Raw genomic sequence first — 115343 nt, 5'->3', positions numbered from 1 at the left:
CGCACCACGCTGTCACCCGTCGCGACCAGCGACAGCGCACGCGTGGTGGGCACGCCCAGGTGATGCATCGCCTCGCTGCAGAGGAACTCGCGGATGGACGAGCGGAGGACGGCGCGCCCGTCCGCGCCTCGCGAATAAGGCGTCCGCCCGGCACCCTTCAGCTGGAGCTCCTGCCGCCCGTGCTTCGCGGTGACAACTTCGCCGAGCCCGATCGCCCGGCCGTCTCCGAGCTGCCCGGCCCAGTGTCCGAACTGGTGCCCGCCGTACGCCATCGCGTACCCGGTCATGCCCGGCCAGCGCACGTTGCCCGAAAACACCTGCGCGAAGTCCGGCGCTTCCGGCGGGATGCCCAGCATCGCCGCCACTTCGTCCGAGATCGCGATCGTCCGCGGGTCCGAGACCGGCGTCGGGTCGACCAACGAATAGGCCGCGCCGGCGACCTGACGCGGCACGTCCCGGTGATCGGGGTCGGCGGGCAACTCACGGACGAAGGCGTTGTCGAAGCGCAGGGATGTCATCGGGGCGGGGGTCGGGGCGTTATGGGGAATATCCGGGCGATCGGGCCAAGTGCAAGGCCGCGCGGCGCGCCATGCCATCCGCCCTGCGTAGAAAATCGCCAACTCGTGCACACTAGCGCCCCCGAACCCGCCGCTCCGGACTCCATGCGCCCCCTCCGCTTCCTGGCTCCCCTGCTCGTCGCGCCCCTGGCGATGTCCGTCGGCGCCGTGCCGGTGAGCGTGCCCCGCAGCGACAAGACCCTGGTGGAGATCATCAACGGGACCATGGGAACGTTGCCCAACGCGGTCGACGCGCTCGCGAACAAGTTGCCCGGGGGCCTGCACGCGACAGCCGACGCCCCGCCGCAGATCGTGCGCAGCCAGCCCTTCGTCACCCGCGACGGCTACCGGATCACGGCGTTCGAAGCCCGTGGTTTCAACGAAGGCGGCGACGTCCCGATGGTCCGCTTCACCTCGATCCAGCTCGAACAGCGCCCCTGCTTCCAGCGAACCGAGGTGGACGAAGCGTTCCACGCGCCATCGTCCGAGACGAAGCTGCCCGCCGCGCCGTCGATGCTGCCCAACCGCTATCTCGTGATGCAGATGCCCTGGGGGCGCCTGTCGTTCGGCACATCGCAGGACAGCGGCGGCTGCGTGATCGCCATCGTCGGCGACGCCACCGGCGGCATCCTCGGCATGCGCATGCCGTTGCCGCTCCCGCAGCCGACCACCGTGCCCGGCATGCCCGACCTGCGCCGCACCTGGCCGATGCCGGCCGAGGCTTACCCAGCCGAATAGACCGGCTCGTTCGCAGGGAAGAAACCGAGGACCCGGTCGATCCCCTCCTGCGGCACCGCGGCGGAAAAGAGGTACCCCTGCAATTCGTCGCAGCCGGCCTCGCGCAGGAAGGCGCGCTGCTGTTCCGTCTCCACGCCCTCCGCCACCACGCACAGGCCCAGCGCCGCGCCGAGGTTCGACACGGCGCGCACGATCGCGGCGGAATCGTCGGCGAACGGCGCCATCTGCACGAACGAGCGGTCGATCTTGACCTTGTCGACGTCGAGGTCCTTCAGCAGCGTCAGGCTCGAATAGCCCGTGCCGAAGTCGTCGAGCGATATCCGCACGCCGTCGCGGCGCAGGTTCTTCAGCAGGCGCACCGTCGTGCTGTCCGCGTTGACGATCGCCGTTTCGGTGATCTCGAGCTCGAGCCGGTGCGGCGGCAGGCCGGACTCGGCCAGCGCGTTGAGCACCATCGCGGCGAAACGGTCGTCGCGCAGCTGCACCGCGCTGACGTTCACCGCCACGAACATGTCGCCCATCGGCGCCAGCCGCATGCAGGCGGTGCGCAGGATCCATTCGCCAAGCGCACCGATCAGCCCGGTCTCTTCCGCCACGCCGATGAACTGCACTGGTGGCACCGCGCCGAGTTCGGCATGCCGCCAGCGCGCGAGGGCTTCGAATCCGATCACCTTGCCGTCGCTCGCGCGCACGAGCGGCTGGTAGTAGCAGTCGAGGCCCTCGCCCGTGCGCAGGGCCTGGCGCAGGGCGATCTCGACCTTGCGCCGATGGGCGAGCGCGTTGTCGAGTTCGTTGGTGTAGATCACATGGCGATTACGCGCGCGTTTCGCCTCGTAGAGCGCGCTGTCCGCCTTGCGTGCCATTTCGCCGGCCGCGACGGCATCCGTGTCGATGGGCACTACTCCGACGGAGGTTCCGATGAACGCGGTGTTGGCCGGCACGTCGAACGGCATGCTGGCGAGCACGAGGATCTTCTCGGCGACAGCCTCGATGTCGAGGTCGCCGCCGTCTTCCACCAGCAGCGCGAACTCGTCGCCGCCGATGCGCGCGACCGTGTCGCCCGGCGCGACGAGGTTGCGCAGCCGCGTTCCGAACTGCACGAGCAGCTCGTCGCCCGCGAGGTGGCCGTAGGTGTCGTTCACGCGCTTGAAGCCGTCGAGGTCGAGGTAGAACAGCGCGGCCTTGCCACCGCCCCCGGCGGCCCGCGCGATCGCGGCATCCAGCCGGCTGAACAGCGCCGTGCGGTTCGACAGCCCGGTCAGCGCGTCGTGACAGGCGAGCCAGCGCACATGCGCTTCGGACTCGCGCAGTTCGGTGATGTCGGTGACGGACGCCAGCACATGCGGCGCACCGTCGAGTTCCACGCAGGTCTTGCGCGTGAGCAGGGTGCGGACCCGGCCCTGCAGGTCGGTCACGGCTTCCTCGGTCTCCACCACCTCGTGGCTGCGCAGCACGGCATCGTCGCCGGCGGCGAAACGCGCCGCCTGGTCCGGCGGGAAGAGTTCGCTGTCGCTGCGCCCGATCACCTCGTCGGGATCGATGCCGAAATACTCGCAGCCCATCCGGTTGACCAGCACCCAGCGGTGCCTGGCGTCGCGAATGAACATCGCGGTCGGCATCAGTTCGAGCACCTTCGACCAACCAGCCAGGTCGTGGATCACCGGATTCTCCCCACAGGAGTCGCTGGCCCAATCTGCGACGGCTTCCGTGAGTACGGCGTGTGCGGCTTGCGTCACGGTGCGACGCTGCCGAATTTGTGTGACGGTGGCTTCGGCAAGCCACGGCCCTGCCGCGAGCATCCTCCCCGACCGGACCCGCCCCCACCCGCGTGCCTCCGGGCGGGAGCGCGCTCACGCCCGCCCGGCGCCGCGTCAGGGCTTGTTGAGCGGCAGCACGACCGTCGCCGGACGGGTGGCGGCGGGCGCCTCGGCACGGAACGGCCGCAGCGATTCGAACTTCTGCTGGTATTCGTCCGTCACCTGCTTCGCTTCGTCGCCGTTGCTGATCACGCGCGGGGTGATCAGCACGATCAGCTCCGTGCGGTCGCGGTTGCGGACCGTCGAGCCGAACAGGCGGCCGAACACCGGAATGCGGTTCAGTCCCGGAATGCCGGTATCCGACGTGCCTTCCTGCTGCTTGATGAGGCCGCCGAGCAGGACCGTCTGCCCGCTCTGCACCGCCACCTGCGTGGAGACCTCGCGCTGCTGGATCGGGAAGTTGGTCGCGTTGATGTCCCTCGGACCCGGCGCGCTCACGACCTGGTTGATGTTGAGGTACACGAGGCCGCCCGGATTGACGCGCGGACGCACGTTGAGGATCACGCCGGTGTCCTTGTATTCCACCTGGCCGATCGTGTTGTCCGAATTGGCATTGGTGTTGACGAACGTCTGCGTGATGGGAATCTGGTCGCCGACCTGGATGTGAGCCTTCTGGTTGTTCAGCACCACCAGCGACGGCGCGGACAGCGTCTTGGTATTGCCGCTCTTCTCGATCGCGCGCAGCGCGACCGCGAGGTTGTTGTTCACGAACGAATAGAAGAACGCGTCCTTTCCCTGCGTAAACACGTTGCCGCCGTCGCCCAGCGCCCACTGCTGCTTGTTGCCGGGTTGGCCGACCGAGCCGTTCGTGCCGCCGACCAGGCCTTCGAGGTACCACTGCACGCCGAACTCGAAACTGCCGGTGAGCGCGACCTCGAGGATGCGGGTCTCGATCTGCACCTGCAGCGGCACGGCGTCGAGACGCTTGATCGCCTGCTCGATCTCGGCCCACTGCGACGGACGTGCGCGGACCATGAGCTGATTGTTCGCATCCACCGAGGTGATGCGCACGCCTTCGTCGGTGGTGACCGGACCGCTGTGCTGCCGGCGCGACGAGTCGTCGTCGCCGAAGCCGCTCCCCGACGAGCCGCCCGCGCCGAACGACGAGCCCATGCTTCCGTTCGAACCGTAGGAACCGCTACCGAAACCGCTGTTGTTCGTGGTGTTGAGCAGCCCCGACGAATTCGACGTGCTGTTGCCGAACGAACCGGTGGTGCTGCCGAGACCGGAGCCGCCGCGGTTGCCCAGGTCGCTGTCGCCGCCGCCGAGCGTGCCCGAGGTGAGGCCGGGACCCACGCGGCCGCCGCGATCGCCCGAACGGCCGCCGCCCGAGCCGCCGCCATAGATGTCGGAGAGGTAATCGGCCAGATCCGCCGCCTGCACGTTGCGCACGTCGTAGACATACAGCTGCGGCTCGTTGCCGCCGCCGCGGTCGATGCGGTCGATCCAGCTCTTCACCTCGTCGAGGTAGGCCGGCTGCGGGCTGATGACGACGAGCGAATTGGTGCGCTCGATCGGAATGAAGCGCAGCAGGCCCGCCATCGGCGTGTTGCCCTTCTCGCCGAACAGCTTGTCGAGCGTCGGCGTGAGGTCCTTCACTTCCGCGCGCTGCAGGCTGAACACGCCCACGGACATGCCGCGCAGCCAGTCGACGTCGAACGTCGCGATGGTCCGCTGGTAGTTCTCCAGTTCGCTCGGGGTGCCGGCCATCACCAGCACGTTGCGCGTCGGATCCGCCAGCAGCGTGGCGTCCGGCCGCGCGAACGGCTTGATCAGCTTCTGCATTTCGGTGGCGGAGATGAAGTGCAGCGGGAACAGCCGCGCCTGCAGGCCGCCGGGCGGTGCCGACGCGCCGATGCTCGGCACGAGGTTGCCCGCGACCGCGTCCTTCGCGGGCAGCACCACGTAACGGTCGCCCGAGCGGACGAGCGCGTTGCCGGTCCACGAGAGCAGCGTCTCGAGGATCGGCAACGCCTGCTCGGCGGTGACCGGCTGCGACGTGGAGAACGATACGTTGCCCTGCACACCGGGCACGATCGAATAATTCTCGTGCAGCAGGTCGCCGAGGATTGCCTTGACCACCGACTCGACCGGCTGGTTCTCGAAATTGAAGGTGACCGTGCCCGCGCCCGCGTCGACCGGCTTCGCCTTCGGCAGGCCGACGGCCTTGACGAATTCACCCGTGCCCGTCGTGACGTCGGGCTGGGCGGCCGGCGGAACCGGCGGATTGGTCGTGCCGACCGTGAGCGGCCGGGGAACGGGCTTTTCGGTGCCTGCGAGCGCCTCGCGCTGCAGCGACCCATCGTCGCGGGGCTGCGGCAGCGTCGTGCATCCGGCAAGAGCGACCGCGAGCGCCGTAGCGCCGATCAGCGAACTTCTCAACATGAAACAACGTACTCCCTCGTTGGACCCGGTCGGCACACCCTGGGGTGCCGCCGAATGCGCCAACTCTAAAGGGAGGGTTGTTACAGCGCCAGCGTCGCGTGAAGACGGTGTGGCGCAATTCGCACCACGACACGGCGCGAACCCGGAAAGCCCGCCGCGGGCGGGCTTTCCGGACGGCCGTTCAGGATCTCATTCCGCCCATTCGGCGTGGAAGCTGCCCTTCTCGTCGACGCGTTCGAACGTGTGGGCGCCGAAGAAGTCGCGCTGGGCCTGGATCAGGTTCGCCGGCAGCGTGTCCGCCCGGTAGCTGTCGTAATAAGCCACGGCCGCCGAGAAACCCGGTACCGGCACCCCGGTACCCACGGCCGCCGCGACGACCTCGCGCAGCGCCGCCTGGTAGTCCTGCGCGATGTCGCGGAAGTACGGATCGAGGAGCAGGTTCTTCAGCGCGCCGTCGCGGTCGTACGCTTCGGTGATCTTCTGCAGGAAGCGCGCCCGGATGATGCAGCCGGCGCGGAAGATCTTGGCGATGGCGCCGTAGTGGAGGTCCCACTGGTTCTCGTCGGAGGCGGCACGCAGCTGGGCGAAGCCCTGGGCATAAGAAATGATCTTGCTCATGTAAAGCGCGCGGCGCACCGATTCGATGAACGCCTTGCGGTCGCCACCGAATGGCTTCGCCGCCGGTCCCGCGAGCACCTTGCTCGCGGCCACGCGCTCGTCCTTCATCGACGAAAGCACGCGGGCGAACACGGACTCGGTGATCAGCGTCAGCGGCACGCCGAGGTCGAGGGCGCTCTGGCTGGTCCACTTGCCGGTGCCCTTCTGGGCCGCGCGGTCGAGGATCACGTCGACCAGCATCTTGCCGGTCTTCTCGTCCTTGCGGCGGAAGATCTTCGAGGTGATCTCGATGAGGAAGCTGTCCAGCTCGCCCTCGTTCCATTCGCGGTAGACGTCGGCCAGTTCCTCGTTCGACAGTCCCAGCACGTGCTTGAGCACGGCGTAGCTTTCGGCGATCAGCTGCATGTCGCCGTACTCGATGCCGTTGTGGACCATCTTCACGTAGTGACCCGAGCCACCCGGGCCGATGTAGGTGACGCAGGGCTCGCCGTCGGGTGCGCGGGCCGCGATCTCGGTGAGGATCGGCGCCACGAGGTCGTATGCGTCGCGCGGTCCGCCGGGCATGATCGACGGCCCCTTCAGCGCACCCTCCTCGCCGCCGGACACGCCCGTGCCGATGAAGTGCAGGCCGTCGGCGGCCAGCTCGTCGCCACGCCGCACGGTGTCCTTGTAGAACGTGTTGCCGCCGTCGATCAGGATGTCGCCCTTGTCCAGCAGGGGGCGCAGCTGCTCGATCACGGCATCGGTGCCCTTGCCGGCCTGCACCATGAGCAGGATGCGGCGCGGTTTCTCCAGCGATTCGACGAATTCCTCGAGGGTGTACGTCGGCACGAGCTTCTTGCCCGAGCTCTCGGCCATCACCTCGTCGGTCTTCTCCTTGCTGCGATTGAAGATCGACACCGCGTGCCCGCGGCTCTCGATGTTCCATGCCAGGTTGCGGCCCATCACGGCCATGCCGATCACACCGATCTTCTGCTTGCTCACGTGGGTTCTCCGGATGACTAAGTGCCGAGGATGGAACGCCGCCCATCAAAGCGCCGTCCACGGGCGAGTTCTTGGCGGAATCGTGCACGGATGCGATTGGACCAAAGGGCACCCGCGGGGCCGCCCCGCCCTCCGCTATCATGAGCGGCGAACCGGCGGCCGGACCGTCCGGAAGGATCGATGACGCATGAACCAGGTGAAGTCGCACTCCCGCGACAAACGTGTCGCTTCGGCCCGTGAGGCCCTGGCAGGCCTCGTGGCCGACGGACAGACGATCGCCGTCGGCGGCTTCGGCCTCTGCGGCATCCCGGAGCTCCTCATCGAGGCGTTGCGGGATTCGGGCGTGAAGGGCCTCACCGCGGTCTCCAACAACGCGGGCATCGACGGCGTCGGCCTGGGCCAGCTGCTCGCGACGCGGCAGATCCGCAAGATGGTCTCGTCGTACGTCGGCGAGAACAAGGAATTCGAGCGCCAGTACCTCGCGGGCGAGCTCGAGGTCGAGTTCACCCCGCAGGGCACGCTCGCGGAGAAGCTGCGCGCCGGCGGCGCGGGCATCCCGGCCTTCTTCACGCGCACGGGGTACGGCACGCAGGTGGCCGAAGGCAAGGAAACCCGCGAATTCGACGGCCACATGTACGTGATGGAGCGCTCGATCGTCGCCGACGTGGCGCTGGTCAAGGCCTGGAAGGCCGACCCCTCCGGCAACCTCGTGTATCGCAAGACCGCGCGCAACTTCAATCCGATGGCCGCCACCGCGGGCAAGGTCTGCGTCGCCGAGGTCGAGATCATGGTGGAGATCGGGGAGCTCGATCCGGACCAGATCCACACGCCCGGCATCTACGTCGACCGCATCGTGCACAATCCCGCGCCGTCCAAGCGCATCGAACAGCGCACCGTGCGCGCCTGAAGGAGACTCCCATGGCCTGGACCCGCGATCAGATGGCGCAGCGCGCCGCCCTGGAACTTTCCGACGGCGATTACGTGAACCTCGGCATCGGCCTGCCGACCCTGGTGGCCAACCACCTTCCGGACGGCGTCGACGTGTGGCTGCAGTCCGAGAACGGCCTGCTCGGCATCGGCCCGTTCCCGACCGAGGACGAGGTGGACGCCGACCTCATCAACGCCGGCAAGCAGACCGTCACGGCCCGCGCCGGCGCGTCCTTCTTTTCGAGCGCCGACTCCTTCGCGATGATTCGCGGCGGCCACATCGACATTTCGATCCTCGGCGCCATGCAGGTCACCTGCGAGGGCGACATCGCCAACTGGATGGTGCCCGGCAAGATGGTCAAGGGCATGGGTGGCGCGATGGACCTCGTGGCCGGCGTGAAGCGCGTCGTGGTCGTGATGGAGCACGCCGCGAAGGACGGCTCGCCCAAGATCCTCACCGAATGCACCCTGCCGCTCACCGGCAAGGGCGTCGTCAACCGCATCATCACCGAGCTGGCCGTGTTCGACGTGACGCCGGACGGCCTCGTGCTGATCGAACTCGCGCCGGACGTGGACGAGGCCAGCGTTCGGGAGAAGACGGGCTGCCGGTTCGAGACGCGCCTACATTAAGTACGTCGCACATGCTACCGAAGGGTGGGAGCCTATCGCATCGGCGATGCTCTTCGCCCCGCGGAAACGACAAGGCCCCGGTCTAGCGACCGGGGCCCGGAAATAAAGTCGCCCCGCAGAGGACGCCTCAGCATGGGCCTCGGGGGGGGAGGTAGGCCAGATGCCGGTAGTTAGCGTCGATGCGGGGCGAGGGACCTACCGACCCAGGGGGAGGGGTTGGTGGTAGGTCAGGATCAATATTAGATTTCCTAGGAATTTCCGGCCAATATATCTTTCAGCGACCACTTATACGAAAAACGACTATGTTCGACCTGCGCCAGCTGCGCTACTTCGTCGAAGTGGCGGAAACCCTGAGTTTCACCCAGGCCGCGCAGCGCCTGCATATTTCGCAGCCACCGTTGTCGCAGCAGATCCAGTCGCTCGAGGCCGACCTGGGCGTCAGGCTGCTCGACCGGAATCGCCGCCGAGTCGCGCTGACCGAGCCGGGACGTCTGTTCCTCGCGGAAGCGAAGGCCATCCTCGCCCGCGCCGAAAGCGCCCGGACCGTAGTGACCGAGGCCGCCGCCGGCTTTACCGGGCAGCTGCGGCTCGCGTACGCCGTCTCCGTATCATTCCATCGCGCGCTGCCGGAAACCTTGCTGCGGTTCTCACATGCGGCACCCGGAGTCAGCCTGCACCTGGGCGAAATGCTCACCGGGGCCCAGTACGACGCCCTGCTCTCGGGGCAGATCGACGTCGGCCTCCTGCGAGCCCGTCCGGAAGGGGTGGCCAACGCCCGCCAGCTCAACGTGGAAGTGATCGACCACGAGCCCCTCGTCATCGCCCTGCCCGCCGGCCATTGCCTGGCGAAGCGTGATGCCATCCGGATGGCGGAGCTCGCCACCGAGCGCTTCGTCGCCCCGCCCCGCGCGCACGCCGTCACCCTGACCGACCGCCTTGGACTGCTCGCGGACAAGGCCGGGTTTCGCCCGAACATCCGCCAGGAGGCCCAGCAGATCCCTTCCCTGCTGCCGCTGGTCGCGGCGGAGATCGGCGTCGCGCTCGTGCCCGCGTCGCTTCGGGCTGTGAAGCTGGACGGCGTCGCGTTCGTTCCCGTGGACGATCCGGAGGCCCACCTGTTGCTCGCGGCGGCCTCGCGCGTGGACAATACGTCCCCCGTGCTGGAGAGCTTCCTGCGCACGGTCCGCGAGGCCCGCGCCAAGCTCGGGCTCGGCTGAAAGACGAATGGCGACGGGCGCTTGCGCTAGCCCGTCCAGGTCGTTACAATCCCGTTTTTCCTTGTCCTTAAAGTTTCAGGAGCTGGCCGTGAAGGTGCTTTCCTCTTTGAAGTCCGCGAAGTCGCGTCACCGTGACTGCAAAGTCGTTCGCCGTCGCGGCAAAGTGTTCGTGATCTGCAAGAGCAACCCGCGTTTCAAGGCTCGTCAGCGCTGATCGGCTGCGACGGGTTCTGAAGAAAAGGCCGCGAAAGCGGCCTTTTTTTTCGCCTGAATTTCGGGATCGCGGCTGCCGATACCGGGCTCGTCACCCCGGCACGCGCCGGGGTCCACGGCGAGGCGATCGGGTTTCGCGATGCGCGCTCTATGTGTGGCACCTCGCGAAAATCGCAGACCGAGGACGTGGATACCGGCGTGCGCCGGTATCACGGTGAGGGATGCCGCGACTCTCCGGCGCGTCACCCCGGCGCACGCCGGGGTCCACGGCGAGAGGATCGGTTTTCGCGATGCGCGCTCTATGTGTGGCACCTCGCGAAAATCGCAGACCGAGGACGTGGATACCGGCGTGCGCCGGTATGACGGTGAGGGATGCCGCGACTCTCCGGCGCGTCACCCCGGCGCACGCCGGGGTCCACGGCGAGAGGATCGGTTTTCGCGATGCGCGCTCTATGTGTGGCACCTCGCGAAAATCGCAGACCGAGGACGTGGATACCGGCGTGCGCCGGTATGACGGTGAGGGGTGCCGCGACTCTCCGGCGCGTCGCCCCGGCGTACGCCGGGGTCCACGGCGCGGCGATCGGTTTTCGCGACGACGTTTCCGGCGTGCGGCACCTCGCGAAGGCCGTGCACCGGGGACGTGGATACCGGCGTGCGCCGGTATGACGGTGAGGGGTGCCGCGACTCTCCGGCGCGTCGCCCCGGCGCACGCCGGGGTCCACGGCGCGGCGATCGGTTTTCGCGATGACGTTTCCGGCGTGCGCCGGTATGACGGTGCATCACGGCGGGGCGATCGGTCGCGATGAGTCGCCCTACCCGCGCGCTTCCGTCAGGTACGGCGAATCCGGAATGTCGCCGGTGTCGCCCATGAACACGCAATTGCGGCCCGCGCGCTTGGCGCGGTAGAGCGCCGCGTCGGCGACGACCAGCAGGCGATGGAGCTCGAAGCCGCAGGGCATGGTGCTGGCGATGCCGAAGCTCGCCGTCACGACGAGGTTCGGCTTCGCCTGCGTGGCGGATGTCGCCGCGATGGATAGCCGCAGCTGTTCCGCTCGCGCACGCGCCTGCGCCGGGCTGCAGTCCGGGAGCAGCACCGCGAATTCCTCGCCGCCCAGCCGCCCGAACACGTCGCATGCGTGCAGGGCGCGACGGCAGACGTCCACCGCGCGCTTGAGCACTTCGTCGCCCGTCGCATGGCCGTAGGTGTCGTTGACGTTCTTGAAGTGATCGAGGTCGAACAGGATCAGGCAGGCGCCGCGATCGGACCGCGCGCCGTACGCGAGCACGCGCTCCGACTGCTCGACGAAGTGCTCGCGGTTGCAGATACCGGTGAGGCCGTCGCGGCGCGCCAGTTTCATGAAACGCAGCTGCGAGCGGCGCAGCCACAGCACGAGCCAGACGATGGCGGCCAGGCTGGCGAGCAGCACCACGATGTACAGCCGGCTCGTTTCGGCCTCCTTGCGATCGAGCGCGCCGGTCAGCCGCAGGATCTCGTTCTGGCGGTTGAGCGCTTCGACTTCGGCCCGGCGCGCGACGAGCTGCTGGTCGACGATCTGGAAGGCCAGGCTACGCGCGCTCACGTCGTCGAGATGGGCCTTGTCGGCCGCCATGTACTGCTTGTGGTACGCGAGCGCGGCGGCGGCGTTGCCCACGCGTTGCTCCACCTCGTACAGCACCTCGTAGCCGATCCGCCGCGAATCCATGAATTCCTCCTGGCTCGCGTTGGCGACGGCGGAAAGCCCGTACCGGCGCGCGTTGACGAGGTCGCCGAGCTGGAGATAGGCCTTCGCGAGCGTGGCGTCGAATTCGGCGAGCAGCACCGGATAGCTCAGCGCGCGCATGGCTTCGCGATTCGCGGTCAGCAGCTTCACCGCCTCCTCGGGACGCCCCTTGTCGAGGTGGAAGGCCGCGATGTCCGCGCGCATCGTCTGGCCGAACACGTCGTCGCCGACGTTCATGCAGACCTCGATGGCGCGTTCGAACATCGGATCGATGGACTGCAAGCGGTTGGCTTCACGGCGCGCGCGAAGGAGGTGCTCCGCGCCCTTGCAGATCGTGTCGCCGGGCGGAGGGTTGTCCACCATCTCCTGCGCGTACGCTTCCGCCTGCTCGAACTGGCCGGCCGAGCTGAGCAGCTGCGACGCTTCGCCCAGCCCCATGAAACGCGCCTTGCGATCGCGTATCGAGGGCATCATCTCCTGCAGCTGGTTGAGGCGCTTGAACGCTTCCTCGTAGCGATGCGCGATGCCGAGCAGGTTGATGAGCGTCGCCGTCGCGCGGAAGCGCAACACGATGTTGTTCGCGTTGTCGGCGACGTCTTCGAGCGCCTTCCTGCCCAGGTCGTAATCGCCGAGCCACGTGGCGCGCCAGCCCTGGATGTAGTGCAGCCGCCAGCGCTCCTCCGGCGCGAGCTTGGCTTCGATGCGCAGAAGCTGGTCGATCAGCTTTCCCGCGGTCGCGGGATCGGAGCCCTTGATCGCGTCGGCGCGGGAAAGGATCGCCGCCGGCGAGGAAGGGTTCGCTTCGGTTTCGTCCGCCTGCGCCGGCGTCGCCAGCGCGAGCGTCGCGGCAGCCATCAGGAGCAGCGCATGGCGCGCGAGGCGGATCACGGCGTCAGAGCGTCTCGCCCGAGACCGGCGTTCGTGAAATCGAGGTGCCATCGTCGTCCTTGTCGTTGTCGTCGTCCGTGTCGTCGTCCGGCGCCTCCACGTGGTCCGGACCGATCTGCATCTGCGCGACGATGAAGGGCCGTTCGCCGATGAGGCGATGCAGCGCGTCGCGATCGCCATCCCTCAAGGCGGCCCGTGTTTCCTCGTCGATGTCGGTGTCCGCAAGGGCGGCCTCGAGCGCTTCCGCGTCGGCATGGCGAAGCGTCGCATCGCTGCCGACGCGCTCGAGGAATTCGATCAGTTTCGCCATCTACCCGCCCCTTGAGCCGGGAGCGCGCCCGTCCCACCCTGCCAGCCTCCCCTCGAGGCCGCCCGCGTACGGATCATAGCCCCATGGGAGCGCGTCGAGTAGTAGGCCACTCGGCCGGGGACGAAAGGAAATGTAATGGCGGATCAGATACCTGGCGCGACAGGCATCGTCGGAGGCACGCGTCAGCCGTCGAGGTAGACGACGCAGTCGATACCCTGACGGGCCATCTTCGCGTAAGGACAAAGGCGTTCCGTGTTGCGCACCAGCGCGGCGGCGACGCGCCGATCGACGCCCGGCAGCGCGATACGGACCCGGGCGGCCAGGGTGAACAGGCCGTCCATCGGATCGCGGCCGAACGTCACCTCAGCGGTCACCTCGGCATCCGGAATGTCCACCCGTTCGCGCGCCGCCAGCAGGTTCAGGGCGCCGTGGAAGCAGGCGGCGAAGCCGGCCGCGAACAGTTGCTCCGGATTGGTGCCGCCGCCTGGGCCGCCGAGCTCCGCCGGCAGCCGCAAGGCCACGTCCAGGTGACCGTCGGTCGAGCGTGCGCTTCCGGACGCGCGACCGTGCCGCGCCTCGCCGCCGGTGACGCGCACGCTCGCGGTGTACAGCGGCTGGAAGTCCGGGCCGCCGTACCTGTCGAGGAAGGAAAGCGGCGGGGGCGTCGGCTTCACCGTGGACGTCCTTCGTCAGGCCGCGGCCGCGGGCGTCCGCGCGGCGAACCACTCGTCGAACCCGATCCTGCCCAGACGCGCCGCGCCGCGCGGCACCAGCGTGTCCCGATCCAGCACGGCGCCAAAGTACGGTGTCTCCGCGGAACCGATCACGCGGCGAGCATCGCCCGTCTTCGTCAGATACGTGGCCACGAGGTCCGCCATGCTGAACCTGGCAGGGCCCGCGATCTCGACGACCTGCGTCGTCGGCGGCTCGAGCGTGGCGTCCGCGACCAGCCTGGCGACGTCGTCGGACGCGATCGGCTGGATGTCGGCCGTCGGCATGTGGACGTCCGCGCCCTTCTCGCCCGAGGCGACGATGCCCGGCAGGAACTCCATGAACTGCGTGGAATGCACGATGGTGTAAGGGACGCCAGCGGCGCGGATGAGCTTCTCCTGCGCCACCTTGCCGGCGAAGTAGCCGCTCCCGAGGCGATCGAGGTCGTCGGTGCCGACGACCGACAGCGCGACATGGTGCGTCACCCCTGCCTTCTTCTCGGCTTCCGCGATGTTCCTGCCCGCGGTGGTGAAGAACGCGATGACATCGTCTTTCGCGAACGACGGCGAGTTGGAAAGATCGACGACCGTATCGACGCCGGCCATGGAGGCGTCGAGCCCTTCGCCCGTGAGCGTGTTCACGCCCGTCGAAGGCGCGGCAGGCGTCACGTCATGGCCCGCGTCGCGCAGACGGTCGACGACCTTGGAACCGATGAGGCCCGTGCCTCCGATGACGAGGATCTTCATGGTGGATCACCTTTCTTGGCTGGCGTACAGGAATGCTAGGACCGCCGGCTTGTAGCCAGTAGCCCCGGCGCATGGCTCACCGTGTTGCCGAAGCGGCAACAATCGGAAGCGTGGTTCCGCATTCGAGATCGAGCTCCCGAATGGCGGCGATCATGAAATCGATGAACACGCGGATGCGCGATGGCAGCTGCTGCCGGCTCTGGTAACAGACGTAGTGGCCACGATCGTCGGGCGCGTACTCCGGCAGGCAGGCGACGATCCGTCCCGCACGCAGGTGCTCGCACACCTGGTAACCGGCGAGCTGGGCGACGCCTCGATGCTCCAGCACCGCCTGCAGGACAAGGTCCGCATCGTTGAACACCTCCATCGACGGCGGCAGCACCTTGCGCAGGCGGCCATCGACCTTGAACTCCCATTCCGCGATGCGGCCGGACGCCGTGCGGTAATGCACCGCCGGCCGCGCGAGGAGGTCGTCGATCTGGTCGATGTCGCCGCGCTCGCGCAGGTACGTGGGCGTCGCCACGACGAACATCTGCATGGGGACGATCTGCCGCGCGATCACCTGACTGTCCTCCATGCGACCGTCGCGGAACGCGACATCGATGCGGTCACCCGTGAAATCGACCGGACGGTCGTCGAGCACCAGGTCGATGCCGATCTCGGGAAACGCGTCGCGAAACCGGTGCAACAGCGGCGCCACCACCTGGCGACCGAATCCGACCGGCGCGCCGATGCGCAACTGGCCTCGCGGCGGTCCGTCGCGCAGTTCGCGCATGTCGTCGAGCGCCTGCGCGATGCGCTCGACACCCGGGTTGCAATTCTCGAAGAAGATCGCACCCTCGGCGGTCAGCGCAGTGCTCCGCGTGGTGCGCGAAAAGAGGCGCGCACCCACCTGCTGTTCCAGCTTCTGCACGCTTCGGCTCACCGCCGACCGGCCGATGCCGAGACGGTCCGCGGCGCGGGCGAAACTGCCTTCCGTGACCACGGCGATGAACGCGATCACACCGGCATAACTGGCTGAAAACGAGGAGGCGAGCGCATCCGGGGCACTCGGCCGCGCGGGATGGATGGGATGGATGGACATGTCTTACTTCCTCGTCGCAGCAGCCGCATGGATTCGTTCGTGCGCATCGTCGACCAGTCGCCGGCAGGCGGCCGCGTCCCTGTGCAGCAAGGCCGCCACGTCGTCGATGCTCGCTTCGAACACGTCGCTCAACAGCAGGGCCAGGCGGGCATCCGCCGGCAGTCCGTCGAGCGCATCGAGGAGCCCGAGCCACACGGCCGGTTCCGGCTGGCGCGTCGCCAGCTCTCGTCGCAGCCGTTCATACGTGGAATGCATCGGGTCCATGTCGATCAGACGAGGCAGCCGGTCGATCTGTGACGCCTCCCATTGGTTCCCGTTGCGCAACACCGTGGTCACGCCCACGGGCCTACCGGCGGCGACGGCGCGAACCTAGCCTGTGTTCGTCCCGCCTTCGCCGCGGGAATCCCTCACCCCTGACGCAGGATGACCCCATGAACAGCCAGACCGCCCCATCGACGAGCGACGATTCCGTCCAGCAACCGGTGGTGCCGAAGACGCGCCTCGACTACATGAAGGAAGCACCGGCCCTGACGAAGAAGCTGATGGAGCTGAGCATGCTCGACGCGAAGGGCTCGCTCGGCGACACGATCCACGACCTGGTCAAGATCCGCGCCTCGCAGCTCAACGGCTGCAGCTTCTGCATCGACATGCACGTGAAGGAAGCGACGATCCATGGCGAGCGCGCATTGCGCCTGCACCATGTGGCGGCCTGGCGCGAGTCGAATCAGTTCGTTCCGAAAGAGCGCGCGGCGCTGGCGTGGACGGAGGTACTGACGCGGATTCCGGTCGACGGCGTGCCGGACGACATCTACGAGCGCGTGCGCGGCCAGTTCTCGGAAGCCGAACTCGCCGAGCTGACGTTCTCGATCATGATCATCAACGCGTGGAACCGCGCGAACGTCGCCTTCCGCCCGGTGCCGGGCGGCTTCGACAAGGAATGGCACCTCGACAAGGCCAACCTGAGCTGACTCCCCCCCCGACCGCGAAGAGGATCGACCATGCGTACGATGAAGACAATCGCGATGCTGCTGGCCCTCGCGCCGCTCGGCGCGTTCGCCCACGGCGACGAACACGGCAACGGCGGCGCGCCGATGGCGAAGGTCACCGAGCTGTTCACCAAGGTGGCCGCCGACAACCCGAAGAAGGAACTCGAGCTGATCACGGTGGAATACCCGCCGGGCGCGGTGGACCCCGTTCACCGCCATGACGCCCAGGCCATCGTCTACGTGATCGAAGGCCAGATCGTGATGGGCGTGAAGGGCCAGCCGAACAAGACGCTGAACCCCGGCGAGGTCTACTACGAGGGACCGGACGACCTGCACACCGTCGGCCGCAACGCCAGCGCCACCAGGCCGGCGAAGTTCGTCGTGTTCTTCCTGAAGAACAAGGGCGCGCCGATCCTCACGCTGGCAGATAAGTAGGCCGTTATCGGCGACCGGCCGGTACTTTTTTCACAAGACATGTCACAAAGTTCCCATCAGGATCGTCTTGATGGGAATGACAGAAGCCACGGCCACTTTTTCCGCGCTGCGTCCCCGCCTGCACGGTATCGCATACCGCATGCTCGGATCCGTCGCGGAAGCCGAAGATGTCGTGCAGGACATCTGGCTGAGCTGGAACGGCGTGTGTCCGGGCAGCGTCGACAATCCCGAGGCGTGGCTCGTCGCCGCGACGACGAGGCGTTCCATCGATCGCCTCCGGGCCGCCAAGGCGCGCCGCGAGGAGTACGTGGGCATCTGGCTGCCGGAGCCCGTCCTGACCGACGAGGGCGCCTCGCCCGAGGACATCCGGGAGCTCGCCGACGACGTCTCCGTAGCGTTCCTGCTGCTGCTCGAACGGCTCTCGCCGGAGGCGCGCGCCGCGTTCCTGCTTCGTGAGGTGTTCGACGTCGACTATCCGGAGATTGCCACGACGATCGGCAAGAGCGAAGCGGCGTGTCGCCAGCTCGTGCATCGCGCGAAGGACCAGCTACGCAACGAGCGCGCGCGCCAGCGCGTTCCCACGGAACAGCACCTGTCGCTGATGCGGCGATTCGCCGAGGCGATGGCCAGCGGCGATTTCCCGGCGATCCGCTCGATGCTGGCGGCGGATGCCGAGCTCTCCGGCGACGGCGGAGGCAAGGTCACCAGTTTCCCGAAGCCGCTGCTCGGCGGACAGCGCATCGCCCAGCTCTTCTACGCGGCGCACCTGCGCTTCGGCGCGGGCGTGCAGGTGCGTGTCGTGCGCATCAATGGCGAATGGTCGCTGCTGCGCTACATCGACGGCGTCCTGGAATCCGCGCAGACGTACGTCACCGACGGCGAGACGATCCACGGCATCCACGTGCAGCGCAATCCGGACAAGCTGAAACGCATCGTGCGCGGACTGCAGGGGTTTGCGCCGCTGGGCGACTGAGGCACGCAAAAAAAAACGCCCCGCGAAGGGGCGTCTCTTCACGATGCCGCCAGGCGTGCGGATCAGACGTACCGTACACCCTTGATCTCGTACGTTTTCACGCCGTTGGGCGCCTTGAAGTCGAACTCGTCGCCCTCGCTCTTGCCGATCAGCGCACGGGCGATCGGCGAGGACACCGCGATGAGGTTCTGCTTGATGTCCGCTTCCAGGTCGCCAACGATCTGGTAGGTGACCTCGGCATCCGTGTCGAGATCGACGAGCTCGACGATGGCGCCGAACACGATGCGCTTGCCCACGCTGAGGCGCTCGGTGTCGATGACTTCCGAGTTCGACAGCGCGGCTTCCAGCTCGGCGATACGGCCCTCGTTGAAACCGTGCATCTCGCGCGCGGCGTGGTATTCCGCGTTTTCCTTGAGGTCGCCGTGCGCGCGGGCTTCCGCCACCGCCGCGACGATTTCGGGGCGCTTCACACGCTTCAGGTACTCGAGTTCGTCGCGCAGGCGATCGGCACCCTTCTGGGTCATGGGAGGACGGGTCGCGCTCATGCCTTCAGCTCCTTGTGCAGTTCCTGCAGGCTGTTCACTTCCGGATCCGCATGGAAGTCGAGCGAGTGCACGAGGGCGCGCGCGCCGGCGACCGTGGTCGAATACGTGACACGCTGCTGCAGCGCTTCGCGGCGGATCGAGAACGAATCGGAGATGGCCTGCTTGCCCTCCGTCGTGTTGACGATGTAGACGACCTCGCCGTTCTTGATCAGGTCGACGATGTGCGGACGGCCTTCGAGCACCTTGTTGATGCGCTCGCACGGCACGCCGTTGTCCTGCAGGAACTTCGCCGTACCGGCCGTGGCGACGACGACGTAACCGCGTTCGGCGACGTCCTTCGCGATCGGCAGCAGGCGATCCTTGTCGGCGTCGCGCACCGACATGAACACCTTGCCCTTCGGCGGCGCCTTGATGCCTGCCGCCTCGTGGCCGCGCGCGAACGCGGCGCCGAAGGTACGGCCCACGCCCATCACTTCGCCCGTCGAACGCATCTCGGGGCCGAGGATCGGATCGACGTTCTGGAACTTCAGGAACGGGAAGATGGCTTCCTTCACCGAGTAGTACGACGGGATGACCTCCTTCGTCGCGCCCTGCTCGACGAGCGAGCGACCGGCCATGGCGCGCGCGGCGATCTTCGCCAGCGACATGCCCGTGGCCTTGCAGACGAACGGCACGGTACGCGACGCACGCGGGTTCACCTCGAGGATGAAGACGTCGTCGCCCTGGATGGCGAACTGCGTGTTCATCAGACCGACGACCTTCAGCTCCTGCGCCATCAGCTTCACCTGGCGGCGCATCTCGTCCTGGACTTCCTGGCTGAGCGAATACGGCGGGAGCGAGCACGAGCTGTCGCCCGAATGCACGCCGGCCTCCTCGATGTGCTCCATGATGCCGCCGACGAGCACGTTGCCGTCGGCGTCGGCGACGATGTCGACGTCGACCTCGACCGCGTGGTCGAGGAAGCGGTCGAGCAGCACCGGCGATTCGTTCGACACCTGCACCGCCTCGCGGATGTAGCGCGAGAGGTCGGCATCGGCGTAGACGATTTCCATGGCGCGGCCGCCGAGCACGTAGCTCGGACGCACGACCAGCGGGTAGCCGATCTCGCGCGCCAGCGCGAGCGCTTCGTCCGCGTTGCGGGCGGTGCGGTTCGGCGGCTGCTTGAGTTCGAGCTTCTGGATCATCTTCTGGAAACGCTCACGATCTTCCGCGAGGTCGATCGAGTCGGCGCTGGTGCCGATCACCGGCACGCCGGCGGCTTCGAGCGCGCGCGCGAGCTTCAGCGGGGTCTGGCCGCCGTACTGCACGATCACGCCCTTCGGCTTCTCCAGATCGACGATCTCCAGCACGTCTTCGAGCGTCAGCGGCTCGAAGTACAGGCGGTCGGAGGTATCGTAGTCGGTCGAAACCGTTTCCGGGTTGCAGTTGACCATGATGGTTTCGAAACCATCCTCGCGCAGGGCGAGCGCCGCGTGCACGCAGCAGTAGTCGAACTCGATGCCCTGGCCGATGCGGTTCGGGCCACCGCCGAGGACGATGATCTTGTCCTTGTTCGTCGGATTCGCCTCGCACTCTTCCTCGTACGTGGAATACATGTACGCGGTGGTCGTGGCGAATTCCGCGGCGCAGGAGTCGACGCGCTTGTACACCGGGCGCACGCCGAGCGTGCGGCGCAGGTGGCGCACGGCGCCTTCGTCGGTGCCGACCAGTTCGGCCAGGCGCGCATCGGCGAAGCCCATGCGCTTGAGTTCGCGCATGCGGCCTTCGTCCAGCGCCGTGAGGCCCTGGCGCTGCACTTCGCCTTCCGTCATCACGATGTCCTCGAACGCGGCGAGGAACCAGGGATCGATGCGGGTCAGGTCGTGCACTTCCTGCAGAGAGAGGCCCGCGCGGAAGGCGTCGGCGACGTGGAACACGCGGTCGGGGCGCGGCTCGCGCAGTTCGCGCTTGAGCGTCAGGAAGCCTTCCTCGCTGCCGATGTCGAGGCCGGTGGGATTGAGGCCGGTCTTGCCGATCTCGAGGCCGCGCAGCGCCTTCTGCATGGATTCGTGGAAGGTGCGGCCCATCGCCATCACCTCGCCCACCGACTTCATCTGCGTGGTGAGGCGGGCGTCCGCGGCCGGGAACTTCTCGAACGCGAAACGCGGGATCTTGGTGACGACATAGTCGATCGACGGCTCGAACGACGCCGGGGTCAGGCCGCCGGTGATGTCGTTCTTGAGTTCGTCGAGCGTGTAGCCGACGGCGAGCTTCGCCGCGACCTTCGCGATCGGGAAGCCGGTGGCCTTCGACGCCAGCGCCGACGAACGCGAGACGCGCGGGTTCATCTCGATGACGACGACGCGGCCGTCCTCGGCGTTGATGCCGAACTGGACGTTCGAACCGCCGGTGTCCACGCCGATCTTGCGCAGCACCGCGATCGAGGCGTTGCGCAGGCGCTGGTATTCCTTGTCGGTGAGCGTCTGCGCCGGCGCGACCGTGATCGAGTCGCCGGTGTGCACGCCCATCGGATCGAAGTTCTCGATCGAGCAAACGATGATGCAGTTGTCCGCCTTGTCGCGGACCACTTCCATCTCGAACTCCTTCCAGCCCAGCACCGACTCTTCCACCAGCACTTCGTGCACGGGCGAGAGCTCGAGGCCGCGACCGACGATCTCGACGAATTCTTCCTTGTTGTAGGCGATGCCGCCGCCCGAACCGCCGAGCGTGAAGCTCGGGCGGATGATGGTCGGGAAGCCGACGGTCTGCTGGATCTCCAGCGCCTGCTCCATCGAACGGGCCACTTCGGCCTTCGGGCATTCCAGGCCGATGTCGGCCATGGCCTTGCGGAACAGGTCGCGGTCTTCCGCCATGCGGATGGCTTCGCGCGACGCGCCGATCAGCTCGACGCCGTAGGTGTCGAGCACGCCGTGGTCGGCGAGGTCGAGCGCGCAGTTGAGGCCCGTCTGGCCGCCCATGGTGGGCAGCACGGCGTCCGGGCGCTCCTTCGCGATGATGCGTTCCACCGTCTGCCAGTTGATCGGCTCGATGTAGACGGCGTCGGCCGTCTCGGGGTCGGTCATGATCGTCGCCGGGTTCGAATTGACCAGGACGACGCGGTAACCCTCTTCCTTCAGCGCCTTGCAGGCCTGGGCGCCGGAGTAATCGAACTCGCAGGCCTGGCCGATGACGATCGGGCCGGCGCCGATGACGAGGATGGTCTTGATGTCGCTGCGCTTTGGCATGGTTTCTCTCGCGTGCTTATGCGGATGGATGAGCGGTACGGGCCGAGCGGCGCGTCAGGACGCGCGCTTCGCCTTGTGCTCTTCCATCGAGGCGATGAACGTGTCGAACAGGTAACCGACGTCTTCCGGACCGGGGCTCGCTTCCGGGTGGCCCTGGAAGCAGAACGCCGGGCGATCCGTCAGGGCGAAGCCCTGCAGCGAGCCGTCGAACAGCGAGGTGTGCGTGATGCGCACGTTGCCCGGCAGCGTCGCCGGATCGACCGCGAAACCGTGGTTCTGCGAGCTGATCAGCACGCGGCCGGTGTCGTGGTCCTTCACCGGGTGGTTCGCGCCGTGGTGGCCGAACTTCATCTTCAGCGTCTTCGCGCCGATCGCGAGCGCCATGATCTGGTGGCCGAGGCAGATGCCGAAGGTCGGGATCTTCGTTTCCAGGATCTGCTTCGTCGCTTCGATCGCGTAATCGCACGCGGCCGGATCGCCCGGGCCGTTCGCCAGGAAGATGCCGTCCGGATTCATCGCGAGCACCTCGGAGGCGGGCGTCTGCGCCGGCACCACCGTGATGTCGACACCGCGGCCGGCGAGCAGGCGCAGGATGTTCTGCTTCACGCCGTAATCGAAGGCCACCACGCGGAATTTCTTCGGCGCGTTGTAGAAGGCCTGCTTGTCGAGGTCGTAGACGCCCTCGGACCACTGGTAGGTCTTCGTGGTGCTGACGACCTTGGCCAGGTCCATGCCGTTGAGGCCCGGAAAGGCCTTCGCCTTCGCCACCGCCGCGTCGGCGTCGATCGCGTCGCCCGCGACGATGCAGCCGTTGAGGGCGCCCTTCTCGCGCAGGATGCGCGTGAGGCGGCGCGTGTCGATGCCGGCGATGGCGACGATGCCGTGGCGTTCGAGGTACTGCGGCAGCGGTTCGACGCTGCGCCAGTTGCTCGCCAGGCGGGGCACGTCGCGCACGATCAGGCCGGCGGCGTGGACGCGGTCGGCTTCGACGTCGACCTCGTTGGTGCCGGTGTTGCCGATGTGCGGATACGTCAGGGTGACGATCTGGCGGGAGTACGACGGGTCGGTCAGGATTTCCTGGTAACCGGTCATGGCGGTGTTGAACACCACCTCGCCAACCGTCTCACCGCGGGCACCGACCGCGTGGCCGTGAAAAACGCTGCCGTCTTCGAGAGCAAGCAGAGCAGGAGTACGCATGGGATGGCCGCCTTCAGGTGCAGCAAAGCCCGCAAGCCAGCAGGAATGCGGCTCGTGGGCCTTGGGGATAAGGAATCGTAGGGCGGGTAAGAATGATAGGTGCGAACGCCCTTCCTGTCCACCCAGAATCGCTGAATGAAACGTGCGCGAATGTCGCGGGGAACCCGGCCTGACACGATACAATGCCCGCCGTGGTAGCCCATCCGAGAACCGCCCGCATGCTGCTGGACCCCGCCCGCCTGGAACGTCCCGACACCGACATCAGGCACGAGCCGTTTTCGTTCATGATCGCCCATGGGCAGCTGCCGGACGACGCCCGCGGGGACCTTGACCGGGACTTCCCCCAGTACAGCAGCGCCGGCTTCTTCCCGTACGACGCGAGCGACTGCGGGCCGTCGGTCAACGAGCTGGTCGAACAGATGACCTCGCGGGAGTTTTCCGCCGCGATCGGCCGCCATCTGGGCATCGACGGGCTCGAGAACTATCCCACCCTCGTGACCCTCTGCCGCCTGCTCAACCGCCGCCATGGCACGATCCACACCGACAGCAAGTCGAAGATCGCCACCGCGCTGATCTACCTCAACCCGATGTGGCCCGACACCAGCGACGGCTGCCTGCGATTCCTCAAGTCGATCAACGACATCGACGACATCGTCGCGCCCGAGTTGAAGCCGCTGTACGGCGAGTTCGCCGTCTTCCGCCGGGCCGAGAACTCCTTCCACGGGCACCTGCCCTACGAGGGCGAGCGCCGGGTGATCCAGGTGGCCTGGCTCACCTCCGAGGAGGAAAAGGCCCGCAAGACCAAGCGCGGCAAGTTCTCGCGGGTGTTCAAGAAGATCTTCGGCAAGCTCGATCGCAAGGTCGGCGCCGACCGCGACCGGAACGCCTCGCATCCGGATTGAGCGTCGTCGCGGGTTTCACGCTGACGCGGGATCGCCGATACGATCGGCGATCCGGAGTCCCTCAGCGCACCCCGAAGTACCACCCCACGAACACCGCGAAGACGCCGTAGAGCAGCCCGATCGGCATCAGCCAGCGGGCCTCGACCGCGCCGCGGCGGAACATCGTCCACAGGGCGATCACCGCCACCATCGTCACGGCACCGGCCACGATCAGCGGCGTGTCGAACAGCCACGGCGTCGCGAACAGGGCGAGCGAACTCGGGATGGTGGCCTGGATCATCATGGCGCCGGAGATGTTGGCCAGCGCCAGCCGCTCCTTGCCCTGGCGCACCCAGATCAGCGCGTTGACGGTCTCGGGCAACTCGGTGGCCACCGGGCTGAGCACCAGCGCGATCAGATGCGGCGACAGGGCGAAGTGCGTGCCGAGCGCCTCCAGCTGCCAGACGAAGGTGCGCGAGGCGATGGCGATGACCAGCAGCGCGAGGACGGTCTGCAGGACGACCCAGCTCATCGCCGGGTCCGCATCGCGCGGCCGGAACGTCAGGGGTTCGAGCTCCTCGTCCTCCGGGCCGCTGGTGTCGTCGCGCATCTCGCGCCATACGTAGAACGCGTACGCGGCGAGGAAGAGCACGCCGAGCCACGGTTTCCACGCAAACGCCACGAGGCCCAGGCCGACCTTCACCACGAAGATCGCCAGGAACCAGGACTGGTCGCGGGCGAGGCGGCGGTTGTCCACGCGCACCCGCGTGTCCTTGCGCTTCAGCCGCTTACGGCCCGCATATAAAGCGAATCCGACCACCGCATAGGCGATGGTGGCGAGCACCAGCGGACCACCCAGCGCGGCACCGACGCCGATGTCGCGCGCCTCCGGCGTCTTGCCGAAGATGACGGCGACGAAGGTCACCGCGCTCTCGGGCAGCGCCGTGCCGAACGCGGCGAGCACCGTGCCGGTGGTGGTGGCGCCGAGGCTGAGCTTGCGCCCGAACCATTCGACACCGTTGACGAAGTACTCGCAGGCGAAATAGATGGCCCCGGCGGACACCAGGAACAGGAAACACGTCAGCAGCATGTTCAGTTTCGAGGCCGGGCGAGCGCGCAGAACCGATGGCACAACGACACCGCTCGCCCGGCCCGGGTAAGCGTGTCGATGGCCAAAGGTCTCGCCGGGCCGGCGCCGCACGGATCGTGCGTCGCTGCCGTTCGCGCCATGGGGCACAAGGCCGCCAAGTCTGTTGACGCGAACTCCTCAGGGGGAACGAGGATGGCTACTCCCCAATGACATCGGCGCGGATGGTAGCACGGGTTGCGGGATGCCGTGAGACGCGTTCGCAACGCGGCGGGAGCCGATCGCATCGGCGATCCCGCAGCAGCGGGCACGGTCGCAGAACAATCAAACCTTCGCGGCGATCACATCCTCGATCGTCCACGTGCCCGGCGCTCGGCCGGCGATCCACGCGGCCGCTTCGAGCGCGCCACGGGCGAAGATCGAGCGATCCGTCGCGCGGTGACCGAGTTCGATGCGCTCGCCCTGCCCCATCAGCCACGCCTGGTGCTCGCCGACGATGTCGCCGCCGCGCATGACGGCGAAGCCGATCGTGCCCGCCTTGCGCGCGCCCGGCCGGCCTTCGCGCGTGTAGACGGCCAGCTCGTCGAGGGTGGCGCCGCGTCCCGCCGCCGCGGCATGGCCGAGCGCCAGCGCGGTGCCGGACGGCGCGTCTTCCTTGCGGCCGTGATGCGCTTCCACGATGTCGAGATCCCAGCCGGGCAACGCCGCGGCGGCTTCGCGCAACAGCCGCGTGAGGACGGCCACGCCGAGACTGAAGTTGGCCGCGCGCAGCACGGCGATGCGCTCGGCGGCCTTCGCCAGGTGGTCCTCGATCTCCGCCGACAGACCCGTGGTGCCGGTGACGAGCGATGCCCCGCTGGATTCGCAGTACGCGAGCGCGGCGCCGAGCCCGTCGGGACCGCTGAAATCGACGACCACGTCGGCGGACTGGGACTCGCTCCAGTCGGAAAAGCGCAGCGCCGAAACGTCGCCGTACGCCGACTTGCCCAGGCGCGGCGAGCCGCTCGAGACGATCGCCTGCACCAGTTCGAAGCGGTCGTCGTCGCGCACGAGGTCGAGCAGCGCGAGGCCCATGCGGCCGGAGGCGCCGCTGATGGCGAGACGGATGGGGCGGGTCATGCGGTGGCCTTCCGATCAAGATGAACGAGGATCGTAGCAGGCGCGCCACACGTAGGAGCGCGCCCTGCGCGCGACATCTTTGCGCTGTGAGCGACAGGCCCTGCTGCTCACGGCCCCAAGAGATGTCGCGCGCAGGGCGCGCTCCTACGGGGGCGGCCTCAGGAGGTGACGCGCGACCAGAACTCCTTGACGCCGTCCATGAAGGTGTTCGAGCGCGGCGTGTGCTTCGCGGCTTCCTCGCCCACGAACGTCGCTTCGAGCTGCGTGAGGATGTCGCGCTGCTCCTTCGTCAGGCGAACCGGTGTCTCCACCACCACCGTGCAGATCAGGTCGCCGGTACGGCCGCCGCGAACGGATTTGACGCCGCGTCCGCGCAGGCGGAACTGCTGCCCCGTCTGCGTTTCCGGCGGCACGTTCACCGCGACCTCGCCTTCCAGCGTCGGTACCTGCAGCTCCGTGCCGAGCGCGGCCTGGGCGAAGCGGATGGGCATTTCGCAGTAGAGGTCGGACCCGTCGCGCTGGAAGATCGCATGCTCGCGCACGCGCACTTCGACGTAGAGGTCGCCCGCCGGCGCACCGGCCGGACCGGCTTCCCCCTGCCCCGTGAGGCGAATGCGGTCGCCGTTGTCGACGCCCGCCGGAATGCGCACGGACAGCGTGCGTTCTTCCTCGAGGCGGCCTTCGCCGTGGCACTTCTTGCAGGGCTTGTCGATCTTCTGCCCCGAACCGTGGCATGTCGGGCACGCCTGCTGGATGGAGAAGATGCCGTTCTGCATGCGCACGCGGCCATGGCCCGCGCACGTCGTGCACGTGGATACCTTGCCGTCTTCCGAACCCGTGCCGTTGCAGTGGTGGCAGTTGACCTGCGTGGGCACCTCGATCTTCTTCTCGACGCCGAACACGGCTTCCTCGAGATCGAGGTCCATCATGTAGCGCAGGTCGGCGCCGCGGCGCGCGCGCTGGCGTCCGCCGCCCGCGCCGCCGAAGATGTCGCCGAAAATGTCACCGAAGATGTCGCCGACGTCGCCGAATCCGGCGCCATTGCCGCGACCGCCAAAACCGCCGTTCTCGAAGGCGGCATGGCCATACTGGTCGTACGCCGCGCGCTTCTGCGCATCGGACAGCACGTCGTAGGCCTCTTTGGCTTCCTTGAATTTGTCGATCGCTTCCGGATCGTCCGGATTGCGGTCGGGGTGGTACTTCATCGCGACGCGACGAAAGGTCTTCTTGAGGTCGCCCTCCGTCACGGTGCGTTCGACACCGAGGACTTCGTAGTAGTCGCGCTTGCTCATCGCGGGTGTGCTTTCCCTGGACGGACGAACGCGCCGACTGGAAACCCCTCGGCGCGATCGGTCCGGTCAACTGTTGGCCACGCGCCGCGGGCATCCACCCGCGGCGCTTCGTTGCTGATCGGACGACTTACTTGTGGTCGTCCTTGACCTCGGTGAACTCGGCATCGACCACGTCGTCCGGCTGGGCCGAACCGCCGCCCGGCGCCGACTGCTGCGCGGTGTCCTGCGCGCCGCCCGACTGGGCCGCCGCCGCGAGCGACTGGGCCGCCTGCTCGAGGTTCGCAATCTTCGACTCGATGGCGTCCTTGTCCTCGCCCGTCAGCGCCTTCTCCAGGTCGGAAACGGCGCCGTCGATGGTGGCGAGCTGATCGGCCGGGATCTTCCCGCCGTGCTCCTTCAGCTGGCTACGCGTGGCGTGGACGAGCTGGTCGCCACGGTTGCGCACCTGCACGAGGTCGTGGAACTTCTTGTCTTCCTCGCGATTCGCCTCGGCGTCCGCGACCATGCGCTGGATCTCGTCTTCCGAGAGGCCCGAACCGGCCTTGATCTCGATCTTCTGTTCCTTGCCGGTGTCCTTGTCCTTCGCCGACACGTGCAGGATGCCGTTGGCGTCGATGTCGAAGGTCACTTCGATCTGCGGCGTGCCGCGCGGCGCCGGGCGGATGCCCTGCAGGTCGAACTTGCCGAGCGACTTGTTGGCGTTGGCGCGCTCGCGCTCGCCCTGCAGCACGTGCACGGTGACCGCGGTCTGGTTGTCATCGGCCGTGGAGAAGACCTGCGAGGCCTTGGTCGGCACCGTGGTGTTCTTCTCGATGAGCTTGGTCATCACGCCGCCCATCGTCTCGATACCGAGCGACAGCGGGGTCACGTCGAGGAGCAGGACGTCCTTGACCGAACCGCCCAGCACGCCACCCTGGATCGCGGCGCCGACGGCGACGGCTTCATCCGGGTTGACGTCCTTGCGCGCTTCCTTGCCGAAGAAGTCCTTCACGGCTTCCTGCACCTTCGGCATGCGGGTCTGGCCACCGACGAGGATCACCTCGTTGATGTCCGACACGCGCAGGCCGGCGTCGTTCAGCGCGGTGCGGCAGGGTTCGATCGTGCCCTTGACGAGGTCTTCCACCAGCGACTCGAGCTTGGCGCGGGTCAGCTTGATGTTGAGGTGCTTCGGACCCGAGGCATCGGCCGTCACGTACGGCAGGTTGACGTCCGTCTGGTGCGCCGACGACAGCTCGATCTTCGCGCGCTCGGCGGCGTCCTTCAGACGCTGCAGCGCGAGCTGGTCCTGGCGCAGGTCGATGCCCTGCTCCTTCTTGAACTCTTCGACGAGGTAGTCGATGACGCGGTTGTCGAAGTCTTCGCCACCCAGGAAGGTGTTGCCGTTGGTCGAGAGCACTTCGAACTGCTTCTCGCCGTCGACGTTGGCGATCTCGATGATCGAGACGTCGAACGTGCCGCCGCCGAGGTCGTACACCGCGATCTTGCGATCGCCCGTGGCCGTCTTGTCGAGACCGTAGGCCAGCGCGGCCGCCGTCGGCTCGTTGATGATGCGCTTGACGTCGAGACCGGCGATCTTGCCGGCGTCCTTGGTCGCCTGGCGCTGGCTGTCGTTGAAGTATGCCGGGACGGTGATGACCGCCTCGGTGACGGCCTCACCGAGGAAATCCTCGGCCGTCTTCTTCATCTTCATCAGCACCTTCGAGGAGATCTCCTGCGGCGCCATCTTCTTGCCGTCGGCCGTCTGCACCCACGCGTCGCCGTTCTCATGCGCGACGATGGCGTACGGGACGAGCTTGATGTCCTTCTGCACTTCCGCGTCGGTGAACTTGCGGCCGATGAGGCGCTTCACCGCGTAGAAGGTGTTCTTCGGATTGGTGACGCTCTGGCGCTTGGCCGGCGCACCGACCAGGACCTCGTTGTCCTTGGTGAACGCGACGATGGACGGCGTGGTGCGATCGCCTTCCGCGTTTTCGATGACGCGCGCGGTCGTACCTTCCATCACTGCGACGCAGGAGTTGGTCGTACCGAGGTCGATGCCGATGATCTTGGCCATTGAAGTTACTCCGTATTCCTAAGCGGCCCCCGCGGCCGCGACTGTTTGTGAAGTGGGGCCCGGCCCCATCGATTCAATACCTTGTGAGACTCCCCGGCGGCGCGGAACACGCGACGCGCGGGGCTTCGTTCAGTTGTCGCGCACCACGGCGACGAGCGCCGGACGCAGCAGACGATCGTTGAGCACGAACCCCTTCTGGACGACGGCCACCACGGTGCCCGGCGCGTGCTCGTTCGACTCGACCGAGCTGATCGCCTGGTGGTGTTCCGGGTTGAACGGCTGGTGCAGCGGATCGACCACGCTCAGGCCGTTGCCCTGGGTGACCTTCTCCAGCTGCTTGAGCGTCAGCTCCAGGCCTTCGCGCAGCGTCTTCGCATCGGCCGACTCGTTGGTCAGGCCGAGCGCGATGCCGTCGTAAACCGGCAGCAGCTCGCCGAGCAGCTTCTCGTTGGCGAAGCGACGGGCCTGGTCGAGGTCGCGCTGGAGGCGACGGCGCTGGTTCTCGATCTCCGCCCGCTCGCGCAGCACGGTCTCGCGCGCGCTGGCGAGCTCGGACTCGAGGGCGCCAAGCTTCGCGGTGAGCGCGTCGAGATCGGCATTCATGCCTTCGGCCGCGCCGCCGTCCTGCGCCGTATCCGGCACGTGGGGATCGTTGTTCTGCATGCTTACTCCAAATGTCAGCTTACCGGCCCGCTCCATGGAGCGGCCGAACATTCGCGGGAAATTACTAAACCCGCCTCCCGAGGCGGTTTATGAGGTCGCCGCGGCGCGATTCAAGGCGTCGCTGAGCAATCCCGCCGTGGCCTGGACCACCGGAATCACCCGCTCATATGCCATACGCGTCGGTCCAATAACTCCGATCGCGCCGAGCATGCGGCCGTTCGTGCCGTAGGTGGCGGTGACGATGCTGCATCCGTCGAGGGCGGAGAAACCGGACTCCTCGCCGATGAACAGGCGCACGCCGGGCGCCTTGACGCACATTTCCATCAGCTGGAGCAGGTCGCGCTTCTGCTGGAAGGCGTCGAAGAGGTCGCGGAGCCGGTCGATGTCGGCCAGCTCGGAATAGCCCATCAGGTTCGTCTGCCCGCTGACGAGGACGTCGTCGGCGTCATCGCTCGCGAACGAGGCGGTGGCCAGTTCGACGGCGGCCGCCAGCATGCGGTTCAGCTCGCCACCCGCCTCGCGCAGTTCGGAGGCCAGGTGGGCGCGGATGTCCGCCAGGCGGAAGCCGGCGAACTGCGCATTGAGGTAGTTGGCCGCCTGCTCGAGCTCGCTGGCGTCGATCGGCCGGGCGAGCTGAACTACGCGGTTCTGGACCTGGTTGTCGGAGAACACCAGGATCACCAGCACGCGGGCGTCGGGCAACGAGACGAAATCGATGTGGCGCAGCGGGAAGTCGCCCTGGCGCGGCACGGTGACCACGCCGGCGAAGTGGGTCATCGCCGAAAGCAGGTTGGAGACGTTGCCGAGCAGGTCGCGCGTGGTCGTCTGGTGCGGCGGCAGCCCGCCCTGCAGACGGGCCATCTCGTCGCGCGGCAGCGGTTTCAGTTCCAGCAGGCTGTCGACGAAGAGACGGAGGCCGCGCGGCGTCGGGATGCGGCCTGCCGACGTATGCGGCGACGCGACCAGCCCGGCGTCCTCGAGGTCGGCCATGATGTTGCGGATGGTCGCCGGGCTGACTTCCAGGCCGGAGGACCGCGCCAGCGTGCGCGAGCCGACGGGTTCGCCGTCGGACAGGTATTGGGAGATCAGGGTCCGCAGCAGCCGGCGCGCGCGAGCATCGATGTCGTGACCGGAGAACGGATTCATGCGCCTGGGCGGGTGGTGGAGGGATCGGATCAGCGCGCTATCAATAAGGTCTGGGGCTCCGGCTTGCAAGTCTCGGCTTCTGCGACGCCGCTGCCGCTACAATCGGCGCGATTCCATCCGCCACCACCGGTGCCCATGCTCACCTCGCTCTACGTCCGCCAGTTCGCCGTCGTCGAAGAAGCCGAGGTGGCCTTCGGCCCGGGCCTCACCGTGGTCAGCGGCGAGACCGGCGCCGGCAAGTCGCTGCTGGTGGACGCCCTGATGCTGCTCGCGGGCGCGCGCGCCGACAGCGGCATGGTCCGCTCGGGCTCCGACCGCGCCGAGCTGGCCGCCGAATTCGACCTCGCCGGCCTGCCCGAAGCGCTCGACTGGCTGCGCCAGGAAGAACTGGACGACGGCGAGACCTGCCAGCTGCGCCGCGTGATCCGCACCGAAGGCAGCTCGCGCGGCTGGATCAACGGGCGCCCGGCCAGCCTCGCGCAGATGTCGGCGCTGGCGGCGCTGATCGTCGAGATCCACGGCCAGCACGAACACCAGGCGCTGCTCTCGCGCCAGCACCAGATGGCGCTGCTCGACGCCTACGCGGGTAACGAGGCTCTGCTCGCCGACGTGCGCGAGACCGCGCGCGCCTGGCGCGAGGCCGTGTCGCGCATCCGCGCGCTCTCGGGTGGCGACGATCGCGAGCACCAGATCGACCTGCTCAGCCACGAACTCGAGGAACTGGACCGCTGGGCGCTCGCGCCCGCCGCACTGGAAGACCTCGAGACGCAGCATCGCCGCCTCGCCAACGCGGGCCGCCTGGCCGAGGGCGCGAACGGCGTGGTCGAGATGCTCGACGGCGAAAGCGAGTTCGCCATCGGCCGCGCCCTGCTCCGCGCCCACGCCGAGCTCTCGCGGCTGGCCGAGCTCGACGCCACGCTCGCCCCGACGCTGGAACTGCTCGACAGCGCGCAGATCCAGGTCGGCGAAGCGGTCGACGGCCTCAGCCGCTACGCGCAGGACGTCGAACTCGACCCCGAGCGCCTCGCCGAGGTCGACACCCACCTCACCCATCTGCACGATCTCTCGCGCCGCTACCGGCTGCCGATCGAGGAACTGACGGCGAAGGCCGAGGAACTGCGCGGGCGCCTGGCCGAGCTCGAAGGCGCGGGCGACGCGCTCGAACGCCTCGGGCGCGAGCGCGACCGCCTGCGCACGGCGTGGGACGCCGCCGCCACCGCCCTGTCCACCGCCCGCCGCGACGCCGCCTCGCGCCTCGGCACGGCCGTCGCCGCGCTGATGGGCGAACTCGGCATGGCCGGCGGCCGCCTGGAGGTCTCGCTGGAACCGGCCGAAGCCGACGATCCGGATCCGCAAGGCCGCGAGCGTTGCGAGCTTCTCGTCAGCGCCAACCCCGGCCAGCCTCCGCGTCCGCTGCGCAAGGTGGCTTCGGGCGGCGAACTCGCCCGCATCAGCCTCGCGATCGAAGTCGCCACGCTGGGCAACGACAACATCGGCTGCATGATCTTCGACGAGGTCGACACCGGCATCGGCGGCGCCGTGGCCGAAGTGGTCGGCCAGAAACTACGGGCGCTCGGCGAGCGCGTGCAGGTGCTGTGCGTCACGCACCTGCCACAGGTCGCCGCGCAGGGTCATTCGCACCTGAAGGTCGCCAAGGAAAGCGACGGCGAAGCCACCCGCACCCGCATCCATTCGCTGGACGCCGCCGGCCGCCGCGACGAACTCAGCCGCATGCTCGGCGGCGTGGAAATCACGAAGGAAACCCGCGCGCACGCGAAGAAGATGCTGGACAAGGCGCAAGGCTGAAGCCCCTCCCTTGTGGGAGCGGCCTCGGCCGCGCCAGCTTTTCGCGGAGCGCTTCAGGGCCTGTTCCGTTCGGCGAAGAGCGGTCGCGGCCAGGTCCGCTCCCACATGGTGGTCAGGCGCGGATCAGGCCGCGCTCCTGCGCCATCCGGTACAGATCCAGCTCCGACCCGGCGTTGAGCTTGTTCATCACCGCCGCACGGTGGATGTAGATCGTCTTCTGCCCGATCCCGAGTTCGGCAGCCACCTGCTTCGGCGCGCGGCCGGCCGCCAGCAGCAGGAACACCTCGCGCTCGCGTGCCGTGAGCCGGTTGAACGGATCGAGGTCGGCGGTGGTGCGACCCGAACGACGCTCCCGCAGGTCCGAACTCAGGTATTGGTCGCCCCCGAGCACCGAGCGTACGGCCGCCACGAGTTCCTCCGGCGCGACGCCCTTGGTCACGTAACCGCGCGCGCCGCGACGCAAGGCCTCGGACACGTAAGGCTCGCCGTCGTGCATGCTCAGCACGACGATCTTCATGCCCGGCGCGATGCTGCCCAGATGTTCGATCAACGGCAGCCCGCTGCCGTCGGGCAACGAGAGATCCACCGCGACCAGATCCGGCCGGTGCTGGGTGACCGCGTCGACCGCCTCGTCGGCGTTGCGGGCTTCGGCGACGACGTCCAGATCCGGTTCCAGCTCGATGAGCCGCTTGAAACCCTCTCGAACGATGGCGTGGTCATCTACAAGGACGATTCTTGGCATGGACAGAATGTAGCAGGCTCTCCCGACGCGTGCGTATGGGCTCGCCCGATGCGTCAGCCCGCCTCATGCGCCGTGTAACATTCTGGAATGCGCTTACTCGGCTCCTCCCGCTTCGCCGGCCCCCTCTTCGCCATCGCCTATGCGCTCGCATGGGTGATGCTCTGGCCGACCGAGCAGCCCTACTGGGTGCTGCCCTTCGGCCTTCGCTTCGGCGCCCTGCTGCTGATGCGCACGCGGGACTGGTTCTGGATCCTCGGCGCCGAGATGTTCGCCAGCGCGTTCTGCGAATGGCGCAGCGGCCTTCCCATCGGCGGCGCGGGTTTCGTGCTCGGCGACGCGCCGGAACCGCTGATGGTGGCCGCCTGCCTCTGGCTGCTGCGGCGCGCCCACCTGCACGCCAGCCTCAACACCCCCGAGGACGTCGCGCGCCTGCTGCTCTCGGCGATGGTCACGGCCACGGTCGCCACCGCGGGCAATGCCGCGATGATGGCCTCGATGCACCCGGCCGCCCCGGTGGAGATGCTCGGCACCACCTTCGGCAGCGACCTGCTCGGCGATTACCTCGGCGTGCTGCTGGTCGTGCCGGTCATGGTGCTGGTGTTCCGCGAGCGGCCGACGCGGACGGCCATGGCGGAACTGCTGCTCGACGGCCTGCTGGTGATGCTGCCCTCGCTGGCGATCCTCATCACGCTGGCCGAGTATTCGCCGCAACCGCAGTTCGCCCGCGTGCTCTCGCTGGCACCCGTGCTGTTCTTCGCCTTCCGTCACGGCTGGCGCGGCGCGGGCCTGGCGATGCTGATCACCAGCGTGGGCCTCAACGTCACCGAGGACATGATCGGCCGGGGCGCACCCACGGCCGCCGCCCACCTTTTCCTCGCCGTGGCCGGCACCGGCACGCTGATGCTCGGCGCCGCCACCGACGCCCTCCGTCGCAGCAGCGAGCGCGTGGCCCAGCAGAACACCCACCTGGCCGCCGCCAACCAGCGCCTCGACCAGCTGGCGCGCCAGCTGCGCGATGCCGCGCGAGGCAACCTCCAGGCCGAGGAAAACCTGCGCAGGCACATGGCGGCGGAACTGCACGACGAGCTCGGCCAGAACCTCACCGCCATCCAGACCCATCTGAAGCTCGCGCAGAATCGTCTGGGCAACGCGGGCCTGGACGACATCGGCACGTCCATCAACGGCATCCTCGGCCATATGCGCCGGGCGCTGCACAAGATGCTCGACAGCCTGCGCCCCTCGGTGCTGGACGAGTTCGGCCTGCTGCGCGCGCTCGACGAGGGCCCGATCCGCGACATGCTCACCGCCGCCGGCATCCACTACGTGACCGACCTGCGCGGCGACCCCCGCCTGCTCGACGACGACACCCTGACGGCGATCTACCGTGTCGTCCAGGAGAGCGCGACGAACGTCGTCCGCCACTCGGGTGCGCGTCAGATGATGCTGCGCCTGCGCATCGGGCTACGCGACAGCGGGCCCGTCGCCATCCTCGACATTCGTGACGACGGCGCAGGCCTTCCGTCAACGCCCCGACCCGTCCGAACCGATGGCGGAGGCCGTGGCCTGCAGGGAATGAGCGACCGGATCACCGCCCTCGGGGGGCTGTTCAGAATCCGTCCGGAGCCCGTGGGACTTCACCTGCGGGTGCTGCTGCGCAGCACAAGTATCGGTTCTGACATAGGAAATTTTCCGATACCGGGGGCATGAACGCTTCGTTAGCATCCCATTATCGATGTGGGGGAGCCGCCGTCGAGAGACGGTGAGCCCAGGTCGGTCGTGGGGACGATCGGCCTGATGAGGCGACAGGATGTCGGCCTCGCCGGTGCGACATGGCACCCCGTGAACCAGCGAGCAACTCGCGGTCCACGGGCCATGGAAACGCCGGATCAAGCCGCCGGTGGACAGGAGTCCACCGGCGGCGTTTTTATGTGCGCTACCGGTAGGAGCGCGCCCTGCGCGCGACATTTTCTCGCGACCCGCTCCCCGGACCGGCTCGGCCTACAAAAAAGGCCCCGAAGGGCCCTCTCGTCTTCAATGATTCAGCGCTCAGCGCTTCTTCTTCGGCCGCACGTAGAGCACCAGGCTGTGGTCTTCGATCACATACCCGTGCCGGTCGGCGATCTCGTGCTGGAGACGCTCGATCTCCTCGCTGATGAACTCGATCACCTTTCCGCTGTCCACGTCGATCATGTGGTCGTGGTGCTTGCCGCGGTCGAGCTCGTAAACGGCCTGCCCGCCCTCGAAGTTGTGCTTCATGACGATGCCGGCGGCTTCGAACTGGGTCAGCACGCGGTACACGGTGGCCAGCCCGATGTCTTCCTGATGGGCGAGCAGCCGCTTGTAGATGTCTTCGGCCGTAAGGTGGGGCTGGTCGGCCTCCTCGAAGATCTGGAGGATGCGCATCCGCGGATGCGTGACTTTCAGGCCCGCCTTGCGGAGCTCTTTGGTTTCCTGGTCCATGTCAGACCCCTCGCGGTGCCATAAGGCGCTTAGTGTATCATCACAGGCTTCACGATCCGGACGTTACTACGCATGCATAAGCTCATCCGCACGCTGGGTTTGGCCATGATGGCGACCGCCATCGCGGGCTGTGGCCTCGTCTATACCCCCGACGTGCAGCAGGGCAACCTGCTCGACAAGAAGAACGTCGACCAGCTGCAGCCCGGCATGACCAAGCGCCAGGTGCTCGTGCTGCTGGGTACCCCGTCCGTCATCTCGCCCTTCGACCAGGATCGCTGGGACTACGTGTCCACCTTCTCCCATCGCGGCAAGAAGATGACCACCCGCACGCTCACCCTGACCTTCAACAACGACACCCTGGTCCGCACCGAAGGCGATTTCTTCGCCGAGGACGCCAAGGAACTGCTGAAGGATTCGGAGAAGTACAAGGCCAACCCGACGGGCGGCGCCGAAGGCGACAAGAACACCAGCCCGAAGAAGGACGCCGACGACGGCGGCATCTTCGGCGGCGGTTCGTCCGACGACAAGAAGTAAGAACGGGCAATCAGGCGCCGCGCGCCGCGCGGCGCCGCCTGGCCTCCATCGGGTCGAGGATCAGCGGGCGGTAGAGCTCCAGACGATCGCCCTCCTCCATCGCCCGGTCGGCCGCCACCTTCTTCGCGAAGACGCCCAGCCTCGCCGGATCGGGCGACACGCCCGCCGGCAGCGCCGGCGACGCCAGCTCCACGGCCTGCCAGGCCGTCGTGCCCACGGGCACCGTCAACGGCAGCACCACCTGCCCTTCCGGCCCGGCGTAAGCCACCTCGATCGCGACATCAGCCATACTGGCGGCGCGCCTCGTCGCAGAAATCGTCGACCATGCGGTTGGCCAGCTGCTGGAAGCCCATCTTCAGCACGCTGCCGCCCAGTCCCGCGTAGTCGAAATCCAGCGCGAGGGCGATCTTGCAGCCGACATCGCCGAGGGCCTGGAAGGTGAAGACGCCATCGAGCGAGCGGAACGGCCCCTCCACGAACTTCATCGTGAGCCGCTCCGGCCGCTGCATGGTGTTGCGGGTGGTGAAATGCTGTTTCATGCCCGCGAATTTCAGATCCAGCCGCGCGACCAGTTCGTCGTCGGTCCGCTCCACCACCGTGGCGGCGTCACACCAGCCGAACCGCTTTGGGTATGCTTCCACATCGTTGACCAGGTCGAACATCTGCGCGGGCGTGAACGGCACGATCGCACTGCGGCGGATTTCAATCACGTGAAGACCTCGTCTCATCTCGCCGGCGCATGGATACGCCGGGCTTGTATCAGGGACCCGATAGACCGATTTTAACGGACATGGCAAAACCGAAAGCAAAGGACACCGAAAAGGAAGGTCGCGGCACCATCGCGTTGAACAAGCGCGCGCGCCACGAATACCACATCGACCAGCGCTTCGAGGCCGGCATGGCCCTGCAGGGCTGGGAGCTGAAATCGCTGCGTGCCGGCCGGATCAACTTCGGCGAAGGCTGCTACGCGATCATCCAGCACGGCGAGGTGTTCCTCGTCGGCGCCCAGATCCCGCCACTGATCAGCGCCTCCACCCACGTGGTGGCCAACGACCGGCGCACGCGCAAGCTGCTGCTCCACCGCGAGGAGATCGACCGCCTGATCGGCGCCGTCGAGCGCAAGGGTTACACCTTGGTGCCGACCGCCCTCTACTGGAAGAACAACAAGGTCAAATGCGAGATCGGCCTGGCCAAGGGCAAGCAGGATCACGACAAGCGCAACGCCGAGAAGGAGCGCGAGTGGGCCGTCGACAAGCAGCGCGTCATGCGCGCCCACAACAAGCTCGGCTGACCTGAACACCGGGCAGGCCGCCCATTGTGGCGCCCTGCCCCCGACCCTATACTGGGAAGGTAGTCACACAACGTTTTCCCCGGGGGTGTACTGGTTTCGACGGGGGTAGTGCGATTGCTTGGTGCATGCCGAGGGGGCCGCTTTCCTCGTTAATCCAGCAGCAAACTCATAGTTGCCAACGACGACAACTACGCTCTCGCCGCTTAAGGCGTAAGCCCCGAACCGACTTGTGCTCGTGCTCGTCGGTGTAGGGTCACTATCACGAGATCGTCAATGGCTGTCGCCTCTCAGCCTACGACTAGACCTAACAGGCTGGTTTGTCGGCGCGCTTAGCACGCCGTGCTGTCGGCAAACGAGATCCAACGGTGAGCTAAGCATGTAGATCCGGGGATCAAACGCCTTCGGACGCGGGTTCGACTCCCGCCACCTCCACCAATCGAGCAACGGATCAACGCTAACACGTTGATCCGTTTTGCTTTCTGGGTGCTGGAAACCTCGCTGATCGGTCCTTTCAAAGGTACTGTTTGAGGTACTGGTATGCCCAAAGCGTTCCTGCAAACCCGATCGAGCGGGGTCTATGCACGCTATCTGGTTCCGGGTGTTCTGCAAGCCCATTGGGGCGCGCAATACATCGTCCGAGCCCTGCGGCAGCGCGGGGATGCAGCGCGCCTGGCGGCCGCTCAGCTCGGGTATGCTTTGGGCCGAGCGTTCGCTGCAGCCAGGGGGCAGCCAATGGACACAAAGAAACTCATCAAGGATGTGCTCGACGCGCACGAAGCCGGCAGCTTGCGCCATTACACCGTGGCGCACACGCCAGGCGGAGGCTTGTCCATTTCGGCCGACGGTGCGGAGGATCATGCCCGGGCGATGGAGGCATTGGCGGCCATGCATCGCTTGGCGCCGGCCGCGCCTGCTGTGCTGGCGGCCCCTGCCCTGCCCATAGCGCCGGCGAAGCCGACGCTGCTGTTGAGCGCAGCCGTTGAGCTGTTCTTGAAGCAGTTTGGGCAAAAACAGCGCGCGGCGAGCAATGTGCTCGACACCGGGCACACCTTGAAAGTATTGATCGGCGTGGCCGGGGATAAACCGCTTGCGGAGGTCGATGCCCGGGACATGGACGCGTTTCTCGATGCCATCGCGCACCTGCCCCCGAATGCAACAAAGCGCTGGCCGCAGCTGTCGGTGACCGAGGTGCTGGCCAAAGCAAAGGCCGGAGGCTTCGCGGGCTTGAGCCATCGCACGCAGGAAAAGCACCTCGATCGATTGCGCGTCTTCTTTGGATGGGCCTTCGAGCGCGGCGACATCGCCCGGAATCCGGCCAAGTCCTTGCACGTCATGACCCGGGCTCAGGAGGACGCGTCCACGCGCGAGGCCTTCTCGCCTGCCGAGCTGGCACGCATCTTCGACCCAGCCACTCGCGCCGCGGAGTGCGACCAACCGCACCGCTGGTGGGGACCGCTCCTGGCGCTCTACACCGGCGCGCGGGTGACCGAAATCGCCCAGCTTTGGACGGACGATCTCGAAGAAATCGACGGCATCTGGGGCTTCCATTTCGCACCGCGGACCGACCGTGGGCAGCGCATCAAAAACGCGGTGTCCCGACGCTTTGTGCCTGTGCATCCGGCCCTGCTTGAGGCCGGACTCTTTGTGTATCGCGACGAGGTCGTCGCGACCTTCGGTACGTCTCGATTGCTGCCGGGGCTGTCGAAGAACAAACCAGGCGATACGCTCGGCGACTGGTTCAACAGAACCTATCGAAAGGTGGTGAAGGTCGACGGCGTCTTTCACGGATTTCGGCACACGTTCGCCAGTCGTGCCGAGCGTTGCGGGCTCTCCGATGCGCGGCTGGGTCGGCTGACCGGGCACAGCGCTGGCGGCTCGGTGCTGCGCAAGCACTACATCGATCCGCCCAGCCTTGCCGAGCGTGCCGCCGACGTGGCCAAGGTGCGCTTCGAAGGGCTGCCTACGCTTACTCCCTATCGGCTGGGTCAATTTGCCGCCTACTTCTCGGCCACGCAGCGGCGCCTCAAGATTGCGGAAGCCAAAGATGCGCGGCGCGCCCGTGCGGCACGAGCGACGGCGCGCTAGATCGATGCCAATTGCCTGCACTGTCCAGGAGTCGCACAAAACCGTAGCGTTGGGGAAAAGTAGGTGTCTTTACGCTCCTTCCTCCTGTGGACAGCCTGACGGCATCACGCAAGCTTATTCGAGGAAATGCGCGCCGCGGCTGAACTGCAGGGCCACCGGCTCGACCAGCTCGTGTTTCTTGTTCCTGGGCCGAAGCTCCTACCCTGCAGGTTTGAGTAGGAGTTAGGTTCTGCGTCCAATCCCCCTGCCGACAGTTCAACTTTAAGTCGCGAACGATTAAGGGATAGGCTCAACCCGCGACTCGGCCACAGCGTTCCCTCGCGCCTGCTCGGGACGTAGTCTTGGCACATCGCCGCGGCTATCACTATGTGAAACCGGCAAATCGATGCAAATTCGTCGCGGGCGGCTTCAAAGTGCCTTAGATCAGACGATAAAGGGAGGCAAGCGATCTCATGTTGCGGGTCACTTCATCGGAGTCTTACAACTGACGCCCAGACGAGGACCAACGGGCCGACCTGTCGTAGCGCACCATTCCGTGTCACGACAAACGTTTGCTTCCCCGTAACACTTTCGAACATTCACGGTGCGTAATTAGGATTAATGGAAAATGGAATTCGACGCGGTAGTACGCCTTAAAGAAGAACTTCTTGTCAGCCTCATTTACGCGCCGGCCGAACCGAGTCGACGACCGCGTTATAGTGGTGGCAGGAGTCGTCGGCCTCGCCCCCCACTCGCGATTGCATTGGGCGTTGCACCAGCTGAGCGAGAGAATGACTTCGTGTTGGCGGTTCGCGTACAGGACCCCGCGCTGATGGAAGCTCCCGTGCTCATCGACATAATCAATCGCGCAGGCGGACAGGTCAACATAGACTACATTGGTGAACTCAGACAACTTCACGCCCTCCCACCGCCTATGCCTTTTGGGGCTGTTTGTCGTCCACTCATTGCGGGTAGCTCGGTTTCACACATCCAGGGTAACGCGGGGACCATCGGTTTATTCCCTTTGGCCGCAGATCGGACGCGTCGGGTTTTGCTCTCGAATAATCACGTATTGGCACGCAACAATGCCGCCCAACTCGGCGACCCCATTGTGCAACCGGCCACCGCCGATGGTGGAAGCATTCAGTACCAAGTCGGAGCCCTTGAGCGATTTGAACCAATAGAGGTTCCTGGACCTAATGCCATCGACGCGGCGATTGCCTCTCTTCACGACCGCCTTGGCCCGCCCAATCTTTTAATCGCCGGACAACGTGCAGTCCGCGGCATTCGATCTGCACGCGCAGGCGAGCCAATCTGGAAATTCGGCAAATCCACCGCTGGGACAAAGGGCCGCGTGGGTGTAAGCCTAGTGGACAACGTCCGCGTCCAAGTGGCCGGACGAGGAGAGGCTCTCTTCCATCGGGTTATCGAAATTCGCGGAACTAATGGCCCGTTCGGGACGTTCGGCGACAGTGGCGCCGCCGTGATGGGCACAGATGACTTCGCGATTGGCTTACTCTTCGCTGGAAGCCACACCAAAAATGTGACCTATGCTTGTGATCTTCCAACAGTTTTTCGAAAATTAGGGCTACCACTAGACATTCCTTACGATCAGCCTTAACGTCGATGTATGAGCGTTTCAGCCTCCCGTGCTAATCATGTCAAATCCCTGGCCTACGACTTGGTATCCAAGTCGGCCCAGGTGAATGGCATTGGCCTTGCGCGCATCCATGGTTCTTTTGCCGTGAAGGTTAACCTGCGTGACGCTCCGCCCCAAGGACTTCCGAAAAAAATTCAGGGTGTCCCCATCGTCTACGAAGAAGTCGGCGAAATTAGTCAACTCGACTGGTAATCCTGATCATCTCTCCGTTAACTGGCTGCGTTGACCTACGTAAATTTTCATTCGCTTGCGATCAGGCATCACCACTGCCGCGGGCTGGATGATGAATTGCCGATAAGCTGAGGCGTCGCGCACTTCAAGATTGGGGCTGCTTTCTCGCGATCCCGTCTAGCCGCATTCGGGTGGCACTTGGCGAGAACCCCATTCCCAGTCTTATAAGTCTTCCGGCCTTCCCATCAATGACTACTGGTTACGGTAGCCAACGCGCCGACTGCGGTGCCAGACCATGCGTTGCGCTGTTACGGCGCACCAACGAGAATAACCGGATCAGTCCAGAACTTGCGGGTTGCCCGCAATCTGGCACCTCAAGGATATCAGGATAGGAATGTCGCATGCTAGGCCCGACGCCCTGTGCCACCAGCTCTGCTGTGTTTCCCAGCCCCCTGCGGTATCCGGGCGGTAAGGGGCGCCTCGGCCCTTGGCTTGGTCATCTGATTGAGCAAAACAATCTGCGGGGCGGCACCTATGTCGAGCCCTACGCGGGTGGCGCTGGGGCAGCGCTTTTCCTGCTCCAACGGGGATTCGTCGGGCGCATTGTGATCAACGACGCCGATCCGGTCGTGTACAAGTTCTGGAAAGTCGCGGTCCATCAATCCCAACGCTTGATCGATCTCATTGAAAAGCGCCCAGCGACGCTGGAGACGCGGAACTGGACTAAGGAGATCCTGGCTGCACCCGGCAACTACCGGGAGCCTGAGATTGCTTTCGCCACTTTTTTTCTTAACCGCGTGAACCGGTCTGGCATCCTAAAAGGCGGCGTGATCGGAGGGAAAGCACAGGCGGGGGATTACAAACTCGATGCTCGGTACAACCCGCTCGATCTGATCGAACGTATTCGGGCTATTGGCCAACTCCGAGAACGCATCACCGTCACGGGGTTGGACGCCTTGGAACTGCTGGAAAAGCGCTGCCCGAGACTGCCTAAAAAGAGTTTGATTTACCTTGACCCGCCTTACTACATCAAGGGAAGTCAACTGTATAGGAACTTCTACGATCATGCCGACCATGCGGCGATCGCAGAAGCAACCAAGCAACTCGCTCATCCCGTGCTTGTGACCTACGACGATTGCTCACCCATCCGCAAGCTCTACCACGGCGTGCGATCGGCTTCGTTTTCGCTGCAGTATTCCACGCACTTGGCACGCCCCATGGCCAGCGAAGTGATGTTCTACGCGAACCTCACCCTGCCCATGGCGCCCGTCCTCACCCGTGGCAACGCCATCCGCACCCAGCGTCGGAAGGCCAAAGTCGCCTGACGCTACCTAAGATCAACGCACATTGTTTTGGAGGGAACCAATGAACCCCGTGCTGACCACCGTACTTTCCGATTCGCCACTGTCTCGCTTGCTCGGTCCCTCGATCGACGCATCCTTCGTCGGTTACGTCTTTCGCATGTCGTATGACGAGTGCCTCGTACAAACAAACGACAAGTTCAAAAAGGATGTCAACGGCATCCCCCACAATTCGTTCCTCGTGGCTGCCGGGTTTGATCCTGCCTCGTTCAGCGACGCACCTGCCATCGATCAAGAGGTCGTGCTCCTTCGCGTGCTCGGCCCAACTCCGCTACCTCAAGACGGCGACATGGTGCGCACCCGCATCGAACACCATCAGCGACGGCTTCGCGATGAGCGTCTTCCTGTCGGCAGCGACGATGGGCTCGATCCGATGACCGCAAATGAGCTGCAATGGGGTGGGATGCGTTGCCGTGTACTTGGGACCTTTTACATGGAGGGCGGGCAACTCCGCCTCGGCAGCGACTTGGAAAGCTTCATGGCTCTCTCCCGCATGCGCGCTTACAAGCCACGCGGTGAGGCGCTGCAAACAATTGTAAATCACATCAACCCTGAAACCCGTCAGAAGGCCTACGAAGACGCAAAGCTGGCTGGCTTCAGCGATGTGCCAAAGCCCATCATCATCGGCACGGTCCGGTACACCTCGACCGCGAGACTGCATCGGGGTAGTGACGAACCAAAAGTGCCGGTAGAAATCCAGCCAGCAGATTTTTTGGCCCGACGCACTGCGGTTTTGGGAATGACGCGCACCGGCAAGTCGAACACCGTGAAGACGACCATCGCCGCCGTGGCGCTTGCCGCCATGAAGTCTCAGCTCCAGGTGGGCCAACTGGTGTTTGACGTCAACGGCGAATACGCCAATGCCAACCACCAAGATGATGCCAGTTCTATCGCTACGGTCTTCGGTCCTCAGCGCGTAGTACGTTATCGTGCGCTGCCTGCTATAGGCTTCAACGACCTCCGCACAAATTTCTACGAACAGCCCATCCGCGCCCTTCCCCTGCTTCAGTCGCTCTTCAAGGACTCCGATTCGTCGTTCTCAGGACAGGACCTTGAGACCTTCATGAGCATGACGCTCACGGAGCCCGATCCGCAAGAACGCGGCGATCATCTGCGGTGGGAGCGGCATATTGCGGTGTTCCAGTGCCTTTTGCATAAGGCGGGTTACCCGTCGATCAAGGGCTTTCGCGTCAAGGTGCCCAACTCGAAGAAGCTCATCAGCGGCATGGAGTCCGTAATGCCCGAAGTTGAGGCACCCGAGGAGCGACTGCTGTTGGCCGACGCATGCGATTGGTTTCTGAAGATTCGCGAAGCCAATTTGCTGCTATTGGAACAACAGCGAAAAGCGAATCAGCCCAACATTGGCATCAAATCCAGCAGCGGCAACGCGATGGTTGATCCCACACTGGAGGCCATGCTCAATATGTTGGCGCGCGAGAGCACGCGCCGCCAGTCTATCGGTGGCTATCGCGCGTTGACGCCGTTCACCGCCTATCACTCGCCGCAACGCCAACAGGAAGTCACAGCCGAAATCATTGCCCACCTGGACTTGGGCAAAATCGTAATTTTGGACCTGTCTGTAGGACCCGTAGAGATCCGACGGGTATTGTCCGAGCGCATCGCACGCGAGATCTTCGATCGACAAATGGGCCAGCTAAACTCTGGCGAGGTGCCCCGGAACGTGGTCATCTATGTGGAAGAGGCGCACAACCTCATCGGAAAGAAGAGCGAATTGACCGACCCGTGGCCCCGCATCGCCAAAGAAGGGGCGAAAGCCAAAATTGCTTTCGTGTATGCCACCCAGGAGCCATCGTCCGTTCACCCCAATATCTTGGCCAATACCGAGAACTGGTTTGTGACTCACCTCAATAACGACGACGAGCTGCGCACCCTGGCGAAGTTCTATGACTTTTCCGATTTTTCGGCCTCACTAAAATCCGCCCAAGACGTTGGCTTTGCACGTATTAAGACCTTGTCGGCCCCCTTCGTGATTCCCACCCAGATCAACCGCTTCACGCCCGAGCTGATCCAGGCCGAGATGCGAGCACTCGGATTGACAGCATCACATGCTCCTGCAAAGGTGACGGCCTGATGCCCTATCCGAATGAAACGGCAGGCAAGTCGGGTCACGCAGACTTCGTGCGCAACCCCGATGTAGCACGGTTTTTGGACAACTGCAGCTACCTGCGCGAGCCGTCGCCCCAAGAGGCCAAGGACTTGGCTGCACGATTCAGTCCAGCGCCGGTGAGCGATCCGCCCTTGCTGCCGCTCCATGTGGTGGCCTCCGACGCCAGCAAGAGCGATACCCCGATTAGCGAGCGCCTGCCCAGCACTCAGGTGGGATTTTTAAAGGTGAGCCATGTGCTGGTCGACATGCAAAAGTATGCCAACTTGGTCAATCCGATAGACCTCTTTGTCGATCCATTCAAGGCAGCGGAAATCCATCGTGAAGCATCGCCCATTACCTTCACGATGCCGGGCAGCAACATCCGGTACCGCGGCGCTCGGAGCGTCAAGGACGGATTCCGCCAAGCGCTGTTCGATCAATTTTCGGCCGATCGAAGCAACTCCGGGTCTGGCTTTTCCTTAACTGAGGTGCTCCTGAAGCTAAACGGTGGGTGCATCAATCTCACCAGCTGCCCATCATGCAAACACGCTGGCACGTTCACGTTCACAGCATCTGCCCCGGCTCAGCCCTGTGCAGCATGCCAACAGACGGCGTATGCCACTGATTTTTTACGATTGCATGAGGGCATAAGTGACTTTGGTGACAATGCCAGCGCGATGACACGCATGATGAACGCCGTGGAGCACCTGATGCTCGGGGCTTTCATCCTCGAAGTCTGGGAACGTGCGCCAGCCAAGCTCAGCGAGTTAGCATTTGTGCTCGACGGACCATTGGCCATCTTCGGCGAACCGGCCAAACTGTCGGCGCGCCTTCAAGAATTGATCCATCGAGTCAACACGAAGCTCGACGATCTGCACCTGCGCCCAATGCTAGTCGTTGGGCTGCAGAAGACTGGTGGACTCATGGACCATGCGCGCCTCATCGAGCGCCATTTGCCTCGCAACAGTTATCGCGTCGTCGATGATGACTATCGCCAGGCCTACGTGACCGGCGCTGACAATCCGGCGGACAACTTCGGCAACGAGACTTACTACGGTCAGGATTTTCTTTTTCGCACTGAAAGCGGTCGTATCTTCAACTTTGCCGTGCCCTATCCGTTTTCGGACAAAACGTTCGGCGGTTCAGGCAAAGGTTTTGCCGCTGCCAAGGTGGAGATTCATCGTTACGGCCCCCTCATCCAGCAAGCGTGCGATCTCATTCGACACTTCGAGATGGATCTTTACGATAATGCGGTGGTGCCGATTGCCTTGGCGCACCGCCACGCTTCGATTAGCTTGTCTCCAGGTGGCAAAGTCTTGGATCTGATGGTTCGTGCAAGGTTGTCGAAATGAAACTTGTTGGAGCGACCGCCTCGGCCACAAGGCGTTGGCTCGCCCAGCCGGTGAACCGTTTGTTATCGATCGCGGCCCTGACCCTGGCAGTAATTGAGGCAACTGGCACGATCGCCTTATCCGCCGGTGCAGGAGCTGCGGAAATGGAGGTATTCCATCGGATCGGGCTCAATCTTATGTGGCCAACGAGCATATATTTTGAGTCGTCGATAGCACACCTGAACGCACTCCGCGACACTGGATCATTGGTCAAGACTGGTGCTTTAATCTCAGCGCTTAATTTGGCGCTGGCTGCGCTAATCGTGGGCGGTATCGGGTTCGCACTTCTTTTCATTAGAAGGCAGAACGATAATGCCTTGGGGACGCTCGCGACCAAGATCGACGTCGCCGCCGGGCAGCTGTTCGAGGAGATGATGAGGGAGTCGGAGCAGAAGTCTGCGGACCCGGACGCTTTGCTTGCGACCAACGCCAAACGCCTTGACACGTATGCTGCGTGCATCTTGGCTGAGCGAGACTGGCTGTATAAACACGCGCTGCTACCCGAGTTGTTACCACACACCCGGGTTACGGAAGTCTTTCTAGAGCGATTCAGGAGCTTTATCGAATGCATGGAACGACCCTTCAAAGCCCTAAACGGCGAACGTGCGCATCCGCGCAAATACCGCTTGCATGAGATCGGAATCTCATCGCTGACGACTTTGAGCACAACGCTGAGAGCACGGCGCGTTGAGGATCGTTCGAAGCTACTCAGATGGATTTTTCAAGTCGTTTGGACTGTGGTTGTGGGCATAGCGGGTTGGTGGTTGCGCGGTGCTTCATCCCATTGAAACGCGATCATGGTGCTGACAGGCCAATGACTTGGCAGCAGACGACTCTCGTGTCCGCGTCCGAACCACCTCAATGTTTGTTTAGAGCTTGGCATGTCACATCGCTCGACCGTCTGCTCCAGAACTCAGCGCATGAGCCGCTGCGCTCATTGGTTATGCCGCTCCTGCCATGACGCCGGTGCTCCTTTTTCGTGTCTGAGATATCCCTCGCCCAGCCGAGGCACCGAGGCAACCCACAGAGCATCGGCAGAACTCTTGTTCCCTGAAAATGCAGATGATTCGATCGAGTTACGGGCTTGGTGCAATCCAGGAGCTAGGTGTGACGCTGGCATTAGCTCAAGCGTTGCGCAGGGCGCCCGTAGCTTCGCTCACCGCTTGCGCCGGACCAAGGCGGTTAACGCCACACCGACGGCACCCGCAGCGATCAAGGCGATGGTGGAAGGACTTTGCCCCGCTGGCCCGTGGAGTACGCCCACTTCGGTGTTCTCCACGACTTTGGTGCGGTGGCTCTCGTCGTACGGGGTCACCGAGACCACGTTATCAAGGCGCAAAATCAGCGCGGGGGCGGTGGGCTCGAACGGAGGATAGGCGTAGGTATACACCACCTTGAGCGTGTCTTTATCACGGTAGCCGCTGAGCATCGGCCAGAAAGCAAAGGTTTCCAGCGCGCCGTTCGTTTCCGTGGGCTCGCCGATGCCTTGCACCATACCTACATATACTTTTCGATCGTCCATGCTGAGCATGAGGGCTTCGCTATAGACCACCGACGAGGCGATACGCTGGGGCAGCAACAGGCCCTGGACGGCAGAAACGTTCAGCAAGGCTTGGGCTTTGTTCCAATCCTCGACGCCAAGCGACTTCATCCAATGCCTGAAGCGTACAGGGGCGATGGCGAACGGCATCGCGCACGTTGTGCACCCGACCAATACGGCAAATGCAGAGATTTGACCCCCGGCACTGGCCGACGAGTCCACAGAAAGGACTTGTCGGCCCAACCAACCCAAGAAGTCGGTGTCGAACGCCCGCCAGCACACTGGTGCATGAGACCCGAGAGTGATGCATTGCGCCGCCCAGCTATGACAGGTGATCGCAACGACGGCGCTGACAGCCGCTGACGCCCATACGAAACAGATCAAGCCTTGCTGCGCGGCGAGAAGATACAGCAGCTGCCCTTCATATCGATGCAGCTTGGCGAAGATCAAACGATCACGCTGGCACAATAAAAACCCGGCCACCAACAGCGGAAGAATGAGCAGAACTCCCACGGTCCCTCCCTAGACGATGTGGTTAGTGCACGGCGGATGACCAACCCCAAAAGCCGACTCTCGACTCACATCTGCAACGTGCTTACCTCGCGACAGACAACTATGCTGCGGGATGCGTCATCGCACCAACGGAAGCACCTTTCGACGAAGCTCGCGCATCTTTTCTTGGACATCTTGTGCGTCTATCTCGACGCCCCGTCCGACTGGTCGAATGGTTTTCAGCTTTTGAATGGCCAAAGCCAGCTTCCGGTCTTCACGAGACAGTTGCGGGGTAGATGGGCTGAAAAGACTCCAACGACTCATAGACTTAGCCTCCTATTGCACATCCATGGTAGCAGGATCCAACGACCCAGCAAGGGCCCCGCATCGCCGGAGAAAAAAACGGGCCCCTTGTTCAGATTGCTTTAACATCTTCAACGGCTCAAGCGGCTCGGAACGGTCATACTCGTGGTTTGGGAGTGGTATCGGTTCGCCCAGCTGCACTTGCGGTCCACCTGCCATGCGTCGTTATCCACATAAAATTCGTCCTGGTCATCACAGTGAATCCGGGCACTAAAGGTTAGACGATGAGCGCTTTCGCGCGGCCCGACGCGGCGGCTTCTCAGGCCGCTCGTCATCGTCAGCCGCCAACGCGGCCTCAAGCCTATTCGCGAAGGTCGCTAGCGTCGTCCCACAGGCGACGCACCACTGGTGCAATTGCAGCGCATCCATCCGACGTGCACCCAGCTCGCAATCGGACGCATAGGTCTGCGGACGCCCGAGGCGTTCGGTCAGCGACTGCTGGGATAGGCCCGCCTCCACTCGCACGGCCCGAATCAGGTCCAGGACGAGTTGATATTCGGGTTGGTCGATGGACTTGGACGCTGGCATGGGCCGCTCGCTCGCTGCGGCCCGTCAAGGTATGCTCCAGCCGAAATCATCTGATGTTCAGGTGGTTCGATCCACGATGCGCGCCACCATCAGTCAGGGGAACCATGGACATGCCTGAACCGATTCGACACCAGCCCTTCGACCATCCTGCCTTTGCCAGCTTGCGGCCCAGCCTCCGGCTCATTGCCGCACTCGCCTTCTTCGGCTGGTGCATGAGCAGCTCGGCAGTTGCGGCTTCCGCTGTCCAGGCCGACGTCTGCTACTCCCCCGCCGCCTCCAGCGACGCGCCCAACAAGCTGACGGCCTCGACGACCCTGGATTGCCCACAGGCCGGACAAAGCACGCTGCCCCAACTCGCTCAAGCCGGCTGGGCCATTGCCTCGGTGCAGCCCGTCGTCATGGACTACGGTGCTGACCCGGCAACCCACACGCCCCGCAGCACCACGAGCTGGATGGTGATCATCCAAAAGGGGGCGAAGTGATGCGGGCCTCTACCCTGCTCATCGCTGTCCTTACGCTGGGCATTGCAGCGTGCTCACCCTCGCCGCCGCAGGCGTCGCACAGCGCCGAGGGTGCGGCGAGCGGAGCCACCAGCGATTCTGCCGCTACCCCGTCAGCGGCGGCCTCGGCGGTTGTGCCCGCAACGACGCCAGCCGCCGGGCCGTCGGAGCCGTCGATCACCGCCGCCGAGAAGCCCTTCGAGAAATACACCACGATGGGCAACGACCCGTTGCCGTGGCTCGGGCAGTTCTACGCGGCGTCGGGCGTGGCGGTGGATTACGCGGCGGTCGCGCAACGACTCGACCCGACCTACCAAGCGAGTCACGACGCGTTCGCGCAGCGCGATGCGCTCGCGGCCTTCAAGACCAAGCTGGATCACGCCATCGCTGAGGCGAAAGCCAATCCCTACATCCGGTTGCCTGCCTACCAAGCCAAGTTGCCAGCGTATGACCTCGACCACGGTCGGTATGACCTGTCATCCATCCTTGGCACGGACACCGTGCTCACGGTGGCGGACAATGCGGCCGAGGTGGGCTTCACGGCATCAGGCGCTTTGGCGAGCTACGCACCGAAGGACGAAGCCGAAGCCCGTGCCACCGAGAAGACCTTGGGCGGTGAGCCCCTTCCGCGCGCGGTTCACGCCACCGTCTTCGGTAAGGTAGTCGGCGGCGCGCTGAACCGGGGCATGCCGCAACTGCAGGTCATTCCCGCCCGCGTGGTGCTGACGACTGTTCCGCTCGGGGGCCCTGCCCAGCCGGTGCTCACCGCCACGGTGCCTTAAGCCACCGCATCCGGGATGCACGTTGCGCACGTCCTACTATTGCCTTGGAGACCTCTCATGATGACTTGGCTTGGATTGCTGGCCGGTGGAGGTGCATTGGTCGTGGCGCTCTGTCGCCGATCGCCGCGCCCCCGCGCCGAACTTGCGCGGCCTACGCCGACGCAAGTGGCCCGGCCGGACTGGCGGTCGGCCCGCACCGAGACCAATACGCTGACCATCGCGGTGGACGCCATGGCTCACCACACCAGCATGCTCCAGCAACTCAGCGATGCGTGGCTGCTGTCGGCGAATCTCTGGGAAAGCGATCCGGCGGCCTTTCGCCGCAAGGTGCAGCACGCCCGGGAGATGGCGCTGGCCCTCGAGGACGAGTGCCGGCAAGTGGTCGAAGAGCTGCGGGCCTTGGAACGGTTGCGCGACGGTGCAGCGGCCTTTGAGGTGCAGCGCATCCAAGCGACCACGTTGGCCGAGCAGGCGGAAGCGGCCACGGCAGCCCTGCGCGCGCAGGTGAACCGCCTGGCGGAAGCCCGTGGCCTGGATCCGCGTGCGCCCTTTGACGCCCGCGCATCCTCAGTGCCGACCATCGATGCCGCCCGAGTGACCCGGCTGATGCCCTTGGCCGCCGATGGCCGCATGATTTCCCTGGCGGAGCTGCTCGGATGAACCAAGACTTTGCCCGCTTCACGCCCAAGCAAATCCTCGCGCATTGCCAAAACAATGCGCGATCGATGGCCCTCAACCCTGTCCTTCAACAGACCTATCAGCGCGACGCATCGGCACGCGCGCAGCGCAAAAACCAAGAAGCGGACGACGAGGTGCGCGCGTTTCGCATCTGGCGCACCACCTTCTTGATGCCTCGCCGGGACGCGTGGGGCCACTTCGATGAGGCCAGCCGCCAGGCGCAGGAGCGGGCCCGACGGGCGCTGATGCACCTGCACTTTGCGTGGGCCGCGTTGACGCCCCTCCTGACCGACGAAGAACGCGCCGCTTGGCTCGAACGGGGATTCGGCGGCACGTGAACCGATGACGTGGCAGCGCCCCCCCAAAGGAGTGCCGGCGTGCCTTGCCACGACGGCGCGTCTGCATTGTGCGTGAGCGCACCGGCGCGAACACGTCGCACCCCTTGAATCACGCGGGGACAATCGCAACCCGGCTTGAAGACGGCGTTGCTGAAGTCATGCTCTCCCGACATTGCTTCACATCCACCTAGCGTGTGAGCCCGACAGCGTGCCGTGGCCTCCTCCTGCTGTTCGTTGCGGCGCAGTCGTTCGCAGCTACGCATCAAGGGTGGGGATATCCTTGGCCCACCGCGCCAACTGCCAAAGAGTCTGCCGCCGCCACTCGTTGTCCCCGAGCGAAGTCGTCACCGGGTGCCGGGACAACCTCACAGGACTCCCATCCCAGCATATCCTCACTTCCTAAGAGGGCCAGTTGGCGTCAACCAATCGGGTTCGATCAATGCGACAGCCCGAAAGATTCGTCACCATCTTCTTTCTTAGCGTGATGACGCGACCAGTTATGCATCGCTGGATACAGCGCCAAAATCGCCTCTCCCGGCTTGCCGACCATACGTAGTCCATCGGCCAGCATCCAGTGAAGCGTCAGTTTGGCCGCCAAATATTCTGGGATGTGATCGTCGCGTCCCATCTTGGAGTAGGCCAAGACACCAGCATAATCGTCGCCGCTGTCTCCTCGGCCCAACAACATCAACGCCTTCAACTCCACCAGGGCATCGTAATCCAGTTGAGCGATACGATCCTCCAAATCGATGCGCGCCTGCCTCTTCTGACCGAGCGGCGAATCAGGAGACGCGTCGAGATAATCGCCCAGACGATATTCTTCTGGGGCCTCGATTGTCATCCGACGAGCAGAAATCGATGCAACCTCAAACACGTCGATGGGCCGCAGGTAGGAGAACGCAAAGGTGAGCGCGTTGACGTGGCGATGCGCCACGCGAGCAAGATCCGATACGTCTCGCCCATAGCCCTCCCTAAGGGACTCCACGAGGTCATCATCGACCTTTGGGGGCGCCAACTTGCCCGCCCGTTCGGCAGCGATGGTCGCTGAATACGGGCGACCGAAGATTATCCGTGCGATAAGGTCGCGGTAGCGATTGAGGGAAAGATTGAAGTCAAAGTCGCGACGAATATCGTCGACAAGTTTCTTGACGTACATGGGAACTCCACGAGTCAGCCGGCGGGTAAGGTCCGTTTAAATTCCCTGTGGCCGACGCAAGGAGGTCGCAAGGGTTGTTCGTATGCGCTGTCGAAGTCGGACCAACTTGCCCGGCACCGGGCCAGCCCTAGGCTGCTGAGCGTAAGGTTACCACGTCTGGAATGGCCTACCCCTGGTTCGTGCCGCGCCTCGGGGGATGGTTGTTTGTTGCTGCATCTCTCCCCCAGCCGCGAGCCGTCCCCGGTGCCCCTGCGACGACCGCTCACGCCCGCACCAACGCCAAGCAACACCAAGCCCGTCCCTTGCGGCCATGATCCACACAGCGGCGTTACGCACCGACGGCCATGCCCGCCGCCGCTGGGGCTCCGCGTGGTACCGGATGCGCATCTTCGTAGCGCGGGTGGGCCCAGCCAACCGCCGATCCAAATGGCCGGCGTGGGCACGCTCGAGGGGCTCGATGCCGCCATCCATGCCAAGGCCACGGTGCAGAGTCCCGTTATCGATGGACCTTCATCGCGCCGGCAACCCGGCCTTCGACCACGCGGAGGGCCCCATCGACTTAAGGTGAGTTCATGTACTGACCGGTATCGTTATTGCCAAGGCCGCCGAGAGGCGCCGGTCCCAGGCATGTTTGGCGGTTCCCCTGCCGCCGGTGCATCGATGGAGTCCCCAAGCCCACGGCCTCCCCTCCGTGGGCTTTTTCATGCGCGGGCAAGGGGGCGCCGCCTCAGCTCCGTGGGATCCAACGAGAGCACCAGACGTGTTCATCGCTTTCCAAACGGGCAATCATCGGTCGGCCAGCACAGCCTCGAGCAGCCTCTGGCCTCAACGGCAAATCGTCCAATAGCCGCGGTTGACAGCGCGAACTACGAGCCGCTGCCGAAAATGCATTGTGGTTCTTCGATTCGGTCTCGCTAGGCTCCTCAACGGTTGGTTTGGTTCATGGCATCTTGGTTGAGCGGCTCAAGATATTCAGCCGCCAGTCGCGGTGCGGTGGCTTCGCATTCGCGATGTCATGCCATACCCACAGGGGAATAACTCACCATGACCTATCACATCAAGCCTGGTCCAAAGCCGAAAGAAGAAGATGGCACCGACGACCGCCGTCGCCATGTCGACCCGCCGAATAGGCCCAAGCATCCCACGCTTCCGGTGCACAACCCCAAAAAAAGGTGAGGTCGAGGTGTCACCGCGTTTTATGTAAGTTGCCATTCCCAAGAAGCAACTCAGCTGTTAGCGGTCAGTCCGGGCATCGGTTCACACCATGCCCGGTCATCGAAACATTGAACGCGATACCACGAGCTGATGCCGCGTTGACTGGAGATCATCGGTGGGCCGGTAACGAGCACTGTCGATGCCGTACTGACCTCCATAAATTGGTATGGCATGCTGTAACTAAGCAAAGAACGAGTATCCGAAATAGCGTATTGGCTTATAAGGATGCGCTGCGGACGAAAAAAGCTTGGCAAGGGGATGCGGCTGGTGGATCACGATTTGGTCGTTCGCCGGATGGTAACCCGGGCGTTCGCAGATGCCTTTGCGCTCCATCCGGAGCAATTCGCATGGTTGCTCGGCGCAGGGGCATCAGCCAGCTCTCGCATTCCAACCGGCTACGACATGATTTTGGATTTCAAACGCCGAATCTTCTGTCGGGAAACAAACCTGCCACCTAGGGAGGTGGACCCCACTGACTCCAGGTGGGCTGGCCGTATCAAGGCTTTTTTTGCCGCGAGGAACATTTTGCCTCCCGACGGAGATGCCAGCGAGTATGCAAAGGCCTTCGAGGTATATCTTCCCCACGAGAGCGACCGCAGGCGATATATCGCTGACAAGGTAGCACTCGGCGTGTCGTCGTTCGCTCACAAGGTTATAGCATCCCTCCTCGTTTCAGAGAAAACACCGTGCGCCTTCACTACGAACTTCGACAACCTCGTCGAGAGCACGGTTGCCCTAGCGCGGCATTATGGCGGAGGTCCAAATGGCAAGGATTTGACCGTATCCGCCATCGATTCGGTGAAGCGAGGCGAGCGCAGTTTTTTGGAGAGCGACTGGCCATTGTTGGTGAAACTCCACGGCGACTTTCAATCGGTGGAACTGAAGAACACTGAGCGGGAGCTTGCCGAACAAGATGAGACGCTGCGCCGCATTCTCGTCGACGCCGGAGCGCGATTTGGACTTGTGATTGTTGGTTATAGCGGACGGGATGCCTCGGTGATGGAGGCACTCGAAGAGGCGCTCAATAGATCCAACCCATATCCCGGTGGGATTTACTGGTGCACTCCCACTCCCGACCAGCTGCTTCCTGCCGTGACTCGCTTTCTGGAGCGTGCTGCCGCGGCCGACGTGCGCACGCACGTCGTGGACTCCAAGACCTTCGATGAATTAGCTGGCGATATCGCCGAGGTCGTCGACTTACCTTCACCCTTGAACGATTTCATACGAGCGGGACGAACGTTCCCTGCGGCCAGGCCCGCACCACTCCCAAACGTCGAAGCACAAAAAACGCCTGTGCTTCGTCTCTCGGCGTTGCCGTTGGGGCCGCTGCCGGCAGAGGCGAGACGCCTGCGCCTCACCTCGAAGGTGTCCCTATCGGATGTGCGTAAGCGTCTTCGTGAGCGTGGCGCCCCCGGCGTGATCGCCCGCGCCGGCGAAGATTTTGCGCTCTTTGGCCCCGATAGCTTCGTCCGTGAGGCGCTCGACGACTTCGGCGTCCATATCGCTGGCACAATCCCTCTCCTGCCCGAGCGGGATGCATGGTCGCGCGGCCTCCTCTACGACGCACTCATACTGGCGCTTTGTCGGCAACGCCCCCTTAGCAAGCGCCTAAGAGGCAATGGACACCAGATCGTCATTGCCGCCGCCAACGACGGGGATAGTCCTGCTTTTGCCGAGCGCAAACGACTTGTGCTGGCGTCCCTACGCACCGCGTACGGGAGAGACGTGGTAGGACTTGATGAGGACACCGGATGGCCATTTGCCGAAGGCATACGGGTGCGCCTAGATCAAGCTGCAGGTCGTTGGTGGTGTGTCTTCGACCCCTTCACCCACATCGACGTACCCAGCCACGAAGTAATCGTAGATACGCAGCTACATCGCGTCCAAGCGCCGGCAGACTTGGAAAAAGCCGGAAGCTCCGTTCGGGAGCGATGGGCCATGCGTTACAACAAGCAATGGGGCGTCATCTTAGATGCGTGGGCCTCGCTTCTGACGGCCCCTTCGGGGCGCATCGATGCCTTCTGGATGGATGGTGGCGATGGGATCAACGCAACTTTTGAAATCGGATCTTTCACCGGCTGGAGTCGTCCCTCGCATACACATCCCTTGTTGAAGTGAGAAACCGTGGACCACAACTCAGCTAGGTTGCCTCCATTCCAGCTCCTGAATGAGCCTTCACTCCTATTTTCCAGCGAGTCTGCGCCCGGCACGGAAGTCCACCCTCTACGCGGTCTCGTGCGTTTTGGTCCATTGTCCGCAAGGACCATCGCCGGATTCACGCCGAAGATTCGGGCGGCATTGATTGCGCCAAAATCCGGAATATCCTCCATCGTAAACCTAATGCGCCTCGTTCAAGTAGCGCAATCGGCTGCCGACAAGGCAGGGTATGTGGTGAATTACCCTGGGTTTGAAGCAGTGTTTGGCATTCCGCTCACGTCCGCGCCTGTTCCACTATATGTGCGATGGCCTGACGACATTGCCGCGCTGCCAGGCGACGGGAGTCTTGAGCAAAAGCTTGTGGCGGCGTTCCAGTCCGCCCTGGACAGCCTTGCCACGCACCGCGATGAGTTTGACATTGCCATCGTTCACATCCCAGACCGATGGTTCCCAGTTTCAAGAGCCGCAGGCTTTGATGCGCATGACGTACTCAAGGCCATGGGCGCAAGAGCCGGCATTCCCACGCAGGTGCTAAACGATCGAGTGTTCTCATATGCGAAGAGAACTCCGGCGTCGGTCGCGTGGCGCTTGTCCATCGCGCTGTACGTCAAGGCCGGAGGAGTGCCATGGAAACTTGCGCCACTCCCCGGCATTTCTGATGGGACTGCCTATATCGGCCTAGCTTACGCATTGCGGCCTAAGGGCGAGCACATGCACTATGTTACCTGTTGCTCGCAGGTCTTCGACATGGACGGGGGCGGCATGCAATTTGTCGCCTTCGAGGCTCGGGAGCCGGTCGATGCGTCGATGGAGGCCAGGCGGAACCCCTTCCTCAACGCGGCCGACATGCGGGCGGTCTTGGCGAGGAGCCTGTCGCTATATCAGCGACGCAACGGTGGAACATTGCCTACTCGCCTGGTAATTCACAAAACCACAGGGTTTCGAGCAGAGGAACTTGAAGGCATTCGAGATGCTACGACTGCTATCAAGGAGATCGAGTGCATCGAAGTGGGTGCAAGCACATGGCGGGGCGTATGGATGGTGAAGCGCGGCGGACAACGGCCCCAAGCTGACGGTTACCCGGTCCCACGGGGCACGGTACAGACCATATCGGAGACGCGTTGTTTGCTGTGGGCGGCTGGGAATGCGCCGACCGCCAGCACACGCTCCGGGTATTTTCAAGGAAGCAAAGGTATTCCTAAGCCGCTTCTTCTGACCCGCCACGTGGGCGCCGGCATGCTCGACACGGTGGCGCTTGAAGTTCTGGCGCTCACCAAAATGGATTGGAACAACGACGCATTATACGACCCAGTACCTGTGACCATCCGATACTCTCAGAAACTTGCAAGGACGATCGCGAATGTGCCCGATCTTCCCGGGGAAAGTTATCCGTATCGGCTCTTCATGTAGGTCTTTGTGAGCAATCACGGCGCCGGCGTTACCACATGCCCTCTTGCATCGACACGCAGCCGAGAACACGCCTCGGTTCACAAGAATGGATAAGGTAACTCGATTCGCCGACCGGCTCTGCCTACACCCCGCTCTTGATGTACTGAACAATACCGAGAGCCCGCGACCAGCACCTTACGCTCTGGCACCCTTCCGAGACTGGGCTTCCGAGATCAGATTACGAGGTGCTTGATCCGACGAATCTAAAACGAGCGCAGCGTTACCCGACTGGGGGCGAGGTTGACAGCTTTTATGCCAGAAGTAATGTCGATTGCTGAAGCTTAAACACCTTGGCGGAAGTCGTCGCGTCGACTTCTGGCACCGCCCAAACGACGCGTCGACGCCCTCGAGTGACACCCACGTAAGCCAATCGATACGCCTCATCAATGGCGCTCTGATCATATGAGTAATTCGGATAGCTGCCGCTGGCCTCAAAGACCATGTTCCTGAAGGGAAACGGTCGGCCAGGGGAACAGTCTTCGATCATGATGGCAGTGTCGGCCTCGAGTCCTTTGGCCTGGTGATACGTGTAAATCTGAAGCTTCGGATACTTCGTGGCGGGCAAAAGTCGCCGAAGCGCGTCGCGGACCGCCCCTCGACGCGTCATCACAATCACCGCCTCGTCAGTGGCGGGATTCAACGCCAATGCCTCCTGCCAGCGCTGCTCAATTAGCGGCGCCATCTCGCGGGCTACGTCGGCGGGCGCCTTGGCCGCCTTGCCATACTCGTGAAGCACTACTCCGTGGTCTCCTGATTTCATCGGCGGCACCGGAATGCAATCCTTGGTTACCTTCTTTCGAACCATTTGCAAGAGGCGCATGGCGTCGTCCACGACCGACTTCACCGAGCGGAAGTTATCCGTGAATTTCAGAGTGACGGCCTCGCCGCATGCTTCGTGCGCAGGGAAATAGTCCTTGAAATCGATAAACAATTGCGGCGAGCTGCCTCGCCAGCCATAAATCGACTGCCAGTCGTCACCGATGCTCATGACGCTAACAGGCAAGGTCTGGTTCGACTGCACCAAGAGCCGTTGCATCGCTTTGAGCCAGTTGGCGAGAATCGGTGAGATATCCTGGAACTCATCCACCAAGAGATGCCGCATGGCAGTCAGCTTCGATACCGGAATCTGCCCAGGCTTGGCGCTCGTCAAAGCCAACAGGACTTCGTTATAGGTCATGAGGTGCTTCCGGCGCAGCGATTGATTGAAGTGTGGCCAGAACCTAGCGAGCGCTGCGCCGAAGTAAACTGTCTCGTCGAGCACGCGAGGCTTCGGAATATGGCTAAGAAGCGTCGCAACCGGCTGGCCCAAGCTCTCAATGAAAGCTCCTTGGTCGTACAGTGCCTCATAGATCGGCACCGCCTTAAACTCTCCGGGCAACGTATAAGAAAAAATGGGGGCGAGCGCTGGCGTGATCTGCGCCGAATCCATCGTCGCGTACTGGGCACGATAGGAGAATGTTTGAGCGGCTTCCACGGTACCGATGGAAAGGTAGTCACGGTCCGCCAAGCCCCTAATCGAGGTCCGGCGAGAGTCTGCTGCGCTTCCCAGCGTCGTCGGCCTACAGCCTTCGGCCTCCACAACCAACCCCTTCTCATCCTCAGAGGCGTCGCTCGGCAGCTCCAAGACAATCGGTTGCTGGGTAGCCCTATCCTTCCCATTGGCGAAGAATTCGCGCCCGTCCATCGTCCTGAAAAATGCATACACCGTCGGTTCGACGCCAGGAAATGGCCAACCACGTTTCGACCACACCTGGCCCAACGCGTCGGCCACCGCGCGATCGCGCAGCTGCGCGAAGTGCTGCCATCCCGTGACTTGGCGAGGACGACTGGACGCGGCAGGACGCATCAGCGATGCAGTCAGCAGCGCAAGTATATCGCTCCGAAAATCTCCGTCCGTGGCAAAGAGCATGCGGTAAGCTTCGCTCAGCAGCGCCGCCTGATCGGGCGTCAAGTTTGATGAGGCCATCGGATTGTCAATATCCGCCTCCTCGATATCCTCCGCCGCTTTCCTGCGCCCGCCCCCTACATTCTCGAAAAAGTCCTGAAGGGGCAACGCCGCCATCGCGATGCCGTAGAGGAGCGAATGAAAGGTGCGGACCCTCCGCAACGCCCAGGACTCGGATACGCCTGAGGTACGCCACAGGCCCAGAACGCGCCGCAAGGTCCGGCGGAGATCTTGACAGGACCCTTTAGTGAACGAAATGACGGTAATCTCGTCGTCGGCGATGTCCAGATATTCCAGCATGAAAACCACGCGGAGCACGAGAGTCGTCGATTTACCGGATCCGGCCCCGGCGGAGACGCAAGTCGCCGGGTGGTCGGCCAAGATCATGCTCCACTGGTGCTCGGTCGGTTCTGACAGAAGCTTTTCCTCTACTAGCTGCTTGACCCGAGCCCGCATCTGCAGAGATGCTTGAGCGACCTCGAAGCGAGCCGGACCGTACAAGCCTGGGTCGAGGTCCTTAGAGACCGGTGACGACGATGGCTCGCGAATATGAAAAATGCGCTGCCCTGCTTTCTTCCCTTCTTCGAAGCCGTTCGCGCGTGCCCATGCGATGATCTGGCTGATGTATTCCGGGATCATTTTGGCCAGGAGCCGATCGAATCGCTGATGCAAATTCGGATCTGGTTTATCGTTCGGGTGCTGCAAGTCGATCTCCCTTTGCGCATACGGTGACGCGGAGCGCCCGCTTTGCCAGTAAAGCTTACCAAACCGGCCTAGAAAGGCTGACTCTCGCTGATGAGAAATTTTTTGACTCAAGCGGGAGGCGTGGTCGCCACGGAGGCCCCACCTTCGGCCAGTTCGGCAGCGCCCCTTGAACGGACGCGTTTTTTAAGGAGAGATCACGGATATTGTGCGACATGTCCTAGCTCGCGGGATCCCCAAAGATGCACACGAAGTCGATGCGCTTTCGGCGCAAAATTCCAACCGCAGCCCTGCGAGGCCTACAACATCGCCCGCCAGCTCTGCCTGCTCGATTTGTCCCTCAGATAGCGATTCTTCTATGTCGCGCATAGCCCTAGCTAGCCGGCAAGCCGTTCGAGTATCGCGATCCAGGCATGTCGGCCGTCGCCTGAAGAATCGCGAGGCCCTCCGGGTAATGGCGGGCCAGCCAGCACACCAATTCGGCATCCGATAGCACTTTTCGGATGCAAGAACGGGCGACCATGAGCTGCAGTATCGGAGCGCATTCTGCACGCTCTGCGATGTCAGCCTTTATGCACCTGCTCCCCGCCATCGTTAGCCAATCGCCGTCCGACGAAAGCGTGCTCATGACGCAGTTCAGTCCGCGAAGCTGGGCGCGACAGACATCCGATGCGAGGCGGAGGCCTGATAGGGTGACCTGCTCTCTCGCTCGCCGTGTTTCCTCGGTCACCCACATGTCAGCCTCGCGATACCGCGGCCAAGTCCAAGAGGATCGCCAGCGACGGAAACAGGAAGAACCGGGAACTGACGTCCGGTTGCTCGGTGATCAAGGCGGGCCATGCTGGCGAAGCGTTCGACGGCAACACCAGATAATCGATTGGTGCGCTGGCATCCGGCGCCATGCGAATGAAGATGACCAGGTCCGAGGGTCTCGACACGGCCGGAACTCGCCACTTCCATCGGTGATGATCTTTGGAAGCTTGGAGGAGGTGGAAGGCCACAGACCATGCGTCATCGACGGAAATGGTCCATCCGGAGCGTCGTACAGCAGAGCCGGCATCGGTAAGCAATTCCACCGCAAACGCGGTGACGCTTTCCCGCCATACAGCAATGCGCTCTTTCTTCTCTCCGAAACTGATGTCCCGTGTGGGCACGTACCCGATGAGATCGTATGCCCGCCGGAGGCTGCCAAACCTCCGCATGTAGAGCTGCGGGCTCGGTGCCGAGGGCGATCGCCCGATAAGGCCGCTCGTGATCCGACCATGGTCGCGCAGGATTCGCCGCAGCGCTTCCAGGGCTTCGCTATCACTGACAGCAGCGCAGCGCTTCTCCCGTACTGCCTTTGCTTTCAAAAATAATTCGGGCGAAACCACCGGTTGGAAGGCTCCAACCGATCGCGTCCAAGTGTCCTCAGGCTGCAAGGCAAGACGATGTTTCAAGACTTGGGTGAACCGTCCGTACGTGTTCACGCCCATGTATTTGTCGTTGCAGAGCATCTCCCGAACTGCGGTCTTCGTCCACCTCCGCTTTCCAGACGCGAGATTCAACCTGCGCGTGATGTGGTCTGTAGGGACGCCAGCGGCGGACTGCTCGAAGATCCAGCGAACGGTAGCTACCTCGTCGGCGGGCCCTGGAACGAGTGTCACCCTGTCGGTGGGATAAGCCTTCCTTTCCCCTGGCTGCAATACGCCTCGGCGCTCGCCGTTTGCATCGACCACCATTCGCCGCAATCCGTAGCCGGGCGCTCCGCCCATGCGGTAACCCATGCTTGTAAGGCGCCGCTGTCCAGCACTCACCTTCGCCGATAGCTCTCGGCTGTACTCGGCAGCCATGGACCGCTTGAGTCCTTTCAACATGACCGCCACGGGCGACTGCCCGTCGCCGAACGGCTCCGCCACGTAGATCACACGCACCCCGTGCGTGAGGCAAAGGTACTCGTAAAATGCCGACTCGTCGGCATTTTGGAAACGCCCCCATCGACTGACATCGAAGACCAAAACGGCTTCGAAGCGAGGCAACCTTCTGACCTCGTCCAACAGACGCTGGAGCCCCGGTCTGCCACCGAGATCAAGCCCGCTTCTACCGTCATCCCGGTAGCTCTCGACAATATGCATGTTGTGGCTAGCCGCATAGGCCGCAATGCACGCGCACTGATTCGCAATCGAATACTGTTGCTGGTCCGTAGACATCCGCACGTACTGAGCCACCAAGGTAGCTCCGGGAGCCCTGCCAAGGGCGACGACGGACTTCATAAGGTAAGACCCTGGCCATTGCGGCCACGTGTCAACACCGTACGCCGCCCGCCCGCAGCTCGCAAGCGGGGCGCTAGCCCGAGATCTTCCACGGCCTCTCCTCAATGCCCTTAGCCTCGCGAGACGGGACCTGTGCCGCAGAAAGTCCTGACTAACGAACCGTGAGACAGGGCGACGAGAAACCGGACCGCGTTTCTATGCCAGCAGCCGGGGTTGCCACTGAGCGCCAAGGCCCGGCATTGCTTTAGATCCACATAGCGGGACTAAACTCTTGCCATGGAACCGGACGAAGAAACCATCCTTACCGTGGCGCAGATCGTACGGGACTGCGAGGCAATGGCCCAGGCTGCACTCGCGAAGGATTTCGAGGAGGCGCGGTTCCGGGCGTGCCTTGTGGCTGAGAAGGCCATGGCAGCCAACCTACCCGCGGTGGCCGCAGCCGCAGCTCATGCAATCGAGAGGCTCGGGCCGGCGGGCGGCGCTCCCCACTCGAACCACGGCGCGGCCATCCTCCGTGTGGCGAGCACACTCGACGCATTCTGGTTCGACGCACACTAGAGCGCGATGGGCGGCAGCTACGGAACGCAGCCCCATCCTTCTCGGTAGTTGATGGTTCGTCATGGCCAAGTCTGACGCTCGCGGTTGGATTTATCTGTGGCCGATGCTCCACGCGCGGCCCGGACGACATTGGCGCTAGCGTTGGACCTCGGCATGGAAGTGAATGAGCAGCTAGCGTGCCAAAGTTGCTTTACCAACAGTGCATCAGCACGGCGATGCCTGGCTACACTCCCAAAAATGCATTCCAACGATCTTTCGATTCCTTGCTTATGCTCCTTAGGACAGTGAAGCCTAGATCCGAATCGAAATGAGATGAGTCCCAATTTCTGGACAGCTTACGCAAACCTTCGAGGAGATCGAATTCGATACCAGGAATCAGGGCGTTCATGCTCTGAGCGAGATAATAAGCGAGCGCACGCCCCCGTAGGCGACTCGGAAATCGGTCCTCATAATTCTCTAAGGAATACTTAGGGAAGCAGCCATCTATTATCTTCTTGGGGCACGTATAAAGCGGATAGAAAATGTCGATGTCGCCGATTTTCCTGCGTGGGTATGGCAACGGCGGCTGGCCCTCCAAGATGCACATCAATGCCTCACCAAGCAGATCCTCAAGATTTGTGCCCGTGATGACGGTCGTCGCGCCTTGCTCCTTCGCAACCGCTGCAAGCACCAAGCGAACCGCGAGCGTTCCCAGCATCTCAAAATCGACATCAGGGTAGGTTTCTTCAAAAGCCTGAACCCAGTTTCTTCCTTCCGCAACGCCAAGTAAGCGACCCACGTCGCCAGACTCCACCACGCGCAACGGAATGTTGTGAGCAGCGCAAATCGCTTCCGCGCGATGCTTTCCCCTATCCCAATCGGGTATGCCCATCATCATCACGGGGTAAATATTCTTGACTCCGGCAGCCACCAAAGCTCCAAGCAAGGCGTTCGAGTCGCCGCCGCCGCTGATCCCCACAACCACATGAGCAGCGCGGATATCACTACCATGAGCGTCAATGACAGCATTGACGCTAGCATTTACATAGTCCCGACACTCTTCGGACGTAAGCCCGCTTAGGAGATACGATCGATTGTTATTTGAGAAAAAATACTCGCTAACATCATCGGCGCCGACGTCGGTAATGATTGTTTCTGGAATAATTTCATGGTAGTCGATATTGCGATCCGGACGAATTGTCAAATTGGCATCGGGAGGAACAAGCTCGTCAACCGTAGATAACAGGTTGGTCACTAATCGACGTGAGCCAGCTTGTTCAATGTAGAGGCTAATCGCATTCGCCGGAATCCGATTGAGCTGGCAGACCTCTAGGATGGTGTTCTCGGCCTTCCAGTTGGTTACTTCGAAGCGGCCGTGCGGCGTAATCACAAAGATACTCATCCTGAAAATCCTCTCGTTCGGACAGCAAACCCTAGTGTTATGACCGTCACTTGGTGGCTTCTATAAACAGCGAGTAGTGATGATTCGTCATGTCGCGCGCTTGCGCGTTGTAGCCCACATCATCCACGCGCAGCGCAGAATGTTCACTGCCTTGAAACTGAGACTCCTTCACGTCGCTGAAGCCCGCCTTTCTCAGCAAATCGCAGAGCAGCCTGGCGTCGTAGCCAAATTTGTGGCTGTAGCTAAGCATCTGGGGTGCTGCGCCGCAGAACATCAAAATGTAGTCCAGCGTAAACAATCCGTCGTCGATGAAGGCCTTGTACATCGGATAGAAAGCTTGACGCGCCCTGAAGAAATCCCGATCGCCCGTCGAATAGGCGACCAAAAGCTTCCGAGCATCTGGCACTACGATCCGGGCCGTTCCGCCCTTGCTGAGAACACGGAGGACCTCGCGAAGAAAAACCGGTGCTTGATCACTGTAACGAAGATGCTCGAGCATGTGAGCGCAGTAAACAAAATCCACAGAATCATCGGGAAGTGGGAGGCCCCAGTTGATGTTGACCCTAAGATCACCGCCCCCAGCATCAACGTTCAACCAGTCTTTGAGAAGGTTATTCGCAGATCCGATATTGAGCTTGAGACCTTTTGACCCGGGTCCCACACCAAGATCATCGAGTTGCCTCGTCACGAATGGGTCTTTGAACGCCTCCAGATTTCTATATGCATCCCAAAGGATCTGCTCCGCCTGCTGTAATGCTGCTCGAGTCTCGGTGGCGTCGAAGGCTGCACTGGAACTGGGCATCGCGCCCCTGCTGCTAGCCTCTGAGAAATTTTCGAAAACGGACACATGATCAAAGATTTGATCAGTCAACCGGGCAATGTTCTTAAGGATCGCATCGGTCGTTGCATCCTTCTCAACCTTCAAATCTCGACGAACGAACCGATCGGCATTGCACGGATCGATCCAGTTCCAATTATCGCGGTATTCCGCCATGCGCTTGCTGATGAGAGCACGCCTTGCCTCATCGTCGACCTCAGACATGTCCTGACCTCGAATCGATTCGCTGCAACGGGTGGTTTGGGTCGGGCACCGCGAGGACGCCTCAAGCGAGAGTCTACGTGGGCTAATCGAGCGCCGATGCTAATTTTTGGCAAGCTTGTCGGCGAGCGATGCAATCGGCGCTGCGACTCGAACACAACTGGACGCGACCATAGCACTGTTAGGCGCAATCCAAGGACGCTGAATCTTGCCGAAACTGCAAAAAGATTCGTGATACGTTCTATTCGCCCAAGACCCGCTTGGGCTTCGTTCGTGGTTTAGGAGGATGATCAAATGCAATCGTCAAACGTTAAGCCCGATCTTCAGAAATCCACCGCGCCGAAATGGAAGCAAAACGATGTAACCGCCGTTGAAAAGGTCAGCATCCCAGGCCAGCCCTCAGCCTTCCTTGGAGCGGATGTCCGAACCTGCGGCTATGAGTTGGAAGACATCTGCGGCGCGTCGTCCATGGTCGGAGCAGGCTGAACCACCAAGCCGGTCAATCCGTGGAGGCCCGCCAAGACTCGCCCCGCGGGTGCGCAGGAAGTCGCAGAGGCCTGGTGGATCCAACGCCAGGCCTTCCTGCGCAGACCAATTGCTCCCCTTGATGTCTGAGACGCGTTATCGACACTGATAGACGCTCCAGATCCCGAACTGCAGTGACGTACGAGTCGCCACTGGTTCATTGATCTCGCATCAGGGGTGAAACCCTGATTGAGGTCACTCGGGCTTGGAGAAGCGAAGAAAGCGACGGGGCCGCCCCGCCCAGTTATCGACATAGGTGTCGAAGGTTTTGATGCCGGATCTGAGCATGAGCCTAGTGAGGCTCTCGGCATCGTGCCCAAAATGAGGATTTTTCAGCCCTTCAATTGTGTTCTGTACTAGCCGCTCATGATTCGATCTGACGTCGTCGTCCAAGCCTTGGGCACGCACTGCGTGTTCATAGACTGTGCCTTCCATCAGATACCAGCCACCAGGTCGAATCACTCGAAACGCTTCTTTTATCGCCGCCAACTGCTCACGCACCGTCAGCAACTCGTAGAATGCCGACCACAAGCACATCGCGACATCAAACGTGTTCGATTGGAATGGCATACTGCACATGCTCGCGCGAATCAATTCCAGGGAAACCCCACGCCGACCCGCCTCTTCTTGATGCGCGCGCAACAGGCGGTTTGATATGTCTAATCCCACTACACGATAACCCGACTCGACCAACGGCAGTGAGGTCCTGCCATACCCACAGCCGACATCAAGCACGCACTGGCCGGGCTCAAGCATCAACAACAGTTGCTGGACAATTTGAGTGTCCCACTCCGCTCTTGTACGCGCCGATAGTCCCTCTGCGCCAAGCTGTTCATAGAATGCGTAGGAGATGTCGAATGACTCATTCACGTCTTTCCCCCCAACTGTCTTGTGGTCGAACCGGGTTAAGCCGCTCTTTTGCTCGTCACTACTGCACTAATCAAAGCCTCTACTGGCCTTGCCGCAAGAAGATGCCAGACGATGGAACTCACGTCAGCCGCACGGACGGCAGCAAAAAAAGGACACTCATCGACAGGAATTTGTAATCCCAGGACGGGTCACAGCGCTTCCGTCGCTACCCATCTATCACATGACAGGCGCATCGAACCGGCCATCGTTACCGCTTTACCGACACCTGGTCGTCCATATGAAGCAAATTTCCAATGGTCCACTGCGGGTCGCCTCCATCGGTCAATTTGGTGCGGAGATCGATGGGCTTGACCTCAGCGAATCTCTAACTCCCAAGATCGTGGAGCAGCTCAACGCGACCCTTGCAACATTTCAATTCATTGTTATCCGTCGCCAGCCTCTTTGCGCCGAACATCAACTGAAGCTCACTCGCTGCTTTGGTGATTTCGAACCGGGACTATCTAGGCGTCCGGCGGCTCACCGAGTGGCTGGCTTCCCCGATCTTCTATATCTGAGTAACGAGATCGGCTCAACCACCGCGGACTACGGTATGGGCTGGCATTCCGACGGACTTGCTTATGCAAAAAAGCCACATGGCGCCACCATACTCCATTGTCTAGCATGCCCACCGGGCACGGGCGGCACATTACTGGCCGATCAGTATGACGCCTATGCTCGCTTACCTGAGTCCGTCCAACGACGCATCGAGGGAATGTATTGGTATTTACCCAAGGTGCCTCACTCCGAAGTGCCCGAGGGGAAGGCTCTCCTCCAGCCAATGGTGCGCGTGCATGAGGTAACAGGACGAAAATTTGTCTTCTGCTCGCCAAGTGCAAACAGGATCAAGGGATTGTCGGCACAGCAAAGCGACGAGATCTTCAACGAGGTGCGCCGGTTTCAAGTGACGAACGCGAATGTCTATTGCCACAATTGGGAGGCAGAGGACACTTTGATCTGGGAGAACAGCACCCTCCTCCATAGCAAAGCGAGCCCCGTAAACTTCTTCGACCAGGGACTCCGAGCAATGCATCGATCTGCCACGTCCGGAGATTTCGAGGCAATCGAAGAGTCAATCAGCTCTTCTGACTGAGAGTTCGCTGCTCGTCGTACTGTTTATATGAGGTGACCGATGATGTCCTACTACAGTCAAACTGGCGAAGACAGCATTCTGAGGCAGTTTTTCCTTGACAAGCGTCACGGGTTCTATGTCGATATCGGCGCCCACGACGGGAGGCGCTTTAGCAATACCCTAATTTTCGACGAGGAACTTGGGTGGCGAGGGATATGTGTCGAAGCTCATCCCGGATACTACGAGCTACTCAAGCGAAATCGGCCCAACGCCATCAATCTCGGCGTGGCGTGCGGAGACGAAGACAAGCCTTCGTGCGATTTTTTCGCCAACTATCGTGGCGCCCTTTCGTCTCTGGACTCGAGAACCGACGAACTCTTCCAGGGATTCGGCAAGTATTACGCAAAGAATTGTATCCCTGAAGTCGAAGGCATGGCCAACGGTCTCATTCATGTCCCCATGAGGACTCTGGACTCCATACTCGCAGAGTTCGCCGGCGCGACGCCCATCGACCTCCTTTCCTTGGACGTCGACGGTTCCGAGCGCTGGGTCCTCGACGGCTTCCGAATTGATCGGTGGCGCCCGCGGGTAGCGGTCATGGAAATCGCGATCGTGCCAAACCTCGTGAGACGATATATGAGCGATCATGGCTATCATCTGGCGAAGGAGATTGGATACAACGCCATGTACTGTCTGGATGCCGAAGATGCATTAAGACTAGGCGAAATCAGCCCTAAGGGCGATCGCCACGAGATGGTTCATCCGCTTGGATGGAATTGAAGGCGTCAGCTCGCTTTGGCTAAATGACACTTTCGGTCCAAGTCGCCTGCGTACAAGCAATCCAAACCAGAAGGTCACCACTCGGCGGTCTTCTCGGAGTCCACTGTGATTCGAATGTACGTAAACACCGCGTCCTCGGAGAACAAATATGACTAAGCCGATCAACGTTGATAACGGCATCGCAAAGACTCCAGTCTTCAGAGCGAGGCGTACCACGCTGAGAGGATATATCTATGCGCTCATACGTTTGATGGAACACGCGGGCGCATGGATTTCGACGGATTCGAACATCGACTTTAAGTTTGCGCTTGGCCAACAGGTTGGTCTAATTGCGCAAGACATCCACCGTCTTCGCATGCGAATCCTGACGCTGCTGGAATCTGAGGTCGCCCCTATCGTCTCACCGGCGTATGAGTGTTCGCTTGAGCATGGAGCAGAACTAACCACCTCCAAATCTAGATCTTCGTTTCTAAGTTCCGCCCTTGCCGGTGTTGCGACGCACATGGAAACGTTTATTGCTACGACCCATTCGACCGGGGACGCCCCAACGATACTCATACTCCGCGAGGCGATACAATCGATCCGCGACCAAGTAAACCTGCTTGCGCCCTTCGTCGTTGATGCTTCGCCTTTGAAGTTTATTGATCCATCTTCTGACCCAGAAGCCCGTGTTTACTCGGGAGAAGAATCGCTCCCGATTCTTCTCGACTTTCCCGCGCGCCCCGGAAGCTGGAAGTTCTCTGATGCCATGGTGTTTAGTCACCGAAGCAACGCAGATCTCGTTGCGCGAGGCGAGCATCTCAGGCGATGGCTCCACGAGGTCGGCATCAATGTCGAGATTGACGCGATGGAGTTGTGTGGACGAAACATCGCCGAATACCGCGACATGCCATTAGACTTCAAGCTCGACATGGCGCGGCAGACGTGGGACGAAACTCGTCACGCCATGATGATGCGTTCGGTACTCCGGGATCTCGGGGGCGACTTCGGTGACTATACTTTCAATGGAAAAGTCTGGCGACGATATATGCTGGGTGATGACCTTGCTGAAAGACTGGCCATCGAGCAGGTATTTCAGGAAGGGAATGCGCTCGAGGCCAACATTCCCTTCTGTGAGAGCTTGTGCGCCATAGGTGCGTGGGATCTGGCGGAGATAATCGATTACATCGACGCGGACGAGTTACAACATGCCCGGTCTGGCAACAAGTGGCTCACGTTTCTCTGCGATGGCTCTGAACGAAGGTACGTGGAAATCCTCCAAAGGTGCGCGCATAAACTTGGCATTCCTCTAAAGCCACGAGCACCGCTTCTCGATGATGTGCGTCGCATGGTCGGCTACCCTGACGAATTTATCCGCGTGCTTTCGTCGCCCTAGTTGAGGTGCAGCTTCTTCCTCGCCAGCGCACGCTCATCATCACGATTGGTCATGTGCATCGGGCCGCCCAGGCTCTCGTTTAATTACAAATTCGCTACCCGAATAGTCGACCACGAACCGGGGTACCCAAGCACCGTCATTAGAACCACAGCTCTCAAAGCAGCTGAGTTTCGGCAGGAAGATCCTATCGAGGACCGTTCTCAAGCCACGGTAACCGATGCCCATGTCAATTACGTGTTCGGATATCTTCGCTTTCGCGTCCACCGAAAAGGTAACGCTACATCCGAGACTCTCGAAAATTTCTGCGTATTCTCTCAACACACCGGTCCCAGCGCGTGTGATTACCGACTCCAGGTCACCTGCCGACAAGTTGTCGAACCGGATGATATTGGGGATTCTCGCTACTAACTCCTGAAGAAAGCCAAGATTAGCGATGTCAGCGGGACTAATCACATCACGCTGCATTAAACCGGGATGAGCGCTAAAAGACCCCGCGAAGATGAACAGCATCCGCTTCGTATTGAATTGGTACACGTCGCCGGACGACCCCGATTGCAGGCGAGATACGCGAGATGAGCGGATCTGCCTGACGTCACCATCAAGAATCTTGAGCAGCGAGTACTGCACACCTCGTCCGCGGATATCTCGCTCGCCACCAGCTTGAGCGCAAATCTTGTCAAACTCATCTATGAAGACCACCGCGACTTCCGCTTTCATTCGATCAAATCCGGCCGCCTGAAGTACGTCTTCGAAGATCGAATCGACATCGCGCCCCTGATATCCCGCCTCTGTGATTGTGGTTGCGTCAATCGTAACAACCGGTACGTCCAGAATGTCTCGTAGCGAGCTGACGAGATACGACTTACCGACGCCCGTCTGGCCAAGGATCAGAACGTGACTCCTTGATCCTTCGATAAAACCCAGCCGTGTCGCGAGCACATGCTTGAACGCTATCGACGCCAAATACGTTTTGGCTTCCTCGTTGCCAAGCATGTAGCTGTCGAATCGGGATTTGATCTCTGCAGACGACGTTATATGTTGGCGGGCATCCATTCTAGCGACTTCGGTCATCATGATTTTACCTCACTGAGTTGGTTTCGATAGGAGATAAAAGCACCTTTGAGGAATGCAGGCGCTGGCAGGCAGCATGCCGCAGCAACGACAAGAGAGATGACCTCTCCATGCGGATATCTGAAGACAAAAACGAGGCCTGCCGCGTAGCACGCAGCGAATAGGCGAATTATGGTGTCACTGGCCAGTATCACCTCAGCAAGCCTATGGTTCGGTGTCACGGAAGGCCCGAGAACCATTCCCGTCAAGCGAACTCCGTATTGCGTGAAGCCTATCAACAGGCAGCAAGCGCAAATGAGATAGGAAGATTGGCTGAATGCCATAACCACAGTAGCGCCAGCCCCGAGTAAGGGAGCGACAACACTTATCGTCGTTACATAGCCCGGATTTCTTGCGAGAAGAAGCGCACCAATCAAACTCGCAGCTAGGGGGCCCGCGCGAAGAAACGCTAAGCTGGTTGCCTGAAGCGGCACGTAGGCGCCATGGTTGTCAGCGATCTTCGAAAGAAGAAAAGGAAGCGTAACTGGAATTGCAACGTAGACGAAGTTACTGAGTAGCCGAAATATCATCAGGGTTCGAAGAGCGGAGTCCGTGGCAATCAAACGATAAGCGGACGCCTCTTGCCCACGGGGCCGTGCATGAGGCCCTTGCGATGGCATCCAAAACCACGGCAAAGCACTAACGAGATAGATCGCAGCAATCGGTAAGAACGTCAAACGCACGCCAAGCACCAAAATAAGACCTGCGCTCACGATCGGTGCGATAACCACGAGCAAGGAAATTGATGATTGCAGCAAGGAAAATGCCGAAGATCGCTCTCTCGCGGACACCAGGCTGTTTACCGTACTGTTGATGTTAGGCAGATCAAGTGCAGTAACCAGGGATACAAATGCTGCCACGAAAAAATCAGCGGTTCCTGACGGCGTCAAGTATGCAGTCAATGCAGCGAGAGCACAGAGCACCGGTGAGGATAAGCCAATCGCCGATGGCCTCAGATTCGCCAAGAGGTAGCCGCCTAGCACTCCCATGCATCCTGTACCAACAAGCGTGCCGACATAGATGAGCGACGCAGACACCCCAAGCGCGTCCAGCTGCTGTTGCCGGACCAAAAGAGCAAGGACAAGCATCTCCGAGCCGCCAGCCGTGAAGCCGGCTAGCATTAGGGAGATAACTGCACTTCTTGCCTTCATTGGCGATCGCCTTTCGAGATGAGTTATCGACGAAGCTGGACCGATCGCGTTATTCCAGCTTGCTCAGTGTTCGAAAAAAATGGCGCTGGTTAGCACGATTATCGTCGCTGCTTTTCTAGCATGCATCGACCTCATTTGATGCTTGACGTCAGGTGATTGCAAATATCTACGCTGCAGCTTTGGCCCGTGATACTCGGTTATAGTCCTTATGTCGACGGCTGAAATCAAGCTCAATACGAGCGGGCCTGGGCGTGAGAGAACATGTCTTTTCGGCAATGAATCACGGCGTGTTGGTTCTCCAAATTGGGCTTATCAATCCGGGGATAAGGCGATCGCCGCAGAAGATCCCGAAGGTCGTAGCCAGATCTATCAGAAATGAATCGCGCTCAAAATCGTGGATCGGCGCAGGCACGAGCGCCGGGGCAAGCGGCGGATATAGCGGCCCGAGGATTCCGAACTGGCGAGGGAAAACGCATTGCGACGGTTCGGCTTGCCTGATTTGTGCATCGGCTGGCGGATATTTTCCGCAAACGCCTGTTCAGCCCAACCCGTCGCGGCCGATCTCCTTGGACTCCCTCAAGGAAGACGATCATGACTCGAGCCGCCAGTCGCTTCGACGAAACCGCAAATGCCATCGACGAGTTGCTGCGCGTGAGTCCGGTGGCCGATCCGTTGGCCGTGGCGAGCGGCGCTAGAGAAGCCAAGAATCGAGCCCTGAAAGCCATCGGCGTGAAAGCGCAGGTGGAATGCATGCTCAGCGCTGCTGCCACCAAGGCGCTGTTTTCCGCCCTTGATTCCAATCGGTTCGTCTCGCGCGAAGTGGTTGCTGCGTATTGCGATTGTTCCATCCTCACGCTCGAGCGCCGGCTCAAACTCAAACACAGCCGAGTGAAAAACGGAGAGCTTCAGTCCTGGAGGAAAGCGCTGCAGGACCCTCCGCCGCATTGCGATGCACGCGGCTACTTCCGCTGGCGCTTCGTCAAAGCCTTCGCCAAAGCCTGGGACGCCGAGCGCAAACGCGCTGCACCGGTGTACAAAAGCAAGAAGAAGCCGGCGGTGCAGTTGATGGCCCTGCTGAAAACCCAGTTCCGCTTTCTCCGACACCGCGACGGAAACATTGAAGCGGCATGGGGCCAGGGTGGCATCACGGTCGTAAGGCTGATCGAGATTCTCCACTCCGGCGGACGCCTCGTCGCATTGACGGCACCGGAAGCCCTGGCGCACCCCTGGGCCAACCCGGCAGCCCGTGCGCCGTGGGAGCGCGCGGTTGCAGGTGCCCTGGCAGACCTTGAGCGCATGATCGCAGAGGGTCGCGCTCAAACGAGCGCCATCGGCATCAGTGCAGCAATGGGCTCAACTCGACCATTCACCGCTCGCGACCGGCTCTGACGCCCTGCCCTCACCCACTCACGACAACTTCGGGATCAACCAGCCAAAATCGGCCGGTTTGATCCCTTTAGCTTGGCCTCACCCCGACGAGGACAAGCCCATGCCTTCCATTGCTCGCAAACACGCAGCCGCGTTCCAGCACGATCGAACGACTGGCAACGACACCTGGCTCACGCCCAAATCGCTCATTGATGCGTTCGACATGCCGCACCTGGCGGATGTCGATCCGTGCTCGCCACGGACGCGTCCTTGGCCCACCGCCAAGCGGCACATCACCAAAACCCAAGACGGCTTGGCCCATGCGTGGGATCCCCGCGATTTCTACTTCACCAATCCGCCCTACGGCGCCGAGTGCGCCAAGTGGCTCGTCCGCGCTGCGGACCATGGCAATGGCCTCGCGCTCGTCTTCGCCCGGACCGACACGCAGATGTTCCATGCCTCGGTGTGGCGCCATCCGAATGCGACAGCCCTGCTCTTCTTCGAAGGCCGATTGCGTTTTGCCAGGCTCGATGGCACCGAGGTCGGCTCGGCCGGCGCGCCGTCGGTCATGGTGGCTTACGGTGCGAAGGCACGTCATGCGCTCATGCGAGTCGCTCGAAGCGGACTCGTGCGGGGACACTTGTTGCTGCTCGAGGCAGAAGGTGCCCGTGTGTACCGATCGAGGCGCAATAGTGCTAAGCCGGTGCGCGAGGTCTACGGACCGCGGCGCAGACCGATTCACCACGAGCACGTGCCGCGCCAGCATGGAAAACCTTCCGCCCTCTCTTGACGTCCGCGGCATGTGAGGTATGGGTACTGCGCTGATCGGTCAGTCATCAATGACTCGAGTCAGTGCTTGGCACGATGCCCGGCCCCAATGTGACGCGCGACACCCCATCGAACGCCTTTGCAGATGCTCGCCATCTGCGCGAGGCATGGCTTTGGCCGCGGGATTGCGGCTTTCACTCGAAAAGGATTTCTATCAGATGGCTCGCCCCATGCATAAACAACTCGAAACCGTGCGTCTGCTGCTGCAGACAAAACTCTCTGCGCGCGAAATCGCATCTGCCGTCGGCCTGTCCAAGACCACGGTCGGACGGTACCGCGCCCTGCTGATCTTTAAGCGGCTCACCTGGGATGACGTTAGGGGATGGTCGCCCGCGCAGATCGACACGAACCTCAATAAAGCACGCCGCGGCAACAAGGTTCGCGATCCCTTGAACGTCGCGGCGCTCCACGACGAACTGGCCGCGACGGGCCTGACGCTCCAGGTCTGGCACGAGGACTACCTGCGTGCGATGCGACCGGGCACGGCGTATTCGTATTCCAGTATTCATCGCAAGTTGCACGCCTATCGGAAGACCCTTCCTACGTTCATGCACATGGAGCACCGACCGGGCGAGAAGGTTTTGGTCGATTTCTCGGGGTTGCAGGCGTCTTACTTGGATGTGACCACGCGCAAGCGCGTGCCGGTGACGGTCTTCGTTGGCGTGTTGGGTGGCAGCTCTTACACCTTCGTCGACGCGATCGCGTCCCAGAGCGTGCCCGAGGTGATGGCGGCCCACGCACGCATGTTCGCGTTCTTTGGCGGAGTGCCCCACGTGGTCGTGCCGGACAACGCGAAGTCCTTCATGACAAAACCAGGACCGGGTGGCACGCCGCAGCGCGACTATGAGGATCTGGCTCGGCACTACGGCCTCACTATCGCGGCAACACGCGTTTACCACCCCAAGGACAAAGCCAAGGTGGAAGCGGGCGTGAAGTTCGTTCAACAGCATGTGCTGCGGCGTTTGAACACGCTCACGCTCTACTCGTTGGAAGAAGTTCGGGAGCGAATCGAGGCACTCCTGCCTCAGATCAATGCCCGACCGATGGGGAACCGGGAGCCCAGCCGCACCGACCGCTTCAACAGCTTCGAGCGCCGCACGCTGCGCCCGCTACCCGCTTTGCCGTATGAATACGCCGAGGTCCGGACCGGGGTCAAGGTCGATGGCGGCTATCACATCCTGGTCGAACACCACCGCTATTCCGTGCCACATGCGTTGACGGGTCAACGCGTGGATGTGCGGCTGACGGCGGACTGCGTGGAGGTGTTTCACGAGCAAAGGCTGGTGGCCAAACATGCCCGCAGCGGCGTGATCGGCGGATTGACCACGACGCCGGCGCATCAACTTCCCGCTCATCGAGCGCAGACCGATCGCAATCCGGAGGCGCTCAAAGCGTGGGCGGCCACGCAAGGCCCGACAATCAAACGCTTCGTCCACGGGTTGTTCGAGCAGGACCGTCCTTACATGGGGCTGCGCCCGGCGGACCAGGTGAAAACCTTCGTATCGCGCTACGGGGCCGCGGCCGTCGAGCGCGCCCTGAAAGACTTCCCGTCGCTCGAGTTAGCCAATGCGACGGCGTTGAAACGGAAGCTGTCGATCCAAGCCAAGGAGGGTGCCACTCCACGCCAACCCGCGCGCTCGAAAAACGCGCTGGGTCCGGGCTCTTTCACTCCTGCCAAGAGGCACTCCGATGAACACCCTGATCCGTTCGAGTGATCTGTTCCACGACCTTTCTGCTGCTCGGCTCCCCACGCTCGCCCGGGCGTGGGAGGTCTGGACGGCGGACCCGCGCCATGCCAAGCAGGGGCCGGAGGCCTGCCTGCGTTTCTTGCTTCATGCCCACCTCCAGGCGCGCGATCACAGCAAGGTCGAGACCTTCTTCCGTCAGGCCGGTTTGCCGTCCCATTTCGCGTTGACGACCTTCGAACATGGCCTGCAGGTTGGGGCCGACGACCTTTGCATGGCCCATCTCCGCGCGATGAGTTGGGCCAGGGCGGGCCAGACCGTCGTCATCACGGGGCCTACGCTGTCGGGAAAGACCCATCTGGCGGCTGCCATGGGGCGGGAAGCGATTGCACATGGCTTGCGCGTGAGGATGGTGCAGGCACCGGCCATGCTCGGGCGCTTGCTGGACCCGGACCTGAGCACGGTCGAGCGCAAACGAAACTTCAAGCAGTTCAGTCGAGCTGAGTTGCTCATCATCGATGACTTCGCCACCGAGCCAGCGGACGACGAAGAGACGGTCCAGTTCCGGCGCTTGCTCGATGAGCGCACCCGTAGGGGGTTGCCGCTCGTCGTCACCTCCATCCATTCCCCCGAGGAGTGGGACCAGGCGTTCGCGGAGGTGGCGACCCGCGAAGGTATTTACGCTCGGGTGCTCGGCGGGGCGTGTCACCGAATCGCGTTGCGTCGCCGTCAGCGTTCCAATGGGAGCGCTCATGTAACGCCGGAGACGAACCCGGCACGCAAACCCAAGAAGGCGAAGGAACCGGTCTGATGACTGCGGTCGGAACCAGGGCCTCGCTTCAGCGGGGCCTTTCTTTTGCCCAACGCTTGGTATTCCCACTGATCTGACCGGCCAGCGAAGTGCGCCGTGCGTGCGCGCTTACCTCGGAAACCGCGCCGTGGCGTGGTCGCTGAGGCGCTGCACAGGCCAGGCCGATGGAGAACGCCGACCGGCGTGAATGAGCACGTCCATATTTATAGGGGAAAGCAGCGACGGCGCCCCAATCATCGCCCTCATTATAGATCAATCACTTACGCTGATATGGCCAGAGTGTTTGGGATCCCGAGGCCACGTAAGAGGGAATGAACAGGTGTACGTGCTCACCATACCTGCCCGGCGATCTCTAAGACACTTACCGGGTAATTGAACAGAGTGCCCGCTAAGCCGCAAATCTCTCACAGTGATGCCAGTGCGGCCTATGTCCACTAGGTACACCTCTACTTTTGCGAGTCTTCAGAACACCTTGCAGACCGAGCGGATGAACAGCGCCTTACCTCACCCACCTACGGGTCGAGAGTGTTCCCGGCCATCGATGCTTGGAAGGCCGCGAGCGTGTCTTTGTAGCCCCATCGGAATCGAGTGAACAGATGGCCGTCACCATACGGCGTCGTTGCCCACCTGTGGGTTGTCCATCCGCTCGCGACCAGGTCGGAGAACGCAAAGACGAACTCAAGGGCATCGGTCAGGAACGGCACGAACGGCTCGGCGCGCTCGAATTTAAAGCTCTTCGACGGCCCATGCACGAAGTGGTTGCGGCACCGAATCGCGCGCACAAGCACAAAATCGAGGTCAGGAAAGATGGATTCTAGGCCGTTTGCACTTGCCTCCCAGCGATAGCGCACCTTTTTGGTGAGCGAGGGCTTGCCCAGCATCTTCAGCGCGATCATCGCGCTGTGCCGATCCTCCGTGTCTGGCAACTCGGCAAGTGAGGCTAATGCGGCGTCCCGAATCATTGCGACGTCGGACGGCAATTCGCGCGCGACCGGCACTTCATCGGCCGGCAGGAGGTCAAACATGTTGGCGGCGGCGACCAGGCGGTCCACGGTGTAACTGCTCTTCTCCAAGCAAGTGGTGAATCGACTCCGTGCCGTCTTCATTGCCTCATCCTTGGCAACCCACCGCTGTAGCACATCCTTGAATTCGTCCGGGTATCGGATCGGGTCCAGCGGCAAGTCCCCAGGGCTTGGACGACGGAGTGTCCCTTTCGATCGCTTAGGCGGGTAGCTCCAGTGCAATTGAAGCGGGCGAGTCTCCGCAGCATCGCGGCCGCTGTCGGTGGCGATGGTGACATCGATGGGCCGCTGAGGACGGCCGGCCGCAAGGGATAAAAAACGTCGGAGCACGGCGAGCCGGCGCAATGCCTCGTGGAACGTGATCGGGGCATCTGGTTCGATCCCAACGCGGATCTGATTCTTGATGCTGACGCCGGAGGGACCACCGCTGCCAAACGTTGGCGCATGGCTCACGCGGATGAGCCCCATGGCCGTCGGCACCTCAATGATGGTGAGCCTACCGGTGAAGTAGCTCACTTGGGGCCACTCCCCTACGGCCACCGGCCGGTATTTTCTCGCCCCTTCCAGCACACTGTCCATCAACGGCTCTGGTCGGATGACCGTGCCAAACGCGTCGAAGTCGTAAAAAATGGACGTCATGTCCGTCGACGTAAACGTGATGCGCCGCACCTGCTCCGACTCAACCTCCAGATGCTCGTCCCCAGTCAAGAGGTAGTGCGGAAACAGGTCAAGGTGATGCGCGCGCATCGTGTGGCCGTAACCGGTCCGCAGGCAATCGACGCATGTGACCTTGATGCCATCGGCGGTGACCCCTCTTACATGCACCAAGCGGTCCGGAACGCCAATCTCAGCCTCATCGTGCAACCGCAACCGGGTCGAGGAGCCCGATAGGTGCAACTGGCCGTGGAGTGGCTGACCGGGGTCCGGCTCGAACCATCCGTGGAGGATGCTCCCCTTCTTGATAGATTTATCCTTGGACATCCCTGCACTCCCCGGCGCGTTCGGGAGAGCTTAAGCGAATCTGGCCGACAGGGCATGCTTTGACACAGATCGAGAAGGGCCGCCACACCGGCCGCCCTCTTCGACTTCGTGAAGCCACTCCTTCGGACGAGGAGCCCGGGGGGATCCCGACTTCCTCGCTGCTCTTCCTACCGTGGTGGACGAAAAGCCTTCTGAGTCGTTCGGTCCACCTTGCGCTGTTCTTCTCCCGAAGCTTCGACCACATCGACGAGCTTTTGCAAAGACAGGGTCGGCTCATTGCTGGCGGTGTAGAGCTTGAGCCAAGGCTGCTCCTCTGCATTGGCCACGCCAATCAGCTGCTGAAGCGCATCTGGATCTTCTTCCTGAAGGGCGCCCAGGCGATCCTTCAGTCGACGGCGGTCGACGATGGCTTGGTGCCGCCAAGGAGAAGCCCGTTGAGCCAGATCTTCCAGTTGCTCATCGAGGGTCACGACGAGGCGATGGCGTTCACGAAGCTCCTCTTCGAGCGTTGGAATCTGAGCTAGGCGCGCACGGTGCGCGGCTGACAGCCGAGGCCGATAGGCGGGAGGCGCTACTGAGGGGTCAGTTTGACGGCGCAGTTCTGCCAGAGCCTCGCGCTTTTGTTCGGCCTCCCAGCGCAAATCGTGGCGCGTGTTGGCATAGCGCTTGTACTCACGATCCAGATGCAGCAGCGCCTTCCCAACCGTGACCAATGCATTGAGGGCGTATTCGATGGCACGGACGATGACCAGCACCTTCGCGCTGACGGTGCCCTGGCGAGCCGTGGTCTTAGCGACATAGGCTTCTTCAAAGCGCGCCGCAAGCCCGACGATGGGCGGTGGTTCCCAATGCACCGGTGACTCCATGCGCTCTTGCTGTGTCGGGCCACGTCCCCCGGTGTGCGCCGATGGCTGTCGCGGGGTGACCACGGCGCGGACCTTGGCTTCTGGCAGCGGTGGCCGGACCACCGACGGTGCCTCTTCTGTAGGATCGATGGGAAGGGGCTCGCGACTGACCGGCACTGGACCCGCGCCATGCACCGTCGGCGGAACATCGATGGCGAACGGATCTCGTGGAACTGGCACAGCCGTATCGCCCCGTGCTTCACGCGCTTGACGCAACGCCTCGCCGTTACGGGTCACGATGCCTTTTCGTTCCAAGGCTGTCGCGGCTTGCCCGAGCTTGGGCTCGGCTTTCCGCGCAAGACCCATGCGTTTATAGCTGCGATGATCATACGTGGCATCAAGGCCGGCCTGCCCTGCGATCAGATTCGCGAGATCGGCCCACTTTTCGTTGAACCGTTCGATGCAAGCGGCGCCCACCTCTTGATTCCGAAATGTGGCCAGCTTGGCGCCAAAGGCGGGCGCCGCGCCGTCGATCGCGCTTTTGGCAATGGGCCGCGTGGGAAAGTACAAGTGCGCGTGGGTGCCTTGCTTGCCCTTGGCCTTGGTAACGCCGAAGGCGTCGACTTCGGCATCGCGATGCACGGCCAAGGACACTGACGTGTACAGTTCCGTGGCGATGAAACGTGCCATCGCTTCGGCCAAATCACCCGCTTGCTCGTCGCTGAGACCGAGCGGCACGGGAAAGCGATAGTCGCGAGCCACTTGGCTGTCGCGACGCTTCTCCGCCGATTCCACAGCATTCCAGAGCACGGCGGGATCGGTCGCCCATGCCGGCGCGCCGTCGGGGGCCACCGTCATCGCGCGGACGATCTCTTCGCCGCGTTTTCGTTTGGTGTAGTCATGCCAGGTGAGGGTTCGCTCGTCATACAGCTTGATGCCGAGGCGATACGCAGCACCCGCAACCGCAGAATGGTCTTTGGTGCGAGTGTGCACGGAGATGTGGGGGCGAGCGGAGAATTGAACAGTCATAAACATCCTTGTCAGTCGTCAGGCGCCGGCCTTCCTGGCCGGTTTCTCTTCGTTCCGCGGGAGGCGCCTGGTTTCTTCCGTGCGCCGCCCCCGTGTTTTCATTCAAGCGAAAAATTCACATTCGTCAACCGCAAATGTGATGCCGGATCTGCTTATTGAGACGTGCGTCAAGGGCGCTGAGCACTTCTTCGCCAGAGCGCAAGAAGCTGTGAGGAGGTGACAGGTGCAACGCGCTTGTGCAGCATGATAGCGGCGAGACAGAAGCAGCTGCCGTCGACCGACGATTGGACGCATATGCATCTCGAGCGATTATTCGAAGAATAAATAGACGCGCACTGTCCCTCGTATATCGCTCTACCCTGCGTCGCATTCTGAGCGCATTGAAAGACCTCAGACTGACCGCTTAATGCAAACGTGCTTCGAAGCCCTATGGCCGCCCGACTCCACCCGTGCAACGCGAACTGGACCTGCTCGGCCCAGTCGTTTCCGCACGTGAGAAAGGAGGGCCGCAGTCACGGCCCGACGCATTGCATCTACCCTCCACCCATGTTCCTCGCCAGGGTGCAATCTGTCGCGGTGGGCAGTGGACGTCTCGGTCACGCCGCCTCGCTCGCCGACGCGTTGCCGTTGGATGCCTGAGGTCCGCTCATGCGCAGCACCTCTTGGACCGCCGTCTTCCACGGCCCTTCCACCGTATCCGACAGCAGCCGCACCGGGTCGGACCGGTGACGGCGAGGATCCACGCCGCCGTGCTCGACCAGCAAGCGAACCGATGCGACGGGCCAACGACCCAGCACCGCCGTGACCAGAATCGGGCCCGTCTCGCGTTCTACTTCGATCGGCCCTTGCAGGTCACGCATCGGACCCATGGCCTGGCGGGCCCGCTTCAGCTGGGCAGCCGGCAGCGCTCCAACCATCACAACGACGGCTTATCGGACGGCCCTGCTACCAGACTTTCGCCTAAACCAGGGCCATCTCGATCCGTGCATGCTCTGCTTTCTACCTGACGCTGGTTACCCTGACCTCGACTCGACGATTGGGTGCAAGGCATTCGATCACACGTCCGGGGGGCGCGTCCTCGCAGCCTTTCAACGGATCAGCCTCACCCCGACCTTCCGCGACCACACGATCGGCGGGAAGGCCCTGCGCCACGAGGTAAGTCTTCACCGCGTCGGCGCGGCGCTGTGACAATCTCCGATTATAGGCCTGGCTACCAAGGCGGTCGGTATAGCCGGTGATGCGCACGGATCGAAGTTTTTGACCTTGACCCTGCAATGATTTCGCCATTTCAGTCAGGCTATCCTTCCCCGCGAGTGATAGCTCAGCGCTATCGAATGCGAACAGTGCATCGGCGGACAACACGTGCGGTCCCTCTGCTGCGACTGCAGCGGGGGCGGACGAAGATATCGGCGCCACATCCTTGAGAAAATCTGCGCAAGTCTCGGGCATCCAATAGAAGCTGCGCGCCAGCTTTTCGTCGTCGAACAATACTTTATACTGGCAGACGGTGACCTCATCGCCACCGGGCTTCCGAAAGTTGAACACATAGTTCCACTCTCTCACGCCCCAGATGCCTTCGCTAAAGTGTGGAAAGCCGATCAGGTCGGACACCTGCTGCTTGTTGAGCCCCACCTTCACCTGGCGCAAATTGGCGATGTCAGGAAACGTGCCGCCCTTATGCATCGGTGTGACGTCGCTCGTCGACGGCCACACCAGCTGACCCGCGCCATGACCGTCCTTTGCAACGTCATGACTGACGTTGCCGCAGGCGGCTACGGCCAGGGCTATCGCCGCAGCCACAATGCCGTTCAGTGCATTGTGCATACGATGGATTCCTTTAATTATATTCATGGGTTCGCTCCTCACCACACTACGCCTGCGCCGATGCCTGCGCCCGCGTCGCCGCGCGAGTTGGTCGTGGCGTTAAGCTTGAACACGTAGCGCCCACTTTCGGTAATGGTCGACATACCTACGGCGACGCCGGTCTCGCCATGAAAACTGCCCACCGCGACAGCAGCTGAGTTCTGGTTGGGTTGGTAGGCCTGGGGTAGGCTCGCCATGGCCATGGCTGAGGCAACGCCCGCATTGGCACGGTTGCCGATGCGGTTGAGGTCTCGGTCGACCGTTTGGAAACGCTGGTCAACATAATCCTTCGACCAATTCTTGGCTTCTTGCAGCGCTTGGTCCACCTGGCCTACATTTGCCGCATCGGTGGGGCTCACGCCATTCGCCACGTTGGTCACAGTACGCTCGTGACCAACCGAACCCACTGACACCGAGTTGGACGTGTTGGCCACCGAGCCGGCACCGAGGGCGACGCTGTTGTCGCCCGTAGCGCTAGAGCCGGCGCCGATTGCTGTCGAGTTGTTGCCCGTAGCGGAAGAGGGCGTATTGTTGTCGCCACTGTTGTTGTAGGTGTTGTTGGTGCTGCCACCGTTGCCACCACTTGGGAAATTGTTGATGGCGTTTGACAGGTTGATGATCTGCGAGCCCAGCAATTCCAGCGTCTGGTTGGTCGCGTAGAGCTGCGAGCCGTTGATGGCGTCCGTGCTGGTTCCGGCGATTCGTCCTGCGGCAAGGTTGGTGATGGTGCGTTCGGCGCCCGCGCTCCCCACGCTGACGGTCGAGCCAGGCGTGGCGCCCGCGAAGTTGTAACTGACGCCCGCGAGCGTGGTGCTGGTTGTGCCCACTGCGGCGTCCGTGGAGGACCCCGAACCCAAGGCCACGCTACCGGCGAACGCGGCCTGTGAGCCTGCACCCAACGCCATCGCCTGGATCCCATTGGAGGTGGCACCGGTGCCGATCGCTACGCCATCCGCCAGATTGGTCGTGGAATTCTGGCCGATGGCCGTGCCACCCGGCGCAGTTTGCGCAACGATCGAGTGGTTGCCGATGCCGATGCCATTGTCGCCGTTCACCGTGGTCTCCGGACCCACGGCAATGGACTCCGCGCCGATCGCCGCCGAATCCGCCGCCGTCGAGTTGGCGTGGAAATACTCGGTTGGCGTGACCGCGAATGAGCTGAGCGCCCCCTTCAGCTGGCGTAACGTCACCGCATCCTGGTCTTCCGTACCGTCGGCCACGTTGGTGATCTGGCGGAAGTCGGTCGTGTTGCCCACCGAGACTGCGCCGAGCAGGGTCCTGTCACTCGTGTTGAATGGAATCACGTGCGTGCCGGCAGTGATCGAGCCGGAAGCCGGTGCAATGGCACGATCGGACACCGCGCCGGCGCCCAGCGCTACGCTGCCCTCGATCGATGCATTTGTGTTCTGCCCCACGGCCGTGGCCCCAGTTGCGGTCGCGACCGAACCAACACCCGACGCGACGGCATTCAGGCCAGTGGCCCCATTGTTATCGTAGTTTCCGCCCGTGGTGATACCGTTATCGTTCACGCTGTAATAGTGCGTGGCGTTGTTGATCACCGTAGTGTTGAGTGAATCGATGGCCTGGTTCGTGGCGAACAGTTGTGAACCGTTGATCGCATCCGTACTGGATCCGCTCACCCGGCCAGCCGCCAGGTTGGTGATAGTGCGCTCCGCACCCGCCGAGCCGATGCTCACCGTGCTGGTCGGCGCGCCGCCGGCATACGTGTACGCTGTTCCTGCGATGGTCGTTCCCGCGGTCTGCAACACCGTGGCGGTGGTCGACCCTGCGCCCAACGCCACATCGCCGAGGTTCGATCCGGCTGTCGCGCCGTTGCCGATGGATACCGCGTTTTCCGTATTGGCATTGGATGCCGGGCCGATAGCCACGCTATTCATGCTAGCGGCGATGGAGTCTGCAAGGCTCGAGTTGGCGTGGAAGTACTTGATCCCGTTCGTGTTGATCTGGTCGAAGACCTGCTGCACCGAGTTATAGGTATTGCCGGCATAGTTGAGGCTGGTGTTAACCGTGCCGGTGGTTGGGTCATATGTGGTGCCGCCGCCGATGCTGTTGGCGATGGAGTTGCCGAAATTGGTCACCGTGTTGCCGAGGTTGGTGACGCTGGCGGCCACCGAGTCGATCGCTTGGCTGGTCGCGAACAACTGGGAGCCATTGACGGCATCGGTGCTTCCACCGTCGATGCGGCCCGCCGCCAGGTTCGTGAGAGTCCGCTCCGCCCCGGCCGCGCCAACGCTCACCGTTGAGCCGGGCATCGTGCCAGCGAACGTGTAGGTGGTGCCGCTGATCACCGCGTTGGCGGTGCCGACGGCCGCGTCCGTCGATGAGCCCGCGCCCAGCGCCACGCTGCCCGCAAACGCCGCCTGCGCACCAGTGCCCAGTGCGATCGCCTGGATGCCGTTGGAGGTGGCGTTGGAGCCCAATGCGATGCCGTCGGCCAAGTTCACCGCTGCGTTCTGGCCGATCGCGGTACCGCCCGGCGCCGTCTGCTGCACGATCGCACCGTTGCCCATGCCGATGCCGTTGTCGCCGTTCACCGTAGTCTGCGGACCGATCGCGACCGATTCCGCGCCGATGGCCGCCGAGTCGGTCGCGGTGGAATTGGCGTGGAAGTACTGGATCGGAGTGACCGAGAACGAACTCATCGCGCCCTTCAGCTGGCGCAAGGTCACCGCATCCTGGTCTTCCGTGCCGTCAGCCACGTTGGTGATCTGGCGGAAGTCCGTGGTGTTGCCCACCGATACGGAACCGAGCAGGTTGCGGTCGGTCGTGTTGTACGGGATGACGTTGGTACCGACGAGGATCGAACCCGAAGCGGGCGCGATCGCGCGATCGGATACTGCGCCGGAACCGAGCGCCACACCGCCTAGTACGGACACACCGGCGCCCTGGCCCAATGCCGTGCCGCCGTCCGCGGTGGCCGTGGCGCCGACACCCGCCGCAAGGGCGTTGAGGCCGCTAGCGCCATCGTTGGCGTAGTTCGCGCCGGGCGTACCGTTATCGTTGACGCTGTAGTAGTGAGTTGCGCCAGCTTCCACGGCGGTATCCAAAGCCTCCAACGCTTGGTTGGTAGCGAACAGCTGGGAACCGTTGATCGCGTCGGTGCTCGAGCCGCTGATGCGACCGGCAGCCACGTTGGTCAGGGTGCGCTCGGCACCCGCGGCACCGATGCTGACCGAGCTGGTCGCTGCCGTACCGGCGAAGGCATATGTCGCGCCGCTGATCGTGACGTCCGTCGTATTCACCACCGAGTCGGTGATCGAGCCCGATCCGAGTGCGACGTACCCCGCACCCCCCGCCGTGGCCCCATCGCCCATGGCGATCGATCCGGGAGCCAGTGCGGAGCTGGCGTTTCCGAGCGCGATTGAGCCCTGGCCTTGCGCCGTAGAACCGTTGCCCAGTGCGACGGCGCCTCTGCCATTTGCCCTGTCGCCGGTACCGATTGCCACGGCGCCATCACCGTTGGCCGAGTTCGTGCCGCCGACGGCCACGGCTCCATTGCCGTTCGAGGTCTGCCCTTCGCCCAGCGCGATGCCGCCGATACCGCTATTCACCTGCGAGTTGTGGCCGGCGACGATAGAGCCCGCGCCCGCTGCGGCGGCCACGGACACAGTGTCACCGATGGCGACGGTGAAGTCGGCGAGCGCCATTGCGGTATGACCGAGCGCGACGCTGCCTAGTCCCGCCGCGGTAGTGTCCGCGCCTACGGCGGTTGAACTGGTACCCGCTGCCGAAGCACCCACACCGGCCGCGAGCGCATTGAGCCCGCTGGCGCCATCGTTGTCGTGGTTTCCGCCTACCGTGCCACCGTCGTTTACGCTGTAGTAGTGCGTTGCGCTCGTTTCAACGGCGTTATTCAAAGTCTCCAGCGCCTGGTTGGTAGCGAACAGCTGCGAACCGTTGATCGCATCGGTGCTGGTGCCGCTAATGCGACCCGCCGCCAGGTTGGTCATCGTGCGTTCCGTGCCCGCAGCGCCGATCGATACCGTGCTGCCCGGCGCGGTGCCGGCGAAGGTGTAGGTGGCACCGTTGATCGTCGCGCTCGTCGTGCCTACCGCTGCGGCTGTCACGGATCCGGCGCCCAGAGCCACCGCACTCGCATCGCCTGCAATCGCACCCGAACCAATAGCAAGTGCTTGGGTCGCTCCCGCCCCGACGATAGCCGCATCGCCAAATGCCAGAGATCCCGCATTGTTCGCCTGCGAGCCGTTCCCGAGCGCGACCGCCCCCTGGCCGATGGCAAGGTTACCGTTGCCGATGGCTACCGCTCCGTTGCCAGCCAAAGTCCCGGCGGTATTCCCGGCGGCGGTATTGTTTGCGCCCATCGCCACCGCACCGGTGCCGTTCACGACATTCGGATCACCAATAGCCACGGCGCCATCGCCCGTAGCGTGTTGATCACGGCCGATAGCGACTGCGCCCCCAGCGGCAGATCCAGCATTTGCCGCGGTACCCGTCGACCCGATCGCCACGTTCCGTCCCGTCGCCCCGCTAATGACGCCATCGCCTTGAGCGATACCGAACGCTCCATTGACCGTGGCGCCGCGCCCTATCGCGATGCCAGACGTACCCGCCGCACCGACGAACGCGTTGAGCCCCACGGCAGTCGCATTTGCGGCGGACGCTGACGCCAATCCCCCCAATGCAGTTGCACCGTTTGCGAGTGCGTTAGCGTTGTCGCCAATCGCCGATGCCGACGTTCCCTTGGCGTGCGAGGCAGAACCCAGCGCAGTAGCTGCGCCGGGGGCGACTGCGAGATCCAAGGGATCCAGGCCAGCGAAGTTGGAAGTGTTAGATGGATTGCTTTTCTGAAAAATCAGGCCCGTCCCCGTGCCCTGAGCACTCGCAGCCGTACCGATCGCCTGATCCTGGTTGCTCGTCGCAGTGGCGTTCGTTCCGATACCAATGGTTTCAACGCCCGATGCGGTCGCGGCACCACCTAAAGCGATCGAGAAGCTACCAGAGGCCGTGGTTTTCATGCCATTCGACAGCGCTCCGATAGCTAGCGCCTGTGTGCCGCTGGCCAGCGCGTTATAGCCAGCGGCAAATGACGAAGAGCCGGTGGCGGCAGCTTGCGTACCCACCGCGGTCGCTAGGTTGCCTGCGCGCGCCAAAAAGCCAACTGCGGTACCGTAGTCGGCAGTGACTTGCGAGCCCCCTCCGAACAGTGTGACCGCAAGTGCGTTGCTTCCGTTCGCACCACAGCCTGCAACAATCGAGTAAAAACCGCTGCCATCCGTCAACGTCGATTGAGAGGTGGTGCCATCTGCTCCTACGAAATTCTGGGCACCTGTTGTGTTATTACAAACCACACCTGCCGACGTGTAGATGACCGATGCATCAACAGGCGAGGGAACTGCGAAGGCTAGAGCCGCACCTACGACCACCGCGACCATAGGTCCGTGAGGATGCGTGCGAGCCGAGCTTACTCGCACCGATCCAGTCAAGCTCTGCGGAGACGATGATTCAAGCGCGCCTGCCACTACAACCCGAGTGTCGTTCCGTATCTTCCGGCGCATACCGTTCATTCTGTTCTCCGACGCGATGATGAGTTGCGTCGCGTTGCTTGGAAGATCGGGCATACCGATCCCTCAGCAAGCTACGCCAAGCTGATTCATGAAACCCAATCTCATTGACCATGACAATTCGCTTAGGACAGAAGCGAATCTTCCCATTTGGTACCGCCGGAACGAGGCGTATCGCTCTCCGGAAGACCGGTTAAATATGAGTAGGTATTTCTTCCGCTCCCCTTTTCGCGATCGAGCGATCGCTCATGATGCGAAAACATCGCATCATCTTAACTAAAATTATGCATGACATTCCCGATCAACGCGTTCATTATCTGCTGCATTTACGCTGGACGAGTACGCTGATTCGGCAAACTGCCCACAAAGCCGCTCCGGATCCTAGCGATTCCGAGAAGCGCTCTTTGGCGTTTTTATACCTACGTTCGGCCCTTATGGGTTTACGCGAACGTGCCTACGGTGCAGACGAAGACATGGCTTCGACTTGGGATCATTCTGACCGCCTCCCAATCTGATCCATGTCACGGTTCGGAAATCGGCATGGTTGGGCCGGCCCGAAAGGCTTCGGCACACGCAGCACGCGATCCGGCGATGGGCCTTCCTGGCGGCCGATGGTCCGGGAATAGTGGGCGTAAATGAGCGTGCTGATGGAGCACCCGTCGTCGAGCATTTCGCAGCCAGGCGGGCGTCCAACTGCGGGGATGGCCGCCAGAGACCTTCCGGGCGTTCGCGATAGCGATGGCCGTTTTCTTGTTGCGGTTGGCGATACGATCGGTTGCCGAACGTCGTGAAAACCACACCACTTCAGTCAGGGCTCCTTCGCCACGGACGCACCCCACCCGTCATAGGTCACTGCAACCGGAGCATCGCCCCGCCATAGCTTTTGTCAGGATCGGTGCCCGGCGCTCCCAATGTAGTTGCAACCACCTGGGCCATCGCGGCGATATCGTCCAGGCCGGTCTCGACTGCTTTGGCCCCGATCAAAGACCCGCGAAACCGCGCCTCATCGAAATCGCCGTCCTTGTCGATGAGCATCCGACGCAGCCCGTAACCCGCGATACCGCCCGCGCGATACCCCATCTCGGCGATGCGACGTTGGCCGGCCAGCACCTTTGCCGACAACTCACGGCTGTATTCCGCGGCCATGACGCGCTTGAGCCCCTTCACGACCATCGAGAACGGGCTGAGATCATTGGCAAAGGGTTCGGCCACATAGATCACCTGGACCCCGGCCTTCCAGCACACAAACTCGTAATAGGCTGCCTCGTCGGTATTTTGAAAGCGCCCCCATCGACTGACGTCCAAGACCAGCACCGCCTCGAACCCCGCCGGGCCATGTGCGATCGCCCGAAGCAGCGCGAGCAACCCGGGACGCTGCTCGGCCGTCAGGCCACTGAGTCCTTCGTCTGAAAAGGTCCGAACCACGCGCACATCAGTTACGAAGCTCGAGGCCTCATGGTTGCGATTTCGGACGATGGCAGAGGCATCGACCCGCAGGTGATTGCTGCGGGTGCGCACTGCGCCCCAAACGCCGAGATGAGCTTCGCATCATCTATTGCGCTAGTGCGCTGTCGCCCATCGAGCGGCAAGCTTTCTTGCGTTGAAGCGTCCGGCGATCAATGATCGGTACGGGTCTCGGTACCGTTTTGGTAGCGCTGACCCACAACGAACACGTTGCTGATCAGAGGCTTGAAGCGTTTCCCGACAGGGTCCCGCCACCTCCACCATCTCGACGCTCGGGCCAAGACTCACCTCTTGGCCCGATTGCGTTTTTGGGGTTCGATTTCGATGTGGACGCCCATCCGCGAGGGCCTCGAGCCATGGTGCCAGCACAATGAGCAATGGGCGAAGTGAGCTTGCCCGACTTCTCCCGCACCGCCCGCACCTCGGATCTGCCAAGCGGGTTAACCTTGGCTGCGGCCATGGATTGAGCCATGGCATGACTGGTCAGAACGAGGAGTCCAGATGACCATTCACCGCCCGGGGTTTCAGTCTCACCATCCGGTCTCCAACAGCGACGGCATAGGGCGCGTTTCTGCCTTGGCCGTTACCGCTGCCTTGGCGCTATCCGGCGCTCTTGCCCCGTTTGCGAGGGCGGCCAATTCCGACCACGTTCCGGCAAACGTCCAAGTGATGATGGCTCCCGCCGACACGGTGCTTGCCTTCATCCCTGTCAAGCCGTTCGGTGATGAAAATGCGGGTGGCGTTCTTGTCGTGCGTCACGCGAAGCCCGACCCCTCGACCGGCAACGCGTGTGAACTGTGGCTGCTGAGCGCTGTTGACGCCACCTACGCCGTGACGGCCAAGAACGGAGAGGTCGTCGATTGCCGATACAACGAGTCGGCCAAGAATGCTGGCCCCATGGCGATGACCCGCAACCTGACGGTCGACTCGACGTCGGTGACCTACTTCAACGAACTGCAACGCGGCGGCACCACTTACGCATTTGCATGGGATGGACAAAAGCGCGCTTGGCACCTGCAACACGTCGAGACAACGACCGTGGAAAACGGCGAGTCGGGCGTCATCGTGTCGAAATCGGTGCTCGATTACCCCGGGACCCTGCCGTGGCTGACCGTGGATGCGTTTTCACCAAAAGTCATCCGTGACTCCCTTCGTACCCACCGCTCCATCGTTCACTAGGGGCGCCCATGCCGCAGTTCAATGCCAGGTCCGCTCTTCTGTTCAAGCGCTTCGTTTAAGCCGGCGTCACCTCCCCTGATGAGTTGGCCAATGTGATGGGCAACGCGTCCGTGGAAACCGGCAGCTTCACCATCATTGCCACGGCGCTTAAGAGCGCAGAGGCAACCGGGCGGGGACTTCCAGATGACGTGAGCCAGACTTGATGCCGTATTCCGCCACAAGGCGCGAAGCCGGCGGACATGAAAGCAGCAACATCGAGACGCACTGGTTGGGATGCGTCGTCTTCAGACAGTGGCGCCCGCTCGGAAGGGCCAATACCGATTGCAAGCAATGCTCGAGCAGATCAACGCGTCTCGGTTGCTGGCTGACGCTGCTCCACGCCGAAGCGGAAGGTCCTGACCAGTGCAGGGTCACCTTCTCTGTTGTTGATGGAGAACGTGGTCACCTCGTCTTGCTGGTAGATCTCGAACGAACTTCCTGGCCCAGTCAACTTGGGCGAGTAGTTGAGCATGAATTCGGCCCTGTTCAGCCGATCATCTACGGACAGCCCGATGGCGTCGCGCCCGGGATAGTCGAGCGCCATGGTTGCCCGGCCATTGCTCAGGAAGCTGAGGCCTCCTCGTTCGTTGCCTTCGAGGTCATGGATGATGACCCCAAACGATGCACCGATGCGTTGGTCGACCGCAGCCACCTTTCCTTGTAACTTCGCTGGAAGCCCCTCGCCAACGGTCAGCCGGTCGTGCCCATGATCGTCAAGGAACAGCATGGCCGTCGAGCGTGCGTCCGTCCGTTCGCGCTCAACGACCTCTGGAAATGGAGCGCCGAGCAAGATGCGTGGCCGACCTTGTGTATCTTCGATAACGAGTCCCTTCGCTCGCAGGATTCCGGTCGGATTTCGCAGCGCTGTAAAGGCGCTAACTACAACTGCCGCAAGCACGATACACAGCACTCCGGCAGCCACCGCCAAAAGTCGGGACCGACGCTCGAGGATTTCCAGCCGCTTTTCAATGTCCATATGGACCTCCTTGGGGCGAAGGTGCTTCATAGCACCTCGCCGGGTACCCGGATGTAGGTCGAAGGTCATGCGATGTGTTCACTGAGGCACGCGTCGCGCAAGCGACCATTCAAAGATGCGATGTAGGCTTTCTGGCCCGGCTTGCCCGGTTCGATTATTCTCCCCACCTCTCCCACCTGGAGCTGGCAATGACAAGGATTTCCCGACTGGCAGCTGTGGCACTCATGGTCACGACCGCACCTGCGTTCGCCACTTCACCGTCGAAAGCCCCGCCATCGGCTCCGGTCGAGGTCACTGCCGCAGCACCCGAAGGGACCACGTTGCTCTGGTTTGGGTCAAGCGGCAACCAGCCGAATGCGGATGCCATGGCCGTGTTCGAGACAGCGCCGGACAACGATGACGTGCGTCATCGCACACTAATCGTATTTGGAAAAAAGGACGGCAAGTTTGTTCCGGATTTTTCCAGTGACAGAATCATCGCCTGCTCAAAATGCACACAATTCCACGATGACCCGTTCGATGGCGACGCCTACGTCAAGGTCACGCCCGGTCACCTGCACATCGAGCAGGCGGATAGCGGGCAAAAGCCCTCGAGCACTGTTCTGGAGTTTGTGCGCAAGGCAGGTGCCTGGCAGGTGACGAGCGCGACCCGCGAGACTGTCGTGGCCGGGGACGGGAAAGACACGACTGAAACGCTGCCGATTCCTGCTTCAGGCCTGGCCAAGGACATGGATGCCATGTGGCGTGTGCCCGTGTTTCTTAATACCCTCCTCATCAACCGCAAGAAGGGCGACAAGTTCTCGTTCCTGCACGGAGATCCGACGGTCGACGCCATGTGGAAAAGCCAGGAAGGCGATTGCAATCGCGAGGACTGCACCATCCTGGTCCAGCAGCAAGACGGCTGCATCTCCCTGGTGCGTGATGGCGCAGGCCGCCCCTTCGGTGCAGGGACTCCGGACCCCAAGGACAAGAAGGCGGCGGTGGCGAAAGCCATGGCCGCGTGCAACGCGGCGGCTGGGGAAGCGTGCGAGCCGGTGCGCACGGACTGTTCCAGGGGCATTCTTTGAAAGAACCGGTTTTGACGGCTGATCGGCAATAGAAGCGGAGACGATATGGACGTTGTATCGAACAAAAGGGTGGACCGTCTTGTTGCCACGTACGGCAGCACCCGACTCTACGAACTCGAAGACAAGACCTGGATATCGGCCGAGGCCGGGACGGTGTCCTGGCGCAACAACAACCCCGGCAACCTGAAATTCGAGTTTCATGGAAGCGCTGACACAAATGTCCACTCTTCCCGACCAAGGGAAAAAGCGCTTGCGGATGCCCAGAACAACTACGATGGCATCGTCGACCTCGACCAGTACGGCAACGCCATTTTCGGAAACTATGATGCCGGTCGTGCGGCGCAGATGGCGCATATCCTGAAAGCACACCCCGACCACACGGTTGAGGAGATGATTCGGGGCTACTCGAAACCGGATTACAGCGGACCGGTTCACTACGACGCACAAGCAAAGAGCATCCATAGGGTCGCCGCCTCTGAAGGCCAGGACCTGCACGGCAAGAAGATTAAGGACATGACCGAGAAGGAACTCGGCGCGCTTGTCGATGGCGTTTCCCATTTCGAAGGCTGGAAAGCCGGTTCCGTCACACCAATACCGGTGATGACGGACGAACAGGTGGCTGCACTCAAGGCCTCCCATCCATCGGCCCATCATGAATCACCCGCACGCGCGCCCGGTCACGCCGCAGCATCCCGTACCCTGAGACAAGGCGGACACGGCGCTGCCGTCGGTGCTCTCCAGACCGACCTTGCAGCCCTTGGCTTCACCGCAGACGACGGCGGCACGATTCACCCGGATCAGCACTTCGGTACGAAGACCAAGGAAGCCGTCGAGGCGTTCCAGATCGCGCATGGGCTCAAGCGGGATGGCGTGGCAGGCCCGGCAACGCAAGCTGCCATCATTGAAGCAAAGGCGCACGCTCAGCCTGTGCCAAGCCTCCTTGATGCCCGCCATCCGGCACACGGCATCTATGAGCAGGCGCACGCCTGTGTGGCTCGCATTGATCAGAGCCAGGGGCGGGCGCCCGGTCCACACACGCAGAATTTTGCGGGCTCACTGACCGCAGCAGCGACAGCCGCCGGCTTAACCCGCGTCGACCATGTGGTGCTCAATGACGATGCAAGCCGGGGATGGGCCGTGCAGGGCGACCTCAATTCCCCTTTCAAGCGATACACCGAGGTTGATGTGATGCAGGCCATCCAGACCCCGCTCGCACAGAGCAGTCAGGAAGCGGCGATGCATGTGCAAAACGGCGCCCAGCAGCAGGCGATGGCCCAGCAACAGCAAACGCAGCAGCAAGACCAGGCGCAACAGGCGGCCGGCCCTGTCATGGTGCGATAGAGGCCTTCCGTCCCGCAGGGCAGCATGGCTGCCCTACTCTTTCCTGTTGGCGTGCGTCGCGTTGTTCAGCGCAGCCTTCGGTACGACCCCGCCCGTCGACTGACCATGCCGACCGGTCCACATCTCGCCGCCAGCCACGGCGATGCAGAAGTCCTGCTTCGCCTGCCGCAAGTCATAGGCCCCGTCACCTTCTCCGGGCCTTACGTAGCGGCGGCCCGGCACCGACACCGGGAAAAAACCATGGTAGGCATACAGCGGATGTCCGGCATCGTTCGAGGTCGGAACGACGGCCGTTTTTTCATCCAGCGGACCGTTTTCAGTCAGGAGCCGCGCCACGCCGAGCCGGTGGTCGATGTCGATGGGACACCAGCCATAGTAGATGTAGCTGTGGATGTCTCGCCTGGCAACGCGTGCGTAATCCATGTCGGACACGAAATCGACACGCATCCATTCCATCCGACTGCAGCAATCGCCCCGCAGGCCGCCTTTGTCGACCGCGCTCCACTCGACACGCTGGATGCGTACCGCCGACACGTGACCCATGGGCAGCGTACAAGCGGCTGTCCCGGCATGTGACAGGATGACCGCCGCGATCTTGAGACTCCGTGCAACACGCATCCGCGAGCTCCGGTGCCGGGGCCCCATAGCATGGCGCAAGAATCCAGGTCGGCATGCGCAATTTGCGACATCTGAAACCAGCGTTCTGGCGCCGGGTCGCGCGACTACCGATAGTAGGTATCGTGCTCGGGAACCTCCGACACGGCCGAAAGCGCCGCGAAACCCGGTTGGTTCAGGCTGGTCGCGAACCGACGTGCCCTCACGGGCGCGCCGCCTCACGCTGTTACGGTGCCGCGATGCTTCAGCTTTGGTCCCATCTGGTCGACTGGTTCAGCGCGCACGCGGTCGTGCCGGTCCTTGACGCCCTGCACCTGGGTCGGCTGGCGGGCGATCCGAAGGACATCGCCGCGGCGCTGCTGATCGCGGCGCTGCAGCTGTGCATCATCGGCTTCGTCTTTCGTCCCCTCGAAAGCTGGGTGCCCGCCGAGCGCTGGAAGGACCGCAAGCTCACCCGTGTGGATTTCACCTATACGGTAATGATGCTGGTCGGCATCTTTCCGCTCTTCAGCTTCCTCATCCTCACGCCGCTCGCGAACTACTTCGGCGGCGTGGACACCGGCCCCTCCGACGCCAGCGCGTCGCCTCTCGCGATCACGCACTGGTTTCCCGTGCTGAAACAGCATCCGTACGTGCTGTTCGGCATCTATTACCTGGTCTACGACCTGGTCTATTACTGGATGCATCGCCTGCAGCACGCGCTGCCGTGGTGGTGGGCGCTGCACAGCATGCATCACAGCACGCGGCAGATGAGCTGCTGGACGAACGACCGGGGCAGCCCCCTCGACGGTTTCATCCAGTCGATCATCCTCGCGACCGTGGGGATCGTGATGGGCGTGGAGCCCGACGAATTCGCGTGGCTGATGCTGCTCGGCGAGCTGGTGCAGAACTTCTCGCACGCGAACGTGCGCATCCACTTCGGCCGGGTGCTCGGTCGCGTCTTCGTCGACCCGCCCTTCCATCGCCTGCACCACATGCTGGTCGATCCCGACCGGCCCGGATTGCACGACTGCAACTTCGGCCAGGTGTTTTCCCTCTGGGACGTGGTGTTCGGTACCGCCCTGTATGGCGAGCCGGTGCGCCCCACGGGCGTGGGCGATCCGATGGTCGACGACGACAACAACCATGGCCTGATCGGACTGCACTGGAACGCGCTGAAGCGCTTCTGGGGCGCCGTGCGACGTCCTGCGGGATGGCGTCTGGGCGAGGTGGCGTTCACCGAGGACTATCGACCCGTGCCCGTTTCCGAATGGGAGGCGCAGGGTGTGGGGCATCGTCCGGTGACGAGCGGTGCTTCGGGGTTGCGAGAGTCTCATCCGGAGAAGGCCGCGGCCTGAGGGGTGGCGTTCGCGTCGCTCGCACGTTGCCCGCATGCGCGGGATCGCCGATACGATCGGCTCCCACCTAGGTAGCTGGCTTTCACAAGGTCGTGCCGGCCGGGCCTTGGCCCGGCCGGCACCGGTTCGTCACTGACTGATGCGGTACATGGCCGTCGCATGCGGCGCGAGGCTGGCCTTGATCGAGCCATCGCCCTTCGCGTCCGTATGCGCCCAGAGGTCGCGCATCGTGTAACTGCCACCGGCCTTCAGGCCGATCTCGGTGGCCGGCACCGTCACGTCCTTCGCCTTGTCGCCTTCGTTGAATACCGCGACCGCGCGACCGCCGTCCTTGAGCGGCTTGACGATGACGTGGATGCCATCCTTGTCGCGCACCTGGTGACCCTGCACGCCAAGCGGATCCTGATCGATGGCGATCACGTCCTTGTTGAGCAGGATGGCGAGGGCGTCCGGCTTGATGGTGCGCAGGTCGGTGCCGATGAGCAGCGGCGCCGCCATGATCGACCAGAGGCTGAAGTGGCTGCGGTACTCCACGTCGGTCATGCCGCCGTTACCGACCTCGAGCATGTCCGGGTCGTTCCAGTGGCCGAGGCTGGCGTATTTATCGAGGACCACGTTCTCCTTGAAGATCTTCAGCATGGAGGCGTAGTTGTCGCTGATGTCGCCCGTGGTACGCCAGGAACCGGCGTCCACCGGCGGCTTGCCCGCCCAGAGCCAGGGCTTGTTCTCGCCCCATTCGCACATGCTGAAGAAGATCGTGCGGCCGCTGTTGCGCAGTGCCTCGGCCATGTCCGTATAGCGTTTGTGCGCGTCGAGCTTCTGGTTGTTGCAGTTGTCGTACTTGAGGTAATCCACCTTCCACGATGCGAAGGACTTCGCGTCCTCCTTCTCGTGGCCCAGGCCGCCCGGGAAGCCACGATTCTCCTGTAGCGGTTCGCAGGTGGACGTACCCGCGCTGGAGTACAGGCCGAACTTCAGTCCGTGCGCGTGGATGTAGTCGGCGAGCGCCGCGATGCCGCTCGGGAAGCGCTTCGGATTCGGCTGCAGACGGCCGTCCTTGTCGCGCTGCCAGTTGGCCCAGCAATCGTCGATGTTGACGTACGTATAGCCGGCATCGCGCAGCCCGAGGCTGATGACCTTGTCGGCCACGCCGCGGATCATCGCCTCGTCGAACTCGGCGCGGCAGTGCGTCGAGTTCCAGTTGTTGAAGCCCATCTGCGGCAATGCACCCGTGGCCTCCTCCGCCTGCACCGGCGCGGTGGCGATACCCGCCGCGCACACCAGCATGCCGAGAGCCGCGCTTCGCATGAACCTGACATCGCGCCGCATCAGAACGTACCCCGCAGGCCGACGGTGTAGACGGTGCCGTTGGCTTCGGCATACAGGAAGCGGTTGCGATACACCGAATAGTCGTACAGGTGCTCGTGCGTGAGGTTCGTGCCGGAGGCGAACACCGTCAGGTGCTTGTTGATGTCGTAGCTCGCGCTCAGGTCCACCTGGCCGTAAGCGCTACGCGTGGCCGGCGTCGAGCCCGCACCGTACGAGATGCTCTCCAGGTACTTGCCGCGCCAGTTGTACGCGACGCGCACCTGCACCGGGCCCTTCTCGTAATAAAGGCTCGCATTGGCCGAATCGCCAATGCCCGGCACCGCGAACTTGCCCGACGAGGCGATCACGCCCTGATTGAGCTGGGTGCTGCTCTTCACATGCGTGTAGTTCACCGCCATGCCCAGGCCGTCGAACGGATCGGGCAGCACGTTCTTGAACTGGTAGTTGAACGTGGCTTCCTCGCCGTAGATCTTCGACGAGTTCAGGTTGATGGGCTGGGTCAGCGACCAGATGAACGGCTGTCCGGTGTTTTCGTTCGTCAGGAACGGCACCGGCGTGCTCACGATCGTGCTGAAGTTGCCCACCCGCTTCACGAAGCCTTCGACCGCGATGTAGCTCGCGTCGTTGATGTACCACTCCAGGCCCATGTCGAAGTTACGCGACGTATACGGCTGCAGCTGCGGATTGCCCTGCGAGATGGTCAGCGAGTTCGGGCGGGTGCCGAAGCTGCGGTTGTAGTAGAGATTGCTGAGCGCCGGCGGCGTCAGCGACTTCGACCACGAGAAGCGATAGATCAGGTTCTCCAGCAGGTTCCACTTGAAGTTCAACGACGGCAGCCACTTGTGGTAACCGCCGGTATCCGACTGCGGCGCCAGCGGTCCGAGGGTCACCTGGCCGTTGCTGGTGTCGTTCGGATCGATGCGGTACGCGATCGGCGGCTGGTTGACCGCCGTCGACGTCGAGGCCACATGCAGGTACCGCGCGCCTACGTCCACCGCCCAGGGCATGTCCCACATCGTGCCTTCGAAGACGGCCTTGGCGAAGAACGCCTTCTTCTTCTCGCTCACCTCGTTGAAGCTGCCCGGGTTCGGGGCGGCATCGAGGGTGCCGCCGTTGGCGGCCAGGCCGGCGAGCAGCGCGGCGCGCTTGTCGTCCGGGAGCTGGTTGTACGCGGCGGGCGAGGCTAGGTAGTTCAGATAGGCGCGCGGATCGTACTGGATCCACTGCTCCGGTTGGCCGGGCGAGGAAACGCCGTGGATCTTCGGCGGCGCGGTGTAGACGTAGGCGCCGATCGCCTCGGGCGGAACGTCCACGTTGTAACCGCAGTAAGCGTTGCAGAGGATGCTGTTCGGCGTGCCCCAGCTCGTCTGCTTCACGGTGTCCTTCGTGTACTGCACGCCCACCAGCAAGCGGGAGAGCGTGCCGTCGGTGAACGACTTGTCCAGCTTGAGCTGGTAGTTGTCCACCTTGTCGGTCACGTTGTTGCCGGAGCCGGCATTGCAGCAGTGCGCCTTGAGCCCGTCGAGGCTGGTGGGCGACAGGATGTTCGAGTAGCTAGGCGGCGTGTCGTTGCCGTTGTTGGTCCAGGTCGGATTGGTCCCGAAATTCTTGGTGCCCACGACGAGGAAGTAGCCGTTCGGGCTCTCCTTGTTCCATGCCTTGGAGTTGGAGACGTCGAGGCTCAGCTTGGTCGACTGGTCGAAGTCGAACGCGACGTTGAGGCCGTTCTGGTAGCTCTTCTCGTAGGTGGGCTGGTACGACTGCACATAGTCGTTCGCCATCACGTTCGGGCCCGAGCCGTTACGGACGAAGCTCGTCACCGTGTTGTTCGCGTCGGTGGTCAGCGACTGGATGTCGCCGGTGTTGCCGTATTCACCGAAGTAGTGGATGAACGGGTCCACCTTGTAGCTCGAATACAGCGAATCGAACTGCACGGTGAGCTGGTCGATCGGCTTCCAGTCGATGGCGCCGCTGACGCCCTTGCGCACGCGCGTCTCGTCCACCACGTTGCTGGAGAGCGTCTCCGGCACCGCCACGTTGGTGAAGCGCGGATCGCTCAGGTTCGAAAGCTGCGAGATGTTCTGGTTCTCGTACCAGGAACCCGCCTGCGTGTTGAGCTGCGTGTCCTTGCGCTTGTAGTACGAGGCCGAGGCCATCCAGCCGAAGGTGTGGTCGGCGTTGGTCCAGCCGAACAGACCCGAGGCTTTCGGCGTCGTCTTGCCCTTCCAGTCGCCGGTCAGGTTGCTGTTCACGCCCGCGGCGCTCCAGGCGCCGTGGTAGCCGCCGAAGTCGAGCGGACGCGCCGTCTGGATGTCCACGACGCCGCCGATGTCCACTTCGGAAATATCCGCCGAGGACGTCTTGTTGACCTGCGCGACGCTGATGATTTCGGACGGCAGTACGTCGAAATTGAAGGCGCGCGATCCGGAGGCCGTGGCCATCGGGCGTCCGTTGATCGTGACGGCCACGAAGTCGGGACCGAAGCCACGCACCGCGATCTGGCTCGACTCACCGCCGCTGCGGTTCACCGACACGCCCGGCACGCGCTGGAGCGCATCGGCCACGTTCGGATCGGGAAACTTGCCCGCCTCTTCGGCGGAGATGGAATCGACGACGTTGACCGAATCCTGCTTGATCGCCTGTGCGCGCTGGAGCGCGGCGAGCTGGCCGGTCACGGCCACGGCACCGAGTTCGGTGACCTTCTTCTTGTCTTCTTCCTTCGTCGCCTGCGGACCGGCGGCTTGCGCCGGTGTCGCGGACGATGCCGCATCGGCCGGGGCCGCCCCCGTCGCCGCCTGCGCAAACCCCGGTGCGCCATACCCCACCATCCAGGCGACACCCGTTGCCACAAGCGACCGACGCACGGCGACCGCCAACTTCGTTAGCTGCATGACTTTCACTCCCCGACTTTGTGGACACCCCAACGAGCACACACGGTTGCCGCCCGAGGCTCACAGGCGCCGATCCCCAAGACGGCACCACGAAGCTCCGTTGTTCAGTCCCGCAAAGCGGTCAGCAGCTCACCGTCATTTGTCGTACATATTCATCGTTGCGCTTTTTCGGAGGTTCCAACAAGCTGCGCCGCAGCATGACAAGCCTCATCGCATCGGGTTAGCTTGATTTGTCTTACAAATCAGTTCTCAACGGCCTGGCAGTGCCTATGACGAGCGACGGGGATCGACGGATGGACCTGAACGAGGCGCGCCTCGCGGCGATGGATCGGCGCCGTTTCCTGCGCATGACCGGCATCGCGGCGGCCACCCTCCCATGGCTTTCGCTCTCCCCCTTCGCGAACGGCGGGCCGGTGCGGCGTCCCACCGGTCCCGTTCCCGCGTCGTCGGGTCGACACGTGCTCCGCTACGACACGCCCGCACCGGAATCGAACGCGATACGCGAAGCCCTGCCGATCGGCAACGGACGCCTCGGGGCCCTGGTCGGCGGCGACCCGGCGTCGACGTTCCTCTTCCTCACCGACGCCTCGATGTGGCTGGGAGAGCGCGACGTGCCGTTGGGCGAGGACGGCCAGTTCGAATACACCGCCGACCATTTCGGCGGCCTGGTGATGCTGGCGAAGCTGTACCTCGCGATCGACGGTCACGATGCGGCCCACATCACCGATTACCGCCGGGAGCTCGATCTCGGGCAGGGCACGCTGCGCGTCACGTACCGGAAGGACGGCGTCGCCTACACGTGGACTATCTTCGCCAGCCACCCCGACGACATGATCGCGATCCAGCTATCGCAGAGCGGCGGCGGCGCGTACAGCGGATCGATCGACCTGCGGGGGATGCACGAGGACGCCACGCGTGTCGGGATGGCGCCCGAAACGCCCTCCATGGCGTCGACGCATTTCGCCGGCGCACTGCCGAATGGCCTTCGATACGCGACGGGCGTCACGGTATCGGCATCCGGTCGGATCCGCACCGATACGTCAGTTCTCCGATTTGAGAACTGCGCCACACTGTCGGTGATCGTCTGCGGCGGCACGAATTACACACCGGACGTTTCGCGGAACTACATGGATGGGTCGCTCGATCCCCTGACGCTCGCGCTGCAAAAAGCGAAGGCCGCCGCGTTGGTGGCACCCGCCACGCTGTTGCACACGCACGTCGCCGACCACCGCTCGCTGTTCGACACCATGCGCGTGGATCTGGGCGCGTCGACGGAAGCGCAACGCGGGATGGACACGTGGTCGCGTCTGCAGGCGCACGCCGCCGGAGCAGCACCGGACCCGGAGCTCGAAGCGACCTATCTGCAATACGGCCGCTACCTCACGGTCGCCGGTTCGCGAGGCGGCCTGCCCACCGGACTGCAAGGCCCCTGGCTCGACAGCAACACGTCGGCGTGGATGGCCGATTACCACAACGACATCAACATCCAGATGAACTATTGGCTGCCCGACCGGGCCGGCCTGTCCGCGTGCTTCGATCCCTTCACCGAGTACTGCCTCAGCCAGGTCGAAGGATGGACGCGGATCACGAAGAAGCACTTCAACGACCCACGCAGCAGCTATCGCAACAGCTCGGGAAAGATCGCCGGCTGGACCGTCGGCATTTCCACCAACATCTACGGCGGCGGAGGCTGGCGATGGCATCCGGCCGGCAACGCGTGGCTGTGCAACAACCTGTGGCAGCACTATCAATACCGGCCCGACAAGGCATACCTCGCCCGTATCTACCCCGTGCTCAAGGGCGCCTGCGAGTTCTGGGAAGCGCGCCTGCTTACCGTCAGCGTGCGAGACCCGGCCACGGGGCGGATGCGCGAAGTACTGATTGACGACGCCGACTGGTCCCCCGAGCACGGCCCCACCGACGCCAAGGGCAACACGTATTCGCAGGAACTGGTCTGGGACCTGTTCGAAAACTATCGCCAGGCCAGCGCACTGCTCGGCAAGGATGTCGGCTACGCCGCGACGATCGCCGGACTCCAGTCGCGCCTGTACCTGCCGCAGGTGAGCGGCAAGACCGGCTGGCTCGAGGAATGGATGACGCCCGACGATCTGGGCGAGCCGGGACACCGCCACCTCTCGCCGTTGATCGGCTTCTTTCCCGGCGACCGCATCCGCAAGGACAGCAGCCCGCCCGCGTTGATCGAAGGCGTGACGAAGCTGCTGGAGGCGCGCGGGACCGGCGGCTACGGCTGGGCCTGCGCATGGCGCGCGATGTGCTGGGCGCGTCTGGGCGAGGCCGAGAAGGCGTACGACCTCATCCGCATCAATCTGACGCCGTCGCATCACCTGACCAACGGCACCGCGCAGAACCTGTTCGACATGTACAACCTCGACGCGACCAGCGACGCGTTCCAGATCGACGCGAACTACGGCACGCCGACCGCCATGCTGGAAATGCTGGTGCAGTCGTGGCCGGGCCAGATCGCGTTGCTGCCGGCGCTGCCGAAGGCATGGGCGGCGGCAGGCAGCGTCACCGGCATCGGCGCGCGCGGCGGCTTCGTCGTCGATCTCTCGTGGAAGGACGGCAAGGTCACGTCGGTGACGGTGCGGAGCGTCGGTGGTGAGACGACGCGTCTGGAGATCGGCGCATGGACGAAGACGCTCGCGCTGCGTCGCGGCGCGGCGGTGACGCTTGCTCCCGACACGGGTGATTTCCGCTAGGCGAACGCCGCGGCGCCAGCTCGTCCCTCATTGACCGTCGCGAGGCGATCGCGCCGTCGGGTCTGGCGCAAGCCGCCGCGGCTACCTACTATTAGGTAGCTAGACTCCTCTCTCGCTTCCAAAGGCCCGACATGACCACCCGCACAGACCAACACACCGCCACCGGGCTCGACTTCCTCCTTACCGCGAAGCGCACCGGCGGCCTCGGCGTCGGCATCGGTGAAACCCTCGGCATGACCCTCGGCGACATCGAGGACGGGCGCGTGGTGATCGAAGCCTCGCCCGGCCCCGAACACGGAAATCCCATGGGCTCCGTGCACGGCGGATATCTGGCCACGATGCTGGACGGCGCCATGGCCCTGGCCGTGCAGACGCAGGTGGACGTCGGCACGCGCTTCGTCACGACCGACCTCAACATCACCTACGTCAGACCCGTCATGCCGCGTGCCGGCGCGGTCTACGGCACCGGCTCCATTCTGCATCGCGGACGCACGCTGGCATTGGCCGAGGCGCGGATCACGGATGCCGATGGCGTTCTCTACGCCCATGCCACGGGAACGTTCGCAATCTCCGCGCCCCTTATCTGACGATTGACACCACCCTACTAGTTGGTAGACTGAGGGCTCCCTCACCCGCGACGGCTGTCGCAAAGGAACCTCCGATGTCCCACCGCTCCAAGCTGTTCATCCTCGGCGCGACCGCCGCGCTCGTCGCCGGCGCCGTGTCGCCCGCCTTCGCCGATAACGGCGCCGAGAAGGTCCGCGTTCGCGGCACGGTCACCGCCCTGTCCGGCGACCACCTGCAGGTGAAGTCGCGCGAAGGCAAGGACGTGACGATCACCCTCGTCGAGGGCTACAAGCTCTCGGGCGTCGCGAAGGCGAGCATCGGCGACATCAAGCAGGGCGACTTCGTGGGCATCGCCTCGATGCCGAAGTCGGAAGGCGGCGACGGCGCGCTGGAAGTGCTGATCCTCCCCCCGCAGCTGAAGGGCCTCGGCGAAGGCAGCTACCCGTGGGACCTGAAGCCGCACAGCACGATGACGAATGCCACGGTGGCCGACTCGGTGAAGTCGGTCGACGGGAGCACCGTGACCGTGAACTACCACGGCCAGGACAAGAAGATCGCCATCCCCAACGGGACGCCCGTCGTGACGCTGGCGCCGGCCACCGTGGCGGACGTCAAGCCGGGCACTGTCGTCTTTGTCAGCGCTGAAAAGGCCGCCGACGGCAGCCTGACCTCGAACCAGCTGATCATCGGCAAGAACGGCGTCGTGCCGCCCATGTAAGGCCCGAGCGCCGGCCAGCCCCGCGCTGGCCGGCGCATGGAGTGTTTCGATGACCACGCCCGTCCTCGCCGGCGCCAAAGCCGGCAACGACACCCCCGTCGCGCCGCGCCGTCGCCTGATCCGGCGCCATTCGCTCGTCGTGCGCCTGACGCACTGGCTCAACGTCACGTGCCTGTCGTTCCTGCTGCTCAGCGGCCTGCAGATCTTCAACGCCCATCCCCGGCTCTACTGGGGCCAGTACGGTGCCGACGCCGACCACGCCTTCTTCGAGATCGGCAATCGGGCGGATGGCGACACCTTGCACGGTTTCCTCCGCGCCGGCCCCCTGCGCATCGATACGACGGGCGTGCTCGGCGTGTCGAACGAAGACGGCAGCCCCACCGCGCGCGCGTTCCCGACATGGATCACGATCCCCTCGTACCACGACCTCGGCGCGGGCCGCCGCTGGCATTTCTTCTTCGCGTGGCTCCTGTTCTTCAACGGCCTGATCTACCTCGGCCACGGCCTCCTGCGCGGTCACTTCCGTCGCGACCTGCTGCCCGATCGCGATCAGTTGTCGCCGCGTCACCTCTGGCGCGAGATCGTCGACCATGCGCGCCTGCGTTTCGCGCATGGCGAGGAGGCGCGCCGCTACAACGCGTTGCAGAAGCTGAGTTACATGGCGGTGGCGTTCGTGCTGCTACCGCTGATGGTGCTCACGGGCCTGACGATGTCGCCCGGTGTCGACGCGGTGTTTCCCTTCCTGCCCGGGCTCTTCGGCGGCCGACCGTCCGCGCGGTCGATCCATTTCATCACGGCGTCGCTGCTGGTGGCCTTCGTGGTCGTCCATGTAGCGATGGTCATCCTGTCGGGCCTGTGGAACAACCTGCGCTCGATGATCACCGGGCGCTACGCCATCACCGACGAGGACACGTCGCCATGACGCTCGACAACTCACGCCGCCGGTTCCTCCGGAGCCTCGCGCTCGGTGGCAGCGCCCTCGCCCTCGCCTCCTGCGACCGGCTCGCGCAGGGCGGCAGTTTCGACGCGCTGTTGCGCGAAACGGAGAAGCTCACCCTGCGCGCGCAGCGCGCGTTGCAGGGCCGGCATGCTCTGGCGAAGGAATACACGGAAGCCGACCTCTCGCCCGTCTTCCGTGCCAACGGCACGCAGATGCCTGATTCGGACGAATACGCCAGCCTGCTCGAGAACCACTTCGCCGACTGGCGCCTCAAGGTCGACGGCCTGGTGCAGCGTCCGCAGAGCATTTCGCTCGCGGAGCTGAAGCGTTTTGCGTCGCGCACGCAGATCACCCGCCACGATTGCGTCGAAGGCTGGAGCGCCATCGGCAAGTGGCAGGGCGTGCCGCTGGGACGCATCCTCGACGTGGCGGGTCTCAAGCCGGGCGCGCGCTACGTGGTGTTCCACTGCGCCGACGAACTCGAACAGACGCTGGACGGCAGCGGCCGCTATTACGAAAGCATCGACCTGGTCGACGCGTACCACCCGCAGACCATCCTCGCCTACGGCATGAACGGCAACGACCTGCCGGTCGCCCACGGCGCGCCGCTGCGCCTCCGTGTCGAGCGCCAGCTGGGTTACAAGCAGGCGAAGTACCTCATGCGCATCGAGGTCGTCGATTCGTTCGCGGCCTTCTTCGGCGGCAAGGGCGGCTACTGGGAAGATCGCGGTTACGAGTGGTACGGCGGCATCTGACGGGCGACGGTCAGGCGCAGCCCAGCGCGGCCTTGTAGACAGGGTCCTTCTCGGGTTGCCGCGCGCCGGGCGAGCGCACGGTGACGGCCGCGCCGTTACCTTCCATGTAATCGCCGACCGCGACGATCGCAGCGACCTGCGCGGCGCTCGCCACCGTGATCAGCAAGCCATTCTTCGTTTGCTCCACGCGGGTCGCCGGGTAGGTCGGCCTGACCGTATCGAGCAGGCACTGCGAGAACTCGACGCTGTTCTGTCGCGTGCCGAAGCCGGCACGCGGCGTGGCGCGCGTGATCGGTTGGGGTGTCGCCGCGTTGGCGATGCCGGTGGCGAGGACGAGGCTGACGATCAGGACTGCGCGCATGACACTCTCCCTGGTACGGACGGCGACATCGATCGGTTGCCTTTCGATCAGACCACCGAAAGGCTGTCATGGCAAGCTTGGCGTGCGACCGTGTCGATGGGCGGACTCGCCGGCCAGTGCCACGCAGAGACCTGTCGCGATCGCGAGCGTCACGACGAGGGTGGTGATCGCGAGCGATACCGTGGTGGCGAGGAGTCCGGGCGTCGCCGCCCCGCCCGCCCGCATGATTTCGATCGCTCCCACCGCCGTACGGAAGCCGTAAGAGCCCGGAATCAGCGCCACCGTGCCCGCGAAGGCGAACGCCACGGCCGGGGCGGCGATGCGGCGCGTCGCGACGCGAGCGATCGCTCCGGCGGCCAGCGTGCCGGCGAGCGACGCCGCGGCGAGATCGAGGCCGGCGTGTTGCAACGCCGTGCGCAGCCCATGGCTGGCCATGCCGCAGACGACGCAGATCCAGATGGCATGCGTCGGCACGTTGAACAGGAGCGCGAAGCCGAGCGCCGCGACGCCGGCGAACGCGACGTCTTCCGCAAGACCGAGCGCGATCGGCGAGGCGTCGACGGGCAGCGTTCCCCCGGTAGATGCCGCCGCGGCCAGCAGCGCGAGGCCGATCGCCATCAACGTGGCGACGCCCGTCGCAAGACGGCTGATGCCGTTGGCCGCGTGGCCGGTCACCAGATCGCGCACCCCGTTGATCAGCGGCACGCCGGGAACGAGGATCATCCCCGCCGCCGTCAGGCACAGCACGGGCGACACGCCAGGAAACGGCTTCAATACGAGGACGCCCGCCACGCCGCTGACGAACGCGGTGATCGCGGCGACGGCGATGCCGTTCATGCCGTATTTGCCCAGCCGCGTCCGCAGGAGCAGGTTCACCAGCCCCGCCACGAAGGACGCGGCGACGACCGTCCAGGTGGCGCCGAAGAGCCGCGCAAGCGCGGCGGCGGTCGTCGCCATGCCGAGTACCACGAGCCAGCCGGGATAACGCGGCGAATGGTCCACGCGATCGAGGCTCGCGTCGAACGCGGCGGGCGACGTACCGGGCACGATCTCGGCGATGGCGGCACGCAACGCGATCAGTCGCCCCATGTCCACGCCCGGCGGCGCGAGCCGCGGACCGACCCGGGTGGCGAAACGATCGCCCTGTTCCACCGTCACGACGATGTTCTCCATCGTGATCATCACGTCACTGTCGATGCCCAGCCGCGACGACGCCTCGCGGACGTGCCGCAACGCATGCGCCGTGTCGGCGCCGGATGCCTGGAAGAGGTCGCCGGCACGGGACAGCACATGCACGGCGACGCGATCGTCGGCCATCGTCAGCGGTATTCCGCTTTGTAGGCCATGCCGGCGATCGCCTCACGGATATCGTCGAACCGCTCGACGCCGGCGAGCCCGTGGTCGAAGACGTACTCCGCGACCTTCACCGCCACCTCGAGCGAGGCGTCGAAGATGTTGCTCTGCGGCGGGTAGATGAGTCCCCTGGCGAGGTCGTCGTCGGATACCTGCGACGCGACGGCGCGCGCGGCGACGATGAACATGTCCTGCGTCACGCGACGTGCTCGGGTCGCGTACACCGCCATGCCCATCGCCGGAAAGATGTAGACGTTGTTGCCCTGCCCCGGGACGAACTCCACGCCATCGACGGTCACCGGCGGGAAGGGGCTGCCGCTGGCGAACACCGCCTTCCCCTGCGACCAACGGTAGGCCTCCTCGGCCGTGCATTCCGAGCGTGACGTCGGATTGGAATACGGAAAGATGACCGGCCGTTCGTTGACGTCGCTCATCGCCTCGATCACGGCGCGGTTGAAGAGTTTCGGCACGGCGCTGACGCCGATGATCACCGTGGGCCGGATGGCCCGCACCGCCTCCGCGAAGTCGTCGACGGGCACGTGGTCGATGGCGAACGCGCGCTGGAAGTCCGCGATGTCCTTCCGCGCCGTCGTGACGAGGCCGTTGACGTCGAACAGCACGTTCCTCGCGCGGGCGGCGGCGGCGTCCATCCCTTCCTGCGTCATCGCCAGCGACACGATCTCCGCGATGCCCGTCGCGGCGGAACCCGCGCCGAGGAACAGGACACGCTGATCCACCAGCTTCTGCCCGGTGATCCGGATGGCGCCGAGGATGCCTGCCAGCGCGATGGCGGCGGTGCCCTGGATGTCGTCGTTATAGGTGCATACCTTGTCGCGGAAGCGCGCGAGGATCGGCACGGCGTTGATGTTGGCGAAATCCTCCCACTGGATGCAGCAGTTCGGGAAGCGCTCCTGCACGGCGTCGACGAACTCGTCGATGAAGGCGTGGTAGGCCTCGCCGCGCACGCGATCCTGGCGGAGGCCAAGGTAGAGCGGATCCTCGCGCAGGGTCGTGTTGTTGGTGCCCACGTCGAGCGTCACGGGCAGGCAGACCTCCGGCGGCACACCCGCGCACGCCGTGTAGAGCGACAGCTTGCCGATCGGAATGCCCATCCCGCCGACGCCGAGGTCGCCCAGGCCCAGGATGCGCTCGCCATCGGTGACGACGATGAAACGCACGTCCTTCACCGGCCAGTGCGACAGCAGCTCGTTCAGGCGGCCCTTCGCGCTGATGGGAAGGTAGACGCCGCGGGCCGCGCGAAAGATGTGATCGAATTTCTGGCACGCCTCGCCGACGGTCGGCGTGTAGACGATCGGCATGAACGCCGCGGGATCCGACATCAGCACCGCGTAGTAGAGTGTCTCGTTGCGCGCCTGCAGGTCGGACAGCAACAGGTACTTGAGCAGGTCGGTCTCGAGACGCGACAGCTCGAGGTGGATGCGTGCGATCTGGTGTTCCAGCGAACTGGGCGCGGGAGGCAACAGGCCCTCGATACCCAGCGCCCTGCGTTCTTCCAGCGGGAACGCCGTGCCGCGGTTGAAGCGGGGATCGCGAAGCAGGCTGTAACCGGTCAGCGACGTGCTCATGGCGGGCTCCTCCGGGGACATCCGCGAAGGGTAGGCAACCCGTTCTCCACCCTATTGCGCGGAAGACACCGGTTTTGTAGATGCGCGCCGGGGACGGCCGGTCGCAGCGGCGCGACGCGGACGAATGCTATGCTTTTTGTCATTACCCGCGCATCCGGAACGCTAAGCGATGAACATCACCATCACCCCCGGCGTCGACGTCGGCAACGCCCTGCCCTTCGTGCTCTTCGGCGGCATCAACGTACTGGAAGACCTCGACTCGACCCTGCGCGCCGTCGCGCACTACGTCGACGTGACGGGACGGCTGGGCATCCCGTACGTCTTCAAGGCGAGTTTCGACAAGGCGAACCGCTCGTCGATCCACTCGTTCCGCGGGGTCGGACTCGAGGAAGGCATGCGCATCTTCGAGCGCGTGAAGGGCGAGTTCGGCGTGCCGATCATCACGGACATCCACGAGATCGACCAGGCGGCCGTGGCGGCGGAGATCGTGGACGTGCTGCAGGTGCCGGCGTTCCTCGCCCGCCAGACGGACCTCGTGGTCGCCATCGCGAAGACGGGCCGCGTCGTCAACGTGAAGAAGCCGCAGTTCATGAGCCCGGGCCAGACGCGCCTGATGACGGAGAAGATCCGCGAGTCCGGCAACGACCGCATCATCCTCTGCGAGCGCGGGACGCAGTTCGGCTACGACAACCTCGTCGTCGACATGCTCGGGTTCCGCGAGATGATCGAAGGCAGCGACAACTGCCCGGTGATCTTCGACGTCACCCACAGCCTGCAGCGGCGCGAGTCCACCAGCTCGGCGAGCGGCGGCCGCCGCCGTCAGGTGGCCGAGCTCGCCCGCGCCGGCATGGCGGTCGGTCTGGCCGGCCTGTTCCTCGAAGCCCACGAAGATCCCGACCACGCCCGCTGCGACGGCCCGAGTGCGCTCCCGCTGGACAAGCTCGAGCCGTTCCTCAAGCAGATCAAGGCCATCGACGACCTGGTCAAGGGTTTCCCGGCGCTCGATATCCGCTGAAGACGCTACTGCCCCGAGCGCAACCGGCCCTTCCGGATCAGCGGACCGCCCGGCACGTCCGGGCGGCGCGGCCGTGGTGGCTCGCCGTCATCCGGCGCGCGCGCAGGGGCTTCATCCGGGACGGACGTCGGCGCGTCGTCGTTGCGTTCGGTCGGGTCGCTTTCGTGCATGGCGGCTTGCTGATGGATCGGCGGCGCCAAGTCTAACGCGATGGCCATCAGGGGCTGGACAGGACCCTGCTCCGCCGGAGGTGGGTTCCTGACGAGTGGCTCGACACCGCCCGGGCGGGCTGCACGGTGCGCGGTTCCTCCGTCACCGCCTCGAACAGCACGACGCCGCCGACCAGCGCACCGTCCTTGTCGAGGAGGGGCTGCCCGGACACCGAAATCCAGATCGATTCGCCGTCGCTGCGGCGCACCTTCATCATCACATCGCGGGTGGTCTCGCGACGCAGGATGGCGCGGGACAGCGGCAGATCGGTCGTGGGAAAAGGCCGGCCCTCGAGCGTGAAGATGCCGTGCATGGAACTGTAGTCGTCGATGCCGGCGCCGCGGCGGACGCGGCCGAGGATCGCGTCGGCGGCGGCGTTCGCGAAGACGATCCGGCCCTCCCGGTCCGCCAGGACGACGGCCTGCGGCAGCGCCGCCAGCGCGTCGAGTCGCGTGCCCGACCACGCGCCGTCGAGAACCGGATGGATGCTTGCTGGTGCGGGTCGGCCCAAAGTTCCCCCCCTACGGAAACCGGTGGCGCATGACGCATGCGTTGCGCCCGATTTATCGCACCGGCACGCATGTGCAAATCGTGAAGGAATCGCGCTTGACCTCGCTTCCGGCGCATGCAAGCTTCGCCCATCACGAGAGGGAGCGACGTACCCAGTCATGACTCCGATCGACGAGCAGGCCCGCCTCGCCCGGCTCCGCGCACTCCGGGTGCTGGATAGCGCGCCCGAGGACATGTTCGATGCCCTCGTACTCGCCGCCGCGGCCGTCACCGGGATGCCCATGTCCCTGCTCAGCCTGATCGACGAAAACCGCCAGTGGTTCAAGGCGAACGTCGGGCTGCCTGGAGTGCACGAGACGCCTCGCGAGTATTCGTTCTGCCAGCACGTCGTCGCGGCGTCGGGCCCGCTGGAGGTGCACGACGCCACGAAGGACCCGCGCTTCGAAGACAATCCGTTCGTCACGGGCGCGCCGGATGTCCGCGCGTACACGGGCTTCCCGGTGCAGACCGCGGATGGCGTGACGCTCGGCGCGCTCTGCGTGCTGGACAAGGAGCCGCGGCAACTCACGCCGCAGCAACTGGAAGCCCTCGCCCATCTCGCGGAAGCCGCATCCGTCGCACTGGAACGCCGCCGGGAACTGCTCGAACGACGCGAATCCGCCGAACAGGATGCCGCCGAGGCGCGGCGGCTGGCGCAGGTCTCGCAGGCCCTGGAAGCCGAACTGCGCGGCAGCCAGCAGTTCCTCCAGCGCACCGGCCGCGTCGCCGGCATCGGCGGATGGGAGCTCGACCTGCGCAACGGCGACCTGCGCTGGTCGGAACAGACCTATGTGATCCACGACCTCCCGCCGGACGTCGATCCTCGCCTCGAGGATGCGCTCACCTACTACCCGCCCGACGCGCGCGAAGTGCTCAGGCAGGCGATCGACGCCGCGATACTGCACGACACGCCGTGGGACCTCGAGCTGCCCTTCGTCACCGCTAAGGGACGCCCCATCTGGGTGCGCACGGTGGGCGCGCTGGAGCGGGAAAACGACGTGCCCGTCCGTCTCGCCGGCGCCTTCCAGGACGTCACCGACCGTCGCCGCGCGATCGAGGCGCTGCAGTCGAGCGAGAGGCGTTTCCGGCAGATCTTCGAGCTTTCGCTCGGTCTCATCTGCACGCACGACTTCGACGGCACCCTCCTGTCGATCAATCCGGCCGCCGCGGCGTCGCTCGGCTTCGACATCAGCGCCATGCTCGGGCGCAACCTCGCCGAGTTCATGATGCCCGCGCGACGACCGGCGTTCGAGGCGTACCTGGAACGCATCCAGCGCGAAGGCATCGATCGCGGCCTGCTCGAGCTGATCGGCTCCGACGGCGGGTTGCGGTACTGGCGCTACCAGAACGCGGTGGAGAAGGATGTCGACGAGTCCTACGTCCTGGGCCACGCGCAGGACGTCACGGAACAGCACCGCTACGAACAGCTGCTGGTGGAATGGTCGACGAAGGATCCCCTCACCCGGGCCTTCAACCGGCGTTACCTGGAACGGCTGGAGCAACGCGTGAAGGCGCATCGCCCCTGGGCGTGCATCGTCATCGACCTGAACCACTTCAAGGCCATCAACGACACGTTCGGGCACCAGCGCGGCGACGAGATCCTCGTCGCCACCGTCGGCCTGCTCCATCGTTGCGCCGCCGAGCGCGATGCCGTGGTGCGTCTCGGCGGCGACGAATTCCTGATGGTGATCGACGATCCCGCGAGACTCGGCGAGACACGCGCCATGATCGAAGAGGAAGCCGCGATCGCGGAGATCGCGCTCAGCATCGGCGGCACGGTCAGCGAACCCGGCGAGGCCGTGGATACCGTGATCGCCCGCGCGGACGGCGATCTCTACGCGGGCCGGGAGGGCCGCCACCACCGTTCGCGCGATCGTCAGGAAACCTGATCCAAGGCCCTGAGACCCGGCACCGCCATGCTCCGCCCATGTCGAAGGGGGCATGCCATGAAACCAGCACGCGGAGTACCCGAAGGCCACGTCGTCTGGTCGAACTACGGGTATGGATACGAAGCCCGGCTGTCGCGCCGCGGACGCCCGTTCGCACGATTGCGCCGCCTCGCGCAGGAGACCGGACCACGCTGGGAACTGGTCTGGCTGTACGGCCCGGCGTGCTGGCGCCCGACCCGGGCGAAGGTCGCCGTCGCGCTCGAGCGCAGCGTCGAGGCGTACGCGAAGCACCATGCCGCGCACATCCGCCGGCAGATGCCGCCGGATCCCTATCGGGTGCCGCGCGACGACGACTGGGAAGCGCTCTTCCGCGCCGACGAGGTCGACTACGAGGCGACGGTCAGGCCGGTCGGTCCCGTCCGATCGGTTCGACCAGTCCGGAGTCCTGGTTCCTCGAGGAGTTCACGGCCTTCGTGACCGGGTGGTAGGTCAGCTCGGCCTCGGGCACGGCGGCCAGCACGGCCGACGCCTCGTCGGGCGCGCCGGTCATCCACACACGCCAGAGGTCCGGCGGCAGGATCACCGGCTGGCGCTGGTGGATGTCGGCCGAGACCTTGCCCGGCTCGCCGGTGACGATGGTGTACGTGTGCAGCCAGTCGTCGTCGGGCGACGCGCGCCAGCCCTCCCACAGGCCCGCGAACATCATCAGGTGACCCTCCGGGTGGTGCAGGAAGTACGGCTGCTTGGCGCCGTCCTCCGCGCGCCATTCGAAGTAGCCGGATGCCGGGACCAGGCAACGACGCTTGCGGAACGCGTTGCGGAACGACGGCGTCGTCGCCACCGTTTCCGAGCGCGCGTTGAACAGCTTCGCGCCGCCCTTCGCGTCCTTCGCCCAAGAGGGCACGAGACCCCACCGATAGAGCTTCGTCTCGAACCCGCCGGTCGCGTGGCCCAACACCAGACCGCGCGCCGTCGGCGCGATGTTGTACGCCGGCTCGCGCTGGTTGATCTCGCTGATGATGTCGACCTCGAGCTCTTCCAGCACCATCCGCGCCTCCCGACTGAGGCTGGCAGGTCCGAAGGTGGCGTAGCGGCCGCACATGGAACCAAGCTACATCATCTGCCTGCTGATGACGCGGGGAGAACCAAGAGGCCCACGCGGCCCGATCGGCGGAGCGAGATCCTTGAATAACGCCAGCTCTTATTCAAGGATCCGGCTGGCTCGGCCGGGCCTTCCACTCATGCATACGCTTCGTCGAGCCACGCCGCGACGACGGCGCGACAGGTGTCGGGAAGCGCCGCCGCGTCGGCCGCCTGCGCGCGGAGGGTGCGCGGATCGATGCCGGCCTGCGCGAGTTCCGACGCGTGGCCGACGAGCCAGCGCTCGATCTGCGCGAGGTCGGCCTCGAGATGGAACTGCAGGCCAAGGACGCCCTTGCCATCGCCGAACGCCTGGTTCGCGCCGACCGGCGTGCTCGCGAGATGGCGCATCCCCTCCGGGATGTCGAACTGGTCGCCATGCCAGTGCAGCACCGGCGCGGTGCCCACCGCGGCGAGCGGCGACGCGCGCCCGGCATCGGTCAACGTGAGCGGGCCGAAACCGATCTCCTTGACGCCGAGCGCATACACCTTCGCCCCGAGCGCGCTGGCGATCAGCTGCGCGCCGAGGCACAGGCCCAGGATCGGCTTGCCCGCGGCGAGGCGCCGCCGGATGAGGTCGATCTCCGCGCGCAGGAACG

The 115343-nt window shown here is 63.4% G+C and carries 96 protein-coding genes, 1 other RNA gene, 1 pseudogene and 1 riboswitch (2 of these 99 only partly in view); of the genes and pseudogenes, 49 read left to right on the top strand and 49 right to left on the bottom strand.

From position 1 onward, the window contains the following. Positions 1–518: the start of a protein adenylyltransferase SelO family protein gene (locus J2X58_RS03495; protein WP_310046444.1), read on the bottom strand. It extends 1036 nt beyond the left edge of the window; only the first 518 of its 1554 coding nucleotides appear in the window; it begins with the start codon at positions 516–518; the stop codon falls past the left edge of the window. A 144-nt stretch (positions 519–662) separates the two neighbouring features. On the opposite strand from J2X58_RS03495, the gene J2X58_RS03490 reads away from it, so the two are divergent. After that, the gene (locus J2X58_RS03490; protein WP_090053933.1) at positions 663–1295 is read left to right on the top strand and encodes a hypothetical protein; all 633 of its coding nucleotides are present in this window, start codon (positions 663–665) and stop codon (positions 1293–1295) included. Here J2X58_RS03490 and J2X58_RS03485 read toward each other — a convergent pair. The 3 genes from J2X58_RS03485 to gndA all read right to left on the bottom strand — a co-directional run bounded on the left by J2X58_RS03485 (position 1280) and on the right by gndA (position 7099). After that, positions 1280–2956 (bottom strand): EAL domain-containing protein, encoded by a 1677-nt coding sequence (locus J2X58_RS03485; protein WP_310046443.1) that lies wholly within the window; start codon positions 2954–2956, stop codon positions 1280–1282. The two genes, J2X58_RS03490 and J2X58_RS03485, sit on opposite strands and share 16 nt — an antisense overlap. Before the next feature lie 210 nt (positions 2957–3166). Then, positions 3167–5497 (bottom strand): type II secretion system secretin GspD, encoded by a 2331-nt coding sequence (gene gspD, locus J2X58_RS03480; RefSeq protein ID WP_310046441.1) that lies wholly within the window; start codon positions 5495–5497, stop codon positions 3167–3169. 189 nt (positions 5498–5686) lie between these two features. Next, positions 5687–7099, bottom strand: a complete 1413-nt coding sequence (gndA, locus tag J2X58_RS03475) for an NADP-dependent phosphogluconate dehydrogenase (RefSeq protein ID WP_310046440.1) — start codon at positions 7097–7099, stop codon at positions 5687–5689. A 187-nt stretch (positions 7100–7286) separates the two neighbouring features. Here gndA and J2X58_RS03470 point away from each other — a divergent pair, with 187 nt between their 5' ends. The 4 genes from J2X58_RS03470 (at position 7287) to ykgO (ending at position 10087) form a co-directional block, all read left to right on the top strand. Next, a complete protein-coding gene (locus tag J2X58_RS03470; RefSeq protein ID WP_090053941.1) occupies positions 7287–8006 on the top strand; it encodes a CoA transferase subunit A in 720 nt (239 codons plus the stop codon). 11 nt (positions 8007–8017) lie between these two features. Next, positions 8018–8656, top strand: coding sequence for a CoA transferase subunit B (locus J2X58_RS03465; protein WP_310046438.1), 639 nt, complete (start codon positions 8018–8020; stop codon positions 8654–8656). A gap of 302 nt (positions 8657–8958) precedes the next feature. Continuing rightward, complete coding sequence (locus J2X58_RS03460; protein WP_310046435.1) at positions 8959–9873, top strand: LysR substrate-binding domain-containing protein; 915 nt, start codon at positions 8959–8961, stop codon at positions 9871–9873. An 88-nt stretch (positions 9874–9961) separates the two neighbouring features. Next, positions 9962–10087 carry a type B 50S ribosomal protein L36 gene (gene ykgO, locus J2X58_RS03455; protein ID WP_029213509.1) on the top strand — a complete coding sequence of 42 codons (126 nt, stop codon included), beginning with the start codon at positions 9962–9964 and terminating at the stop codon, positions 10085–10087. A gap of 811 nt (positions 10088–10898) precedes the next feature. On the opposite strand, the gene J2X58_RS03450 is transcribed toward ykgO, so the two are convergent. The 6 genes from J2X58_RS03450 to J2X58_RS03425 all read right to left on the bottom strand — a co-directional run bounded on the left by J2X58_RS03450 (position 10899) and on the right by J2X58_RS03425 (position 15888). Further along, positions 10899–12695, bottom strand: a complete 1797-nt coding sequence (locus J2X58_RS03450) for a GGDEF domain-containing protein (protein ID WP_310046434.1) — start codon at positions 12693–12695, stop codon at positions 10899–10901. 4 nt (positions 12696–12699) lie between these two features. Next, entirely contained in the window at positions 12700–13005 is a 306-nt protein-coding gene (locus J2X58_RS03445) for a hypothetical protein (protein WP_310046432.1), read from the bottom strand. 182 nt (positions 13006–13187) lie between these two features. Beyond that, complete coding sequence (locus J2X58_RS03440; protein WP_175472793.1) at positions 13188–13679, bottom strand: Ohr family peroxiredoxin; 492 nt, start codon at positions 13677–13679, stop codon at positions 13188–13190. A gap of 15 nt (positions 13680–13694) precedes the next feature. Further along, complete coding sequence (locus tag J2X58_RS03435) at positions 13695–14462, bottom strand: SDR family oxidoreductase (protein WP_310046431.1); 768 nt, start codon at positions 14460–14462, stop codon at positions 13695–13697. 76 nt (positions 14463–14538) lie between these two features. Next, on the bottom strand, positions 14539–15546 hold the full coding sequence (locus J2X58_RS03430; RefSeq protein WP_310046429.1) for a LysR family transcriptional regulator: 1008 nt from the start codon (positions 15544–15546) through the stop codon (positions 14539–14541). Positions 15547–15549: 3 nt separating this feature from the next. Next, positions 15550–15888, bottom strand: coding sequence for a sigma factor-like helix-turn-helix DNA-binding protein (locus J2X58_RS03425; RefSeq protein ID WP_310046427.1), 339 nt, complete (start codon positions 15886–15888; stop codon positions 15550–15552). Between the two features lie 89 nt (positions 15889–15977). Here J2X58_RS03425 and J2X58_RS03420 point away from each other — a divergent pair, with 89 nt between their 5' ends. From J2X58_RS03420 to J2X58_RS03410, 3 genes are all read left to right on the top strand, one after another. Next, a complete protein-coding gene (locus J2X58_RS03420; protein WP_310046425.1) occupies positions 15978–16514 on the top strand; it encodes a carboxymuconolactone decarboxylase family protein in 537 nt (178 codons plus the stop codon). 30 nt (positions 16515–16544) lie between these two features. After that, positions 16545–16967 (top strand): cupin domain-containing protein, encoded by a 423-nt coding sequence (locus J2X58_RS03415; RefSeq protein ID WP_310046424.1) that lies wholly within the window; start codon positions 16545–16547, stop codon positions 16965–16967. A 70-nt stretch (positions 16968–17037) separates the two neighbouring features. Then, positions 17038–17940, top strand: coding sequence for an RNA polymerase sigma-70 factor (locus tag J2X58_RS03410; protein ID WP_310046423.1), 903 nt, complete (start codon positions 17038–17040; stop codon positions 17938–17940). A 62-nt stretch (positions 17941–18002) separates the two neighbouring features. Here the strand turns inward: J2X58_RS03410 and greA are convergent, their stop codons facing one another. From greA to carA, 3 genes are read right to left on the bottom strand one after another with little or no spacing between them, the layout of a single operon-like run. After that, the gene (gene greA / locus J2X58_RS03405) at positions 18003–18485 is read right to left on the bottom strand and encodes a transcription elongation factor GreA (protein WP_090053957.1); all 483 of its coding nucleotides are present in this window, start codon (positions 18483–18485) and stop codon (positions 18003–18005) included. Continuing rightward, positions 18482–21709, bottom strand: coding sequence for a carbamoyl-phosphate synthase large subunit (gene carB, locus J2X58_RS03400; protein ID WP_090053959.1), 3228 nt, complete (start codon positions 21707–21709; stop codon positions 18482–18484). Before carB ends, greA begins: the two co-directional genes overlap by 4 nt. 54 nt (positions 21710–21763) lie before the next feature. Beyond that, positions 21764–22906 (bottom strand): glutamine-hydrolyzing carbamoyl-phosphate synthase small subunit, encoded by a 1143-nt coding sequence (gene carA / locus J2X58_RS03395; protein ID WP_090053961.1) that lies wholly within the window; start codon positions 22904–22906, stop codon positions 21764–21766. Between the two features lie 218 nt (positions 22907–23124). On the opposite strand from carA, the gene J2X58_RS03390 reads away from it, so the two are divergent. Beyond that, on the top strand, positions 23125–23808 hold the full coding sequence (locus tag J2X58_RS03390; RefSeq protein WP_254779116.1) for a 2OG-Fe(II) oxygenase: 684 nt from the start codon (positions 23125–23127) through the stop codon (positions 23806–23808). 61 nt (positions 23809–23869) lie between these two features. Here J2X58_RS03390 and J2X58_RS03385 read toward each other — a convergent pair whose 3' ends face one another. The 6 genes from J2X58_RS03385 to hrcA form a co-directional block, all read right to left on the bottom strand. Next, entirely contained in the window at positions 23870–24877 is a 1008-nt protein-coding gene (locus tag J2X58_RS03385; protein ID WP_090177314.1) for a sodium:calcium antiporter, read from the bottom strand. A 21-nt stretch (positions 24878–24898) separates the two neighbouring features. Next, positions 24899–25094: riboswitch (yybP-ykoY riboswitch) on the bottom strand. A 104-nt stretch (positions 25095–25198) separates the two neighbouring features. Beyond that, complete coding sequence (gene dapB / locus J2X58_RS03380; protein WP_310046419.1) at positions 25199–25993, bottom strand: 4-hydroxy-tetrahydrodipicolinate reductase; 795 nt, start codon at positions 25991–25993, stop codon at positions 25199–25201. A gap of 158 nt (positions 25994–26151) precedes the next feature. Continuing rightward, positions 26152–27285, bottom strand: coding sequence for a molecular chaperone DnaJ (gene dnaJ / locus J2X58_RS03375; protein WP_090053969.1), 1134 nt, complete (start codon positions 27283–27285; stop codon positions 26152–26154). 127 nt (positions 27286–27412) lie between these two features. Then, the gene (gene dnaK, locus J2X58_RS03370) at positions 27413–29338 is read right to left on the bottom strand and encodes a molecular chaperone DnaK (protein WP_090053971.1); all 1926 of its coding nucleotides are present in this window, start codon (positions 29336–29338) and stop codon (positions 27413–27415) included. Positions 29339–29467: 129 nt separating this feature from the next. Then, positions 29468–30001 carry a nucleotide exchange factor GrpE gene (grpE, locus tag J2X58_RS03365; protein WP_310046418.1) on the bottom strand — a complete coding sequence of 178 codons (534 nt, stop codon included), beginning with the start codon at positions 29999–30001 and terminating at the stop codon, positions 29468–29470. Between the two features lie 87 nt (positions 30002–30088). Further along, on the bottom strand, positions 30089–31147 hold the full coding sequence (hrcA, locus tag J2X58_RS03360; protein WP_090177325.1) for a heat-inducible transcriptional repressor HrcA: 1059 nt from the start codon (positions 31145–31147) through the stop codon (positions 30089–30091). Positions 31148–31282: 135 nt separating this feature from the next. Here hrcA and recN point away from each other — a divergent pair, with 135 nt between their 5' ends. Beyond that, complete coding sequence (recN, locus tag J2X58_RS03355) at positions 31283–32953, top strand: DNA repair protein RecN (RefSeq protein WP_310046416.1); 1671 nt, start codon at positions 31283–31285, stop codon at positions 32951–32953. Positions 32954–33065: 112 nt separating this feature from the next. Here the strand turns inward: recN and J2X58_RS03350 are convergent, their stop codons facing one another. Further along, positions 33066–33695, bottom strand: coding sequence for a response regulator transcription factor (locus J2X58_RS03350; RefSeq protein ID WP_090053981.1), 630 nt, complete (start codon positions 33693–33695; stop codon positions 33066–33068). Positions 33696–33782: 87 nt separating this feature from the next. Here J2X58_RS03350 and J2X58_RS03345 point away from each other — a divergent pair, with 87 nt between their 5' ends. Next, positions 33783–35402 (top strand): MASE1 domain-containing protein, encoded by a 1620-nt coding sequence (locus tag J2X58_RS03345; protein WP_310046414.1) that lies wholly within the window; start codon positions 33783–33785, stop codon positions 35400–35402. A gap of 339 nt (positions 35403–35741) precedes the next feature. On the opposite strand, the gene fur is transcribed toward J2X58_RS03345, so the two are convergent. Continuing rightward, the gene (fur, locus tag J2X58_RS03340) at positions 35742–36155 is read right to left on the bottom strand and encodes a ferric iron uptake transcriptional regulator (protein ID WP_090053987.1); all 414 of its coding nucleotides are present in this window, start codon (positions 36153–36155) and stop codon (positions 35742–35744) included. Between the two features lie 72 nt (positions 36156–36227). Here fur and bamE point away from each other — a divergent pair, with 72 nt between their 5' ends. Further along, positions 36228–36689 (top strand): outer membrane protein assembly factor BamE, encoded by a 462-nt coding sequence (gene bamE / locus J2X58_RS03335; RefSeq protein ID WP_090053988.1) that lies wholly within the window; start codon positions 36228–36230, stop codon positions 36687–36689. 10 nt (positions 36690–36699) lie between these two features. Here the strand turns inward: bamE and J2X58_RS03330 are convergent, their stop codons facing one another. Further along, positions 36700–36978: an RnfH family protein gene (locus J2X58_RS03330; protein ID WP_310046412.1), complete on the bottom strand. Its 279-nt coding sequence runs from the start codon at positions 36976–36978 to the stop codon at positions 36700–36702. Next, complete coding sequence (locus J2X58_RS03325; RefSeq protein WP_090053992.1) at positions 36971–37399, bottom strand: type II toxin-antitoxin system RatA family toxin; 429 nt, start codon at positions 37397–37399, stop codon at positions 36971–36973. Before J2X58_RS03325 ends, J2X58_RS03330 begins: the two co-directional genes overlap by 8 nt. An 80-nt stretch (positions 37400–37479) precedes the next feature. Between J2X58_RS03325 and smpB the strand changes: the two genes are divergently transcribed. From smpB to J2X58_RS03280, 9 genes are all read left to right on the top strand, one after another. Continuing rightward, positions 37480–37980 carry an SsrA-binding protein SmpB gene (smpB, locus tag J2X58_RS03320; protein ID WP_090053994.1) on the top strand — a complete coding sequence of 167 codons (501 nt, stop codon included), beginning with the start codon at positions 37480–37482 and terminating at the stop codon, positions 37978–37980. An 81-nt stretch (positions 37981–38061) separates the two neighbouring features. After that, positions 38062–38415: a transfer-messenger RNA gene (gene ssrA / locus J2X58_RS03315) on the top strand. Between the two features lie 102 nt (positions 38416–38517). Then, a complete protein-coding gene (locus J2X58_RS03310) occupies positions 38518–40065 on the top strand; it encodes a site-specific integrase (RefSeq protein ID WP_310046409.1) in 1548 nt (515 codons plus the stop codon). Positions 40066–40876: 811 nt separating this feature from the next. After that, complete coding sequence (locus tag J2X58_RS03305; RefSeq protein ID WP_310046408.1) at positions 40877–41665, top strand: hypothetical protein; 789 nt, start codon at positions 40877–40879, stop codon at positions 41663–41665. A gap of 9 nt (positions 41666–41674) precedes the next feature. Continuing rightward, entirely contained in the window at positions 41675–41896 is a 222-nt protein-coding gene (locus tag J2X58_RS03300) for a hypothetical protein (protein WP_310046407.1), read from the top strand. Positions 41897–42276: 380 nt separating this feature from the next. Further along, the gene (locus J2X58_RS03295; protein WP_310046405.1) at positions 42277–43200 is read left to right on the top strand and encodes a DNA adenine methylase; all 924 of its coding nucleotides are present in this window, start codon (positions 42277–42279) and stop codon (positions 43198–43200) included. Positions 43201–43240: 40 nt separating this feature from the next. Next, positions 43241–45328, top strand: coding sequence for a DUF87 domain-containing protein (locus J2X58_RS03290; RefSeq protein ID WP_310046404.1), 2088 nt, complete (start codon positions 43241–43243; stop codon positions 45326–45328). Continuing rightward, on the top strand, positions 45328–46695 hold the full coding sequence (locus J2X58_RS03285) for a hypothetical protein (protein WP_310046402.1): 1368 nt from the start codon (positions 45328–45330) through the stop codon (positions 46693–46695). The genes J2X58_RS03290 and J2X58_RS03285 overlap by 1 nt, the downstream gene beginning before the upstream one ends. Beyond that, positions 46692–47522, top strand: a complete 831-nt coding sequence (locus J2X58_RS03280) for a hypothetical protein (RefSeq protein ID WP_310046400.1) — start codon at positions 46692–46694, stop codon at positions 47520–47522. Before J2X58_RS03285 ends, J2X58_RS03280 begins: the two co-directional genes overlap by 4 nt. Before the next feature lie 368 nt (positions 47523–47890). Here the strand turns inward: J2X58_RS03280 and J2X58_RS03275 are convergent, their stop codons facing one another. Further along, positions 47891–48787 (bottom strand): hypothetical protein, encoded by an 897-nt coding sequence (locus tag J2X58_RS03275; protein WP_310046399.1) that lies wholly within the window; start codon positions 48785–48787, stop codon positions 47891–47893. A gap of 980 nt (positions 48788–49767) precedes the next feature. Here J2X58_RS03275 and J2X58_RS03270 point away from each other — a divergent pair. Genes J2X58_RS03270 through J2X58_RS03255 form a run of 4 tightly spaced genes read left to right on the top strand, consistent with a single transcriptional unit; the run spans position 49768 to position 51955 of the window. Then, on the top strand, positions 49768–50139 hold the full coding sequence (locus tag J2X58_RS03270) for a hypothetical protein (RefSeq protein WP_310046398.1): 372 nt from the start codon (positions 49768–49770) through the stop codon (positions 50137–50139). Further along, positions 50139–50939 (top strand): hypothetical protein, encoded by an 801-nt coding sequence (locus J2X58_RS03265; protein ID WP_310046396.1) that lies wholly within the window; start codon positions 50139–50141, stop codon positions 50937–50939. Before J2X58_RS03270 ends, J2X58_RS03265 begins: the two co-directional genes overlap by 1 nt. 57 nt (positions 50940–50996) lie before the next feature. Beyond that, a complete protein-coding gene (locus J2X58_RS03260; RefSeq protein WP_310046395.1) occupies positions 50997–51599 on the top strand; it encodes a hypothetical protein in 603 nt (200 codons plus the stop codon). After that, entirely contained in the window at positions 51596–51955 is a 360-nt protein-coding gene (locus J2X58_RS03255) for a hypothetical protein (protein ID WP_310046394.1), read from the top strand. The genes J2X58_RS03260 and J2X58_RS03255 overlap by 4 nt, the downstream gene beginning before the upstream one ends. Before the next feature lie 436 nt (positions 51956–52391). Here J2X58_RS03255 and J2X58_RS03250 read toward each other — a convergent pair whose 3' ends face one another. Next, positions 52392–53111 carry a DUF3775 domain-containing protein gene (locus J2X58_RS03250; protein ID WP_310046392.1) on the bottom strand — a complete coding sequence of 240 codons (720 nt, stop codon included), beginning with the start codon at positions 53109–53111 and terminating at the stop codon, positions 52392–52394. Between the two features lie 1044 nt (positions 53112–54155). Here J2X58_RS03250 and J2X58_RS03245 point away from each other — a divergent pair. The 3 genes from J2X58_RS03245 (at position 54156) to J2X58_RS03235 (ending at position 57893) form a co-directional block, all read left to right on the top strand. Beyond that, positions 54156–54287, top strand: coding sequence for a hypothetical protein (locus J2X58_RS03245; RefSeq protein WP_310046391.1), 132 nt, complete (start codon positions 54156–54158; stop codon positions 54285–54287). A gap of 306 nt (positions 54288–54593) precedes the next feature. Further along, positions 54594–56444: an SIR2 family protein gene (locus J2X58_RS03240; RefSeq protein ID WP_310046389.1), complete on the top strand. Its 1851-nt coding sequence runs from the start codon at positions 54594–54596 to the stop codon at positions 56442–56444. A gap of 117 nt (positions 56445–56561) precedes the next feature. Next, a complete protein-coding gene (locus tag J2X58_RS03235) occupies positions 56562–57893 on the top strand; it encodes a nuclease PIN (protein ID WP_310046388.1) in 1332 nt (443 codons plus the stop codon). 289 nt (positions 57894–58182) lie between these two features. On the opposite strand, the gene J2X58_RS03230 is transcribed toward J2X58_RS03235, so the two are convergent. Further along, positions 58183–60582 carry a UvrD-helicase domain-containing protein gene (locus tag J2X58_RS03230; RefSeq protein WP_310046387.1) on the bottom strand — a complete coding sequence of 800 codons (2400 nt, stop codon included), beginning with the start codon at positions 60580–60582 and terminating at the stop codon, positions 58183–58185. Positions 60583–61316: 734 nt separating this feature from the next. Further along, positions 61317–62786, bottom strand: coding sequence for a recombinase family protein (locus tag J2X58_RS03225; protein WP_310046386.1), 1470 nt, complete (start codon positions 62784–62786; stop codon positions 61317–61319). 321 nt (positions 62787–63107) lie between these two features. Between J2X58_RS03225 and J2X58_RS03220 the strand changes: the two genes are divergently transcribed. Continuing rightward, positions 63108–63389 (top strand): hypothetical protein, encoded by a 282-nt coding sequence (locus J2X58_RS03220; protein ID WP_310046385.1) that lies wholly within the window; start codon positions 63108–63110, stop codon positions 63387–63389. 223 nt (positions 63390–63612) lie between these two features. Here the strand turns inward: J2X58_RS03220 and J2X58_RS03215 are convergent, their stop codons facing one another. Beyond that, entirely contained in the window at positions 63613–64770 is a 1158-nt protein-coding gene (locus J2X58_RS03215) for a hypothetical protein (protein WP_310046384.1), read from the bottom strand. 46 nt (positions 64771–64816) lie between these two features. Then, positions 64817–65812: a methyltransferase domain-containing protein gene (locus J2X58_RS03210; protein WP_310046381.1), complete on the bottom strand. Its 996-nt coding sequence runs from the start codon at positions 65810–65812 to the stop codon at positions 64817–64819. 291 nt (positions 65813–66103) lie between these two features. Here J2X58_RS03210 and J2X58_RS03205 point away from each other — a divergent pair, with 291 nt between their 5' ends. Next, positions 66104–66295: a hypothetical protein gene (locus J2X58_RS03205; protein WP_310046380.1), complete on the top strand. Its 192-nt coding sequence runs from the start codon at positions 66104–66106 to the stop codon at positions 66293–66295. A 234-nt stretch (positions 66296–66529) separates the two neighbouring features. On the opposite strand, the gene J2X58_RS03200 is transcribed toward J2X58_RS03205, so the two are convergent. Next, positions 66530–67204 carry a class I SAM-dependent methyltransferase gene (locus J2X58_RS03200; protein ID WP_310046379.1) on the bottom strand — a complete coding sequence of 225 codons (675 nt, stop codon included), beginning with the start codon at positions 67202–67204 and terminating at the stop codon, positions 66530–66532. A 277-nt stretch (positions 67205–67481) separates the two neighbouring features. On the opposite strand from J2X58_RS03200, the gene J2X58_RS03195 reads away from it, so the two are divergent. The 3 genes from J2X58_RS03195 (at position 67482) to J2X58_RS03185 (ending at position 70467) form a co-directional block, all read left to right on the top strand. Further along, positions 67482–68333, top strand: coding sequence for a TauD/TfdA family dioxygenase (locus J2X58_RS03195; protein ID WP_310046378.1), 852 nt, complete (start codon positions 67482–67484; stop codon positions 68331–68333). A 42-nt stretch (positions 68334–68375) separates the two neighbouring features. Next, positions 68376–69092, top strand: a complete 717-nt coding sequence (locus J2X58_RS03190; protein WP_310046376.1) for an FkbM family methyltransferase — start codon at positions 68376–68378, stop codon at positions 69090–69092. A gap of 148 nt (positions 69093–69240) precedes the next feature. Continuing rightward, a complete protein-coding gene (locus tag J2X58_RS03185; RefSeq protein WP_310046374.1) occupies positions 69241–70467 on the top strand; it encodes a DUF455 family protein in 1227 nt (408 codons plus the stop codon). 39 nt (positions 70468–70506) lie between these two features. On the opposite strand, the gene J2X58_RS03180 is transcribed toward J2X58_RS03185, so the two are convergent. Continuing rightward, positions 70507–71541, bottom strand: a complete 1035-nt coding sequence (locus J2X58_RS03180; protein ID WP_310046373.1) for an AAA family ATPase — start codon at positions 71539–71541, stop codon at positions 70507–70509. Next, the gene (locus J2X58_RS03175) at positions 71538–72728 is read right to left on the bottom strand and encodes an MFS transporter (protein WP_310046372.1); all 1191 of its coding nucleotides are present in this window, start codon (positions 72726–72728) and stop codon (positions 71538–71540) included. The genes J2X58_RS03180 and J2X58_RS03175 overlap by 4 nt, the downstream gene beginning before the upstream one ends. A 591-nt stretch (positions 72729–73319) precedes the next feature. Between J2X58_RS03175 and J2X58_RS03170 the strand changes: the two genes are divergently transcribed. The 4 genes from J2X58_RS03170 to J2X58_RS03155 all read left to right on the top strand — a co-directional run bounded on the left by J2X58_RS03170 (position 73320) and on the right by J2X58_RS03155 (position 77420). Then, a complete protein-coding gene (locus tag J2X58_RS03170; protein WP_310046371.1) occupies positions 73320–74117 on the top strand; it encodes a hypothetical protein in 798 nt (265 codons plus the stop codon). A 100-nt stretch (positions 74118–74217) separates the two neighbouring features. After that, a complete protein-coding gene (locus tag J2X58_RS03165) occupies positions 74218–74886 on the top strand; it encodes a DNA N-6-adenine-methyltransferase (protein ID WP_310046369.1) in 669 nt (222 codons plus the stop codon). A 208-nt stretch (positions 74887–75094) separates the two neighbouring features. Next, a complete protein-coding gene (gene istA, locus J2X58_RS03160) occupies positions 75095–76639 on the top strand; it encodes an IS21 family transposase (RefSeq protein ID WP_310046368.1) in 1545 nt (514 codons plus the stop codon). Then, positions 76614–77420, top strand: coding sequence for an ATP-binding protein (locus tag J2X58_RS03155; protein ID WP_310046367.1), 807 nt, complete (start codon positions 76614–76616; stop codon positions 77418–77420). Before istA ends, J2X58_RS03155 begins: the two co-directional genes overlap by 26 nt. A 512-nt stretch (positions 77421–77932) precedes the next feature. Here J2X58_RS03155 and J2X58_RS03150 read toward each other — a convergent pair. The 6 genes from J2X58_RS03150 to J2X58_RS03125 all read right to left on the bottom strand — a co-directional run bounded on the left by J2X58_RS03150 (position 77933) and on the right by J2X58_RS03125 (position 90221). Further along, entirely contained in the window at positions 77933–79423 is a 1491-nt protein-coding gene (locus J2X58_RS03150; RefSeq protein WP_310046365.1) for a hypothetical protein, read from the bottom strand. A 167-nt stretch (positions 79424–79590) separates the two neighbouring features. Next, a complete protein-coding gene (locus J2X58_RS03145; RefSeq protein WP_310046363.1) occupies positions 79591–81297 on the bottom strand; it encodes a MobA/MobL family protein in 1707 nt (568 codons plus the stop codon). Positions 81298–81893: 596 nt separating this feature from the next. Then, the gene (locus tag J2X58_RS03140; protein WP_310046362.1) at positions 81894–82157 is read right to left on the bottom strand and encodes a hypothetical protein; all 264 of its coding nucleotides are present in this window, start codon (positions 82155–82157) and stop codon (positions 81894–81896) included. 139 nt (positions 82158–82296) lie between these two features. Continuing rightward, complete coding sequence (locus tag J2X58_RS03135) at positions 82297–83121, bottom strand: OmpA family protein (protein ID WP_310046361.1); 825 nt, start codon at positions 83119–83121, stop codon at positions 82297–82299. A 38-nt stretch (positions 83122–83159) separates the two neighbouring features. Further along, positions 83160–88574: a YadA-like family protein gene (locus tag J2X58_RS03130; protein WP_310046360.1), complete on the bottom strand. Its 5415-nt coding sequence runs from the start codon at positions 88572–88574 to the stop codon at positions 83160–83162. Between the two features lie 978 nt (positions 88575–89552). Further along, positions 89553–90221, bottom strand: a complete 669-nt coding sequence (locus J2X58_RS03125) for a recombinase family protein (RefSeq protein WP_310046358.1) — start codon at positions 90219–90221, stop codon at positions 89553–89555. 447 nt (positions 90222–90668) lie between these two features. Between J2X58_RS03125 and J2X58_RS03120 the strand changes: the two genes are divergently transcribed. After that, complete coding sequence (locus J2X58_RS03120; RefSeq protein WP_310046356.1) at positions 90669–91346, top strand: hypothetical protein; 678 nt, start codon at positions 90669–90671, stop codon at positions 91344–91346. Between the two features lie 343 nt (positions 91347–91689). Here J2X58_RS03120 and J2X58_RS03115 read toward each other — a convergent pair whose 3' ends face one another. Both J2X58_RS03115 and J2X58_RS03110 read right to left on the bottom strand, forming a co-directional pair. Then, on the bottom strand, positions 91690–92361 hold the full coding sequence (locus J2X58_RS03115; RefSeq protein WP_310046355.1) for a hypothetical protein: 672 nt from the start codon (positions 92359–92361) through the stop codon (positions 91690–91692). A gap of 74 nt (positions 92362–92435) precedes the next feature. Next, positions 92436–92522 (bottom strand): annotated as a pseudogene (locus J2X58_RS03110) (integrase core domain-containing protein); the annotation flags it as partial. Positions 92523–92549: 27 nt separating this feature from the next. Here J2X58_RS03110 and J2X58_RS03105 point away from each other — a divergent pair. Beyond that, positions 92550–93428 carry a DUF4189 domain-containing protein gene (locus J2X58_RS03105; RefSeq protein WP_310046354.1) on the top strand — a complete coding sequence of 293 codons (879 nt, stop codon included), beginning with the start codon at positions 92550–92552 and terminating at the stop codon, positions 93426–93428. A 45-nt stretch (positions 93429–93473) separates the two neighbouring features. Continuing rightward, positions 93474–94769 (top strand): peptidoglycan-binding protein, encoded by a 1296-nt coding sequence (locus tag J2X58_RS03100; protein WP_310046353.1) that lies wholly within the window; start codon positions 93474–93476, stop codon positions 94767–94769. A 33-nt stretch (positions 94770–94802) separates the two neighbouring features. Here J2X58_RS03100 and J2X58_RS03095 read toward each other — a convergent pair whose 3' ends face one another. Then, positions 94803–95387, bottom strand: a complete 585-nt coding sequence (locus tag J2X58_RS03095) for a hypothetical protein (protein WP_310046350.1) — start codon at positions 95385–95387, stop codon at positions 94803–94805. Positions 95388–95623: 236 nt separating this feature from the next. On the opposite strand from J2X58_RS03095, the gene J2X58_RS03090 reads away from it, so the two are divergent. Next, the gene (locus J2X58_RS03090; protein ID WP_310046349.1) at positions 95624–96721 is read left to right on the top strand and encodes a sterol desaturase family protein; all 1098 of its coding nucleotides are present in this window, start codon (positions 95624–95626) and stop codon (positions 96719–96721) included. A gap of 129 nt (positions 96722–96850) precedes the next feature. Here the strand turns inward: J2X58_RS03090 and J2X58_RS03085 are convergent, their stop codons facing one another. Together J2X58_RS03085 and J2X58_RS03080 are read right to left on the bottom strand one after the other, a co-directional pair. Next, positions 96851–98029: a glycoside hydrolase family 27 protein gene (locus J2X58_RS03085; protein ID WP_310046347.1), complete on the bottom strand. Its 1179-nt coding sequence runs from the start codon at positions 98027–98029 to the stop codon at positions 96851–96853. A 20-nt stretch (positions 98030–98049) separates the two neighbouring features. After that, positions 98050–100941 carry a TonB-dependent receptor gene (locus J2X58_RS03080; RefSeq protein ID WP_310046346.1) on the bottom strand — a complete coding sequence of 964 codons (2892 nt, stop codon included), beginning with the start codon at positions 100939–100941 and terminating at the stop codon, positions 98050–98052. A 293-nt stretch (positions 100942–101234) separates the two neighbouring features. On the opposite strand from J2X58_RS03080, the gene J2X58_RS03075 reads away from it, so the two are divergent. The 5 genes from J2X58_RS03075 to J2X58_RS03055 all read left to right on the top strand — a co-directional run bounded on the left by J2X58_RS03075 (position 101235) and on the right by J2X58_RS03055 (position 106641). Beyond that, entirely contained in the window at positions 101235–103661 is a 2427-nt protein-coding gene (locus tag J2X58_RS03075) for a glycoside hydrolase N-terminal domain-containing protein (protein WP_310046344.1), read from the top strand. A gap of 131 nt (positions 103662–103792) precedes the next feature. Beyond that, positions 103793–104248 carry a PaaI family thioesterase gene (locus tag J2X58_RS03070; protein WP_310046343.1) on the top strand — a complete coding sequence of 152 codons (456 nt, stop codon included), beginning with the start codon at positions 103793–103795 and terminating at the stop codon, positions 104246–104248. A gap of 74 nt (positions 104249–104322) precedes the next feature. Continuing rightward, a complete protein-coding gene (locus J2X58_RS03065) occupies positions 104323–104946 on the top strand; it encodes a hypothetical protein (protein ID WP_090054051.1) in 624 nt (207 codons plus the stop codon). A gap of 49 nt (positions 104947–104995) precedes the next feature. After that, positions 104996–105868, top strand: coding sequence for a cytochrome b/b6 domain-containing protein (locus J2X58_RS03060; protein WP_310046342.1), 873 nt, complete (start codon positions 104996–104998; stop codon positions 105866–105868). Further along, complete coding sequence (locus tag J2X58_RS03055; protein WP_310046341.1) at positions 105865–106641, top strand: molybdopterin-binding protein; 777 nt, start codon at positions 105865–105867, stop codon at positions 106639–106641. Before J2X58_RS03060 ends, J2X58_RS03055 begins: the two co-directional genes overlap by 4 nt. Positions 106642–106651: 10 nt before the next feature. Here J2X58_RS03055 and J2X58_RS03050 read toward each other — a convergent pair whose 3' ends face one another. The 3 genes from J2X58_RS03050 to J2X58_RS03040 form a co-directional block, all read right to left on the bottom strand. Then, positions 106652–107002, bottom strand: a complete 351-nt coding sequence (locus tag J2X58_RS03050) for a hypothetical protein (protein WP_310046339.1) — start codon at positions 107000–107002, stop codon at positions 106652–106654. A gap of 66 nt (positions 107003–107068) precedes the next feature. After that, positions 107069–108319, bottom strand: a complete 1251-nt coding sequence (locus J2X58_RS03045; protein ID WP_310046336.1) for a threonine/serine exporter family protein — start codon at positions 108317–108319, stop codon at positions 107069–107071. A gap of 2 nt (positions 108320–108321) precedes the next feature. Continuing rightward, positions 108322–109941 (bottom strand): NAD-dependent malic enzyme, encoded by a 1620-nt coding sequence (locus J2X58_RS03040; RefSeq protein ID WP_310046335.1) that lies wholly within the window; start codon positions 109939–109941, stop codon positions 108322–108324. A 169-nt stretch (positions 109942–110110) separates the two neighbouring features. Between J2X58_RS03040 and kdsA the strand changes: the two genes are divergently transcribed. Then, positions 110111–110956: a 3-deoxy-8-phosphooctulonate synthase gene (gene kdsA, locus J2X58_RS03035; protein WP_090054062.1), complete on the top strand. Its 846-nt coding sequence runs from the start codon at positions 110111–110113 to the stop codon at positions 110954–110956. 217 nt (positions 110957–111173) lie between these two features. On the opposite strand, the gene J2X58_RS03030 is transcribed toward kdsA, so the two are convergent. Continuing rightward, a complete protein-coding gene (locus tag J2X58_RS03030) occupies positions 111174–111677 on the bottom strand; it encodes a PAS domain-containing protein (RefSeq protein ID WP_310046334.1) in 504 nt (167 codons plus the stop codon). A gap of 157 nt (positions 111678–111834) precedes the next feature. On the opposite strand from J2X58_RS03030, the gene J2X58_RS03025 reads away from it, so the two are divergent. Together J2X58_RS03025 and J2X58_RS03020 are read left to right on the top strand one after the other, a co-directional pair. Continuing rightward, a complete protein-coding gene (locus tag J2X58_RS03025) occupies positions 111835–113604 on the top strand; it encodes a diguanylate cyclase (protein ID WP_310046333.1) in 1770 nt (589 codons plus the stop codon). A 57-nt stretch (positions 113605–113661) separates the two neighbouring features. Continuing rightward, positions 113662–114081, top strand: a complete 420-nt coding sequence (locus J2X58_RS03020) for a hypothetical protein (protein WP_310046331.1) — start codon at positions 113662–113664, stop codon at positions 114079–114081. Here the strand turns inward: J2X58_RS03020 and J2X58_RS03015 are convergent. Together J2X58_RS03015 and J2X58_RS03010 are read right to left on the bottom strand one after the other, a co-directional pair. After that, entirely contained in the window at positions 114005–114652 is a 648-nt protein-coding gene (locus tag J2X58_RS03015) for an SOS response-associated peptidase (RefSeq protein WP_310046330.1), read from the bottom strand. The two genes, J2X58_RS03020 and J2X58_RS03015, sit on opposite strands and share 77 nt — an antisense overlap. Positions 114653–114843: 191 nt before the next feature. Next, positions 114844–115343 carry the 3' portion of a glutamine amidotransferase gene (locus J2X58_RS03010; protein WP_310046329.1) on the bottom strand. 196 nt of this gene lie beyond the right edge of the window, so 500 of the gene's 696 nt are visible here — the last part of the coding sequence; its start codon lies beyond the right edge, outside the window; it ends in the stop codon at positions 114844–114846.

This window comes from Luteibacter sp. 3190, assembly GCF_031456385.1.
In the GTDB taxonomy this organism is placed as follows: Bacteria; Pseudomonadota; Gammaproteobacteria; order Xanthomonadales; family Rhodanobacteraceae; genus Luteibacter.
This window is presented reverse-complemented; position numbering and strand designations above follow the sequence as displayed.

Excerpts from the sequence above, each read along its gene's own strand:
- J2X58_RS03435 (WP_310046431.1), bottom strand. The coding sequence starts at position 14,462 with ATGAAGATCCTCGTCATCGGAGGCACGGGCCTCATCGGTTCCAAGGTC.
- J2X58_RS03465 (WP_310046438.1), top strand. The coding sequence starts at position 8,018 with ATGGCCTGGACCCGCGATCAGATGGCGCAGCGCGCCGCCCTGGAACTT.
- gspD (WP_310046441.1), bottom strand. The coding sequence starts at position 5,497 with ATGTTGAGAAGTTCGCTGATCGGCGCTACGGCGCTCGCGGTCGCTCTT.
- J2X58_RS03460 (WP_310046435.1), top strand. The coding sequence starts at position 8,959 with ATGTTCGACCTGCGCCAGCTGCGCTACTTCGTCGAAGTGGCGGAAACC.
- recN (WP_310046416.1), top strand. The coding sequence starts at position 31,283 with ATGCTCACCTCGCTCTACGTCCGCCAGTTCGCCGTCGTCGAAGAAGCC.
- J2X58_RS03490 (WP_090053933.1), top strand. The coding sequence starts at position 663 with ATGCGCCCCCTCCGCTTCCTGGCTCCCCTGCTCGTCGCGCCCCTGGCG.
- greA (WP_090053957.1), bottom strand. The coding sequence starts at position 18,485 with ATGAGCGCGACCCGTCCTCCCATGACCCAGAAGGGTGCCGATCGCCTG.
- J2X58_RS03060 (WP_310046342.1), top strand. The coding sequence starts at position 104,996 with ATGACCACGCCCGTCCTCGCCGGCGCCAAAGCCGGCAACGACACCCCC.
- J2X58_RS03250 (WP_310046392.1), bottom strand. The coding sequence starts at position 53,111 with ATGTACGTCAAGAAACTTGTCGACGATATTCGTCGCGACTTTGACTTC.
- J2X58_RS03045 (WP_310046336.1), bottom strand. The coding sequence starts at position 108,319 with ATGGCCGACGATCGCGTCGCCGTGCATGTGCTGTCCCGTGCCGGCGAC.
- J2X58_RS03115 (WP_310046355.1), bottom strand. The coding sequence starts at position 92,361 with ATGGACATTGAAAAGCGGCTGGAAATCCTCGAGCGTCGGTCCCGACTT.
- J2X58_RS03105 (WP_310046354.1), top strand. The coding sequence starts at position 92,550 with ATGACAAGGATTTCCCGACTGGCAGCTGTGGCACTCATGGTCACGACC.
- J2X58_RS03300 (WP_310046407.1), top strand. The coding sequence starts at position 41,675 with ATGAGCGTTTCAGCCTCCCGTGCTAATCATGTCAAATCCCTGGCCTAC.
- J2X58_RS03385 (WP_090177314.1), bottom strand. The coding sequence starts at position 24,877 with ATGCTGCTGACGTGTTTCCTGTTCCTGGTGTCCGCCGGGGCCATCTAT.
- J2X58_RS03080 (WP_310046346.1), bottom strand. The coding sequence starts at position 100,941 with ATGCAGCTAACGAAGTTGGCGGTCGCCGTGCGTCGGTCGCTTGTGGCA.
- bamE (WP_090053988.1), top strand. The coding sequence starts at position 36,228 with ATGCATAAGCTCATCCGCACGCTGGGTTTGGCCATGATGGCGACCGCC.
- fur (WP_090053987.1), bottom strand. The coding sequence starts at position 36,155 with ATGGACCAGGAAACCAAAGAGCTCCGCAAGGCGGGCCTGAAAGTCACG.
- J2X58_RS03095 (WP_310046350.1), bottom strand. The coding sequence starts at position 95,387 with ATGCGTGTTGCACGGAGTCTCAAGATCGCGGCGGTCATCCTGTCACAT.
- J2X58_RS03245 (WP_310046391.1), top strand. The coding sequence starts at position 54,156 with ATGACCTATCACATCAAGCCTGGTCCAAAGCCGAAAGAAGAAGATGGC.
- dapB (WP_310046419.1), bottom strand. The coding sequence starts at position 25,993 with ATGACCCGCCCCATCCGTCTCGCCATCAGCGGCGCCTCCGGCCGCATG.
- J2X58_RS03015 (WP_310046330.1), bottom strand. The coding sequence starts at position 114,652 with ATGGTGCTGGAAGAGCTCGAGGTCGACATCATCAGCGAGATCAACCAG.
- J2X58_RS03165 (WP_310046369.1), top strand. The coding sequence starts at position 74,218 with ATGCCTTCCATTGCTCGCAAACACGCAGCCGCGTTCCAGCACGATCGA.
- J2X58_RS03020 (WP_310046331.1), top strand. The coding sequence starts at position 113,662 with ATGAAACCAGCACGCGGAGTACCCGAAGGCCACGTCGTCTGGTCGAAC.
- J2X58_RS03270 (WP_310046398.1), top strand. The coding sequence starts at position 49,768 with ATGCCTGAACCGATTCGACACCAGCCCTTCGACCATCCTGCCTTTGCC.
- smpB (WP_090053994.1), top strand. The coding sequence starts at position 37,480 with ATGGCAAAACCGAAAGCAAAGGACACCGAAAAGGAAGGTCGCGGCACC.
- J2X58_RS03410 (WP_310046423.1), top strand. The coding sequence starts at position 17,038 with ATGGGAATGACAGAAGCCACGGCCACTTTTTCCGCGCTGCGTCCCCGC.
- J2X58_RS03285 (WP_310046402.1), top strand. The coding sequence starts at position 45,328 with ATGCCCTATCCGAATGAAACGGCAGGCAAGTCGGGTCACGCAGACTTC.
- dnaK (WP_090053971.1), bottom strand. The coding sequence starts at position 29,338 with ATGGCCAAGATCATCGGCATCGACCTCGGTACGACCAACTCCTGCGTC.
- J2X58_RS03430 (WP_310046429.1), bottom strand. The coding sequence starts at position 15,546 with ATGTCCATCCATCCCATCCATCCCGCGCGGCCGAGTGCCCCGGATGCG.
- J2X58_RS03215 (WP_310046384.1), bottom strand. The coding sequence starts at position 64,770 with ATGAGTATCTTTGTGATTACGCCGCACGGCCGCTTCGAAGTAACCAAC.
- J2X58_RS03040 (WP_310046335.1), bottom strand. The coding sequence starts at position 109,941 with ATGAGCACGTCGCTGACCGGTTACAGCCTGCTTCGCGATCCCCGCTTC.
- J2X58_RS03120 (WP_310046356.1), top strand. The coding sequence starts at position 90,669 with ATGACCATTCACCGCCCGGGGTTTCAGTCTCACCATCCGGTCTCCAAC.
- J2X58_RS03185 (WP_310046374.1), top strand. The coding sequence starts at position 69,241 with ATGACTAAGCCGATCAACGTTGATAACGGCATCGCAAAGACTCCAGTC.
- J2X58_RS03130 (WP_310046360.1), bottom strand. The coding sequence starts at position 88,574 with ATGGTCGCGGTGGTCGTAGGTGCGGCTCTAGCCTTCGCAGTTCCCTCG.
- J2X58_RS03350 (WP_090053981.1), bottom strand. The coding sequence starts at position 33,695 with ATGCCAAGAATCGTCCTTGTAGATGACCACGCCATCGTTCGAGAGGGT.
- J2X58_RS03290 (WP_310046404.1), top strand. The coding sequence starts at position 43,241 with ATGAACCCCGTGCTGACCACCGTACTTTCCGATTCGCCACTGTCTCGC.
- J2X58_RS03140 (WP_310046362.1), bottom strand. The coding sequence starts at position 82,157 with ATGCGTGACCTGCAAGGGCCGATCGAAGTAGAACGCGAGACGGGCCCG.
- J2X58_RS03145 (WP_310046363.1), bottom strand. The coding sequence starts at position 81,297 with ATGACTGTTCAATTCTCCGCTCGCCCCCACATCTCCGTGCACACTCGC.
- J2X58_RS03180 (WP_310046373.1), bottom strand. The coding sequence starts at position 71,541 with ATGATGACCGAAGTCGCTAGAATGGATGCCCGCCAACATATAACGTCG.
- J2X58_RS03055 (WP_310046341.1), top strand. The coding sequence starts at position 105,865 with ATGACGCTCGACAACTCACGCCGCCGGTTCCTCCGGAGCCTCGCGCTC.
- J2X58_RS03260 (WP_310046395.1), top strand. The coding sequence starts at position 50,997 with ATGATGACTTGGCTTGGATTGCTGGCCGGTGGAGGTGCATTGGTCGTG.
- J2X58_RS03345 (WP_310046414.1), top strand. The coding sequence starts at position 33,783 with ATGCGCTTACTCGGCTCCTCCCGCTTCGCCGGCCCCCTCTTCGCCATC.
- J2X58_RS03210 (WP_310046381.1), bottom strand. The coding sequence starts at position 65,812 with ATGTCTGAGGTCGACGATGAGGCAAGGCGTGCTCTCATCAGCAAGCGC.
- J2X58_RS03295 (WP_310046405.1), top strand. The coding sequence starts at position 42,277 with ATGCTAGGCCCGACGCCCTGTGCCACCAGCTCTGCTGTGTTTCCCAGC.
- carB (WP_090053959.1), bottom strand. The coding sequence starts at position 21,709 with ATGCCAAAGCGCAGCGACATCAAGACCATCCTCGTCATCGGCGCCGGC.
- J2X58_RS03025 (WP_310046333.1), top strand. The coding sequence starts at position 111,835 with ATGACTCCGATCGACGAGCAGGCCCGCCTCGCCCGGCTCCGCGCACTC.
- J2X58_RS03255 (WP_310046394.1), top strand. The coding sequence starts at position 51,596 with ATGAACCAAGACTTTGCCCGCTTCACGCCCAAGCAAATCCTCGCGCAT.
- J2X58_RS03175 (WP_310046372.1), bottom strand. The coding sequence starts at position 72,728 with ATGAAGGCAAGAAGTGCAGTTATCTCCCTAATGCTAGCCGGCTTCACG.
- J2X58_RS03305 (WP_310046408.1), top strand. The coding sequence starts at position 40,877 with ATGGAAGCTCCCGTGCTCATCGACATAATCAATCGCGCAGGCGGACAG.
- J2X58_RS03195 (WP_310046378.1), top strand. The coding sequence starts at position 67,482 with ATGAAGCAAATTTCCAATGGTCCACTGCGGGTCGCCTCCATCGGTCAA.
- J2X58_RS03150 (WP_310046365.1), bottom strand. The coding sequence starts at position 79,423 with ATGTCCAAGGATAAATCTATCAAGAAGGGGAGCATCCTCCACGGATGG.
- J2X58_RS03050 (WP_310046339.1), bottom strand. The coding sequence starts at position 107,002 with ATGCGCGCAGTCCTGATCGTCAGCCTCGTCCTCGCCACCGGCATCGCC.
- J2X58_RS03065 (WP_090054051.1), top strand. The coding sequence starts at position 104,323 with ATGTCCCACCGCTCCAAGCTGTTCATCCTCGGCGCGACCGCCGCGCTC.
- J2X58_RS03390 (WP_254779116.1), top strand. The coding sequence starts at position 23,125 with ATGCTGCTGGACCCCGCCCGCCTGGAACGTCCCGACACCGACATCAGG.
- J2X58_RS03100 (WP_310046353.1), top strand. The coding sequence starts at position 93,474 with ATGGACGTTGTATCGAACAAAAGGGTGGACCGTCTTGTTGCCACGTAC.
- J2X58_RS03155 (WP_310046367.1), top strand. The coding sequence starts at position 76,614 with ATGAACACCCTGATCCGTTCGAGTGATCTGTTCCACGACCTTTCTGCT.
- grpE (WP_310046418.1), bottom strand. The coding sequence starts at position 30,001 with ATGCAGAACAACGATCCCCACGTGCCGGATACGGCGCAGGACGGCGGC.
- dnaJ (WP_090053969.1), bottom strand. The coding sequence starts at position 27,285 with ATGAGCAAGCGCGACTACTACGAAGTCCTCGGTGTCGAACGCACCGTG.
- J2X58_RS03090 (WP_310046349.1), top strand. The coding sequence starts at position 95,624 with ATGCTTCAGCTTTGGTCCCATCTGGTCGACTGGTTCAGCGCGCACGCG.
- J2X58_RS03070 (WP_310046343.1), top strand. The coding sequence starts at position 103,793 with ATGACCACCCGCACAGACCAACACACCGCCACCGGGCTCGACTTCCTC.
- hrcA (WP_090177325.1), bottom strand. The coding sequence starts at position 31,147 with ATGAATCCGTTCTCCGGTCACGACATCGATGCTCGCGCGCGCCGGCTG.
- J2X58_RS03220 (WP_310046385.1), top strand. The coding sequence starts at position 63,108 with ATGGAACCGGACGAAGAAACCATCCTTACCGTGGCGCAGATCGTACGG.
- J2X58_RS03280 (WP_310046400.1), top strand. The coding sequence starts at position 46,692 with ATGAAACTTGTTGGAGCGACCGCCTCGGCCACAAGGCGTTGGCTCGCC.
- J2X58_RS03265 (WP_310046396.1), top strand. The coding sequence starts at position 50,139 with ATGCGGGCCTCTACCCTGCTCATCGCTGTCCTTACGCTGGGCATTGCA.
- J2X58_RS03190 (WP_310046376.1), top strand. The coding sequence starts at position 68,376 with ATGTCCTACTACAGTCAAACTGGCGAAGACAGCATTCTGAGGCAGTTT.
- J2X58_RS03415 (WP_310046424.1), top strand. The coding sequence starts at position 16,545 with ATGCGTACGATGAAGACAATCGCGATGCTGCTGGCCCTCGCGCCGCTC.
- J2X58_RS03075 (WP_310046344.1), top strand. The coding sequence starts at position 101,235 with ATGGACCTGAACGAGGCGCGCCTCGCGGCGATGGATCGGCGCCGTTTC.
- J2X58_RS03330 (WP_310046412.1), bottom strand. The coding sequence starts at position 36,978 with ATGGCTGATGTCGCGATCGAGGTGGCTTACGCCGGGCCGGAAGGGCAG.
- J2X58_RS03420 (WP_310046425.1), top strand. The coding sequence starts at position 15,978 with ATGAACAGCCAGACCGCCCCATCGACGAGCGACGATTCCGTCCAGCAA.
- istA (WP_310046368.1), top strand. The coding sequence starts at position 75,095 with ATGCATAAACAACTCGAAACCGTGCGTCTGCTGCTGCAGACAAAACTC.
- J2X58_RS03205 (WP_310046380.1), top strand. The coding sequence starts at position 66,104 with ATGCAATCGTCAAACGTTAAGCCCGATCTTCAGAAATCCACCGCGCCG.
- J2X58_RS03135 (WP_310046361.1), bottom strand. The coding sequence starts at position 83,121 with ATGCACAATGCACTGAACGGCATTGTGGCTGCGGCGATAGCCCTGGCC.
- J2X58_RS03445 (WP_310046432.1), bottom strand. The coding sequence starts at position 13,005 with ATGGCGAAACTGATCGAATTCCTCGAGCGCGTCGGCAGCGATGCGACG.
- J2X58_RS03170 (WP_310046371.1), top strand. The coding sequence starts at position 73,320 with ATGACTCGAGCCGCCAGTCGCTTCGACGAAACCGCAAATGCCATCGAC.
- kdsA (WP_090054062.1), top strand. The coding sequence starts at position 110,111 with ATGAACATCACCATCACCCCCGGCGTCGACGTCGGCAACGCCCTGCCC.
- J2X58_RS03310 (WP_310046409.1), top strand. The coding sequence starts at position 38,518 with ATGCCCAAAGCGTTCCTGCAAACCCGATCGAGCGGGGTCTATGCACGC.
- carA (WP_090053961.1), bottom strand. The coding sequence starts at position 22,906 with ATGCGTACTCCTGCTCTGCTTGCTCTCGAAGACGGCAGCGTTTTTCAC.
- J2X58_RS03470 (WP_090053941.1), top strand. The coding sequence starts at position 7,287 with ATGAACCAGGTGAAGTCGCACTCCCGCGACAAACGTGTCGCTTCGGCC.
- J2X58_RS03085 (WP_310046347.1), bottom strand. The coding sequence starts at position 98,029 with ATGCGAAGCGCGGCTCTCGGCATGCTGGTGTGCGCGGCGGGTATCGCC.